Source organism: Pseudomonas sp. B21-056 (genome assembly GCF_026016325.1).
Lineage (GTDB): Bacteria > Pseudomonadota > Gammaproteobacteria > Pseudomonadales > Pseudomonadaceae > Aquipseudomonas.
Genome location: NZ_CP087203.1, coordinates 4,972,896 through 5,088,238, shown reverse-complemented (window position 1 = coordinate 5,088,238; position 115,343 = coordinate 4,972,896). Strand labels below are relative to the sequence as shown.

Sequence of the window (115,343 nt, the reverse complement as noted above, 5' to 3'; positions counted from 1 at the left end):
GATTTCGGTAGGGAACAGTTCGGCTTTCACCACGGCATTGATCGAGGTGTAGCCGCTGACGATGATCAGCGCGGCCATGATCAGGAAGAACGCGCCCCACCAGGTCTGGATGGTGTGCAGGGTGGTGAGGATCGGTACGGTGCACAGCGTCCCCAGGATGCCGAAGGCAATCAGGATCGGCCGGCGCCCGATCTTGTCCGACAGCCCACCGATCACCGGTTGCAGGCACATGAACAGGAACAGCGTGGCGGCGGAAATCGTGGTGGAGTCGGAGATGCTCATGCCGACGGTGTTCACCAGGTATTTCTGCATGTAGGTGGTGTAGGTGTAGAACGCCAGGGTGCCGCCCATGGTCAGGCCGACCACGGTCATCAGTTCCTTCGGATGGCGCAGCAAGGTGCGCATGGCGCTTTCCTTGGACTTTTCCTTCTTGGTGAACGACTCGGTTTCTTCCATGCCGCGACGCAGGTACAGCGCCACGATCGCGCACAAGGCACCGATGGCGAACGGAATGCGCCAGCCCCAGGCGTACAGCTGGTCGCTGGTGAGGAATTGCTGCAATACGATCAGCACGCCGAGGGCGATGAGCTGGCCGGAGATCAGGGTCACGTACTGGAAGCTGGAGAAGAAGCCACGACGTTCCTTGGTCGCCATCTCGCTCAGGTAGGTCGCCGAGGTGCCGTACTCGCCACCCACCGACAGGCCCTGGAGCAGGCGGGCGAAGACCAGCAGGATCGGTGCGCCGACGCCGATGGTTTCATAGCCGGGGCTCAGGGCGATGATCAGCGAGCCGAAGCACATCAGGTAGACCGAGGCCATCAGTGCGCGCTTGCGCCCGGCGCGGTCGGCGTAGAGGCCCATCAACCATCCGCCGATCGGACGCATCAGGAAGCCCACGGCGAAGATCGCGGCGGTGTTGAGCAACTGGGCGGTGGTGTCGCCCTTGGGGAAGAAGACTTTGGCGAAGTACAACGAGAAAGCGGCGTAGACGTACCAGTCGTACCACTCGACCATGTTGCCGACCGAACCGCTGAAGATCGATTTGATCCGGCTGGCGGTGGTTCTTTCGCGGGCAGGCACGGCGGCCGACCCGAGGGGCAGGGCGTTGGAGTTATCCATTGAAGGATCCTTCGTTTAATTGTTTTTGTGGAGCGCGTTGGGACGCAGCCTGACTGGGCTATAGCAGGAGCTGTGCCAGGTGGCGCAGGGCCGGTCTAGAGGGGGTTGTCGGGTTGGGTGAGCGGAAATCCGCTTATTCTGGTTGGGTGGTGAGCGGGAATCCGCTTATTCGGCGGCGCCTGTGCCGGCCTCATCGCGAGCAGGCTCGCTCCCACATTGGAACGGTGTACACATCCCCCTGTGGGAGCGAGCCTGCTCGCGATGGGGCCAGTGCAGCCAGCACAACCCTCAGCTGTCCTGCACAAACATCTCCCGGCTCAACCCATGCCGCTGCATCTTTTCGTTGAAGGTGCGGCGTGGCAGTTGCAGTTCTTCGAGCACTGCTTTCACATCGCCCTTGTGTCGCGTCAGGGCGGCGCGCAGGCATTGGGCTTCGAAAGCTTCCTGCTGGGCGGCGAGGGACTGGCCGGGATCCGTCTCCAGCGCATGGGATTGATCCAGCCCGAGCAACTGGCGCTCGGCGACGTTCGCCAGTTCGCGCACGTTGCCCGGCCAGTCGTGGCTCAGCAGATGGCTCAGTTGCGGGCCGCTCAACGGCGCGGCAGGGCGGCCCAGGCGTTCGGCGGCGCTGTGGGTGAAGTGCTCGAACAGCAGGGGAATGTCCTCGCGTCGTTCACGCAACGGCGGCAGGCGCAGTTCGGCGATGTTCAGGCGATAAGCCAGGTCTTCGCGAAAGCGTCCGGCCCGGGCTTCGTCCAGCAGGTCGGGTTTGGTCGCGGCGATGATGCGCAGGTCCACGGCGATGCTCTGGTTGGAGCCCAGGCGTTCGAGTTTCTGTTCCTGCAAGACCCGCAGCAGCTTGACCTGCTGGGCCAGGGGCATGCTCTCGATCTCGTCGAGAAACAGCGTGCCGCCATGGGCGTATTCGAGCTTGCCGATGCGTTTGCCCTGGGCACCGGTGAACGCCCCGCTTTCATGGCCGAACAGTTCGGCCTCGAACAGCGGTTCGGGGATGGCCGCGCAATTCAACGCCACGAAGGGTTTGCTCGCCCGGGGGCCGAAGTCGTGCAGGCAACGGGCGACCAGTTCCTTGCCGCTGCCGGTTTCGCCACGGATCAACACATTGACCGGCAGCGTTGCCAGGTCCAGCACCTGGCGTCGCAGGTTTTGCAGCCCCCGGGAAACCCCCAGCAACGTCCCGTCGAGTCGGGCCTTGGCGTCGGCCTGTTCATGCAACCGCCGGTTCTCCAGCACCAGGGCGCGCTTGTCCAGGGCCCGGCGCAGGCTGCCGAGCAGAGCTTCGGGGCTGAAGGGCTTTTCCAGGAAGTCGTAGGCGCCGTCGCGCATGGCTTCCACGGCCATGGGCACGTCGCCGTGGCCGGTCAGCAGGATCACCGGCAGGTCCGCATCGCGCCGGCGCACTTCGGCCAGCAGCTCCAGTCCGCTGAGCCCGGGCATGCGCACGTCGCTCAGGATCACCCCCGGAAAATGCGCCGGCAACGCCGCCAGGCATTCTTCGGCACGGCTGAACAACTGCACCTGGAAACCCGACAGGCTCAGCCATTGTTCGACGGCGCTGCGGATGCTGCCTTCGTCATCGACGACCATTACTGAGTCAAGCATGCAACCGGGTCTCCTGATCGATGGGCAATGTCACGCAGAATACGGCGCCGCTTTCATGATTGTCTGCCGTCAGCCGCCCGCCGGACTCATGGATGATCGCGAACGAAACCGCCAACCCCAGGCCCAGGCCATCGCCGACTGCCTTGGTGGTGAAGAATGGATCGAAGACCTGGGCCAGGTGTTCCTCGGCGATCCCGGTGCCGCTGTCACTGACCGTCAGGCGCCACAGTTGCTCATCGGCTTCCAGGCGAATGTCCAGGCGTTTGACGGGCTGGCCGGCCATGGCATCGAGGGCGTTGCGCAACAGGTTGATCAGCACCTGTTCGAGGCGGATCGCATCGCCACGCACCCACGCCGGACGAGTCAGGTTCAGCACGCTGGTGACCTGTTCATCCCGCAGGCGCGTGTTCAGCAGTTGCAAGGCCTGATCCACCACCGCTGCCAGGTCCAGGCGCTCGCGCAAGCCGCTGGGGCTCTTGCGGGCAAAGGTTTTCAGGTGGCCGGTGAGGGCGGCCATGCGGGTCAGCATGTCATCCACCGGTTTGAGTGCTTTGTAGGCGTCGTCGACCCGGCCGTGATCGAGCAGCAGGCGCAAGGTCGCCAACTGCATGCGCTGGGCGGTCAGCGGCTGGTTGATTTCATGGGCCAGGGCTGCCGACATCTGCCCCAGCGCCGCCAGTTTGGCCGACTGCACCAGGCCTTCCTGGGCCGTGCGCAACTCCCGTGTGCGCTCTTCCACCAGCCGTTCGAGTTCCGCGCGGCTGCGCTGACGCAACTTCGCCAGGCGCCAGCGCTGGTTGAGGAACAGCAGCAGAAACACCAGCGCCAACCACGACCCGGCGGCGGCAAGCCCGGCGTTGCGACGGTCTTCGAAAGCGATCTGCGGACGACGCAGCAAATGCAGGGTCCAGCCTTCGGCCGTCAGTGGCAGGGATTCCCACAGGTAGTCCGCCGAGCCCTCAGGGGCATCGACCCGGGCCAGATGACTGGTGTCGTCAAAGCGCCGCAGCGATTCGTAGCTCAAGGGTTGCAGTGGTTGCTTGTCGTATTGGCGGGTGGCCTTGAGCTCGGCGCGGTCGCTGTCGGTCAGGGGCAGCAGATGGCGATAGCGCCAGCCCGGGCGGTTGGCGATGAACACGATGCCCCGGGCGTCGCTGACCAGCAGGGTGTCGCTGCCCTGGCGCCATTCACGCTCAAGTTCCGGAAACTCCAGCTTCACCACCATCGCCCCGAGGAACTCGCCGTTGTCGCCGGTCACTGCGCTGGACAGGAAGTAACCCGGAATGCCGCTGGTCACGCCTACCGCGTAGAAACGCCCGGTGCCCTGGGTGCGGGTCTGGAGGAAATAAGGCCGGAAGCCGTAGTTGTGCCCGACGTAACTGTTGGGCAGGCGCCAGTTGCTGGCCGCCACGGCCAGGCCGGTGTGGTCGAGCAATTCCAGGGTCGAGGACTGCGCGGCATCGTTGATTTTCTCCAGCTTGCGATTCAACACGTCCTGTTGCGCCGTGCTGACCGGTCCCACCAGGGCCGAACGCAACTCCGGGTCCAGCGCCAGTACGGCGGGCAGGGCGCGGTAGCGGTCGATCAAGGTATGCAGGGAATTGGCGTACAACGCCAGTTGCTGGTTCGCACGGCTGGCGTCTTCCTCCAGCGCCTGGCGCTCTGCATGGCGGACCGCCAGGGTAGCGGCGACGAGGGCGCCGGCAAGGATCAGCAAGGTATACAACGACAGGCGCAAGGTACGGGAAGTCAGCAGCATGCTGGCGCAAACCGGAAGAAGGTCGGGCGGGCACCATAGCATGGTGCCCGCGGCAGCGTCAGCGAAGCCAAGCAGGCTGGTACACCACGATTCCTGTGGCGAGGGGATTTAGCGAAACGTCGCACCGCCCCGTTGGGCTGCGAAGCAGCCCTGAAGTCAGGCGACTCGGGTGTGTCAGGCAGATTAAGTTGGTTGCTTTGGGGCTGCTGCGCAACCCAGCGGGGCGGTGCGACGTTTCGCTGAATCCCCTCGCCACAAGGTTTGGGGTTGGCAGGATTTTGTTTGGAAACAAGTTTCGGCTGGCCTTGTCGGGGGGTGTCCAATTAGCGTTGTGGATTCACTTGTCACGGATGACTTGGATACACATGACGCACACTCGAACCTTGGTGCCCAAAGCACCGCAAGCTGCACCACCCTCCAGCGCCGACACCTGGATCAGCCAGTCAATGCCCGGCTGGCTGGCGGGGCTTTCATCGTCGCAACGCACCGCGTTGGTAGAAGCTGCCGGGCCGATAGCCCCTGGCTTCTCCCTGGCCGGCGCGGAGGATCGCAACGGGCTGAAAAAAGCCTTGAAGGCCAGTTGGATAGCCCACAACAAACTGGAGGAAATGCTCGGCCGTCTCCAATCGATCGAACGGTTCGCCGAGCCGTTGCTGGTCGCCGCATTGAAAAAACGCTGCAACCTCACGCTGGACGTCAAACAGACCTGCCTCAGGCTGTACGTCCCCGAGGGCGTGGCCGTGGCGTTCAAGGTCAGAACGATTTCACTGCTGGAAGCGGCCTTGCAGAATTTCGAGGCGAAGGAGGGCCGTGCGGGTTACTTCGACGAAGCGTCGCGCTTCATCAGCCGACCTTCGACGAATGGTCAGTTCGATATCCTGTCGATGGGCCATGCGTTCACGATTCCGGTCTTCGTGGCGCTATGTCGCGAGCTGGACATCGGTGGCCAATACCAAGCTTATCTCAAGCGCTTTCTGTTGCCCGGCGAGCCTGTCGCCAGTGCGGTGCTGCAAGGATGCGTTCAGACCCGCGACAAGGCTGCATTCCGTGCGGCGGTAGCGCTGGCGAAGATCAGGGGCGATGTAAGTCCCGATGTTCAGCGAACGTTATCTGCATTGATCGATGGCAAGGGCAGTGCCGGTGCCCACGGCCAGGCACTGTACTGTCATGACCTGAACCTGCTCGGCACGCCGCTGACGGGCATCGTGCTGATCGGCCCCGATCTGCAACGCAGCCACCATCTCGAACCGGTCACGGTGTACATCCCCCACGACCCCGAGCAGCCTCTGAAACAGTACAACTCCACCGTCGCTTTCCTCGAGGACCTGACCGGGCGACTGCGCTCGACCCGTTACCAGCAGTTCTTCAGCCGCTTCGTGCCCCACGCCCAACGGGGCATTTTTTTTGCCGCACTCGACGTGCAGTTGTTCCGGCCCCCGCGACAGCCTGTAAAAAATCCCAGGCTGCGGATGTCCTGTCACCGGCTGAAAGACGATATCTGGGACCATGGGTTCGAGCAGTGGCGAAACCAGCTCATCAAGGATGCCCGCTTCGTTGCCGTGCCAACGGGCGATGAGGACCTCAAGTCGCGCTGGGCCCGTTGGGACAGTTTCATGAGTGTGGTCGCGACGACACTGGAAATGGCCGCTTGCGTGGCGGTGTCGTTCGTACCCGTGCTCGGCGAAGCGATGCTGGCCTACACCGTCTACCAACTGCTCGATGAAACGTTCGAAGGCATCGTCGCCTGGTCCCACGGCCAAAGGGCCGAGGCGGCCGCGCATCTGCTCGGGGTGGCTGAAAACGTGGCGTTGTTGGGCCTCTTCGCGGCGGGCGGGAAGGTGGTAGGCGCCGTGCGATCCGCCAGGCCTTCGGCGTTCGTCGAGCACATGAAGGTGGTCGAAACCCGTCCCGGGCAGCTTCGTCTATCGCCGCTGGAGGCCGTGCCCCCTGAACCTGTGCCGATCAATGAAAGACCGCTTGGCACCGGGCGGGCATTGAGTCTGGAGTCGAGGTTCAAGGCACTCTATCCCGAGGCCTCGCAGCAGGCACTCAGTGATTTTGTCGGCTCATTCGCTTCTGAACGCCTGGCCCTGGACAATCTCGAGACGCGTGAGTTGGCGTTCGAAGCGCTGGAAAAGGCCCTGAAGGACTGGGTGGCAATCGAAAGGGGCGACACGCTGCCCATCGACCAGCGTTACCACAAGGGAAAGCTGGCTTCCTCGCTCAAGCGGTGCTGGCAAGCTGACGTGGAGGCGTCGTCCCAAGGCTATGCCCTGGATCTGGACGACCACTGGTCGAGCGATTTTCTCGATGACTTCCCGGCGCTGGAAGTGAGTTTTCCCCATGTGGATTCACTGCAATGGCGCAACGGTGCATTGCGCACCGACATCACACGGTTCCTTGGTTACTTCCCCAACCTGAAGACGCTGGATCTCAGTCGTAACGAGCTGGTGGCGCTCCCTCGGCTGACGGAAAACCTGATGGGCCTGGAGGTGCTGAAACTGAGCAATAACCCGAACCTGGCGCTGCCCCCGGATATCAGCCTCATGCCAGAACTTAACGTCCTGGATCTGCAAAACACCGGGCTTAGCGACTGGCCCGCCGGCTTGCTGGCGATCCCGCGACCCCGCTCTTTCGAACTGAACCTGCAGGACAATCCGATCAGCCGGATTCCAGAGGTCGCACCGGGTTCCGAGCAGGCCCGGTTGATCGCACGCACCCGCTTGAGTCGTGACTCACTCCCGGAGCAATGCCTTCGGCAATTTCACGATTACCTGCGTTCGGTGGGCTACGACCCGGCGCGCAGTTATCCACCCAAAGGCGTGGAAACCAGCCGCTATTGGCTCGAAGGCCTGGCGGATGAGTTGCGCACGGCCCGGCAGCGGACCTGGGATGAGCTGGAGCGCACCCCCGGCGCCCAGGGTTTTTTCGAGGTGCTGGAGCAATTGACGGAAGCGGCCGATTACGTTGAAGAGGCGTTTCGTGGGCAACTGACGGCGCGGGTCTGGCGAATGCTCGACGCAGTGTCCGAAAACACGACACTGCGCGAGGACCTGTTTCGGATGGCGATCAATCCCGACTCCTGCGCGGACGCCGGGGCGCAGGTGTTCAATGAAATGGGGGTGAAGGTCATGATCCATGAAGCGTACCGGGCCGGCGATCCGGCGCAGGTGCAAGCCAGTCTCCTGGCGTTGGCCAAGGGCAAGTCCCGGCTGGATCAGGTCAACGACATCGCCCGCGCGACGATTCAGGCCCGGTTGCAAGCGGGAGAAACCTTCATTGCACTGGATGACGACGGTGAGATCACCGGGAGTATCGATGAAGTGGAAGTCTACCTGGCATTCCAGACGGGCCTGGCGGAGTGGCTTGAGCTGCCCTGGCAATCACGAGGGATGCTCTTCAAGGAGATCTCGGGCGTCGACGACACTGCCATCGCTCGCGCTCATCAATCGGTCCTGGCGCTGGAGGCCGGCGACGGATTGCTCAACCAGATCATTGAACAACGGTTCTGGCGCCAGTACCTGAAAAAACGCTATGCAACACAATTCGAGGAAAATGCGGCGACTTACCGGAACAAGGCTGAAGCGTTGCTGGACAGGCAAGTGGCAGGGGCCATCACGCAACAGGAGTACGAGGGGGAGATGATCGAACTGGCCGATGCCCGCAAGGTGTTATCGAGAAGCCTGACCCGACGGGCCCTCGGCGAATAGCGTTCAGCCCTGATGCTGTCACTCAAGAAGTGATGAACCTGTGGCGAGGGGATTTATCCCCGCTGGGCTGCGGAGCGGCCCCAAAACCAGACTACTCGGTGCATCAGGCAGATTTGAGTCGGCTGATTTAGGGCCGCTCCGCGACCCAGCGGGGCGGTGCGACGTTTCGCTGAATCCCCTCGCCACAGATGAGCTGGGCAAGTCTTGAGTGCAGCATTCGGCGTTCAGCCCGGGTAGGCGTCGATGATCATTTTTTTCCAGGCGTCATGGGAGACATTCGTTCGTCCTGTGAGGATGTTGAACCCCGCACCTCCGTTATAGCTTTCGACCAGGATGTTGGCGCAGTTATAACAGGCGGGAAAGGCTTCGGCCTTGTTCACGATCTGGAGCTTCTGGGTGGCAATGGTGACGTGTGCAAGGTTGTCCTTCACATGGGGAAACAGTCGTATCAGGTTTCCCAGGATGACTTCCGCATGATGACCGGGAATACCGGCGAGTTGCGGGATGAGGTTGCCGCTCTGCTCGATATGGGGCCTGACCAGATCCTCGACCAGATCAGGCAGGGATTGTTCGTACTCCACCCCACTGAGGTTGGTTGGGGTCAGGTCCTCACCTTTATACACCTGCACATCGTGGGTCCTGACCAACGCCAGGTAGTCGTCTGCCAAGCGGGGCAGGAACTTGTCCGGGTCAATTCTCAGGATGCCAAGGTCCGCCAGGTTGTCCCTGGATAATTTAATGTTCCGTGGTTTGTGGATGGTCACCCCGGGTATGTCTTCCACGCCTTTGTCGGGCAGGGGGATGTTGAACACATTCATCAGCATGACGGTGGCTTCGGGGTTGTCCTCGTCATGGAACATGGCGCCGGCGTGGGCAGAGATTTTCTTTTTGAAGGCCTTGGTGTATCGGGCATCCGGGTTTTCCTGGAGAAACTTTTTCAACGCCGCCTGTTGCTCTGCCAGCTTGCCTTTTTTTGGAGGAAGCGTGTGCTGTTCTCCTTTGAGTATCTCTTCCGTTCTCCCGCTGAACACGGCGTAAAATTTATCCTTCCTGTTCAACCCGAGAGGGTCCACGAACCTCATCGGGTTGTTCCCCACCATCGCATACAGGTTCAGCCCGTCCAATGGCCCCGCCGGATCCGGGTTGATCCAGCGCATCATCCACGGGGCGTAGTAACGAAACCCATAGTAGTAGAGCCCGCTGGCGTCGCGCTCCTTGCCGGAGTAACGGAGGGTTTTATGACTGGCTTGCACCTCAGAGTCCGCCGCCCACCACGCGGTGCCGCCGAAGGGGTAATAGCCCTCGTGGCTGATGAGCCGGGCGTCCTGGTCCAGCTCTTTCACCAGGCAACCCAGATGATCCTCGAGGCTGTAGCGCAGTTGGCCTTGTTCGATCTCGTCCGGTCGACCTTTGATCCAATAGAGGCCCCGCACGTTGATTCCCAGGTCGTGCAAGGTGCACACGTGAAGCTCTTCCCGGTCGTCCAGGGTGCGGATTTCCAGCCCGGGTAGATAACGCACCTCGTGCACATGAGTCACGGAAGCTGCCTGGTTGCGTTGCTGTTTGCGCACTCGCAAGCCCTGGAAATCGTAGACGTAGTGTTCGGCATCGTCGTCGCCGTCCTGGCGTCGCACCTGCGTTACGCTCTGCAGCTGGTTGCGCGGGTTCCAGTTCAGAAGTTGCCCGGAGGAGGGCAGGCTCAGCGGGTTGCCGCCGGCGTCGAAACTCAGGTCAAAACCGGGAGACGCTTCGCCTTTGCGCCATTGGACGCAGCGATTGCTCGACGGGTCCAGGGTCAACAGCAACGTGTGGGCCTGTCCCGGGACGGCGCTGCCGTGGACCAGTTTCTCCAGGTTTGCACCCCGGTCATATTCGTAGTGCTGGGTGTAGGGCGTTCGCAAGGAAAGATCCGCCGGGGGGACCAGCCCTGGCAGCTCGGGTCGGGTGCCTGCGCCAAACGCCTCCAGGCCTGTCGCGCTTTGCAGTCGATACAGGCTGTCGTAGGTAAACCGACGAGTCCCTTCGGTCCGCTGATTGGCGTGGTAGCGCGGGGTATGGGTGTGGTCGACGATGGACGTTACGTTGCCCACCGGATCGTAGCCGTAACTGAAGTGTTGGTGAATGTCGTTGCCTTTGACCGCTTTGAGTTCGCTCAGGCGCCCGTCTTCCGGGTCGTGGCTGTAAGACGTCGTGACACCGTTGCCGGCGGTGTACATCTGGATTTGGCCTTGGGCGGTGTATTGCAACTGGTCAACGATAAGCTGGGCGGTCGGGCTGCCGGTCCATTGCAGGCGGCACGCCTTGAGCTGGCCGGCGATGTCCAGGTCCAGGTGTTGTGCATGACCGCCTGCGTCCGTACTGCCGAGGATCTCCGCCATGGCGCTGTAGCGCCAGTGGGTTTCGTAGCACGTGGGTTCGAGCAGGGCATCGCACCCGGCCTCGTCTTGCGGCCAGTCCGGTGAGGCCAGCGCCTCGAGAAAGCGCCGGGACTGATGCAATGGCGCACCGGCCATTGAATAGTCCTCCAGCGATAACTGCCCGGCTGTGTCGTAATGCTTGCGCAGGCGCCCACATTGATTGTGTCGGGCGCTGTCGACGGAACTGTCGCCGTAATGCAGGTACTCGACGGTTGTCCACGCCTGGCCCTGGGTTCGCTCGCGGATGAGCGTGGGCCGTAGCAGCAGGTCGTAGTCGATTTTTTGCTCGCTGTGACGAGCGTCCCACCCGTGCAGTTTTTGCCCGGCCACGCCAAAGAGTTCGCGGCGCAGCCCGCCGTCGACGCTTTCCGTGCGCAACGGTGTACCCGAGAGGCTGTAGAGACTGAGCAGGTTGGCCGTTTCCGTGCCGTAGAGTCGTGGGTCCCATTGGGCGACGATACGGCCGGCCACGTCATACGCCTGGGCCGTGACCAGCGCCTGTGTCTCATCGCCGGCTGAGCCGCGCAGGTAGTCCACGCGTCGGACGGGCCCGGCTCGCCCATCGAACACCGCCAGCACGGGCGTGTTTGCATGGGGCTGGCCGTTCACTGGGCAGGCTCCGGATCCGTGTCGTTATAGTCGTGGGCGCATTGGTACCAGGGATGATAGACCTGCCAGGCCTCGTGCCCCTTGGCATTGATGACCTTGACCAGGCGTCCCGGCGGATCGTAGAACTGCTGGTCGTGATAACCGTGCACGCGCAGCGAGGCGTCGTTGATGTAGCGCCAGGCATCGGCGAAGTACGGCCGATAGACCCGGGTGACCAAGCCCTTGTTGTCGTATTCGACCCGTTCGCTCACGCGCCAGCGCTGTTCGGCCAGGTGCTGGAGCGGCTGCCCGTTCTGTAACACCAGCGAACCGTCTGCGGCCACGGCATAGGCTTGCCCGGCATCGACCCGCTGTTTGCTTTGCAGGGCACGGCCGAATCCGTCGACGGCACTGACGGCGATGCGGATCTGTTGCAACGGATCGTCGGGGTAACGATCGGCGCTCAGCACGACGCTGTGGACCGGCTCCCGGGTGGCGACCTGTATCAGCACCCACAGGAGTTCCTGGGCGGCGCTGCGTTCGGTCAGCTGTGCCAGGCGCGTGCGCGCCGAGGCGCGGACATGGCCGTCGGGCAACAGGTAGCGCGCGCTGACCCACTCGTCGCGCTGGGTGGAAAGGACCAGGGCGAGATCGATCGACCCCATCCAACTGAGGGTGTCGGTGCGCACGGCACTGGCGATCCGGCCCAGGGTGTCTTCAGGATGGTCGATGGCATTGCCCGGCGTCAGATCCGCGGGCGGCTGGTAGGTGGCGATGTCGTCGAAGCCCGCCTGCGCGCCGCTCTCGGTGCCATGAAAGGTCACGCCCAGCGGAACGCCCGCCGGGCCGTACAGGGCCTGCTGGAGATTGTCATTGGCATCGATGATCTGGCGCGGCAGCAATGCCCGGTAATCGTACTCGACCCGCGTCGTGCAGCCGTCCGGCAAGGTCACGGCGGTGGTCATCAAGTGGTAGGCGTCGTGTTCGACGGTGGTCACCCCGTGGCTTTGGGTTTCCTGCAGGGTCGTCAGTTGGAAGAAGCCCTCAAGAGGTTCGTAGGTGGCAAACCCGATTTTCCTGGACCAGAGATTTTCGCGGTCGTCCTCATCCGTATCCTCCGGCAGGAACAGCAGCATGGGTTCAAAGCCGATGCTTTCCAACTGCTCGCGAATGTCGAAGGGTGGTGGCAGGTCGTCGTAGGCTTGCAGTGCATGCTTGTCGAACTCGGCCATCTCCAGCGGGCCGCGCAAGGCCTGGAAGGCAATGTCGTCGCGCTCGTCCACCAGATAGTTCTGTTCCTGAAGCGCGATCAATTGCCGGGCGGCGTCCCATTGCGGGGAGTCCTGATGCTCAAGGAAGGTTTCATAGCGGATGTGCCGGGGATCGAGCCCCAGCGGCAGTTCACCTTTGGGACGTTGCAACCCGTTGGCCCTGGAGCGCCACGGCAGACTGAGTCGCTGGCGCAGCCTGTCGTCATCGATCAGGTGCAGGTGCTCGGCGCGTCTCTCGATGATGTGGAACATCTGTTGCTGGTCATCATGGGCGTCGCGCCACCAGCCGTTCTCGACCTCATCTTCGAAGGGCGGTGGGTCGAGGGCTGTGAGGCGCCGGGCGTAGTGGACGACGAAACCGTGGATAAGCGCGCCGAACTGGTTCCACTTCAGGTTGAGGCCATGCTGGATTTGCGGGTCGTTGATAAAACCGTCGTATTGATAGGTGATCGTTTCCAGCTCCAGTACCAGCAGGCTCTTGTGATGGACATGGGGATGGCGCAGCAGGTAGCGCTGTTGGGTCACGGTGTAAGGCCCGGTCGTGTCGGTCGGTTCGGCGGGATGGGCTTCCGTGCGCAACACATGGCCGCCCAGGGCATAGGCCATCTCCCGCGCGGTGTCCGGGTCGGGAGTGATGATCTCGTTGGCCTCGTCGCCTTCATGGAACCGGGTCAGCAACGTCGGGCCCAACGGCACCGCGTCGGTGTCGCCCTCAAAGCAGTCCTTGAGGGGCTGGTCGACGGTGCGGCCGGTGTGGAACCAGGTCTTGATCAGCGCCGGCGCGGTGAAACCGGTTTCCATCTGGCTCTGCGGCACTTCGCTGTCGAACTGGTACAACCGGCCGAAACCCCGGAACTCACGATGGTGGCCGTCATAGTCGCCTTCGAAGTAGGTGAAGCGTTGAGTCAGGCAGTTGCCGGTGATCTCGTCCAGTTGTTGTTGCCGCGCCACCAGCGGCAGGGCCAGGGGCAGGTAACAGGTCAGTGGTTCCCGGCTGGCCACGCGTTGCTGTTTTTCATCCAGCCAGTACTGCGCACTGCTGCGATAGGTCAAGGTGCTGCTGCAGCCCATGTTGTTGTTCATGGCGTTGAGCAGATAAGGACGGGTCGCGACGAAGTCATAGCGCCAATGCCCGGGCTTCATGTCCGGTGTCATGTGCGGTTTGCTCAGGATCAGGCTGGCGCACCCCAGGCCTTGCAGGTCGGCCAGCGTGACCTGGCACAGATTGTCGTACCGCACGCCGTCGGGCCATGGCACCTCGATGGGCGTCTGCTCCAGGCCATTGCCGCCGCGGTTGAGGTAAATCTTGAAGCAATCGCTGTCGAGGTAGATCAACGCGGGAGCCCCGGACCCGTCCAGGTCGGCGATGCGGACGCGGTCGGCATCGAACCCGGCGTAATCGAAGGGCAGGGCGCTCATCACGAAGCCTTCGCCGAAACGCCCATGGCCCAGGCTCGGCCAGCACTTGATTTCGTCGCAGCGGATACGGCACAGCTCGGTGCTGTCGCTGCCCAGCAAGTTGCCGAACATCACCAGCTCGCTGCGCAGGTCACTGAACAAGGGCAGGGCGCTGTCCGGTTCATGGGGCGCCTCCACGCCTGGGGCAAATCCTTGCTCGCGGAGGTTGGCGTACAGCCGCACGCTCCGTGGGCCGATCATGGCCAGGGAACGCAGACCGTCGCCGTTGAGGTCTGCCAGTTGCGCGGCCGGGTGGAGGAACTCTGTCGGGAAGCGCTTGAAGTCGGTGAAGGTGGACCAGCTACGGTCCGGGTTGAGGGTATAGAAACCACTCATGCCTGGCTGGACGATGAGCCAGTTGAGGCGGCCTCTGCCGGTCAGGTCGGTCAGCACCTGCAACACCGCCGGGGTGTCGGCGGCCACAGGCATGCTCAAAAGGCGTGACCATGGGCCGTAAGCGATTTTGGCGTCGGTATCGCCGCGTTCCGGCTCGCGGTAATACCAGCCATCGGTGTAGCGGCACAGAAAACCCGGGACTCCCTCGCCATACAGGTCGACGCAGTGGTACCGCGCGCCGTCTTCAATAGCGGGCATCGTCTGCTGCTCAAGGAACGTTTCGGGCGTCAGGTTGAGGTCGAAACCGTTGTAGTGCAGTTCGACGGGAGGGCGGCATTCGACCCGGTTCTCAGCGTCCCAGGTTTGATAATGGGCGGCGGTCAGCAGGTTGTAACCCAGTGCGGTGGCGGTGTACTCCAGCAGCACCCGCGCGACCAGCGCAGGTTCGGTGCCCGCTTCGGCGGGGAAGTGGTGGAACATCAGCACCTGTTGGCAGAGGTGCCGCGTGCCGATTTCGAAACCGTACCGGTAGGCATGGATCGGGTCGCTGCGCAGTGGCCATGGCACCCCTTTGGGGACGTGCCAGACTGGTTTGCGCGCAAGGTCGAGGGTGCGCTGCCCATAGTCGAACAGCAGGTGAAAATGCCAGCGCTTGCTTGCCGGGTCATCCTCTTCGAAGCAGTAGAAGGTTTCGCTGGCCGTGGCATTGCCGTAGCACACCCGCCGCAGGTAGCGCTGGGCGCGATAGTCGTGGGGGCCGTCAAACGGGCCGGGATCGACTGCGTATTCATAGAAGATGTGCTCGCCTGACGGGCTGAGCGTTTCGAGCAACAACCATGCGGCAATGCGGGCCGGCTGTTGTGAATCGGTGCCAGGGGTGGGGTCGGCGATGCGCGACGCTTCGCTGTTGCCGTAGCAATACAAATGGCCGTTGCTGCCCTGGACCCGCCAGAACGGTGCCTGGCCGTTGTCGGGGCTCCAGAGCTCATACACATCGAATGCACTTTCGGTCCTGGGGTAATAACGCACCACTGAACAGGCCCGGCTACCGGGACCCGCCAGCGTGCGAATGACCGGCATGCCGTCGTTGAACTCGGGCCAGCGCTCGACCCCGTCGGCATCGATCATCACGTCATCATCGCCATAGTGGGGTACGCCTTCGCTGGTGCGGCGGGTGATGCGGGCGATGGACAACTGCATGCCGATTCCGAAGGTGCCGTTGCCGCCCTGGCTGTTGTAGTGCAGCGCCAGGGTCGGTGTCAGGTGGCGGGCGCTGGAAAGAGGCAATGGCAGTTCGAAAGAGGCTGCCCCTCGCGTGCCGACTGGGCCGATCCGGCTGCCCATTGTGGTAATGGATGCGCTGTTGGCAATGGTGGGGGTCACAATTTGGAGGGGCGTTTGTTCTGCCATCGAGAGAATCTTCTTGTTAGGCAATATCAGGGGATACCCGGCTGAACATGAGAATGCCAAGAGATGAACGATGGGTAACCTGTCAGATCCGACAGGTGCGCGAGCAGGCCGATAAGTGGTAGGCATTCCTGCACGCAATAAAAAAAGGCCGGTGGGCTTGTCGCCCACCGGCCTTTTTTACGGTGCGAAGGTGCGGGTTACTGCACTTCTACCGCCAGGCTGTCACTGATCTTCTTCTGCCAGATGGCCGGGCCGGTGATGTGCACCGACTCGCCCTGGCTGTCGACCGCAACGGTCACGGGCATGTCCTTGACCTCGAACTCGTAGATCGCTTCCATGCCCAGTTCGGCGAATGCCAGGACTTTGGACTTGCGGATCGCCTGAGCCACCAGGTACGCGGCGCCGCCGACGGCCATCAGGTAGACGGCCTTGTTGTCCTTGATCGCTTCGATAGCGGTCGGGCCGCGCTCGGATTTGCCGATCATGCCCAGCAGGCCGGTCTGCTCGAGGATCTGGCGGGTGAACTTGTCCATCCGCGTGGCGGTGGTCGGGCCGGCCGGGCCAACCACTTCGTCGCCGACCGGGTCGACCGGGCCGACGTAATAGATGAAGCGACCCTTGAGGTCCACCGGCAGGGTTTCACCTTTGTTCAGCATCTCGACCATGCGCTTGTGCGCCGCGTCGCGACCGGTGAGCATCTTGCCGTTGAGCAGCACGGTTTCGCCCGGCTTCCAGCTCTGCACTTCTTCCGGGGTGAGGGTGTCGAGGTTCACGCGACGGGCCGACGGGCCGGCTTCCCAGACGATTTCCGGGTAGGCGTCCAGCGGTGGCGCTTCCAGCTCTGCCGGGCCGCTACCGTCCAGCACGAAGTGGGCGTGGCGGGTGGCGGCGCAGTTGGGGATCATGCACACCGGCAGGGAGGCGGCGTGGGTCGGGTAGTCCATGATCTTCACGTCGAGCACGGTGGTCAGGCCACCCAGGCCCTGGGCGCCGATGCCCAGTTGGTTGACCTTCTCGAACAGCTCCAGGCGCATCTCTTCGATACGGTTCTGCGGGCCACGGGTCTTGAGCTCGTGGATGTCGATGGATTCCATCAACACTTCTTTCGCCATGACCGCGGCTTTCTCGGCGGTGCCGCCGATGCCGATGCCGAGCATGCCCGGTGGGCACCAGCCGGCGCCCATGGTCGGAACGGTCTTGAGCACCCAGTCGACGATCGAGTCGGACGGGTTGAGCATGGCCATTTTCGACTTGTTCTCGGAACCGCCGCCCTTGGCCGCCACGTCCACTTCCACGGTGTTGCCCGGGACGATGGAGTAGTGGATGACCGCCGGGGTGTTGTCCTTGGTGTTTTTGCGCGCACCCGCCGGGTCGGCGAGGATGGAGGCGCGCAGGACGTTTTCCGGCAGGTTGTAGGCGCGACGCACGCCCTCGTTGATCATGTCGTCCAGGCTCATGGTCGCGCCGTCCCAGCGCACGTCCATGCCCACCCGCACGAACACGGTCACGATGCCGGTGTCCTGGCAGATCGGCCGATGGCCGGTGGCGCACATGCGCGAGTTGATCAGGATCTGCGCCATGGAGTCACGGGCCGCCGGCGATTCTTCGCGCAGGTAGGCTTCGTGCATCGCCTGGATGAAATCCACGGGGTGGTAGTAGGAAATGAACTGCAGGGCGTCGGCAACGCTCTGAATCAGGTCGTCTTGCTTGATCACGGTCATGAGTCGCGCTCCTCTCTAAGACGGGAACATTCAATAAGGTACCGCTCGTTTGGGTGCATCGGTCGACGGGCGGCACCTCTTAAGACACGCCGGGCATGCTGGCGCGACGCTAAAAAGGCGCGGCAGTATATCGCAGGCGGGCACCCTGTGGGAGCGAGCTGCCTTTGTGGCGAGGGGATTTATCTGTGGCGAGGGGATTTATCCCCGCTGGGGCGCGAAGCGGCCCTAAATGATAGATGCTCATTAACCTGACACACCGCAGCGGCAGCTTTTAGGTCTGCTTCGCAGCCCAGCGGGGATAAATCCCCTCGCCACAGGGGCCAAGCATCAAGCGCAGATGCTGCGTCAATCTGGGCCATTGCTTTGACGCCATTTTTCTGCTCCAGAATTGAATGGTCATTTGTCCTACACGCCACTAAAGTGGCGGCTGGCCTGTAGCGTAGGACGCCTCCTGTCAGTTTCCTTTCCCATGGTGAGTCAACGATTGACCCATAACGCCATTCAACGTCTCCTGCTCAAACGCTTCGCCCTGGCGGCCGCGACCTACGCGCTGGCGCTGGTGTTGTTGTGGCTGGCATTTTTCAGTGGGCATTACCTCGACTCGTTACGCGGCGTCATCATCGGCAGCGCCTTGGTGGTGCTGTGCCAGGGCACCTTGTTCGCCGTGTTTATCAGTGGCCGCAACCTGCGTTTCGCCGACCCCAGCCTCACCGAAGTGCAAGTACTGATCGGCCTGGGCTGGCAGACCTGGATGATGGGGCACCTGGACCAGGCCCGGGGCCTGTTCCTGGTGTTCTATGTGCTGATCCTGCTGTTCGGGCTGTTTCACCTGTCCCGCCGGGCTTTCGTACGCTGCGCGATGCTGGTGTTCTTCAGTTTCACTGGCATCATCCTGTGGGACGCCTGGTTCTTCCGGCTTTCCGACCCCACCCTGGCCGGCTTGCAGGTGTGCGTGCTGTTTATCGTGCTGGTGTGGCTGGTGCTGTATGCCCGCTATGTCCAGACCTCGCGCCAGCGCATGCGCCAACGGCGGTTTGCCCTGCAGGCGCACCAGGACACCCTGCGCGGGATGATGCGCCAGCTCGAAGACCTGGTGGCGACCGATGAGTTGACCGGCCTGTTCAATCGCCGGCACTTCCTGCGGCTGGCGTCCCGTGAACTCAACACGCTCAAGCCCGATATGGCCCATGGCCTGGCCTTGATCGATCTCGACCATTTCAAACGCATCAACGACCTGCACGGCCACGCGGCCGGCGACCAGGTGCTCCAGGCTTTCGCCAGCGTCGCCACGGCCTGCCTGCGCGAAGGCGACGTGCTGGCGCGCTATGGTGGCGAAGAGTTCGTCATGCTCCTGCCCGCCTGCGACCCTGCGCGGCTAACGGCCTGTTGCGAGCGGCTGCGGCTGGCGTTTGCCGCCGTCGAGTTGACCGGCTTGCGGGTAGGGGTCCTCAGCCTGTCGGCGGGCATGACGCTGTTGGAAATGGACGATGACCTGGACAACGCATTGCAACGTGCCGACCAGGCCTTGTACCGTGCCAAGCGAGACGGCCGTAATCGGTGTGCCGCCGCCTGGGAGAATGTCGATGCCTGAACTGACGGTCGCCGGCCGGCAATGGACGGTCGCGCCGGGCAGCAATCTGCTGGACGCGCTGAATCAGTCCGGCGTACCGGTGCCCTACAGTTGCCGCGCCGGCAGTTGCCATGCCTGCCTGGTGCAATGCACAGGCGGCGATGTGCGCGATGGTCGGCCCGATGCCTTGAGCCCGGCACAGCGCGACCAGGGCTGGCGGCTGGCCTGCCAATGCCAGGTGGTCGAGGATGTGCAGATCCACACCTTCGATCCGCAACGCGACGGTCAGGCGGCCCGGGTGGCGGCGGTGGACTGGCTGGGCCCCGACGTGCTGCGGTTGCGCGTCACGCCTGAGCGGGCGCTGCGTTACCAGGCCGGACAACACCTGGTGCTGTGGCTCGGCGACGTCGCCCGGCCCTATTCCCTGGCGAGCCTGCCGGAGGAAGATCGCTTCCTGGAGTTTCACCTCGATTGCCGTCAGCCCGGGCAATTTATCGACAGGGCTCGATCCCTGAACGTGGGCGATCCCATCCGTCTGGGTGAGCTGCGCGGCGGGGCGCTGCATTACGATTCCGCCTGGCACGACCGGCCGCTGTGGCTGCTGGCCGCCGGTACCGGGCTGGGGCCGTTGTTCGGCATCCTGCGCGAAGCCCTGCGCCAGCAGCATCAGGGGGCGATTCACCTCATGCATGTTGCCCATGACGCCAGCGGGCATTACCTGGGCAAACCCCTGGCGGCGCTGGCGGCCAAGTATCCCAACCTCACGGTCGAACTGCTGACATCGACCGAGGCACCTTCAGCCCTGGCGCAACTTCGGCTGGCCTCGCGACAAACCCAGGCCCTGGCCTGCGGCCACCCCGAGCGGGTCGAAGCCTTCGCCAAACGCCTCTACCTGGCCGGCCTGCCGCGTAATCAGTTGCTGGCGGATGTCTTCCTTACCCGCGAGGGCGGCGCAGGCTGAGCCACCGCCATCGCGAGCAGGCTCGCTCCCACATGGATCTGCGGTGTACGCAGTATTTACATACACCACTAGACCTGTGGGAGCCGAGCTTGCTCGCGATGGCGGCAGTACATTCATCATTGATACAAGCTGAGCCACCGCTATCGCGAGCAAGCTCGCTCCCAGTGTGCCCGGCATGGGCCAAAGCCAGTCACCTGAGAAGTGGTGACCAGAATGAGTGACAAGAACTGTAGTGAAACGCAAGGGGGAAACCGCGAGGCCATCCTGAAAGAAGCGTGTAGCAAAGGCGCGACCGCAGGAACACGAACAAGCAGTGAGGCCGGATGCGGGCGATAAGTGTGCTGGGAGCCACGAAATCCAACGGTCACCGAAAGACGCATCAGGTAGAGCTTGGCGGCCCGAGCCGAAGGTTTTGGCACCTTACCCGGGGAGATCTCGTGGGCGTAGCCCACGAGAAGTCAGCAGAAGCCGTAGTAGTGAAGAAGGATCGTAATGGATCTGGAACGAAGGGCTGAAGAACAGAAACACTCACCATAGACTACTGCCTACAAAGCGAGAGCCCTTTGAAACTGCACCCGGAAATGCCATGTGGCATGTAGCGGGATGGCCAGGCATGGAGAAGTCGAGTGGACCTCGATCAACACATGCAAGGAGGGGGCGAGTCAGTAGGCAGACGGAACAGGATTAGAGACGTGTTTAGCGAAATCTGCATGGAAACGATCGTCGAAAAGGAGAATATGCACCGAGCGCTCAAGAAGGTCCGGTCGAACAAGGGTGCGCCAGGGGTCGACGGAATCACTACCGAAGAGCTTGAGGCGCACCTGCAAGCGCATTGGCCGGCCATCAAGGGCAAGCTTTTGGATGGGACCTACAAACCGGGACCGATCAAAGGCCTCAGGATCCCCAAGCCGCAAGGCGGGGAGCGGCTGTTGGGCATAGCGAATACGCAGGATCGCTTGATCCAGCAATCAGTTCAACAGCTCCTGACTCAACTGTGGGATGTAAGGTTCAGCGAACACAGTTACGGTTTTCGGCCCGGCCGGAGCAATCTCGATGCCATACGAGCGGCCAAAGCTTTTGTTCTGGAAGGCAAGACGTGGGTTGTTGATATCGACATCGAAGCCTTCTTCGATCAGGTCAACCACGACAGGCTGATGAGCCTCATATCCCAGGATGTCCATGACAAGCGGCTGATGAGGTATCTGGGTCAGACGCTTCGAGCGGATATGTTGTTGGACGGCCAGCGGGTCAAAAGGACGGCAGGAACGCCACAAGGGGGACCGATAAGTCCGCTGCTTGCCAATCTCTATCTGGATGCACTGGATAAAGAGTTGGAGGCCCGAGGGCTGAGTTTCTGCCGCTACGCTGACGACCTGATGATTTACGTCACCAGCGAACGCAGCGCGGACCGTGTGCTGAAGAGTGTGACGGCTTGGATAGAGAAACACCTCAAGCTTAAGGTGAGCGCCAGCAAAAGTGGAACGGGCCGTCCTTGGGATCGCGACTTCCTTGGCTACAACATCGACGAACAAGGGAATGGGCAGCTGTCGGGCAAGACGGTGAAGAAATACCGCAAGAAGGTCCGCGAGCTTTGGTCGGCCAGGCAAAGCCTGACGAGCACTGAGCTTATCGCTCAATGGGGGGATTACGTCCGAGGCTGGTACGAATACTTCCGTTGGGTGAAGGACGACTTCAAAGGGTTATCTCAATGGACCCGCCGACATATGCGCAAATGTTTCTGGCAACGCTGGCACAGTCGTGAGGGTCGAATACGCAAACTGCGCGGACTTGGTATCTCAAATCGCCAGCTTACGCGAGTGAGTTTTCACGACGGTTCCTGGCGAGCGGCGCGCCACCCGGTGATGCATCAGGCGATGAGTCTGAAGGTAATGCAACGTTGGGGACTGTGGACGCCACAGGACTTCGCCTCAGCAGTTTGCTGAGCTGTTCAACCGCCGGATGCGGAAAACCGCACGTCCGGTGGTGTGGGAGGGGCAACGAGCACCAGCTTGTTGCCTCCACCCAATCATTGGACCAGGGCAGTCTTCGATTTTTCGGTCACCGTAAATTCCCTGTGGGAGCGAGCCTGCTCGCGATGGCGTCCGCCCAGGCGCCATTTCTCAGGAAGCAGAAACCAAAAAGCCCCGCCATTCACATGGCAGGGCTTTTGTCTGTCAGCGGGGCACTCAGACCATTGGGTCGCCGACGTGCAGGATCTTCATCCCGTTGGTGCCGCCGATGGTGTGGTAGCTGTCGCCCTTGGTCAGGATCACCCAGTCACCGGTCTGCACCACGCCGCGCTTGACCAGCTCGTCCACCGCCGCCTGGCTGACTTCGCCCGGTTGCAGGGCGGCCGGGTCGAACGGCACGGTGTAGACGCCACGGAACATGGCGGCGCGGGCCTGGGTTTCGCGATGCGGGGAGAACGCGTAGATCGGCACCGAGGAACGGATGCGCGACATGATCAGCGGCGTGTAGCCACTTTCGGTCAGGGCGATGATCGCCTTCACACCGGGGAAGTGGTTGGCGGTGTACATCGTCGCCAGGGCGATGCTCTCGTCGCAGCGCTCGAACGTTTTGCCGATGCGATGGCTGGAGGTCTTGCCGGTAGGGTGCTTCTCCGCGCCCATGCAGATGCGTGCCATGGCCTGCACCGCTTCGAGCGGGTATTGGCCGGCGGCGCTTTCGGCCGAGAGCATCACGGCGTCGGTGTAGTCGAGCACGGCGTTGGCTACGTCGGACACTTCGGCGCGGGTCGGCATCGGGTTCTGGATCATCGACTCCATCATCTGGGTCGCCACGATCACCGCTTTATTGTGGCGACGTGCGTGCAGGATGATCTTCTTCTGGATGCCCACCAGCTCGGCGTCACCGATTTCCACACCGAGGTCGCCACGGGCCACCATCACGGCGTCGGACGCCTGGATCAGGCCGTCGAGGGTTTCGTCGTCGGCCACGGCTTCGGCGCGTTCGATCTTCGCCACCAGCCAGGCAGTACCGCCGGCCTCGTCGCGCAGTTGACGGGCGTATTCCATGTCGGCGGCATCACGGGGGAAGGACACGGCCAGGTAGTCGACTTCCATTTCCGCGGCCAGCTTGATGTCGGCCTTGTCTTTTTCAGTCAGGGCCGGCGCCGTCAGGCCACCGCCGCGACGGTTGATGCCCTTATGGTCCGACAGCGGGCCGCCGATGGTCACGGTGCAGACCAGCTCGGTGGCAGTGGCGGTGTCGACGCGCATCACCACGCGACCGTCGTCGAGCAACAGCTCGTCGCCCACGCCGCAGTCCTTGACCAGGTCCGGGTAGTCGATGCCGACCACTTGCTGGTTGCCTTCGGTCAGCGGATGGCTGGTGGAGAAGGTGAACGTGTCACCGATCTTCAGCTCGATGCGCTTGTTGGCGAATTTGGCGATCCGGATCTTGGGGCCTTGCAGGTCACCCAGCAGGGCAACGAAGCGGCCGTGCTTGGCGGCGAGGTCGCGCACCAGCTTGGCACGAGCCTTGTGCTCATCGGGGGTGCCGTGGGAAAAGTTCAGGCGGGCAACGTCCAGGCCAGCCAGAATCAGCTGTTCGAGAACTTCCGGCGAATTACTGGCCGGGCCAAGGGTAGCGACGATTTTGGTGCGACGGACGGACATGCAAGACTCCTCAAGTTCAAGCGCCAGCGAAGGCTACTATGGTCTTTGGGTGTAGTCATTGTTCATATGCACTACTTATTCGTTTCTTTTTCGAAGTGAACATTCCCGAAGATTTTCACGCCTCTTCGGCCTACACCATTCCTGTGGCCATGAGAATTCATCTGAGGCAATGGGGATTTATCTGAGGCAATGGGGATTTATCTGTGGCGAGGGGATTTATCCCCGTTGGGGCGCGAAGCGGCCCTAAATCCATACAACTCGGTGCATCTGGCAGGTTGCGTTGGTTTTTGGGGGGCCGCTTCGCAGCCCAGCGGGGATAAATCCCCTCGCCACAAGAGCAAGCTCGGCACCATATATAAGCTGAAGATTTCTACGGCCAGGCCGATACAGCGCTCAAGACAGGAGAACCTTCCCATGCGATTCGTGCTTTTTATTGCCCTGGCCCTGAGCATCACGGGCTGCACCCGGTGGTCGATGAACCACCACATGAACCTGGCCTACAAGGCCTACGACCGTGGCAACTGCGACCAGGTGATGCTCGAACTGTCCCAGGTCGACCGCGCCAGCCGGGCCCGCCGTTATATGCAGCCGGAAGTCTCGATGCTGCGCGGTCAGTGCCTGGAGCGGCAGAAACTGTTCATCGACGCGGCACAGACGTACCAGTTCATCATCACTCAATACCCCACCAGCGAATACGCCTTCCGCGCCCGTGCCCGGCTCGAAACCCTCGAAAGCCTGGGGCACTACCCGACTCGTAGCGCCACGGCGATCCGCCCGACTGCACTCTGATCGCCACTGCAGCGAAACCGCATCTGGGAATGGTTCCCAGCCGAGGAGCGGCATCGCTGCGGACTGGCTTCCACCCAAGCTTGAGCTATATTTGTACAACTCGTGGCTAGAGCAGCTTCTCTAATAGCGAGGCAACACCTGTGACCGGCAGAAACAGGCTCAAGATGCTTGAAAGCGTCTGGCACCGAGATCGGGGAGAGCGGGCTGGCTTGGGCTCGTTCCGAAGCATTGGGTAGGTCCCTTTTTTGGGGCTGGGAAAAAGCGATACAAGACATGTACAAAAAGCGTCGAATTGATCGGCAGGATCTGCCGTGCTTCTTGAAAGTGTTCAACGGCGTCAATGACAGGCCCATTGGTTTCCTGGGCAACGTTTCCGAATATGGTCTGATGCTGATCGGCACGTTGCCGTTCATGATCGGCGCAGACTTTGACCTGCACCTGAAAATCCCCGTGGATGATGGCCAGCAGATGGACATCAGGCTGAAGGCCACATGCCTGTGGTGCCATGAAGACGTGACGCCGCAGCATTTCGACGCCGGTTTCAGCCTGCACGGGACCCCGCCGGAGTACGGACAACTGGTCAGCGCATTACAGCACTATTTCAGCTTCCACTCGTTGTCGGCTTCGGCTTAAGCCCAGGCTGAAGGCCCCCTTCCTGTAGGAGCTGTGTAGGAGCTGTCGAGCGAAGCGAGGCTGCGATCTTTTGATCTTTCGCTCTTTCGCTCAGGACTCAAGCGTCTGGGACAAGATCGCAGCCTCGCTTCGCTCGACAGCTCCTACCAGCTCCTACAGACAGCTCCTACAGAAACCTCTTTCAGCGCTGGATCTTCTCTTCGCTATCCAGCAGCTTCTCCAACAACAACACCCCCATCTCGCCCATCTGGTGAATCGCCAGGGCCAGGTTGCGCGGGGCGCCTTCCAGGTCTTCCGATAAATCCAGGATCAGCGTGCTCACCGAGCAGAAGGTTTCGTAGCTGTGCGCGAGCATGCCTTCGGGGTCGGCGTCGGGGGCGACGATGAAGTAGTCCAGGTGCTTGGCGGCTTTCTGCTCGGGTTGGCCGTTGTTGGGCTTGAGGTAGTAGTCCAGGGCTCTTTGGGCGGCCTGGTCGAGCTTTTCGGGGTCGAGGGTTTCGTGGGAGGACTGTGGATTGGTGTGCGGGGGATTGGGTGTTGGCTTGATCATATTCACTTTTCCATGATGGGGCTGCTACCCGCTTCGCGACTAAACGAGGGGTGGCGGCTGGACGCAGGTTAGTCGACCGGTGGAAAAGCGAAGCCCGGCGCGCCCGAGGGCGCCCTGCGAACAGCCACCATCAAGTGCGGGGATAGGGGAGCCCGACTGGATGAAACCTGTGCACACCACTTTTGCCACCGGGCGACTAAACCCGACCGCTGGATATCAGCGACACGGATCAAGTTACGGTGCAAGGCCAAGGCACACAAGCCGGCGGATTCTGGCGGATCTGTAGTCCGTTGCGCAAGGCGTTGTAGTCAGTCGGTCGTTTCCTGCATCAGATGCCTCCGCTGGTCGGAACTGTCAAAGCTAACAGGTGTTTGAACAGCCTGTCATGGCATTTACTGATTCCCCAAAGCCCTGCTCACGACCACCCCTTTGAGAGCTAGATATGACCACTGACGACGAATTTGATAAGAACAAGTCAGCAGATACATCGGAAGATATCAACATCGGGGCTATCAACGAGGCATCTGATGCGGGTGGGGTGTCGGTGTATTCTCCTCCAGATCAGGCTACTTCTTTTTCTCCTTTGCGTGCTGTAAGTGGTGATCTCTGGGCCCAGATCTGGCTGAGCCACGAGTGGTCTGATGACGGTCGGAGGTTTACGGTAAGAACAGAAAAGTATCAGACAGTAGCTGCTGCTTCTGGACGAGGTCGGTTGCATCTGCAACTCGACTCTGGCGGCGAAGGTCCATGGGAATTGGTAACTGATAACGCGTATCAGAATGGGACAGAGTGGAGAATCGATCGTACGTATTCGATAAACTCCAATGCTAGTAATGCAGCAATAAATTTCAGTTTTTGGTGGAATGGTAATAAACCGAATCTTACGGCTCAAAGACGCGTGACCTTTGTTGCTGCTGTCACTCCCACTATTGATCCGATCAGAAATGTGAACTCCAGAACCGTACGTATTACCGGAAAGAGACTCGTAGTCGGTGCCGGCACGGTGTTTGTTCGTACCAGCATCAGCTCTACCCATTACCAAGCCACTTGGGACGGTGGCGAAATATGGAAGGTTGACGTCCCTCTTTCCGCAGATGGGCGCCACATGACCTTCGTCGCGTATCAGATGGTTGAGAACAGACGGTCACCTGAATCGCCTAGTTCACATGTATTTCTGGTTTACATTACGGCCCCAGGCGCCAACGCTGTTTTGGCCAAAGGAGACATCTTCAGGGGAGTTGGCGCGCCCGGAAGCAAAGTAAGAGTGGTAAAGGCTGACAATCACAGTTTTCAGTTGGCCCCCGAAGCCACCGTAGGGACGGACGATTCGTGGCAGTCGTCTCTGAATGCTGATCTCTTCGGCGACACTGTTTCGGTTGTGGCTATTTATGATTTAACCGGCTTCCCCCGCGTCGTTTCGGATCCGGTTAGCTATAGAGTATTACTCGCCCCGGCAATCACCGGACCTGCCGCCAATAGCATTCAGGCACAAACCTTTAACCTCAGCGGTAACAACGCACTCAAAGGTGCAACGGTGACCGTCTATCGCGACCCGACGGACACCAGTGTGGGTCACACGGTGGTCACGCAGGACAATGGTAGTTGGAATGCAGACGTGACCGTGCCGGCGGGGCCTATCTCGCTGGCTGCCTTGCAAACATTGAACGGGAAAGACTCGGGTCGTAGTTCGCCTAGAGCGTTCAAGATAAAACCCCCGAAACTGCTCAATATCCAAATCACCTACCCCAGGCCCGGTACGGTGAAATTCTCTGGCGCGGGTCACGCCGACGCCACGGTGGATGTTCATAAAACCGGCGTTAACGACCCTCAGGTCAGCACTGGCGTCAGTGGCGGCCAGTGGGCGGTGGAGTGGCCCGATCAGCCGCCGGCAAGCTACTCGATGGATATCCGGCAAAAACTCCCCGACGGTTCCGCCTGGATTCATTCGGATTGGAGCGACAGGCTCACGGTCACGATACCTGTGCCGATGCCGACCCTGGAGGTTCAGGTTGGCGTAGACCGCAAGCCGGAGTTCTCTGGCATCGGTCATAGCTGGACGGGCCAACCTGCTGCGCAGATCGAGGTGCGGCGTGTGGGCGAGTCGACGCCTGTCGCGCCGGTTGTCGATGTCCGCAACGACCGTTGGCAAACCACTGCGGCCGAAGTCTGGAATCCAGGGACGCATACCGTCGAAGCCCGACAGTTGTTCAGTAACCTCTCTTCCGAGCCAACTTCAAAGCAATTCGTCATTCCGGCCCCACTGCCTACCGTGGAGTTGCGCCAGGACGGCCTGACCCCACGCTTCTCCGGTACCTGCCTGAGTGGTGCGCAGGTGCAGCTTCAGTTCGAGGGGGACCCGAACTCGCCCTATGCCGCGTTAGTGAGCGGTGCCACCTGGAGTTTCACCCGGACCGAGCCTTTCATGCCCGGCACTTATACCGCCAAGGTGACGCAGTCCTTCGGCGGCCAGACCTCCAATGAGGTGTTGCAGCGGTTCGATATCGTCGTGTTGCAGCCAGTCATTACCTCACCGGTGAATGATGAAGAGGTGGGCCACAACCCGGTCATCCAGGGCACGGGTGGCATTCCCGGTGCTTTGATGCGTGTGTTTGATTTCGTGTCGGAAACGCCTCTCGGCGAAGACTCGGTCACAGGCAATGAATGGTCGGTAACCATTACCGAGGATCTTCCCTTTGGCCGACAGAATGTTTACGCCGTCCAGCAATACGGCGACTTTCCCTCCGAGAAAAGCGAGCCGGTCCGCTTCGAAGTGATCCTGTTTCCCCCCACCATCGACCATCCCCAGCCGGGCGATGCCATTGCCCGGGCTTCGGTCATCGACGGCTATGCCCGCAAACACTGGGAATTCGATACGGCGACCGTCGAATTGTGGCTCGACGGTTGGAGCGAGCCCCTGGCAAGGGTGCCGGCCAGAGGTGTCGACGGCTACTGGTTCTATGACGCCCACTTGCCGGTGGGCACCTATACGCTGCGTGCCAAACAGATTTTTCAAGACAGGCCCTCCGATTTCAGTCCCGACCATGCCTTCACCGCCGTCCCGGCCATCCCGCTCATCGAGTCGCCGGCGTTGCAACAACACCTCGGTGCAACGGTGACGATCGCCGGACATGGCTACACCGGTGACTGGGTCGAAGTGGCCTGGAGCGACGCACCCGACACCGTGTTGGGCAGGGCGCAGGTGCAGGCGAACCGGACCTGGTCGATCCCCCTGACTATCGAGCGCCCGGCTGGTCCTCATTCATTGATGGTGCAGCAGGAATGCGACGGGTACAGCTCCGGGTGGAGTGCGGCGCATGCGGTGCTGTTGCTGTCCGGGGCGCCGACGTTCACGGCACCCGAGGCCGGACACTGGTTCGCAGGCCAGCCTTTTTTCGCAGGCACGGGCGAGAGCGGCAAGCATGTCGAGGTGTCGTACTGGTTCGATGCCCGACAGCTCGTCGCCCAGGACCGCCCGATAGCTGACGGAACCTGGACGGCTTCGCCGGACGCGTCGTTGCGACTCGGTGCCCATTGGGTGAGGGCGCGGCAAGACGATTCGGATTGGGGCGATAGCCCGCGCTTTGAAGTGGCACCGACTGAGTCAGTTGCCAGCGATCGAGCACAAGGCACGCCAATGACTGGGGAGGTGCGCCATGGACTCTGATGAAGTCGAAAAAGATCAGCCAGACGAAACCTCAAAGGGCATTAATAACAACCTGATTGAAATCATACTGCCCCCGCATGGCTATGTGCCTGCGACGTTCGACGTGTCGGGGATCAATGGCATACCTGGGCGCTATCCCGTCAGGATCATGCGAGCTTTCCAGCCCTATGAGCTGGGTTCCGGCCCCGTCAATGACGATGGTACCTGGACGGTGAGGGCCACCATGCCGAGCGGGGTCGATAGCTTGGAGATATACGCCGTCCAACCCGACAACCGTAATCCAGATAACAACAGGAAGCTCCACCGGTTCCTGACGACACTGACAAGGCCCGCATCGAACACCATCGTGCACGCCAATGACGTTGTTTTCGGGGGACGCGATTTCCAGACACCAGAGTCTGGGTATATGAAGGGAGTCTTGTGCTGGCTTATCTGGGTGACGTAATACCAGAAAGAACCTGGGACGTCAGGCCAAATGAACCACTGTCCAGCGGCGTTCACACGGTGAGAGCCCAGTATAAAGTTGGGAGCCTTGCCGGAACGAGTGTTACGCCTGAGATATCGTTCAGCGTCGTAGGCCAGCTGCTCATTACCCCTCCCTCATCTGCTCGGGAGATGCGTTTCAATTTAAGCGGAACCAACGGCATGTCGGGCGCTACCGTCGACGTGAAAATCGACTTTAGCGGTGCCCGTGTCGGCGGAGGGGAGGTGGCGGCGAACGGTGTCTGGAATGCCAGTGTAGAGATGCTGGAAGCGGGTCCGACTTCGCTGGTGGCCGAGCAGACCTATCGGGGTGTGACGTCGCCACTTAGCGCCGCCCAAGCGATCAAGATCAAACCTCCCAGATTGGTGAGTACCCAGGTGGCCTATCCCAGCCCCGGCATCGTGAGGTTTTGGGGCCCGGGTTACCCTGATGCCAAGCTGGAGATTTTCAGCGGCGACACCCTCCAGGTCGAAACCGTTGTCGATAGTAATGGCGCGTGGGCTGTCGACTGGCTCGATCAGCCGCCTTCAACCGCGCGCCAGATGAATGCCCAGCAAGGTGTTCCCGATGGAGTAGGCGGCTGGATCTACTCTGATCGCAGTAGCGATTTCACGGTCACCATACCCGTCCCGGTCCCCTCTCTTTCGGTGACGGTAGGCGCAGACCGCAAACCGGTGTTTTCCGGCGTCGGTCACAGCTGGACGGGGCAACCCGCTGCGCAGGTCGAAGTGCGGCGTGTGGGCGAATCAACGCCAGCCGCGCCGATTGTCAATGTCAGCAACAACCGTTGGTCAACCACCGTGGCTGAGGCTTGGAATCCGGGGACTTATTCTGTCGATGCCCGACAGTTGTTCAAGGACATCCCATCCGCGGTCACCGACCCGCAAACCCTCGTCATCCGGCCCCCACTGCCCACCGTGGAGTGGCGCCAGGACGGTCTCACGCCGCGCTTCTCCGGCACCTGTATGAGTGGCGCGCAGGTGCAGCTTCAGTTCGACGATGACCCGAACTCGCCCTATGCCGCGTTAGTGAGCGGTGCCACCTGGAGTTTCACCCGGACCGAGCCTTTCGTGCCCGGTCCTTATACCGTCAGGGTGACGCAGTCCTTCGGCGGCCAGACCTCCGATGAAGTGTCGCAGTCGTTCGAGATCGTCGGGTTGCAGCCAGTCATTACTTCACCGGTGAATGATGAAGAGGTGGATCACAAACCGGTCATCCAGGGCACCGGGGGCATCGCCGGTGCTTTTATGCGTGTGTTTGATTTCGTGTCAGAAACACTGCTCGGCGAAGCCGAGGTCACCGGCAACGAATGGTCGGTGCCGATTACCGAGGACCTTGCGTTTGACGATCACAAGGTTTACGCGGTCCAGCAGTACGGCGAGTTTCCGTCCGAGGCCAGCGAGCCCGTCAGCTTCAAGGTGATCCTGTTTCCCCCCACCATCGATCATCCCCAGCCGGGCGACGCGATTGCCCGGACTTCGGTCATCGACGGCTATGCCCGCAAACACTGGGAGTTCGATACGGCGACCGTCGAGTTGTGGCTCGACGGTTGGAGCGAGCCCCTGGCAAGGGTGCCGGCCAGAGGTGTCGACGGCTACTGGTTCTATGACGCCCACTTGCCGGTGGGCACCTATACGCTGCGTGCCAAACAGATTTTTCAAGACAGGCCCTCCGATTTCAGTCCCGACCATGCCTTCACCGCCGTCCCGGCCATCCCGCTCATCGAGTCGCCAGCGTTGCAACAACACCTCGGCACGACGGTAACGATTTCCGGGCATGGCTACACCGGCGATTGGGTGAAAGTCGCCTGGAGCGATGCGCCCGACACGGTGTTGGGCAGGGCGCAGGTGCAGGCGAACCGGACCTGGTCGATTCCTCTGAATATCGAACGGCTGGCCGGTTCCCATTCATTGATCGTGCAGCAGGAATGCGACGGGTACAGCTCCGGGTGGAGCGCGGTGCATAACGTGCTGTTGTTGTCCGGGGCGCCGACGTTCACGACGCCTGAGGCGGGGCACTGGTTCGCAGGCCAGCCGCTTTTCGCAGGCACGGGCGAGAGCGGCAAGCGCGTCGAGGTGTCGTACTGGTTCGATGCCCGGCAGCTCGTCGCCCAGGATCGCCCGGTAACTGACGGGACCTGGACGGCTTCGCCCGACGCCTCGTTGCGGCTCGGTGCCCATTGGGTGAAGGCCCGGCAAGACGATTCGGATTGGGGCGATAGCCCGCGCTTTGAAGTGGCACAGGAATAGTCGCTGGGGTACGGACAACGGGTCAGCGCCTTGCGGTATTCAGCTTTCACTCGTTGTCGGGTTCGGCTTGAGCCCAGATTGCCTCTGATACCTGAAGGCACTCATCGCTGTAGGAGCTGTCGAGCGAAGCGAGGCTGCGATCTTGTCCCAGACGCTTGAGTATTAAGCGAAAGATCAAAAGATCGCAGCCTCGCTTCGCTCGACAGCTCCTACACGGGCCTCTTTCAGCGCTGGATCTTCTCTTCGCTATCCAGCAGCTTCTCCAGCAACAACACCCCCATCTCGCCCATCTGGTGAATCGCCAGGGCCAGGTTGCGCGGGGCGCCTTCCAGGTCTTCGGATAAATCCAGGATCAACGTGCTCACCGAGCAGAAGGTTTCATAGCTGTGCGCGAGCATGCCTTCGGGGTCGGCGTCGGGGGCGACGATGAAGTAGTCCAGGTGCTTGGCGGCTTTCTGTTCGGGTTGACCGTTGTTGGGCTTGAGGTAGTAGTCCAGGGCTCGTTGGGCGGCCTGGTCGAGCTTTTCGGGGTCGAGGGTTTCGTGGGAGGACTGTGGATCGGTGTGCGGGGGATTGGGTGTTGGTTTGATCATGATTCGTTATCCATTAAATGGGCTGCCACCGACTCGCGACTAAACGAGGGGTGGCGGCTGAACGCAGGTTAGTCGACCGGGAGGATAACGAAAGAACCGGCGCGCCCGAGGGCGCCCTGCGCACAGCCACCATTAAGCACGGGAATAGGAGAGCCCGACTGGATGATGCTTGTGTACTTCGTTATACCTCCCGGGCGACTAAACCCGACCGCTGATTATCAGCGACACGAATCAAGTTACGGGGCAAGGCCAAAGCGCACAAGCCGGCGGATTCTGGCGGATCTGTAGTCCGTTGCGCAAGGCGCTGTAGTCAACCGATCTACGTCTTACACCACGTCCCACCACTCGTCGTCACTGTCAGACATGACAGGTGCCTGACACGACGGGTTTGTCATTCACTGTACCCAACAAGCCGCCTGGCGTTAACGATGGGAAATGAGTCATGGCCATGATGGACACTGACGACGATAGCGAAAAAGACGAGCCTCTCGAAGAGATGCAGGTCAGGGCTGAATTTGAAATCCTGTCGCCGTCGGGTTATGTCCCTGAGCGCATATTTCATGTTTCAGGACGCGGCGCCAGACCCGGCGGCACAGTCGTTATTTATGATGATTCCAACGCCGATGGACTGGGGTGGAGTTACGACATCAATGATGATGGTGACTGGACCGTGGACGCCGTGATGCCAAGCGATGCGGATCTAACGTACCGCGCCGGCCAAAGCGGACATGGGTTCACGAGGCCGAGAAAGATCGTAAGGCGTCCGACCACGCTCACGCAGCCCACGTCGGGCTACGTAGCCCAGGCTGTTTTCGGAGGGGAATGCTATCCGGGCGAAAGACCGACCGACCCGGGCATGCACATCAGGGTACTCGAAGGTACGACTGAACTGGCTTCGGTGACAGCCGTAGGCCCTGGGACAACATGGCAAGTCCGGCCAACTGTGCCACTGACCAGCAGGGCTTATACCGTGCGGGCGGAATATAAAGTCCAGAGCAGTCCGCTTCTCAGTTACACAGATTATGTATCTTTCGAGCTGATAGGCGCATTGATCATCACCGGGCCAGCCACCGATCAGGAAATGAGTTTCACCCTCTCTGGAACCAACGGCACACCAGGCGCCAGCGTCGACGCATGGATTGACCTGGGTGATGTCCACGTGGGTAATGACACCGTAGGGACCGGGGGAGCCTGGAGCGTCAATGTACAAATGCCGAGGCCGGGTCCGACTTTGTTGGTGGCAGATCAGACCTATCGAGGCGTAACGTCGCAACGCAATGTCGGCCGGGCATTCAAAATCAAACCGCCGAAACTGACGAATATCCAAGTGACCTACCCCAGCCCCGGCACTGTGAAGTTCTCGGGCGTGGGTTATGGCGGCGCCAGGGTGGACATTCTCAGCGGCGGCACCCTCCAGGTCGATACCGCCGTAAATAATGACGGCTCGTGGAGCGTTGATTGGCTCGACCAACCGCCTTCAGCCGCGCGCCAGATGAATGCCCGACAAGGTGTTCCCGATGGGATGGGTGGCTGGATCTACTCCAATACCAGTGACAATTTCACGGTCACCGTGCCCGTCCCGGTTCCTTCCCTTTCGGTAACGGTAGGCGCAGATCGCAAACCGGCGTTCTCCGGTTTCGGTCACAGCTGGCCGGACCAACCTGCTGCGCAGATCGAGGTGCGGCGTGTGGGCGAGTCGACGCCTGCCGCGCCGATTGTCGATGTCCGCAACGACCGTTGGTCAACCGCCGCAACTGAAGCCTGGAATCCGGGGACCTATTCCGTCGAAGCCCGGCAACTGTTCAATGGCATCTCGTCCCAGGTCACCGAACCGCAAACCCTCATCATCCGGCCCCCACCGCCCACCGCGGAGTAGTGCCAGGACGGTACTGGGTGAAGGCGCGGCAGGGTGGGGGAGCAGTCCGCGCTTTGAGCTGGCCCGGCAAGAGTAGCTCCATCGTCTCCAATATCTGAAACGGAGCACCACGATGAAAAATTCTCCCGCCGTAATCGCTCGTCATTTTTGCGAACAGCTCCTGGCGGGGCGGCAATCCGATTCACTGTCCGACCTTGGACAGTATTTTGAAGAGGGTGGCTCGGTGTGCGCACTGGCCCGCAAAGGGGTGGCCGGGCTGGTGAGCGAGTACGGGCTGGAACCCGAGGATGCCCAGGCGCTCGCATTGCGTCTCAACGGCCTGGCGACGTGGGTGTTGCGAGGTTTCATCGAAGACCAACTGACCCGGCATGAACCGCTGCCCATGCCCGTGCGCCAAGGCTTGCTGGCCCTGGTCGAGGGCCCCACTTATGGGGAGTTGTTCAAGCCCAATTTCAGCAACAAGTGCCCGGCGGACGCGATCGAAGCCATCCACTCACCCGTGGCCTATGCGGTGTGGCTCAAGCACTGGTCCGAACGGCGCCTGCGCCCCTCCGAAACCGATAAGGCCTACCCGCTCACCCTCCGCCGCAGGGACCTGGGACCGTTACGCATCGACCCGGTGACGACCCATCGCGTGGTGTCGTCGGTCGAGGTGGTCAGCGCTGTGCTGGAAACGTCCATCAAGGACTCCCTTGGCGGTATCCACGACCTGGACGTGATGCTGAGCGGGCGCCGCTACCCCAACGGCCTGCCTTATCACCACCCGTGGGTCACCCTGGATGAGTTGACCCGGGACCTGAACATGTCCGTCGGCCGTGTGGTGCAGTTGTGTGATCCGGCGTTTCCCTATTTCCTGAAAGCGCTGCCCTGGGAAGACACCAGTGGCCATGCCCTGACCCAAGCGGCCCGGCTCAGCCCGGCTTTGCGACAGATCATGCTGGAGGCGTCGCCTTTCCCCGGGGAGGATAACGATCAGTGGTTCAAGAAGAACTTCGGGGCGAAGGGCATTGAAGCGCAAAACCTGAACCAGACAGTGTTTTTCAACCAGCGGACCAAGCTGACTCAGCGCGGGCTGGAAGCCTTGCTCTCGGTGGAGTCGTTTGCCCCCACGCTGTCCGACCATGTGCAGACCGTCGATGAGCTGATCACGCCCGGGCATGCGGGTTCGGTGTTCGTCAACAACGGACCGGGAAACTCGATGGGTATCACCTATGGCGGTGATGCCAGCACCAATAAAATCATCGAGCTCATTGAAGAAGGGGCCTTCGATGACAGGATTGATCGTCTCAACCGCAAGATCCGCCTGGACAACGCGTTGCAGTTGCCCAGCCATGAAACCGATGCGCTGCTGACGGCGATCATCGCTGCCGAGCTGAGTCCCGATGCACGGGCGGGCGGCCCATCAGCGACGGAACCGCTCGATTACTGGATGACGGGCAGTACCATTCGGGCACTGGGACTGTTCCAGATGCTGCGGGAGGATTACCGCTGCTCGGCGGAGGAGTTCGCGGCGTTCGTGGGCGAAATTTCGATTTTTGGACGTGGCACCGAGCTCTCGCAATTCGACCGGGTGTACAACCGGGACGTGCTGTCCACCCCTCCATTGCTGATGGACGACGGCACATTCGCGCTGGTACCGGAGACCGAAGCCGACGCGTTGACCATCGCGCAGATTTGCGGTGGCTTGAACATCGACCTGGCGACCTATTTCAACCTGGCCCCATTGATCGCCAGCGCCCAAGGACTAACGACGCTCAAACGGAGCCGGCCGGTACTGTCCAGTTTCTACCGCATGGCCAGGCTGCCGCAGCTGCTGGGTATCGCGCCGAATGTGGCGGTGGAAATCCTCAACCGGCTGAGCGGCGAAGCCGGGCTCGTTGCGTTGCTGGGGCCGCCCGCGGTCAACACCGACGCCGATTCGGCGGCACCGGACGCCTTGACCCAGATCCAGTGTCTGGAGGGCTGGGTGCGCTGGTGTATCGACAATAACCTGGACGTGGCCTGGACTCTGGAGCAGGTCAAGCCCGTGTCCGCTCCCACCGAGCCGTCAGAGGCACAGAGCCGGTTGTTCGATCAGATCCGTTCGCAGCTTGGGCCGGCGCTGTTTACCGAGGCCGCGCTGCGGATGGCCGGCGTCCCGCCGTTGTCCAACGACCGGCAATGGACTCAGCAACTGCTGGAGCTGGTCGACGAGCAAGGGCTGGTGCTGCATCGCAGCGAGTCTGCCGACCCGCCCTACGAGGAATATGCCCGGGCGGTGGTCGAGCGCGTTGTGCGGCAAGTGGTCGGAAAAAACGATCCACAGACCGTCGAGCAGATCGTCGCCGTGCTGTTGAGCAGCCGTGCCGGCCAGCGTGGCGTGGTTCAGGAGAGCCTGACCGTGTATGGCGAGCTGACCGCGCCCCTGGCGCTGCCAGTACTGACTTGGGCGGGCAGTACGGTGCAAGAGGTGCTGGCTTATGTGTCGGGCCGATCAACGCTGCAAGCCCCGCCAAGCACCCGTGAACAAGATGATGAGCCTGGCGATCCCTTCCTCGGCATGCTGGACGGTTTTTCCGGCCGTAGCGAGGTCGTGAAAGCGCTGAAACTGAGCGCGGAATTTCTGACGCTTTACCTTGCCATCGGCGACGGCGTCGAAAACACCCCCGCCACCAGTCCCTTCACCCCAAGTGCCTTGTATTACCTGACGGTCTACAACCGCGCCGTCGCGCTCAGCCAGGAACCCGAAGCACAACTGCTCGATTACCTGCGGCTGGTCAACGCGCTACCCAGCCTATCCGGCGACGGATTGAGCCTGGTGCAGGCTCACACTGCCGAGCTGCTTGCCGAACTCTTTGACTGGAGTGCCGAGGAGGTGCGTGCCTGCGCCAAGCGTGTCAATGTCGGGCAGGGTTACATCCGCAACCTGCAACACCTGGACCTGTTCACGCGCCTGCGTGAGTTCTCGCTCCAGAGCACCTTGGATGCGTCGACCACATTGAAAATGGGCACGTTGCTGCCCGACGCGCCCTTCAGCGACTACCAGGACCTGGCCAATCAGGTCTCGGCCCGGTTGGCGGACCCCGACCGGACGTCACCCCTTTATGGCCTGCACGCCGCGGGTGATCGGGTCGAAGTCCAGGTCACCGCGGGTGCTACCGAGCTGATTGCCAACAGCAATGGCACGACGCAACTGACTGTCACCGTGACCCTGGCACGGGAAGCCCAGAAGAACGTCAATATTTATTGGGGATCGACGCTGTGCCCTGTTGAGCCATCGGTGTCTACGACCAATGAGGACGGGCAGGCCACCGTCACCGTGCGTGCCGGGACCACCATGGGGCGTGACGTGATCAGTTACCGGCTCGATGCGCGTGAGCCGCAGCCGGCGGTGACGATTACCTTGGGCAATGATCCGTCCAGTTTCGTGCTGGCTCGTCCGCAGAGCGATTTCGTTATCCAGGAGGAAAAAGTCGGCGTCGACGTCACGTTGCGGGCGCTCATGCACGACATGCATGGCAATCCGGCTGCCCATGAGACGGTGACTTGGCGTCTCGCGCCGCTTCTCCCCGTTGCAGGCACGACCAATGCCGAGGGGATGACTGAGGTGACGTTCACCAGCATGAGCGTGATAGAGGACGGCATCACACCGGAAGTCATGGGGGGCGGCACCAGCATGAGCTTTCGGACCATCCATTTCGTCCCTTGAAACGATGCTCCATCCAGCGCCACGGAGCTTGTCCGGACGGCGACGACACCCAACCCACAGGAGAGGGCAATGGCTACGCAAGACATCACCCGGGCAACCGCCCTGCGCCGCGACGCGTTGATCGAATGTGCCTTGGGGATCAAGGAGATCGAAGACCACGACGCCAATAAGGGCTACCCACCGATCAAGACCGCAGACGATCTGCTGGAGTGGCTGCGCACCGATCCCCTGGATAACCATCAGGTCAAGACTACCTGGGTCGCCGAGGCGGTCAGTTGTTTCCAGCAATACATCCATGCGGTCTACCAGAAGCTCGAGCCGGGCTACACCCAGCGGGAGTTCGACCGCAAGGACCTGAAGGACTGGGACATTGCCAGCCAGTACCCGTTATGGGCCGCCAGTCAGTTGCTCAAATGCATGCCCGAAGACTACATCACACCTTATGCGCGCATCCGCAAGACCAGCCTGTTCAGGGCCCTGGAAAACAACCTCAACCAGACCCGCCTGACCACCGATTCGGTGCAGTCGGGCGTCCAGCAGTACCTGCGCGCCTTTGAAGAGGTGTGCAACCTGGACGTGCTCAATGGCTATGTCGACGGCCCCGATGCCCGCCGCGCCGACTACTACCTGGTGGGCCGGGAGCGGATCGCGCCCTATCGTTACTTCTGGCGCAAGGCCGATGTGCAGCTGGACACCGACACCCGAACGATCAATCCGGCGGCGTGGAGCGAGTGGCAGCCTGTCGATATCCCTGCCGATGCGCAGGTGCTCGACAGCCGCCTGGTCTTTTGGGGTGGGCGCCTGTGCCTGGTCTGGGCCGAATGGCGCGAGGCGTTGATCGATGGCGATGGCGGCGTGCAAAAGCCCTATGAGCTTGAGCTGAAGGTGGCGTTTATCACCTTGGACGGGAAGTGGTCGCCACCGGTACGGCTGAGCCTGTCGGCGTTTAACGAGGACGTCAGCCCGGGATGTCGGCTGGTGGCGGTGATGCTGCGCGACGACGTCGACCCGTTGTACCCCAAGGGTCGGTTGGCGGTGCATTTGACCAATGCGCCGGCAGGTTTTACAGCGCTGCATCCCCGGCCGGTGGAGATTTACGAAACACGGGACGCACTGTTTCGCAAGGTGGCCGACGAAAAGCCGATCATGGACCACCTGGCCATGGTTCGCTTCGCGAGCCCCTCGACCCTTCAGCAGCGGGTGGCCACCATAGACTTTTCCCAAATGACAGAGGAGGTGTCGAGCGGCGCGAATCCTCTGGTAGAGCACTTCACCCTCAAAGCGGTCGTGACAACTGACGGAAGCAAGCAGTACCTGCATTATCAAGCGCATTGTGCCCTGCTGACGCCCGGCAAGGCAGGAGAGCAAAAGACCTTCACGCTATCGCTGCGGTACCCCGCAGGTGATGACATTCCAGGCGTTGAGGAGCCACACTCCGACAACGGCGGCTGGTCATTTGCCTGGCAGCAGGTCGAGCGCGACAACTTCGCCAACTTGACGGCGACGTTCGTCATGGAAGGCCCGGGTGATTTTGGCAAGAAGACCTTCACTCTGACGCTGAAGGGCGTTCCCGCCGCCCCCAGCCTTCCCTCCGTGCACAAGACCAATCCACGCGGGGCCCAGTTCCTGCATCTCAATGACTCGGGTCTGACACTCAAATACGCACGTCTGAACACCCTGATCGGTGCTGAACTGGTGACACGTGCCAATGTCTCGATCGATGCGGTACTCGATTGGGACACCCAGTTTCCCGACGAACCCCCGCTGCCCGAGAATGCGAGCGAGCCCAACGGCCCGTTCGACGGCGCCAACGGGCTGTTCTTCTGGGAACTGTTTTTTCATCTGCCCCACCTGGTGGCGACCCGGCTCAAGGATGAAGACCGCTTCGTCGAAGCCCAGCAATGGTTGCATTTCATCTTCGATCCCCAGGCGATCGCCGACGCGAATGCCGAGCGGGCGGACCCGAAGCCACGCTATTGGCGGTGCCGACCGCTGAACGTGGCCAGTGCCGAGGGCGACGTGGGGTGTGAGGCCGACAACCCGACCGACCCGGATGCGATTGCCTACTCGACGCCCCGGCACTACCAGATGCTGATTTTCCTCGACTACGTTGCCAACCTCGTGGCTTGGGGCGACTGGTTGTACCGGCAACTGACCCGGGACAGCCTGGCTGCGGCGAAGATGCAATACCTGCGCGCCAAGAACCTGATGGGCGCCACGCCGGATGTGCACACCCTCAGCCAGTGGACGCCTGCCACGTTGGCGGAACTGGTGGATGAACTGGACGACAGTGCCGCGCTCAAGGCATTCGAGCAAGGGCTGCTGCTGGATTCGGGGTCGCTGCCGGTCAAGACCCGTTTCTTTGAAGACCCTGGCGTCATCGGCGCGGAGCGTTTCCGCCTGCCGGTGAGTCAGCGGGTGTTGTTGCTGTATGAGTTACCGGCCCAGCGCATGTACAACCTGCGCAACAACCTGACCATTGACGGCAAACCGCTGTCCATCGAGTTGTTCAGCACGATCAACCCTTCCGACCTGCTCAACAACCTGGCGGCCGGTGGTGCCGGGCCTGTCCGCCCCATGGGCGGGCCTTTGCGGGTTGCGGCGTTTCGCTGGCGCACGCTGTTCGATACGGCGATCCGGGCGACCCAGTACCTGCAGGACTGCGGCAACCAGGTGATGCGCTTGCTGGAGCAACAGGACCGAGGCGAGCAGGAACTGTTGCAACAGCGCCACCTGACCGAGCTGAGTACCTTCGCCAGGGCCGTGCAGGAAGAAAATCTCGAACAACTGCGGGGCGCGCTGGCGGCAATGAACAGCAGTCGCACCCTGACCGAGCAGCGGCAAGCCCATTACACGAAGCTGTACAGCGAAAATATTTCCAACAATGAATACAAGGTCATGGGCGCCCTCGACACCGCTAAGTTGTTGACGTCGCTGAGCACCTCGATGCAGGTTGCCGGTGCTGTCATCGATGCCTTTCCCAATGTGTTCGGCCTGGCCAACGGCGGGCATCAGTTGGGCAGTGCGCCAAGGGCGCTCAGTTATGGGTTCCAGGTCGCGGCGGAGATCGTGCGCAGCGATGCCGAGAAGGACGCCACCTCCGAAAGTTATCGGCGGCGACGCGAAGACTGGGGGCTGGCGCGAGACCAGGCCACGGCGGAGCTGGCGGTGCTCGATGCGCAGATCGAGGCCCAGAAGCATGCGGTGTCTGCCGCCGAGGCCAGCCTGGAGCAGATCCTCAGGATGAATGCCCACGCCCAGGCGCTTTATGATTTCCTGCTCACCCGGGCCACCCGCGTCGAGCTGTATCGCTGGTACCTGGGGCAATGCAAGACCCTGCACTACCAGGCCTACGACCAGGTTGTCAGCCTTTGCCTCAGTGCCCAGAGCGCACTGCAGTTGGAAACCGCCGAGTTCGGCCTGAGTCACATCCGCACCGATGCGTGGCTGGACAATTATTACGGCCTGACCGCCGGCGACTCGTTGCGCCTCGATCTGTTGCGCATGGAGGCCGATTATCTGCTGCGTTATGAGCGGCGTCTGGAAATGGTCAAGACCGTATCCCTGCGTCTGTTGTTCGATGACGACACCGACCGGCAGGTGGATTACGACAACTGGAACGATGCGCGGGCAGGGTTGATCGCCAACGGCACACTGAACTTCAAACTTTCTCAACTGCTGTTCGACCGGGATTACCACGACCACTACTGCCGTCAGATCAGCGCCGTCGACGTGACTTTGCCGACGTTGCTCGGCCCTTACGAAAACGTCTGCGCAACGCTGACGCAGATTGGCAGCAGCACCGCCATCAAGGCGTCTCGCGAATCGCTGGACTATCTGTATGACGAAAGCTTCCCAGCGCCGGCCGATGTGCTGCTCAACATCGGCAGCGGTGAGCAAATGGCCCTTTCCATCGGCCTGGACGACTTTGGCGTGGCGGCGTTGAAGCCCGAAGAGGGCTTGCGCAATACCTTCGAGAACACCGGCGCCGTGTCCCGCTGGACGCTGTCTTTCCCCTGGTTCCAGGAGTGGGACCGCCAGAAGGGTCAACTGGCGGCCTTGAATGACATCATCGTGAAGGTCCGCTACACCGCCAAGGTGGGAGGGCCGGCGTTTTCCCGCAAGGTCCAGGAAAAAGTCAGGGCCGCCGAAAGCGCAGCGCACGAGGGGTTGCAAAAATGAACAGAGAACCGGTCGACACCAGGACCAACGTGCTCCCCAACGGACATTTCGACCAGCGCTACGATCATTGGGAAGATGCCGGCGTTGAAGACAATTTCGATAGGAAATCAGGCGAATGGGAAGGGCAACCCATCTACTATATGTCTCTTTACAGCGGTGGGGGGATTCGCCAGATCGTACCTGCGCCGGCGCCGCAATCGGCAGGGGCGCGCTACCGTTTGAGCTTCCTGTACGACAACCGTTCTACAGCGGACGGGGTTTTCATCCTGCGTCGGCGCGGCACCGAGGACAGTCTGGAGATCACGCTGTCGCCCTCGGATAACCGGATACCCGATCCTGAAACCCAGGCACTGAGCCTGACGCCGATGACGGCGCTGATCGAATTCGATGTCGAGCGCGATGATCTGTTCGAGTTTGTCATCCTCAGCCCGTCTCAATCCAACACACGCCTGGACGTGATTGTTGCCCGGATCGATTTCCACCTTGAGCTGGCCCCGCTGGTCCTGGCCCGAATCGTCAACGACGGCCAGGTCTATACCCCGACCGGGGAGCCCTTGCTTTACCTGTGCCATGGGGCGAGCGGCGCGAAGAGCCACCAGTTGTCCTTCCAACCCGCGCCGGACAGCCCCTGGGTGGGGACCGAGGCGTTGCTGTGGAGCCAGGACAATCCCCAGGAGGCGGTAGTGATTACGCCCGAGTGGGGGGAAAACCAACTGCTCGAAGACACCTGGCAAGTGGACTGCCCGGTATTGCCCGGTGACGACACCCAGTTGTTCAACCTGTCCATCTACAGCAAGTACCACGCCGAGACGTACCCGATTGCGGTGTCCTTGGGGCACCATCGACTGGTCGTCGAGAGCTATCTGGAACCGGCTTACCAACCGGTGATCGAGCACAATCAGTGTGTCAGGCTGGGGGTTCAGGTGAAGTCGTATTACCTCGACCTGCCCATGCCCCAACGGGAAGTGTCCTGGGTGCTGGGGGATACCGTACTGTTTCGCGATGAAACCGACGGCGGCGGCTATGCCTGGTTCGACTTTGCCCCCGAGACCGCCGGCACGCTCTCGGTCAAGGCCCGCGTCGAGAGCCCTTTCCACGCTGGGGGCAACGCGCTGCACACCTTCAGTGTGACGGCCCACGCCACGGATCCGATGAATGATGTGCAAGTGAAGTTTCCGAACATGGAGGCCGCGCTCTGGGGTGAAAAAACCGGCTACCCCGATCGCGGTGACTCGTATCACTTGGACGTGTTGCTTGCTGCCGACAGCCCGTTGCGCGATCGATCTGTATGGTTGGAATGGGGTGGGAAACTCCCTGAGGAGTTGGGGGTGAGGGTTGATCCGGCGCTGTTGCAGCCGGTCTCGGGCAACAATGCACTGCTGAGATGGACGCTGGACTGCGATGATCGCATCGACGGCGATTTCGACTTGCGATTGGGCGCCACCGGTTTGCTGAAACCTACCGTCAACAACGCCATGTCCCTGGCGCGCCACAATCTCAAGATTGGCCTGGTGCGTGAAGCCAACCGGGTCCCGGTGGTCGATGAGGACGATTATGTCTGGTGCATGGTGCAGGTGGTGAGCCTGGGGGACGATCCCATCAGCGGAGTGCCGGTGGAATGGGACAGCGCCCTGGGACTCCAGCGGACCTGGTCCGGTGTGGACGGCTGGGCCAGCGTGATTGACCGACCTTCGGTGCACGGGCAATACACCCTCAAGGCACGGGTCAACCCCCGTGAAGTCGGGCAGGTGCCGGAGCATAGCTTCACTATCCAGACACTGGCGACCAGCGCCTGGAAAACGGCGAGTTTCAAGCTGGGTGACGTTGCGGTCGATCGGGTGGGGGCGGGTGTGGTGTGTCGCATGGGGCAGGGCTATCAATTGCATCTCACGGTGACGACTGGCAGCCCGTTGCTCGGCAAGGAGGTTTCCCTGAGGTGGCGCGATCCGGCGAACGCCCGTGCAATTGTCATCACCGGCATGGAAACCCCGACCCCGGTTACCGCTGCCGGAGTGACTTGGACCGTGCAAGCGCTGGAGGCCGATGCCAGCGGTGTGTTTGACTTGCAGGTAATATCGGCCGACCTGGAACTGCTTGACCTGGCGTTTCGGTTGTTGCCCCAGGACCTGGCCCCGACGATGACGCTGGTGTTCGACCAGGCACCCAGAACCTGGGTCGCCGCCATCGATCTGTACCCCTGCATCGGCGCCACCCACGACCTGACCCTCCAACCGGTGGATGACCTGAGCGGGTTGCATGGGCTGTTGTTTGAAACCAGCGTGTCGCCGGGCCTGCCATCCGGGTGGAGCATCACCCCGCCCTTGACGGAGCCGGCGCCGATGACGGCGGGGGGGATTCGCTACCGGTGTGATTTCAGCGATACCACCGAAGTCGCCACCCGTAGCTGGGCCGCTGAAGTCCTGGGCGTTGGCGCCTTCACGCAGCCGCCGCCCTTCGGGCTGAACCTGGCCCACAACAAAGTGGTGATCGGCACGCCGTACGAGGTCGCGACCGACCCGGTCCTGAGCAAGAACGAGAGCGCACGACTGGCCCTGCGGTATGTGTCGGCCTTCACGGGCAGGCCGGCCAACGACGTGTCGGTGGAGTGGCCTGATGGTGAAACCTCCGAGAGTGGCGCCGATGGTATTGCCCAACGCGATTACCGGCCGACGGCAGCAGGCACCAGTGAAGTCCCGGTATTGGTCAGCAATCCCTATGACGGGAGCGAAGTCGAGCATACGTTCACCGTGCACACCCATGCAGAAGACCCCTGGCTCGACCTGAACGTACAGGGCGGTCCGGGGGCCGCGCAGCGTTGGGGCGAGCAGACCTTCTTTCCTCGACGCAAAGACAGGCTCGACTTGACGCTTTCGGCCGCAGAGGGCAGCCCGTTACTCAATCAGTCCCTGACGTTGGGGCTCAGCGGCGCCCAGGAGCTGGATACGGGCATGTCTTTCGAGCCGGTAGGGTTGGGGATCCCCCGCTTGTTGACCGACAAGGATCTGCCGGTGAGTCTCAAGGCCGAGGACCGGACCGACGCGGCGTTCTATTTGCAACTGTCGGCCTCACGGCTGCTGGCGCGCTCGCCGCTGAATGCATTTTCCCTGGGCAGCCATATTCCGGTGGATGTCATGGCGGCCACGCATCAGGATCCGAGGGTGGTCGACTGGGGCGAAACCTTGTCCTTTGAAATCACCCTGACCAACGCGCTGTCCGGTCAACCGGCGCGAAATGTACCGGTGTCCTGGCGCGGTACGGACGTGGCCATGGAAGACACGGTCACGCTCACCAATTTCTATGGCGTTGCCCGCTTCAGTTTCGTGGCGACGGTAGACGGGCCGGGCAGCGTGACGGCCAGGGCGGTCGGAGGGACCGAGGTTGTATCGTTTGAGTATCTCGTGCATGAGGCTTGCGTGATTCAAAGCCTGACCAGCGCCGACCTCGAAGGGCCTCCAGGGAAAGAAGTCAGCGCCGAGGCCACGGTAGTCAGTGCGGCCAGTGGTGAACCGGTTCAAGGGGTGCGGGTGCACTGGTTCTATAAGGGCGTTGTGCTGGAGCCGATCGTTACCGATGCGAATGGCAAGGCGCGGATTACCTTTGAGTTGCCGCCGAGGGTGGGGCGCTATGTATTGAGTGCATCCGTGAGAGGGGTGCAGGGGTGGGAGTCGGCCAAGTTGGCATCTGGGGTATCGGGCACCGAAGATAGCTGGGTGCAGGAATTTACGCTTCAACTGGACGGACGTCCGATCAACATGGACGACCTGGCCAATTGGAAAATGGTCATCAGGGATACAAGTACCAGCATTCTGAAGTTGAGTGTCAGGAAAGACAGCAACTTGATCAACGAGACGAGAGTTTCTTTGTATGGATTTCCATCGGAGGCTCTAGGGTTACAGTTTGATCCCGAACTGCGGATGCTACGGCCCGTGACGGTAGCCCCCCTGACCTGGTCCATTATTCCCAAGACAGGGGCCTACGGTGAGTTTGAGTTGGAGTTTCGCAGCGATCATTTGCCACCACGGTGGCTGCCTTTCAAGGTGGAGCATTAATTTATAGATTCCCGGCCTTCTTCCACCCCAGATACAGCGTCACCAGCTCGGCCCCCAGTTCCCCGGGCCGGGCTTGCAGTACAGAAATGCCATGGGCACTCATCCGTTCATGTAGTTCGGCCCGCGCATTCAAATACTCCACCGTCCCGCAATAGGCCAACGCCTCCGGCAAGGTCTGCACCGGTGTCTGGCGTAGCCGGTCGAGCGCTTCTTCGCGCAGGCTCGCCACCAGCACCCGGTGCTGCTGGCCCAGCCGTTTGACCGCCGTCAGCAGGTCTGCGTCGTCCTCATCCCGCAGGTTGGTCACCAGCACCACCAGGGCCCGGCGTTTCTGGCGGGTCAGCAGGTCGTTGACGGCGGCCTGGTAGTCGGCGGGGCGCTGGCTGCTGTCGAGGTCGTAGACGGTGTTGAGCAACGCGTTGAGCTGACCCTGGCCTTTGGCCGGGGCGAGGTAGCGGGGCGGGTCGCTGGCGAAGGTGCTCAGGCCCACGGCGTCACCCTGGCGCAGTGCGGTGTAGCTGAGCAGCAGGCAGGCATTGAGGGCATGGTCGAAATGCGCCAGCTCGTCGTCCTGGCTGCGCATGCGCCGGCCGCAATCGAGCATGAAGATGATTTGCTGGTCGCGCTCGTCCTCGTACTCCCGGGCGATGGGAACGCGGTGGCGAGCGGTGGCTTTCCAGTCGATCTGGCGCAGGCTGTCGCCCTCGCGGAATTCGCGCAGTTGATGAAACTCCATCCCCTGGCCGCGCCGTTGGCGCTGGCGCACGCCGAGCTGGTTGAGCCAGTTGTCCACCACCAGCAGTTGACCGTCGTAGAGCCTGGCGAAATCGGGATAGACGCGGATTTCATCGACCGCATCCAGCAGGCGTTTGTCGGTCCACAGGCCAAGGGGGCTGGGTAGATTGATTTCGCAGTGTTCGAAGATGAAATGCCCGCGCTTGAGCGGACGCAAGCGGTAGCCGACCTGACTGTGTTGGCCGGGTTGCAGCTCGACCGTCAGTGGCAGGTATTCGAAATCCAGGCCGTTGGGTACATGATCGAAGACCTCGACGTTCAGCGGCTGGTGAACGTCGTGAGTGATCACCAGGTGAACGTCGCTCCAGCGACCCAGTGCCAGGCTCCCGGGCATTTGCCGCTGCACGTGCGGCGACGGCAAGCGCTTGAGGCGCACGCCGTCGAGGATCGCCAGGGTCAGCAGGGCCAGTTGCAAGCCCCAGTTGATCGACACGAGGTACGACGGCACCCCGATGCCCAGTGCTTGCAACGTGCCCAACACAATACCCAGGACCAGCAGAACCGCCAGCCAGATCAGCAGCAGGCGCGAGGGCTTCATGGGTGTATTCCTTTGAGGAGGAAGTCCATTGTGGCGAGGATGCTTTTTGTGGCGAGGGGATTTATCTCCGCTGGCTGCGAAGCAGCCCCTTGCGGTGTGTCAGGCAGAGCCAGGGGGCTGCTGCGCAGCCCAGCGGGGATAAATCCCCTCGCCACAAAAAGCACTTTCATCTCTGGTTCTATCCTCACAAGCGCGGCGCCGGTACTTGGTCCAGCAACTGCCCCAATACCTGATCCACCGAGAGCCCTTCGATGTCCAGCTCGGGCGCCAATCGTACCCGGTGGCGCAACACGGCCAGGGCACAGCCCTTGATGTCATCCGGCACCACGAAGTCACCGCCGCGCAGCAACGCCCGGGCCCGGGCGCAACGCACCAGTGCGATCGAGGCGCGCGGCCCGGCGCCCAGGCTCAGCCCCGGCCAACTGCGGGTGGTGCGCGCCAGCCGCACGGCGTAGTCGAGCACCTGGTCGTCCATCGGCAGGTCGCTGGCGATGCGTTGCAGCGCTTGCACATCCTTGGCCTGCAACACCGTGCGCAAAGGTTGTACATCGAGCATGTCGGCGCGGGTCGAGCGGCTGACCTGGCGCACCATGTTCAGTTCCTGCTCGGCATCGGGGTAGTCCATGCGCACCTTGAGCATGAAGCGGTCGAGCTCGGCTTCCGGCAGCGGGTAGGTGCCTTCCTGTTCGATGGGGTTCTGGGTGGCGAGCACCATGAAGGGCTGGGCGATGGGCAACGCGCGGCCTTCGAGGGTCACCTGGCGTTCCTGCATGGCCTCGAGCAGCGCGGCCTGGGTCTTGGCCGGCGCGCGATTGATCTCGTCCGCCAACAGAAGGTTGGTAAACACCGGCCCCTTGCGCAAGTTGAATTGCTCGGTCTGCAAGTCGTACACCGCATGCCCGGTGACATCGCTGGGCATCAGGTCGGGGGTGAACTGGATACGCGCGAACTCACCGCTGAAGCAGCGGGCCAGGGCACGCACCAACAGCGTCTTGCCCAGCCCGGGAACCCCTTCGAGCAGCACATGCCCACCGGCGATCAACGCCGTGAGCACATCGTCGATCACCGCAGCCTGACCGACCACCGCTTTATGCAGCTCGGTGCGGATGGCCTGGGCCAGTTGACTGGCGCGCTGGCGCTGTTGGGCGGCGTGGGCCTGGCTGCCGGCAGGTTCGATTTGTTCAGTCATAAATTCCGGAGCCCTTCTGGTTACATGCGATTTATCGTCCATAAACCAGCCAGTTATCTGAGCTGATTTTGATTCAGTAGTCGCTCTGCGACAGCAGCGAAAGCGACATAGCAGGTCTGGAAATCCGGTTTATCCACAGCGTAGAGCAGCGGCTTCAGGCGCTGTTCGAAGTTCATTTTCAGCCCTTCGTGGGTTGCAGCAGAGGCCAGGCTTCGCCGAAGCACCGTGTATGGGGCCTGGTCGAATTCCGGATGCTGTCCCTTGAATTCTTCCGCATCCTTTTGGACCAGCGCTGCAAAAATCTGGCTGGCGGGTTCTATGGCATCGGGCTGGCTTCCAGCGATCCGCCAGACATCGTAAACGTGGCGAACCAAGGCAGTATCAAATTCGCCGCGTTGATTTCCATCCCAATCCCAGGCGCAGCGGCGTAGCAGCGACAGTACCTTTTCAGCCAGTGTTTCTGCCACCGTGATACACGTCATGGAAAAGCGCTCGGGTACTTCGCGAGGGACAAACTGGTCAAGCATATACCCCATTTCGCGCGTCTCGGCGGCCAGCATCGGGGGCCTATGAATCAGTTCAAGCTTGAGTTGTGGGCGAAGCACGCCAGACACATCCTGAAAATGCGCACCGTAGGAAACCAATAAGCAGTAGTAGCGTCGGCTGTCGCGCAGGACCGGGTTTTCATTGTCATCATGGACCACGTGCTCGAAGCCCATTTCTGTCAGACAGCGCTCCACCTCGCGTTGCAAATCCTTCAGACGCCCTCGATCTCCTTTTTGTAGTGCGTAGCCTTGCGGTACTTCCTCCAGCATGACCTTGATATCAATGTCTTCAGACATCCGTTCGATCAGGCCATAAGCTTTCGAAAGGCAGGTGCCGCCAGCGAAGATCAATCGTGTGACCAGGGTGATCGACGCCGGCTCGCTATCTCCCTTCCGACGATCCCTTTGCTGCGCAGTGTGCGTCATCTGGATTTGCGCTAGCACTCGCAGTACGTCGGTGATGTGCTGGTCTTTTTCAGCTACAACGGCGGGTAGATTCCCCAGTAATCCGGCAGTGGCGGCATCTTCGATATCAGACTTCAGCTCGTCTGGAATTTTTTTCATAAGTTAGGGTGCTATCTCCTACCGTCACTTTTCGCGAAATGCGTCGACGTCCTGTATTGACAGTCGCTCCCATAGGGATCTGGGTCGATTTGCCGCTGTTGTACTCCGAAACGAGCGAGCTGGGTTCCACAGAAATCTTGAGCTTGCGGAAGAGCTCCGCTGCGATCATTTCCAGTGTCCCCGCAGGGGTTGGCTTGCCGGTGAACTTGTTGATGCGGGTCTTGGCGAACGCTCCCTTGCTCACACGGATGAGCATTCCGTCCTCCACAAAGCGAGCCAGCACTCGTCCGACCTGAGAGTCACTCCCCATCTTGGCGAAATCCGAGCGCAGAACGACCACGCTTGCGCGCTGCTTGATCGAGCGGGCCATGCGTTCTTCAAGTTTCATACCCTCACCTCTGACGTGCAGCTATAGATCATGGGGTGACTCTAGCCGGTGATTGCCTTTTATTCCAGTATTTACAAGGGCTCCACAGTGCAGAAACTGCGCATCGATACGTCGGTTTTGTAATGCTGAAGATGGCGCTGGCATCCACCTCAAAGATCCAACCCTTCCAAGTATCGATTCATAAGGCATTCCTGAGGGTTTGCAGATGGGCGACCTGGCGGCAGAACTCGGCGCTGGACATGCGCTGTTTCGGCCGGGGGCTCAAGGCCTGGCTGATGGCTCGCGTGGGTTGGCGGCTGAGGCGTGCGAGCACTTGCCATTGTTCGGCGACGGCCAGTTGTTCGAAACCGGGATGACGATGCCGCGCCCGGCGCAGCACATCCTGTTGCAAGGTTTGCAGCAGGTGCTGCCGGCCGTTGTGGCGCAGATGGAAACCGGCACTGGCCTGCACATGTTCTTCCAGTTGGCGTCGGGCTTTGGGGGACGGTTGTTGGAGCGGGCCGTGGCGTATCGCCGAGTGCCAGAGCCAAAGGGCAATCAACGCCACCAGCGCCACCAGTGCCTGGGGGAAATACCGCAGCAGCAGGGTCAGCAGGCTGTCGTGGTCGATATTGAACAGCAACGTGACGGTGGTATCGGCGCTCAGGTACCAGAGCAGCCAGGCGTTGTCGTACTGCTCGATCTGGTCGTTCTTCCACAGCTCGGCGTCGGTGATCACGGTGATCGAGCCCTGGCCATGGTTCAGTTGCATCATGTGGGTCGACAGCGCGCTGTTGGCCCAGGCCTGGGCGATGTTCTTCGGGTCTTCGAGGTGAAAGTCGGTGTCGAAGCCGACATAGGCGGGCGCTTCTTCGTCCTCCAGGTACAACTTGGTCAGCTTGGGGTAGGGATCCTTGATCAGCTCGGGGGGCGGCTCCTTGAGTTCGCTGCTCAAGGACTGGCGCAGTTGCACGCGGTCCAGCAGCAGGTCGCCGCTGCTGCCGGTGCTGTCATCCCACAGGGCTTCGGCAACAAACAGCAGGCGACCACCGGCTCGGGTCCAGTTCATCAACTGGTCGACTTGCCGTGGCGTCATGTTCGTCCGCTCGCCCAGCAGCAACAGGGTGCGCTGATGGGGTTCGAGGGTAGGCAGGACGTCCAGGTTGTTGGCGTGCTCGACCGCCACGCCGTGCTGGCGCAGGAAGTGCTCGGCGGCCAGGTAGGGATTGGCCTGGGCCTCGGGGGACGGGCCGTAATCGACGGTTTCCTGATAGGGCACCGCGCTGCGGTAGAGGTACATGACCAGCGCCCCCACCAGCGCGACGACAATCAGTATCGCGGCCAGCCACCCTGCGCGGCGGTTCATCGCGATGCTCCTTCATCGAACAACCCGCGCCAGCCGTCGCACAGTTCCTGCTGCAGAGCTGGGGGCGGTATGCGGTGCCCATAGGCAATGTTCTGCCAGTGCAGGGTCAGATTCCTGCTGAACGCCAGCAGGTTTTCATGCTGGAGCTGTTCGACGCGTTGCAGCACCTGGCCTTCGGTGTCGGCCGCTTTCAAGGCTACGCCGAACTGATGATGCAAGCGGCTGAGCAGGGCCCGATACAGCAGGCCCAGGGCGTCACGGGGATCGCTGTTCCATAACTGCTCGACGCGGGCCGCGACGTCGTCGGGCAGGCTTTCTTCACGAATGTCCAGGCCGAACATCCGGGGCGGTGCCGGGCGCTCCACGGGCAGGCGTTTTATCGGCCGGTGTTGGCCCAGGGCCTGGAAGCTTTCACGATAGCGCCAGGCCAGCCAGGTAATCGCCCCCGCCAGTGCGGCCCAGAGCAGGACCTGAATCAGCGCGGCGGCAGCTTCGTAGCGCTGACGGCCCAACCATTGGAAAAAAGCCTTGAGCCAGCCCGGCGTTTCCCCGGCCTCGCTCGATTCGGCGGTGTCTTCGCCGAAACGATAACGGGTGACCGTTTCCGGATTCTTGAACGGCGGGGCTTCGAGGATCGCCTTGATGCTGTCCCTGGAAGCCTCGCTGGTCAGGGGCTGGTTGAGCAGCCGCGGGCTGTCGGGGGCGATGCTGTCTTCGTCGGCCCAGGCTGGGGGGGCCAGCGGCAGCAGGACCAGCGCCAGCAGCATCAGCACCGGGGCTGCGCTGCTCAGGCGCTGGCGCAGTCGCCGGAACACCAGTTCGATGTCCCAGGCCTCGAGCACCGTGCGCCGGTTGAGGTAGAGGCTGAAGCCGCAGGCGACGTACACCGGCTCCCAGAGGATCAGCAGCAGGGGATACAGGGCGTTGACCAGATGCTCGAACCACAACCAGTCCTGCTCGGTCGTCGCAATCAGCTTCTGCCAGTCCCATTCCAGTTCGGCCTGTTGTGGCACGAGCAGGTAGAACAGGGCCATCAGGCCGAACCACAAGACGGTTTCCAGGTGCACGCCGATCACCGTCAGCCATCGCGCTGCACGCCCGTTGCGTTGCAGCAATACCCGCAGGCGTAGCGCTCGTGCATCACCGGCGAGCCCTTCCAGTTGCACCACCGGCATCAGGAAACTGCGACTCAGGCTCAGCCTTCGCCAGGTCAGGCTGGCGAACAGTTGCGGCTTGAGCAATGCGGGCCACTGGCGCAAGGCCTGTTTCAACGTCGGCGTTTCGCCAAACAGTGCCTTGGACAGGATGTACAGCGGCAGGCGGTCGAAGGCCGGTTTCAACCACCAGAACACCAGCACCACCACGGACGGCGAATCCCACAACAACAGGCACAGCAGCGCGTAGATCGGCAGCGTGACGATGGCCCAACTGGTCATCAGCAGCCATCGATGTTGCTGGCTCATCAGCACGCCCAGGTCCATGGCTTCCCAGGAGGTACGCGGACGGATGGCGACGGTGGCATCACTCAGCCGCATGGTGTCTCCGTCCGGCAAACAGCAGGTAACTGATCACCAGCAGCCACAACAGTGCGCCGACCGTGTACTTGACGGCGGGTGTCACCGCGCTGGAGGACCAATAGGCTTCGATGAACGCGGCCATGAGCAGGAACAGTATGACCCCGCCGATCATCGACACGCTTTTGCCCGCGGCGAACCGCAGGGCTTCGCCCCGGGTGAGGCGTCCAGGAGCGATCAGTGCCCAGCCCAGTTGCAGGCCCGCCGCGCCGGCCAGGGCGATGGCGGTGAGTTCGAAGGCACCGTGCCCGATCACGAACGACCAGAACGTGCCTCCGGAGCCGATCTGGGTCAGGTGCCCGGCGACCGCGCCGATGGTCAGGCCATTGAAGAAAAGGAAAAACGCACTGCCCAGGCCAAACATCATGCCGCTGGCAAACGTCTGAAAAGCGATGCCGATGTTATGCATGATGTAGTAGCCGAACATGGCCCAGTCCTCGCTGGCCGCCCGTTCGATCGAACGCCCCAGGTGGCCGGCGGTCGGGTCGTACATGCTGCGGATCTGGCTGATCTCTTCGGTGCCCAGCACGCTGTAGACCAGGTCGGGGAACAGATAGACCAGCAGCCCGATGCCGACCAGGCTGCCGAGGAACATCAGGCTGGCCGCCAGCACGAACCGCCATTGTTCACGCACCAGCCGGGGAAAGCCGGCCAGGATGAACGCCGACAGACTGGCCGATGGCCGACTGCTGTCCCGGTAGAGCTGCTGGTGACCGCGCAACGCAAGTTGTTGCAGGGCATCGACCAGCAGGCTGCTGTAGCCCCGCGCCTGGGCCAGCGCCAAGTGCTGGCAGAGCCGGCGGTAGGCTTGGGGGAACTCGCTGCTCTGGGGCACATTGCGGCTACGCTCCAGTTGATCGAGTTGCTGGGACAGTTGTTCCCATTCCCCTTGGTGACGGCTCTCGAACAGGCTTTGCTTCATGTCGGCCCCAGCAGGCCGCGGGCGATGCCGTTGAGCTCGGCCACGGCTCGCGGTGGCGCAACGTTCAGTGGCGCAGCCAGGATGGCCGCCAGTTCGCCGACCCTGGCTTCGGAAAGTTCTGCCTGACGCTCGGCGAAACCCAGCACGGCGCGTTGCTCGTTCAGGCTCAGGGCAAAGGGCGGGCGTACCGGTTGTGCCAATGGTAATGCGGGGCGCTTGACCGGTTGCTCGCGATACACCACCAGCGTGCCGGCCGCCAGGTCGCCCAGGCGTTTGAAGGCCGGGTGCTGCAGGCAACTGATCGCCCCGAAGGTGTAGCCGAAGGGCAGCATGTCGACGAAACGCAACAGGTTGCGGATCAGCGAGGCGGACCAGCCGATGGGACGACCGTCGTCCTGTACCACCCGCAACCCCATCATCTGCTTGCCGGGCGAGCATCCCTGGCGCAGCACCTCGAACAGCACCATGTACCACCAACTGACAACGAACAGCAGGATGGAGCCCAGGCCGATACCCAGGTCACCGAAGAATGCGAGGATGCCGAACAGAAAGCCCAGGATCAGACCGCGTATGCCCAGGTCGATGGCAAAGGCCAGGGCGCGAGGCATCAACCCTGCCGGGCGCAGTGGCAGGTCGATGCCTTCGGGCGTCTCGACCTGATACCGCGTGTCCAGTGGCGGTGGCAGCGTCGCGTTCCTTTGCAGTGCTGGTGTCTCGAGCATGGGCAACCTGAGTGATGGGCCGGTTCGAACATTCAATCCCGGCAGATGCTAGCAGCCTTCGTGCGGGCAAACGATACAACTGTGTATGTCATTTTATGGATCGTGACGTGATTCAATTCCCGGGCCTCTGGCCGAAGCCGGGTGGGAACCCCTAGACTTCGCCAGTCTTTTGTCCAGGAACAGCCCGTGACCTCCATCTTCTGGTACGACTACGAAACCACCGGCATCGATCCACGCTGCGACCGACCTTTGCAGGTGGCGGGCATCCGTACCGATTTCGAGCTCAATGAAATCGACGAACCGGTGAACCTGTATTGCCGGCCGAGCGACGACATCCTGCCCCATCCGGCGGCCTGTGCGATTACCGGAATCAGCCCGGCGTGCCTGGCTGAAAAAGGTTTGAGCGAAGCCGATTTCATGACCCGTGTCCACCAGCAACTGGCCGCGCCCGGTACCTGCGGCGCCGGGTACAACACCCTGCGTTTCGACGATGAAATGACCCGCTACAGCCTCTATCGGAATTTTTTCGACCCGTATGCGCGGGAATGGCAGGGCGGCAACAGCCGTTGGGACTTGATCGACCTAGTGCGCGCCGCCTATGCGCTGCGCCCCGATGGTATTGTCTGGCCGCAAGAGGATGGCCGGGTCACCCTCAAGCTCGAGCGCCTCACCGCCGCCAATGGCATCGACCATGGCCAGGCTCACGATGCATTGTCGGACGTGCGCGCGACAATTGCCCTGGCTCGCCTGATCCGCCAGAAACAACCACGGCTCTATGACTGGCTGTTCCAGTTGCGCAGTAAACAGAAAGTGATGGACCAGATCCGCCTGTTACAGCCTATGGTGCATGTTTCCGGGCGTTTCTCGGCTGCGCGAAACTACATCGGTGTGGTTTTGCCACTGGCCTGGCATCCCAAGAACCGCAATGCCCTGATTGTCTGCGACCTGCACCTGGATCCCCAGGGGCTGCTGGACCACGATGCGGACATCTTGCGGCAGCGTCTATATACCCGCCGCGAGGAACTGCTCGAGGGAGAGTTGCCAGTGCCGCTCAAACTCATTCATATCAACAAATGCCCGGTGGTCGCGCCGCTGTCGGTGCTGCGTGCCGAGGACCGGCAGCGACTGCAACTGGACATGGAGGGATTGCAGCAACGGGTGTTGCAGCTAAGTGATGCCCGGCAAGTTTGGCAGGACAAACTTCAGGCCATTTATGGCCGCGAGGACTTCACCGCCAGCGAGGACCCCGAGCAACAGTTATACACAGGCTTCCTCGGTGATCGCGATCGCCGTTTATGTGAACAAGTCCGCATGGCCGACCCGGCTCATTTGGCGCAAGAGCGCTGGCCTTTCGATGATGAACGTTTGCCCGAATTATTATTCCGATATCGAGCACGTAACTTTCCAGATACGTTGAATCCAGAAGAGCAGGGGCGTTGGAGGCTGTTCTGTCAGCAACGGCTGTCATCACCGGAGTGGGGCGCGCCCAATACCCTGGAAAGTTTTGATGAAGCGATGGGCGAGTGGCTGGCGCTTTCCACGCCGGTGCAGCGAGAGGTGCTTCTGGAATGGCAAGGTTACAGCCAGCAATTGCGCAAGCGTTTAAGTCTTTGAACGGTGTGAAGTGAAAAAACTACAGGCATGAAAAACGCCAGCAATGGCTGGCGTTTTTGTGTGCGTAGAGAACGCTGAAACCCGACGAGGCTTAGCCCAGCAGGGTTGCCCAGCCTTCAACCACGTCACCGCCCCACTTGGCTTTCCACTCTTTCAGAGTCTTGTGGTTGCCACCTTTGGTTTCGATGACTTCGCCGTTGTGCGGGTTTTTGTATTGCTTAACTTTGCGAGCGCGTTTGGTGCCGGTAGTTTTCACGGCGCCGCCACGAGGGGCTTTACCCGACTTGGCTTCTGGATCCAGGAGAGCAATGATGTCGCGCAGGGACTTGGAGTATTCGCCCATCAGAGTGCGCAGTTTGCCTTCGAATTCCAATTCTTTTTGCAATTTATCGTCTTTGGAGAGGTCGGCCAGACGCTGTTGCAGTTCTTCAATGGCTTGTTTTGTAGCGTTGTATTCAGTGATCAAGGACATGGGGACTACCTTATGTAGGACGCTGCGGACAAGGAGACAGTGTGGCAATAGTAATCAGACAGTTTCATCAAGTAAACATTTAAGCAGGGTTTTATTTAATTACTTAGTGCCAGGCCGCAAAAAAGGGTGTTGCAGTTAAATACCATCACGGGGTTTCACATCCGCTCACAATATAATCGGTTGCCCCGTGCCAGTCCTTCGCTGCCCGAAGGGGCCTGGCACGTCATCAGTACTGCAGTTTTGCCGCGCAATGGCTAGAATGGCCGCCTTTGCGAAGTTCTGGAGTTCCCTAATGCGCACTTTTCGGCTGGTGATTGCTTGCCCGGACCGCGTCGGCATCGTTGCTAAAGTCAGTAACTTTCTGGCGTCCCATAACGGCTGGATCACTGAAGCAAGCCATCACTCGGACAATCAGAGCGGCTGGTTTTTCATGCGTCACGAGATTCGTGCCGACTCGCTGCCCTTTGGCATCGAGGCTTTTCGCGAGGCCTTTGCGCCGATTGCCGAAGAGTTCTCGATGGACTGGCGCATCACCGACACCGCGCAGAAAAAACGCGTGGTGCTGATGGCCAGCCGTGAGTCCCACTGCTTGGCCGACCTGCTGCACCGCTGGCACAGCGATGAGCTCGACTGCGACATCGCCTGTGTGATCTCCAACCATGACGACCTGCGCAGCATGGTGGAGTGGCACGGCATCCCGTACTACCACGTACCGGTCGATCCGCAGGACAAGCAGCCGGCGTTCGCCGAAGTCTCGCGGCTGGTCAAGCAGCATGATGCCGAGGTGGTGGTGCTCGCCCGCTACATGCAGATCCTGCCGCCGGCCTTGTGCAGCGAATACGCCCATAAGGTCATCAACATCCACCACAGCTTCCTGCCGTCGTTCGTCGGGGCCAAGCCGTACCACCAGGCCTCGATGCGGGGCGTGAAGCTGATTGGCGCCACTTGCCACTACGTGACCGAAGAGCTGGACGCCGGTCCGATCATCGAGCAGGACGTGGTCCGCGTCAGCCACAGCGACAGCATCGAAGACATGGTGCGTTTCGGCCGTGACGTGGAGAAGATGGTGCTGGCGCGGGGCTTGCGTTATCACCTGGAAGACCGGGTGCTGGTGCATGGCAACAAGACTGTGGTGTTCTGACGCAACGGCGGGTGGGCCCTGTAGGAGCTGGCGAAGCCTGCGATCTTTTGATCTTTCGCTTGGGGATTCAAGCGCCTGGGGAAAGATCGCAGCCTCGCTTCGCTCGGCAGCTCCTACAGGACGCAGCCCGCGGGGCGGTACGACGGGTCGTTAAATCCCCTCGCCACAAAGTTCTGTGTTGTCTGTTATTTAACGGACAGGGCTCTTTTCATGATGAGGCATGCCATGACCGATCCACTGGACAAAGCCACCTCCAAGGCCCCGGCCACCTTGGGTGAGGGCTGCCTAAGCCGCTACGATCCCGAGGAACTGGGCCCCGAGGACGGTACGGAGTTTCCGGACGCCGCCGAACTGTGGAAACAGACCCATCCCGAGGACGATCCCGAGTAGGAATCGACCGCTTCAAGCCTGCCTCAGCTTCATCAGCTTCTTGATCAACGGACGCCCGACCATCAGGAAGAACACCGGCCCGCCGGCCACCAGATAAAAGTAATAGGTCACCGCCCGCCAGATCAGAATGGCCGCCGCCGCGGTGGACTTGCCCACCATGGGCGCCAGCAGTGCCGCCGATGTCACCTCCGCCGCTCCGGCGCCGCCCGGCAGCAGGCTGAATTGTCCCGCGCTGAGGGACAGCATCTGGACCAGGAAACTCCAGGCCCATTGCAGATCCGCCCCCAACCCTTTCAACGCCAGGTACAACACGCTGTAACGCAGGGCCCAATGCAGGCATGTCAGGCCGAAGACCTGGAAGAGTGTCTGCCGCGGCAGTTTCAGCGTGGCGGTAAACGCCGCCAGAAAATTCAGGATCTTGCGCCCCCAGCGGCGGCGGGTACTGGCCTTCACGCGCAGATGTCGCAGCAGCCTGGCGCCCAGCAGGATCAGCCAACGATGGTAGCGAGCCACCATCGCACAGCCGATCAGCCCGCCCAGCAGCGAAAACGCGCTCAGCGCCAGCATCCATTCCATGCGCTGGCTGAGATTCTGGAACAGCGCATACAACAGGATGCCCACCAGGGCACAGAGGAAGAACAACAGGTCGCTCAGCTGGTCCATGGCGAACACCGCGCTGGCGTGGGCCGGGCGCACGCCGTTGCGAGCCAGCAGAGCCATCAGCGTCAACGGCCCGCCACTGCCGCCGGGGGTAGCGCACATGGCGAACTCGGTGGACATCACCACGCCGATGCTTTTCAGCCCGCCGATGCACTCACGTTGTTCACCCAGCAACAGGCGCAGGCGCACGGAGTTCAGGACCCAGCAGAGCTCGATCATGCCCAGCATGCTCAACAGCAGTGACAAGGGAAAACGTTGCACCCGTGACCACATTTCGCCGCCACCCACCAGCAGCGGCACCAACAACGCCGTAAGCAGCGCCGCAGCCAGCCAGATCAGCCGTTTCATGCGGCGCTGCTGACCCGCAGGCCTTGGGTCGCCAGCCAGTCGACCTTGGTCATTGGCACGCGACCGTCGTCGAGCAGGCGTTTGAGGGTTCGCAGCCAATAGTCCCGGGAAAACCCGTGGCGCATGTCCACCGGGTGCAGGCCCAGGCGAATCACCGGCGCTTGGCGCCAGCGCTGTTCACGTTGGTCGCTGAGGACTTTCGACAAGCCACGGCGCCAGGCACTGCGGGCGCTCCAGACCAGCCCCGGGGCGTCGATGGGGGTGAAATCCGGCAAGCGATACAAGTGCTGGGTATCGCTGGTGTAGCTCAGCGGCAACTGGCGCAGGGCCCGGCGCGTGCCTTCGCTCATCAGCCAGGCCGGGGCAACGAAACCTTGCAGCGGCCACTGGTAACGCTCGAAGGTGTCGATACCGGCGCGCAGGCGGGCGAGGGCGGCTTCTTCGGACAGGTCGTAGAACTCGCCCTCATGGGTGTAGACCCGGCGCATGAACCAATCCCGGGGGTGGAGGGCCGGTGGGCCGTCGTCGCAATGGTAATAGCCGTGCAACACCAGTTCGTCGCCACGCTCGACCCGGCTGTCGAGCAGGTGCCGCAAACCTGGGTGAGCGTCCAGCGCGTTGGTGTGGTGGAAATCCGGCACCACCAGCCAGGTCATCGGCACGTGACCGAGGGCGTCGACGGCTTCGACGAAGGGCTGGTAGTCGGGCCAGGTTTGCGGCGCCACGTCGTGCAGCACCAGTAATACGCTGGGCGAGTGATTCATCGGCACGGACCTCGCCTCAACCATTGGCCAGCAACGGCAACTGTTCACCGAGCACGGCGTAATAATGCCCCAGCAGGCTGTTGACCACGCAATCCCAGGCGTAATGCCGCTCGACATGACGGCGCGCCAGCAAGCCGCGGCGCTGACAGCCTTCGCAGAACAGTTGGCGCACGGCGTTGGCCATGGCCTGTGGATTATTCGGCGTGCACAACAGGCCGCAGTCCTCGTGGACGATCTCGGTGAACGCCCCGGCCGCCACCGCCACCACCGGAATACCGCTGGCCATGGCCTCGAGGATCACCAGGCCGAAGGTTTCCTGATCGCCGGCGTGCAGCAGGGCGTCGGCGCTGGCCATCAGCCGGGCGACCTGCGGCGCGGGGCAGAACTCATCGACCACGGTGACGTTGTCCGGCACCACGGCAGGCATCGACGAGCCCACCAGCAGCAGGTGATAGCGTTCGCCCAGGCGTTCCATGCATTTGAGCAGCACCGGCAGGTTCTTCTCCTTGGAACCGCGGCCGGCGAAGATCAGCAGGCGCGTGTCCTCGGCGATACCCAGCTCGGCCCGCAGCTCCGGGTCGCGGGCGCCGGGGTGGAAGGTCTGCAGGTCCACGCCCAACGGCTGCACATGGACATTGCGCACACCCAACCCGGTCAGCTTGTCGGCCATGACCTGGCTCGGCGCCAGGACCCGGTCGAAATTGCCGTACAACTTGCTGACGTAGGCTTCGATGTTGGGGGTGAACCAATTGCCCATGCGATTGCTCACCAGCAGGGGCAGGTCGGAGTGATAGAAGCCGATGACGGGCACGTCCAGCTGGCGTCGGGCGTCCAGCGCGGCCCAGGCGGTGAGGTAGGGATCGCCGACTTCGATCAGGTCCGGTTGCAGGTCGCGCAGGGCATTGCGCCAGGGTGCCAGGCGAAGGGGGAAGCGGTAGCCCTTGCCGAAGGGCAGCGCCGGGGCCGGCACCTTGTAGATCCCATCCTGCTCGCTCGAATGCGCGCCGGGAATCAGCAGACTGTGGCGGATACCGGGCCGATCCCCCAGGCGACGGTGCTTGGCATCCAGATAAGTGCGCACGCCTCCGCTGGCGGGGGCGTAGAACATGGTGATGTCCGCTATATGCACGATGAACGTCCCTCCGGTCTGTGTTCTCCTGTGTTGACCTTTATGAAGAATAGATGTTCGGTTGGGTTGTAGTGGGGCGGGGTGTCAGTGGAGTATTACTTCGTTTGATAGGCCCCCATCGCGAGCAGGCTCGCTCCCACAGTTGAAATGCAATCCCCTGTGGGAACGAGCCTGCTCGCGATGAAGCCAGTCCAAGCGCTACTAGATCCGGAAACTGCCCACCAGTTGTTTCAACCGCGCCGCCTGCCGCTCAAGATCGGAACACGCACGCAAGGTCGATTGCAGGTTTTCCACACCTTCCTGGTTCAGGGTGTTGATCTCGGTGATGTCCACGTTGATCGATTCCACCACGGCCGTCTGTTCCTCCGTGGCCGTGGCCACCGACTGGTTCATGCCGTCGATCTCGCCGATGCGCTGGGTCACGCTGTTCAGGCGTTCGCCGGCCTGGTTGGCGATTTCCACGCTCTCCTGGCTGTGGCGCTGGCTGTCGCTCATGGTCGTTACCGACGCCCGTGCGCCGACCTGTAACTCCTCGATCATGGTCTGCACCTGTTGCGCCGATTCCTGGGTGCGATGGGCCAGGTTGCGCACCTCATCGGCCACCACGGCAAACCCGCGCCCGGCCTCACCGGCCCGGGCGGCTTCGATCGCCGCGTTGAGGGCCAGCAGGTTGGTTTGTTGGGAGATGCTGGTGATCACTTCCAGGATCTGGCCGATGTTCACGGTTTTGCTGTTCAGCGACTCAATGTTGTTGCTGGACGTGCTCAGCAGGTCGGACAGTCGACTCATCGCGGCAATGCTGCGTTCCACCACCTGCTGGCCGTCTTGCGCCAGACCACGGGCATCGCTGGCCTGATGGGAGGCCTGGGCGGCATTGCGGGCGATCTCCTGGGCCGCTGCGCCCAATTGGTTGATGGCGGCGGCGACGCTGTTGGTCCGGCTGGACTGTTCGTCGGAATTGACCATCGACGAATTCGACGCGCTCACCACGCGCAAGGCGACTTCGTTGACGTGCTCGGTGGCGGAGGACACTTCGCGGATCGACCCGTGGATCCGCTCCACGAAGCGGTTGAACGCGGTGCCCAGGATGCCGAATTCGTCCTGGTTCTGGATCGTCAGGCGCTTGGTCAGGTCGCCCTCGCCGTCGGCGATGTCCTCCATGGCCCGGGTCATGACATGCAAGGGTTGGATCAGAAGACGGATCAGCATGCTCAGCAGCGCAATGATGAAGACCACGGCAATGATGGTGGCGATCACCGCCGAGGTGCGGAAATTGCTGAGCATCGAGTAGGCCTGGTCCTTGTCGACCGACACGCCGACGTACCAGTTCACCGAGGGCAGGCCCTTGATCGGCGTGAAGGTAACGATGCGTGTATGGCCGTTGACCTCGACTTCGCTGATCTGGTCGCTGATCTTCGGCGTGTTTTGTGGATAGGCGTCGTTCAGGGTCTTCATGACCAGGGCTTTATCGGGGTGCACCAGGATCTTGCCGTCGGCGCTGACCAGGTAGGCGTAGCCCATGCCGTCGAAATCCACGGTCTTGAGGTTGTCGATGATGGTCTGCAGGCTCAGGTCGCCGCCCACCACGCCGACACTTTGCCCGCCGTTCCTGGACGCGCTGGCGATGGAGATGATCAGCCCACCGCTGGCGGCATCGATGTAGGGTTCGGTCAGGGTCGCGGTGCCGCTGCTTTCGGCGCCTTTGTACCAAGGGCGTACCCGCGGATCGAAGCCGTCAGGCATCTTCGCGTCGGGGCGTATGGTGAAGCTGCCCTTGGCATCACCCAGGTAGGACGCCATGAAGGTTGCGGTCAGCGCTTTCTGTTCCAGCAGGCGGGTGACGCTGGCCTGGTCTGGCGTGGCGGCGATGTTCTGGGCCAGGTTTTCGATCAGCAGGATGCGGCCGCTCAGCCAGGTCTGGATGTTGCTCGCCGTGACGTCGCTCATTTCATGCAAGTAGCTGTCGAGGTCGTCACGAATGGCGTTGCGTTGCAGGTAATCGTTGTAGGCGGTGAATGAAGCGAAGGCCGCCATGACGATCAGTGCGGCGGCAATCAGGATTTTGTGGCTGAAACGCAGGTTTTTTTTCATGGCTCGGGGTTCCGCGGAGTCTTATAGCTCTGGGCGTGCTTTTATATGAAAAGTTCGAAAAAAGGCGCCGTATTGAAAGTTCTGATATTTCCTTCTCTCCCTGGGGAATTATCCGACCGTGTTTTCAGTGAGGTCTGTCGCTTCCTATATCGACCATACTTGATCAAAAATTAATCACAGGTGACCAGATGACTGACTCACTGCAACTCGTTATCGGGGCCGACCTCGCCGGCCAACCTATTGGCCAGGCCATGCGCCTGGCAAACCGCCATGGCCTGGTGGCAGGCGCCACCGGCACCGGCAAGACCGTCACCTTGCAGCGCCTGGCCGAAGCCTTCAGCGATGCCGGCGTGGCGGTATTCGCGGCGGACATCAAGGGCGACCTGTGCGGGCTTGGCGCCGCCGGCAACCCCCAGGGCAAAGTCGCTGAGCGCATTGCCGGTATGCCCTGGCTCGAGCATAAGCCCCGGGCTTATCCGGTGACCCTGTGGGACGTTCATGGCCAGTCCGGTCATCCGCTGCGCACGACCTTGAGCGAAATGGGGCCGTTGCTGCTCGGCAGCCTGCTGGAGCTGACCGATAGCCAGCAGGCGGCGTTGTACGCGGCGTTCAAGGTGGCGGATCGCGAAGGCCTGTTATTGCTGGACCTCAAGGACCTGAAGGCGCTGCTCAATCACCTCAAGGACAACCCGGCGTTGCTGGGGGACGATGCGGCCCTGATGACCACCGGCTCCAGCCAGGCGTTGCTGCGGCGCCTGTCCACCCTGGAACAGCAGGGTGCCGACGCATTGTTTGGCGAACCGGCCTTGCAGCTTGAAGACATCCTGCAACCGGACGGTGACGGTCGTGGTCGCATTCATTTGCTGGACGCCAGTCGTCTGGTCCACGAGGCGCCCAAGGTCTACGCGACGTTCCTGCTGTGGCTGCTGGCCGAGCTGTTCGAGCAATTGCCCGAGCGCGGCGATGCGGACAAGCCGCTGCTGGCGCTGTTCTTCGATGAGGCGCATCTGCTGTTCGCCGGTACGCCGAAGGCATTGCAGGAGCGGTTGGAGCAGGTGGTGCGGCTGATCCGTTCCAAGGGCGTCGGGGTGTATTTCGTCACCCAGTCGCCGGGCGACTTGCCGGACGATGTCCTGGCGCAGCTGGGATTGCGCATCCAGCATGGCCTGCGGGCCTTTACCGCCAAGGAGCAGAAGTCCTTGCGGGCGGTGGCGGATGGCTTCCGGCCGAACCCGCAGTTCGATGCCCTGGCGGTGCTTACCGAACTGGGTATCGGCGAGGCCCTGGTGGGCACCTTGCAGGAAAAAGGCACGCCGGAAATGGTCCAGCGTGTACTGGTAGCGCCGCCGCAGTCACGCATCGGGCCGCTGACCGAGGCCGAGCGCGCCGGCTTGATCGCCCGTTCGCCATTGCAAGGCCGCTACGACAAACCCATTGATCGCGAATCGGCCTATGAAGTGCTTATGGGGCGCAAGGGCCTGGAACCTCAGACCGAGGTGGCGCCGGGCAAACCGGCGGCCGAGGAGCCCAGCTTCACCGACAAGGCCGGGGAGTTTCTCGGCACGGCGGCGGGCCAGGCATTGAAATCGGCAATGCGCCAGGCAGCCAATCAACTGGGGCGGCAGTTGGTGCGCGGGTTGATGGGGTCGTTGCTGGGGGGGAGCAAGCGGCGGTAACTCGGAAACCGAGTTGCCTTCATCGCGAGCAGGCTCGCTCCCACAAGGGATTGCATGGGGTTCAATGTGGGAGCGAGCCTGCTCGCGATAGCGGTCTGGCGGGCAACGAAAATCTCAGGGCTTGGCCCTGGCATGCGCCGCCAACCGCTCCAGCGCCGCCCGCAGGCTCGGGTCGCTGATGCTGTCCGCGGTGGCCTGGATGGTTTCGGCCGCATCGGTGGACAGGTCCAGGGTATGCCCCTTGGCCCCGGCCTGCACGGTGGGCGGCTGCACCTTGAAGAGGATGCGCGTCAGGCTGGCAAACTCCTCGAACACCTGCAATTGACGCAGCAGGCGTTTCTGCTGATAGCGCAGGCGCGTGGCCCAATGGCCGTCCGTGACGATCAACAGCAAACTGCCTTCGCGCCAGGACGCCACGTGGCAGTGTTCGCGCGCGGCGGGCTGCAACTGGCTGTCCAGCAGGCGTTGCAGATGGCCCAGGCGCCTGGCGTGGCCGAAGATCGCTTTCAGCGGTTTGGCTTCGCGCAACAGAACCGCAGGAGCCTTGGCTGGGAGAGGGCGGAAGGCCATGAACGAATACCGCGAGTGACAGAGGCGCCATGGTAGCAGAAAGCGCCGGGTACGCCTCGACGCTACCGGCCAATGGCGGTTTACTCACACAAACAGTAGGAACTTATGGGCTTTGTGGGTTGAACTTCGCGTAAAAGCCCTTATTTTAGGAGGGCCCCGTCACAGCGCTGTGCCAGCATCGTGGAATAACGCCACTTTCCTCACCATCGTTTCCGGGTAGAATGCTCGTTCGCATGCGGCCATGAGGGCTGCACGGGCGACTCACGGGGCCGCCCTCCATCCCTTTAGTGTGGAAGATCCTGCCGATATGTTTGCGCCTTTGTTAAAGAAACTCTTTGGAAGCAAGAACGAGCGTGAAGTCAAGCGCATGCTCAAGACGGTACAGATCGTCAATGCCTTCGAAGAGCAAATGGTGGCCCTTTCGGACGATCAGTTACGCGCCAAGACTGCCGAATTCAAGGACCGCATCGCCAAGGGGGAAACCCTCGACCAGCTCCTGCCCGAAGCCTTTGCGGTAGCCCGCGAAGCCGGCAAGCGGGTCATGGGCATGCGCCACTTCGACGTCCAGTTGATCGGCGGCATGACCTTGCACGAAGGCAAGATTGCCGAAATGCGCACTGGCGAGGGTAAAACTCTCGTGGCGACCCTGGGCGTCTACCTCAACGCGCTGTCCGGCAAGGGCGTGCACGTGGTGACGGTCAACGACTACCTGGCCCGCCGCGACGCCAACTGGATGCGCCCGCTCTACGAATTCCTCGGCCTGACCGTCGGCGTGGTCACGCCGTTCCAGCCGCCTGAAGAGAAGCGTGCCGCCTACGCCGCCGACATCACCTACGGCACCAACAACGAATTCGGTTTCGACTACCTGCGCGACAACATGGCGTTCAGCCTGGAAGAAAAATTCCAGCGTGAACTCAATTTCGCGGTCATCGACGAAGTCGACTCCATCCTCATCGACGAAGCCCGTACCCCGCTGATCATTTCCGGTCAGGCCGAGGACAGCTCCAAGCTGTACATGGAGATCAACAAACTGATCCCGCAGCTCAAGCTGCACGTCGAGGAAGTCGAAGGCGAAGTGACCCAGGCGGGGCACTTCACGGTTGACGAGAAGACCCGCCAGGTCGAACTCAACGAAGCCGGCCATCAATACATCGAGGAAATGCTGACCCGCGTCGGCCTGCTGGCTGAAGGCGAAAGCCTGTATTCGGCCCATAACCTGGGCCTGCTGACCCACGTCTATGCCGGCCTGCGTGCCCACAAGCTGTTCCATCGCAACGTCGAATACATCGTGCAGGACGGCCAGGTCGTACTGGTCGACGAGCACACCGGTCGTACCATGCCGGGCCGTCGCCTCTCCGAAGGCCTGCACCAGGCCATCGAAGCCAAGGAAGGCCTGAACATCCAGGCCGAGAGCCAGACCCTGGCCTCGACCACCTTCCAGAACTATTTCCGCCTGTACAACAAGCTGTCCGGCATGACCGGCACCGCCGACACCGAAGCGTTCGAATTCCACCAGATCTACGGCCTGCAAGTGGTGGTGATCCCGACGAACAAGCCGCTGGCGCGCAAAGACTACAACGACCTGGTGTTCCTGACCGCCGAAGAGAAATACGCGGCGATCATCAACGACATCAAGGACGGCATGGCCCAGGGTCGTCCGATCCTGGTGGGTACCGCCACCATCGAGACCTCCGAGCACATGTCCGCATTGCTCAACAAGGAAGGCATCGAGCACAAGGTCCTCAACGCCAAGTTCCACGAGAAGGAAGCCGAGATCATCGCCCAGGCCGGTCGCCCGGGTGCGCTGACCATCGCCACCAACATGGCCGGTCGTGGTACCGACATCCTGCTGGGCGGCAACTGGGAAGTGGAAGTCGCCTCCCTGGAGAGCCCGACGCCCGAACAGATCGCGCAGATCAAGGCCGACTGGCAGAAGCGTCACCAACAGGTGCTCGAGTCCGGTGGCTTGCAGGTGATCGCTTCCGAGCGTCACGAATCGCGCCGTATCGACAACCAGTTGCGTGGCCGTGCCGGTCGTCAGGGTGACGCCGGTTCCAGCCGCTTCTACCTGTCCCTGGAAGACAGTCTGATGCGTATCTTTGCCTCTGACCGGGTGAAGAACTTCATGAAGGCCCTGGGCATGCAGCCTGGCGAAGCGATCGAGCACCGCATGGTGACGAACGCCATCGAGAAGGCCCAGCGCAAGGTCGAAGGGCGCAACTTCGATATCCGCAAGCAATTGCTCGAGTTCGACGACGTCAACAACGAACAGCGTAAAGTGATCTATCACATGCGTAACAGTTTGTTGGCCGCCGACAACATCGGTGACACCATCGCCGACTTCCGCCAGGAAGTGCTCGACGCGACCGTCAGCGCTCACCTTCCGCCGCAATCGTTGCCGGAGCAGTGGGACATCGCCGGCCTGGAAGCTGCCTTGCGCAGTGACTTTGGCGTGTCGTTGCCGATCCAGCAGTGGCTCGACGAAGACGATCACCTGTACGAAGAAACCCTGCGCGAGAAGCTGCTGGCCGAACTGATCGCCGCGTACAACGAGAAAGAAGACCAGGCCGGCGCTGAAGCGCTGCGCTCCTTCGAGAAGCAGATCGTATTGCGGGTGCTGGACGACCTGTGGAAAGACCACCTGTCGACCATGGACCACCTGCGCCACGGCATCCATCTGCGCGGTTATGCCCAGAAGAACCCGAAGCAGGAATACAAGCGCGAATCCTTCACGCTGTTCTCCGAGCTGCTGGATTCGATCAAGCGCGACTCGATCCGCGTGCTGTCCCACGTCCAGGTTCGCCGCGAAGACCCGGCCGAAGAGGAAGCCCGGCTGCGTCAGGAAGCCGAGGCCCTGGCCGCGCGCATGCAGTTCGAGCACGCCGAAGCCCCAGGCCTGGAAATGTCCCAGGCCCAGGAAGAGGGTGTCGATGTGGACGTCGCCCTGGCGACCGCGCCGGTACGCAACGAGCAGAAGCTGGGCCGTAACGAGCTGTGCTATTGCGGTTCGGGCAAGAAATACAAGCATTGCCACGGGCAGATCCAGTAACGCCCGTTTCAAGCGCTGAACGACCCGCGCCGCGACAGGCCAGCTCTGTCGCGGCGTTTTGCCATTTGATTCAGACATACATTTATTGAGGAGCGCATTCATGGCTGTTGGTCTTGGTCCGTTGCCAACGTTGCACCCGGTTGCCGGTTTTGAACTCGGTATCGCCTCGGCGGGCATCAAGCGCCCTGGGCGCAAGGATGTGGTGGTCATGCGTTGCGCCGAAGGCTCGACGGTGGCTGGCGTGTTTACCCTCAATGCCTTTTGCGCGGCACCGGTCATCCTCGCCAAGCAACGTGTCCAGGGGCCGGTGCGCTACCTGCTGACCAATACCGGCAATGCCAACGCCGGCACTGGTGCGCCGGGCCTGGCCGCTGCCGAGCGCACCTGCGCCAGACTGGCCGAATTGACCGGTGTCGATGCCGCCCAGGTGCTGCCGTACTCCACCGGTGTGATTGGTGAACCGCTGCCGGTCGAGAAGATCGAAGGTGCGCTGCAGGCCGCCCTCGATGATCTGTCGGAAAACAACTGGGCCGCTGCCGCCACCGGCATCATGACCACCGACACCCTGCCCAAGGGCGCGAGCCGTCAGTTCCAGCACGACGGGGTGACGATCACCGTCACCGGCATCAGTAAGGGCGCCGGCATGATCCGTCCGAACATGGCGACCATGCTCGGCTACATCGCGACCGACGCCAAAGTCTCCCGCCAGGTGCTGCAGGACCTGATGCTCGACGGCGCCAACAAGTCGTTCAACCGCATCACCATCGATGGCGATACGTCGACCAACGACTGCTGCATGCTGATCGCCACCGGCAAGGCCAACCTGCCGGAGATCAGCGAAGCCAGCGGCCCGCTGTTCGCCGCCCTGAAGCAGGCGGTGTTCGAAGTGTGCATGGAAGTGGCCCAGGCCATCGTCCGTGACGGCGAAGGTGCGACCAAGTTCGTGACCGTGCAGGTCAACGGCGGTGGCAATCATCAGGAATGCCTGGATGTCGGCTACACCGTGGCGCACTCGCCGCTGATCAAGACCGCGCTGTTCGCCTCGGACCCGAACTGGGGCCGGATCCTCGCCGCCGTCGGCCGTGCCGGCGTACCGGACCTGGACGTAAGCAGGATCGACGTGTTCCTCGGCGAAGTCTGCATCGCAAGCCAAGGCGCCCGCGCCGCGACCTACACCGAAGCCCAGGGGGCGGCGGTGATGCAGCAGGAAGAGATCACCATCCGTATCGAACTGGGGCGTGGTGATTGCAGCGAGACGATCTGGACCACCGACCTGTCCCATGAGTATGTGAAGATCAACGCTGAGTACCGGACTTAACAAGGCTTGGGACCGAATCGCGCCTATCGCGAGCAGGCTCGCTCCCACAGGGGATTTGTGCTGGAAACAGGCTTATGCCAGCCTGCAGATTTCCTTGTGGGAGCGAGCTTGCTCGCGATGGCGTCGGAACAGACCTGCAATATTTCTGAATAGCCACAAGAAAGGATTCCAGACATGAGCCTGCACCTGATCATCGGCGACAAACGAGTTTCTTCCTGGTCCCTGCGCGCTGCTTTGGCCCTGGACCTGACCGGTGCGAAGTACACCGAAGAGCTGGTCAGGCTGTTTCAACCCGATACCCGGGAGAAACTGCTCAAGTATTCAGCCACCGCCAAGGTCCCGCTGCTCCAGACCGAAACAGGTGTCATCGCCGACTCCCTGGCGATTGCCGAATACCTGGCCGAACAGTTTCCCGACGCCGGCCTCTGGCCCAGGGATGTGGCAGCCCGGGCCCAGGCGCGTTCGGCTTGTGCGCAGATGCACAGTGGCTTCTTCGCGATCCGCAGCAACATGCCGTTTGACGTGGCCCACGACGCGCCGTTGTCGCCCGTGCCGGCTGATGTCCAGGCGGAAATCGAGCGGATGCTGGCCCTGTGGGCTGAGTGCCGTGCCGTGGCGACCGAAGCCGGCCCGTACCTGTTTGGCACCTTGAGCCTGGCGGATGCGTTTTTCGCGCCGGTTGCCGTGCGCCTGCGTACCTATCAGGTGGAACTGCCGGAGGTCGATGCGGCCTATGTTGAAACCCTTTACCAATGGCCGGCGTTCAAGGCGTGGCAACAGGCCGGCCTGGAGGAAACAGCGCGGTGAAACGAGTACACGTAGCGGCGGCGGTCATTCGCGACGCCGCCGGCAAGATCCTGATCGCCCGGCGTGCCGACACCCAGCACCAGGGTGGGCTTTGGGAGTTCCCCGGCGGTAAGGTCGAGGCGCACGAGTCCGTCGAGACGGCCCTGGCCCGGGAGCTTCATGAGGAACTGGGGATTGTGGTCGAGGCTGCCCGGCCGTTGATCAAGGTGCGCCACGATTATCCGGACAAGCAGGTTCTGCTGGATGTCTGGGAAGTCTCGGCGTTCTCCGGTGAACCCCATGGCGCCGAAGGGCAACCACTGGCCTGGGTGACGGCCCGCGATCTGACGAATTACGAGTTCCCGGCGGCCAACCAGCCGATTGTCGCGGCGGCGCGTTTGCCCGGCGACTACCTGATCACCCCGGAAGGCCTTGAAACCCCGGCTCTGTTGCGGGGCATGCAGAAAGCCATTGCCGGCGGAATCAAGCTGGTCCAGTTACGGGCGCCCAATGGCTACGATCCGCAATACCGCGATCTGGCGGTGGATGCGGTGGGATTGTGTGCCGGCAAGGCCCAGTTGATGCTCAAGGGGCCTTTCGAGTGGCTGGGGGACTTTCCTTCCGCCGGTTGGCACGTCACTGCCGCGCAACTGCGCAAGCATGCGGCGGCCGGTCGACCGTTCGGCAAGGACCGCTGGCTGGCGGCTTCCTGCCACAACGCCGAGGAACTGTCCCTGGCGCAGCAGATGGATGTGGACTTCGTGACGCTCTCGCCAGTGCAACCAACCCAGACCCATCCTGAGGCCCAGCCCTTGGGTTGGGCAGAGGCTGCGCGGCTGATCGAGGGCTTCAACCGACCGGTCTATCTGTTGGGTGGGGTGGGGCCTGCCGAACGGCAGAAGGCTTGGGAGGCTGGAGCGCAGGGTGTGGCGGGGATTCGGGCGTTTTGGCCTGAGGCTTGATTCTGTGGTGTAACCACTGGCGCCATCACGAGCAGGCTCGCTCCCACACTTGATCACGGTGTATCTGAAAGAATGCGATCCCCTGTGGGAGCGAGCCTGCTCGCGATGGCGTCCTTACGGACGACGGATCACTCCCCAGGTTTCGCCGCCGCCACCCAAAGCACCTCCGCCACCCCCTGCCGCCGGGCAATCACCCGCGCCGCCACGAACAACAGATCCGACAGCCGATTGATATAGGCCAACCCCGGCCCGGCCAGCGGTTCCACTGCGTTCAACTGCTGGCAACGGCGCTCGGCGCCACGGGCCAGGCTGCGGCAGACGTGGGCCAGGGCCACCAGGGTCGAGCCACCGGGCAGGATGAAGTTTTCCAGCGGCCCCAGTTCCTCGTTCCACCGATCGATGGCCGCTTCCAGTCGCTCGACTTCCGCCGTGGTCAGCGCCTGGTAGGCCGGCATCGCCAGTTCGCCACCGAGGTCGAACAATCGATGCTGACACGGCGCCAACACCTCGATGATCTCCCGCAGTGCCGGGTAGCGGCTCGCCTCATCGGCAAGCCCCGCCAGCAACAAGCCGAGCTGGCTGTTCAGGCTATCCACTTCGCCGATGGCCTCGACCCGTGGGTGGTCCTTCGCCACACGACGACCGTCGCCCAACCCGGTTTCACCTTTGTCGCCGGTGCGGGTGTAAATCTTCGACAGGCGAAAACCCATGTTCAGCGCTCCAGTTGCTTGTTTTCTTGAGGCATCATCGAAATGCCCGCCAGGGGCAGGCGCAAGGTGAAGCAGGTGCCTTGGCCCGGCGCCGACTGCACTTCCATCTGGCCCTTGTGGTTGTTGGTGATGATGAAATACGACACCGACAGCCCCAGGCCCGTGCCCTGGCCGATTTCCTTGGTGGTGAAAAAGGGTTCGAAGGTGCGTTTGCGCACGTTTTCGCTCATGCCAATGCCGTTGTCCTCGACCTGGATTTCCGCCCAGGGCGGGTTCAGCCGCGTGCGCAGGATAATGCGCCCGGGCTCGCTGTCGTCCTGGCGTTGGTGGATGGCCTGGGCGGCGTTCTTCAACAGGTTGAGCAGCACCTGCTCCAATTCGTTGGCGGTGCCGGGCACCGGGCCCAGGTTCGGGTCGAACTGACGGATGATCGCCTGACCCTTGAAGTCGAAACCGATCGCCAGGTCGAAGTCGTTGCCGGCGATTTCCACCGCCTGGTCGATCAGGGCCGGCAGGTCGCAGGGGGCCATCTGCCGGGTGCTGCGCCGGCTGAAACTGAGCATGTGGGTGACGATTTTCGCCGCCCGGGCACCGGCCTGCTGGATGCCATCGAGCAACTGCGGGATGTCCCGGCCCTGGAGGTACTGATTGACCACCTGCAGCTCGATGCCCAGTTGCTCGGCCTGTTCGAGGTTCTTGGGCAGTTCCGGTGACAGGCGTCGACGGATGTTCTGCACGTTGTGCAGGATCGCCCCCAGCGGGTTGTTGATCTCATGGGCCATGCCCGCCGCGAGGCCGCCGACCGAGAGCATTTTTTCCGATTGCACCATCATTTCTTCCAGCGACAGGCGCTGGGTGATGTCGTCGATCCGGATCACCACCCCGCGCCCGGCGCCCCCCATCAGCGGGTAGAAGGTCAGGGCGTAGTGCCGGGCTTCGTCGTCCTTGGTCCAGGTGACGCGCTCGATCTTGGCCACCGTGTGCTGCTCGACCGTTTGCTTGAGCTGCGGCAGGTACGGCTTGAGGGGCTCGAACGCGAGGAAGATCGGCTGGTTCAGTGCTTCGTCCAGCCGGGTGCCGGAAAGGGCGCTGGCCTCCTGGTTCCACTGGGTGACATAGAGCTGTTCGTCGAGGGCGATCAGGGCCGACGGCATGGAATCGATGATGCTGTTGAGGTAGTTCTGGAAGCCGGTGAGTTTTTTCTCGATCTTGCTACGCACCTGGACTTCGAGCTCCAGCTTGCGGTTGGTATGACGGGTTTCTTCCGCCAGGCCCTGGGCCTGGTCGTAAGCAGCCTGGGAGTCGTCCCGGGCGCGCTTGAGCTGCTGCTCCCGGGCCTCGATCCGTGACAGCATGGTGTTGAAGGCTTCGGCCAGGCTGCCGATTTCGTCGTGGTTGCCCCGGGCGGCGCGCAGGGAATAGTTTTCCTCTCGGGTGACCTGCCGTGACAGCTCTTCCAACTGGTGAATCGGCCGGGTGATCAGGCGTTTGATCTGCTGGGCGATGACCAGCCACAGCAGCACGCTGAAAATCAGGATGCCGAGGCTGGCGGTCAGGGTGCCGGTGTAGAACGCCGTGGGCAATTCACTGCTGGCGACCAGCAGCAGATGGCCCGGCGCGGTGCCGGGGCGGGGCAGGGTGATGACCTGGTTGCTGCGGAATTCACCGGCCTGCCAGGCCTGCACGCTGCGGAAATGATCCGGCAGCTTGAGCTTGTCACCCTGTTGCAGCTGCGCCAGGCGCTCGCCCTCGCCGTCATACAGCGCCGCTGCCCGCAACGGGGCGTAGCTGTTGAGTTCGTCGAGCAGGCGCTTGGCGCCTTGCGGTGATTGCAGGGCATCGGAGATCAGGCTCGGGTTGGCGATCAGCCGGCCGATGGTCTGCAGGGCCTGGGGGGCCATGCTTTCCTGGGAAATGTAATAGGCGGCGCTGATAAAGGTCAGGTTGGCGACCAGCAATACAGTGGTCAACAACACCAGCAGGGCGGCCAACAGTTTCTGGCCGACCGGCAGGTTTTCAAGGCGCTGGCGCAATGGCATCAGATTCGTCGCTGAAAAGGAACACGAGGCCAGCGTAGCCGCTGCTCAGTCGCTGGGCAATCCGAGGTTGTGCAAGTGACCGATCAGCCGCTGACGCAGTTGCTCCAGATGCGGTACCGCCAGCTCGTGCCGCCGGGCGACCTTGCAGGCATGGCCGAGCAGGTAGCTGATTTCAGTGCGGCGCCTGTTGGCGACGTCCTGGTGCATCGAGGAGTAATTGGCCGCCGTGGCCTGGATCACCCGTTCGACCTCCGGCTGCAAGTCCTCAGCCGCCGCAGGCTGACCGCAGCGTTCGAGCAGGTCGGTGAGCTCCGCGCACAGGGTCGCCACTTCGCAGCGATGCTCCTGCAAGCCGCCATTCTTGCAGTGATACAGCACGGTCAGCGGGTTGATCGCGCAGTTGAGCGCCAGTTTTCGCCAGAGCCGGGTGAGGATGTCCGCGCTCCATTCGTGGGGGATGCAGGCGGCGCTCAGGTCGTCCAGCCAGAACGGCGCCACGGGGTGGGCGGGGTCGCCGAGCCAGGTGTAGCCGTGACCGGCGAACACCACGCGCCAGTCACCGTCGCGGAACGCGCCTTCGGTGCTGGAGGCGCTGATGCAACGGGCCTGGGGGACGCGGTTGGCCACTGCGTCCTGGCTGCCGAGGCCATTCTGCAGCAGGATCAGTTCCGACCCGGCGTCCAGGCGATGGGCCACCGAGGCCACCGCCGCTTCCGCGTCATAGGCCTTGCAGGCCAGCAGCAGGCGCCTGATTGGCCCGGGGCCGTCAGCGGTTTCGCCCGGTACCGGGTAGTGCTGCGGCTGGCCTTGTTCCACCAGGGTCAGGCCACCCGCGGCCTGGTAGGCCTGCAACCGGCCTTCATCACGCAGCACCAGGCGCACCGGCAGACCCGCCCGGGCCAGACGCGCCGCCCATAATGTGCCGAGGCTGCCGGCCCCCAGGACATGCCAGGTGGTGGACATCAGTTTTTCACTCGGTTTGCTGCAGGCATTTGGGGGCTCACAGTATTGGCTGGGAAAGACTCGTTATAATGAGCGCGATTTTAACCACAAGCCAAGCGCGCGCCTTTATCACTGGGGCGCCTTTTTTATTGGAGAACTCTACATGCCGTCATTCGACGTGGTATCCGAACTGGACAAGCACGAAGCCACCAACGCGGTTGAAAACGCCATCAAGGAACTCGACCGTCGTTATGACCTCAAGGGCAAGGGCAGCTTCGAGTTCAAGGAAAAGGACCTGACCGTCAACCTGACCGCCGAAGCCGAATTCCAGCTCGAGGCGATGATCGAAATCCTCAAGCTTGCGCTGGTCAAGCGCAAGATCGACGTGCAGTGCCTCGAGATCAAGGACGCCTATGCCTCGGGCAAGGTGATGAAGCAGGAAGCTGTGCTCAAGGAAGGCATCGACAAGGAACTGGCGAAGAAGATTGTCGCTCACATCAAGGACGCCAAGCTCAAGGTGCAGGCCGCCATCCAGGGCGAGCAGGTACGGGTTACCGGCAAGAAACGCGATGACTTGCAGGAAGCTATCGCGGCACTGCGCGCCAAGGAATTCGGCATGCCGCTACAGTTCAATAACTTCCGCGACTGATATCAGGTTGTTCGCATGACGGTGGCGACGGACCTGTTCCTTCGCCACGAATGGAAAAAAGGAGAGCAAGATGGACTTGAACGCTGAAGTGGACCACCTGGTCAAGGCTTCCCAGGCCTGGATTCCGATGATCATGGAATACGGCAGCCGTGTGTTGCTGGCGGTCATCACCCTGGCCATCGGCTGGTGGTTGATCAACAAGGTCACGCAGAAACTGGGTGCCTTGTTGGCCCTGCGTAACGCTGACCTGGCACTGCAAGGGTTTATCAGTACCCTCGCCAATATCATCCTCAAGGTGCTGTTGATCGTCAGCGTGGCGTCGATGATCGGTGTGGAAACCACCTCGTTCGTCGCCGCCATCGGTGCGGCGGGCCTGGCAATCGGCCTGGCGTTGCAGGGCAGCCTGGCAAACTTCGCCGGCGGCGTACTGATCCTGCTGTTCCGCCCGTTCCGCATCGGCGACTGGATCGAAGCCCAAGGCATCGCCGGTACGGTCGACAGCATCCAGATCTTCCACACCGTACTGCGTACCGGTGACAACAAGACGGTCATCGTGCCCAACGGCCCCCTGTCGAACGGCATCATCACCAACACCAATCGCCAGCCGACCCGCAAAGTGGTGTTCGATGTGGGCGTGGATTACCAGGCGGATCTGCAAAAGGCCCGGCAGGTGCTGCTGGATCTGGCGAAGGATGAGCGCGTACTGGCCGATCCGGCACCTGAAGCAGTGATTTCCACCCTGGGTGACAGTTCGATCACGGTGTCGTTGCGGGTGTGGGTCAAGACGGCGGATTACTGGAGCGTGATGTTCATGTTCAATGAACAGGCGCGGGATCGCTTGAAGGATGCGGGGATTGATATTCCGTTTCCGCAGCGGGTGATTCGGGTTGTTCAGGAAGAGACGGCGAGATAACAAACGTGGATATAACCTGTCGATTGGGTCAGGTTGTATTTAGTTAGCTTGCTATTTAGGAAGTTGCGTCAGGTCGTTTTATCGGGCGCATAAAAAAACCGCTCACCTGGATCAGGTGAGCGGTTTTTGTTTGTTGCGGGTGTAGCTATCGAATGACCACTGAGTTACAGGATATTCAGTGGGTATTCGGCGATCAGGCGGAAGTCGTTGTTGTCACCGCCAGAGTAGGCAGTGTTCGAACGATAGAATGCGCTACGCAGGCGGAAAGACAAGTCTTTTGCCGGGCCGCTTTGCAGAACGTACTTGGTTTCGAAATCGACTTCGTGTTCCTTGCCTTCCACATTGGAAGCGGTGGTGATGTTGTCACCTGTGATGTAACGAGTCATGAAACTCAGGCCTGGAACACCATAGCTCTTCATGTTCAGGTCGTAGCGAGCCTGCCAGGAACGTTCGTCTTGACCGTTGAAGTCGGAGTATTGTACGGAGTTGGCGAGGAAGATGGTCCCATTGCCGTCAATGCCGTAAACATAGCCGCTGTCGCCGGAGGAGCGCTGGTGTGCCAGAGTGAACTTGTGAGCGCCAATGGCATAGGCAGCTGCAAGAGACCAGATGCGGTTGTCAATGTCACCGCTGAGCTCCTGACCCTGGCTCTTGGTGTGATAGCCATTGAAGTCGAAGTTCAAGGACTGATCGTCACTGAGTGGCAAGGTGTAGTTGGCGTTGACGTACTGCTTCTTGAAGTTGTCTTCAACGTCGGAAGCAGCTACACCGGCTACAAAGTTGTCGGTGAACTGGTAGGTTGCGCCAGCAATGTTGGCAGACTTCAGGCCCGGCGTGTGTGGGCCATTGATGCTGTCACGGCCCATGCCAGTCTGCGAACTCAGGGCGGTGAAGCGACCTGCGGTCAGCTCCAGGCCTTTAATTTCCTTACTGGTAATCAACGTACCCGTGGCGACTTCCGGCAGCAGGCGGCTATCGTCGGTGGAGAACACTGGGCTGGTGGTGATTTGGTTGCCATATTTCAAGACAGTATCGGACAGGCGGAATTTAACCGCGCCACCTGTTTTCGATTGGGTATCCTGAGGGTGACCGTTGCTATCAGCAGCGAACAGACCGTTACCAGTGCGGCCAGGACCGCCATCGAGCTTGATGGCGCCGAATGCAAGGGCGTCAACGCCTACGCCAACGGTGCCTTGGGTAAAGCCCGATTCGTAGGTTGCACGTGCAGCAAGGCCGGACTCTTCACGATAGCTTTGGCCTTTGGCCACGGCGTTCTCGTTCTTGAAATCACGGTTCATGTACAACGCACGGGTCAGAATATTCAGGCTTTGATCTTCAAAAAAGCCCTTGGAATCGTCCTGGGAAGACGCCACTGCGAACTGCGAAACACTGGCCGAAACAGCCAGTGCGATCATGCTCCACTTCATCACGCGCATCGTGATTTGCTCCTTTGGTTTAGAAGAGTACTGCCGTCCCACCTGTTTTTTTATCTGGGCGGCTCTTTCTTTTTGTGTCGGCGCAAACTTATATCACGACGACATTAATTGGCGATACTTGCCCATCCAACCTTTCAGCTTCTTTACGACCATGTCGCCAATGGCTCGATCCATGTCGTATTGGGGCTGTTCCGACGCAATCGGGTTTCGCAACTTGAATGTTGCTTGTCTTTCTTCGGCGTCGGTATCAAGAGTCCTTTTTTACTGCACTTGAAGCTCCGTGAGGGCAACCTTGCCACTTTATTTATAGGCCAGCAGGTTTTCGTTCCGACGATTTCCCTGAAGGTGATGTCCGGGATGGATGCAACAAGTATGCACAAACCCGAATTTCATTCACATTTTTTTCACACTCTGCCGCTGGACGCGGTGAAACCTCATGAATCCGGGGGCCAAAGGCCTTGTTTTAAATAGGGTTGACTGCTGTGCCACTATCGTGTTTGAAACACGTAAACGGGCAGGGACAGCCAAAAACGTTACCGGTTCACCCTACCCAGTGAGTAAATCCCGGATGCTTCGTGCACTGAGCGTAGACGCATTGTGCGGTTTTGGTGCAAAAAAACTTCGTAAATTGCACAAGGCTCGGTGTTTCGCAGGTTCCTGGGGCTGTCGTTCCTGGATTCCGGGGTACTGGTCGCACTGTGTTGGTGCGCCTGGCTGGCGGACGTTGGACAGTCAGCGCCGAAAACAGGCGTGCAAGCCATGCTTGGGCTGTGTGCAGTGAAGGTTCCACTGTTCACGGGTATGCTACGAGTATCCGATAACGAGCAAGGAGTACGCGTGGTGTTTGTTTTAGATCCACGACTGCAACAGGACACATTGCCCATTGGCGATTTCCCGCTGTGCCGGTTGCTGTTGTCCAATGATTCGAATTACCCGTGGTTCATCCTGGTACCAAGGCGGGAAGATATCAGCGAGTTGTTTCAGCTCGATGACGCTGATCAGCGCCAACTGTGGAAAGAGACCACCGCGCTGGCGGAAATCCTCAAGGACTCCTTCGACGCCGACAAGCTGAACGTTGCGGCGTTGGGTAACGTCGTCAGCCAGTTGCACATGCATGTCATCGTGCGTAAACATGAGGATGCCGCCTGGCCTGCGCCGGTCTGGGGCAAGCATCCGGCCCGGCCTTATAATGCGGAACAGGTGACGGCCATTCGCGAGCGGTTGCGGATGGCACTGACCGATGATTTCAAGTTTGTGGAGGGTTGAACCGTGGATCTCGAGGCGCGTGTTACCGATCTGGAAACTCGCCTGGCATTTCAGGATGACACCATCCAGGCGTTGAATGATGTGTTGGTGGAGCAGCAGCGCGTGGTCGAGCGTTTGCAATTGCAGATGATGGCGTTGCTCAAGCGGCAGGAAGAAATGGTCGGCCAGTTCGAATCCGTCGAGGAAGAGGCGCCGCCCCCTCATTACTGATCACCCGAACGGCAGGTCATAAAAAAACCGCGATGCAGCCTGGCTGCTCGCGGTTTTTTTTTACGCCCGGGATCAGCGGCGCGGCAGTGCCGCGATCACATCTTCGGCTTGCAGGCCTTTGTCGCGGTGCATCACGGAGAACTCCACGCGCTGGCCTTCGACCAGTACGCGATGGCCTTCGCCACGAATGGCCCGGAAATGCACGAAAATGTCATCGCCGGAATCGCGGGAGATAAAGCCGAAGCCCTTGGAGGTGTTGAACCACTTCACGGTGCCGGTATCGCGGTTGGACATGTCGTAGTTCTGCGGCGCGGCAGCCGGCGACGACTTCTTGTAGAAGCTGACGGCCAGGTGCAGTGCCACGGCAAGCAGCGCCGAGGCGAGGCTGAACGCAACGGCCGGTTGACCGCTGATTTCCGGCATGGGCGCCAGCAGGCTCAGGGTTTGCAGGGCAACGGCCAGCACCAGCAATGCGCTGACCAGGTTTTGCAGTTGATGACGAGGGCCTTTGTGCCAGTAAGGAATGACAGGTGCGAGGGTCAGGTTGAGCAGGCCGAAAAAGGCCAGGTAAAGCGCATCGGGATGTTGCAGGTAAGGTGTGGCTTCGGAACCCAGGCTAGGGATGAAGGACAGCAGCAGGGCAGCTGCGCCCATTAGCAAGTGGACGATTTTCAACATTTTGATTGGCTCACGGTTAAGACGGATCACAAGGAAGAGCTGGTCGGGGGCGGTTCGCTTCAGAACAATGAGAGGCGCTGGACACGTACCCGAATCAGCCTATGCGCCACGCCCGGAAAAATAGGCTTAGCGACACACTGCCTATTTAACAGCAAAGCCCGGGCCTTCTCAAACTCGTAACAGGTGTGTACCGCGCTGTTCGTCGGCCGGAAAACCGGACAAATCCCAATGCCAGCCAGCCAAGAGGTAAAGTCGAACAGCAATCCATGGCAAGAGCCTGCCCGTAGGAGCTGTCGAGCGAAGCGAGGCTGCGATCTTTTCCCCGACACTTGAGTCGCGAGCGAAATCAGGATCAAGATCAAAAGATCGCAGGCTTCGCCAGCTCCTACAGAGTCCGGCGGAGAAAGAGGTACTTTTCAAGAGGGCTGGCGATTTGTCGCAGGCCGCTGCCGACAACACCCGCTACGCTGTGCAATTCATCACCGTCAGGAGATCAGCCAACATGGCAATTGATATCGGTATCAGTGAAGAGGATCGCAAGTCTATCGTCGACGGGCTCTCACGCCTGCTGTCGGACACCTACGTGTTGTATCTCAAGACCCACAATTTCCACTGGAACGTCACGGGGCCGATGTTTCGGACCCTGCATCTGATGTTCGAGGAGCAGTACAACGAACTGGCGCTGGCCGTGGATCTGATTGCCGAACGCATCCGTGCGCTCGGCTTTCCGGCGCCGGGTGCCTATTCGGTGTATGCGCGTCTGTCTTCCATCAAGGAAGAGGAGGGGGTGCCGGGTGCCGAAGACATGATCCGGCAACTGGTCGATGGCCAGGAGGCGGTGACACGCACGGCCCGGGGCATCTTCCCCTTGCTGGACAAGGTCAGCGATGAGCCGACCGCCGACCTGTTGACCCAGCGCATGCAAGTTCACGAAAAAACCGCGTGGATGCTGCGTTCGCTGTTGGAAGACCGGTAGCCTCTGGCGGGCGATGATGTGACCCTTGGCATCATCGCCCGTGTGTCGAAACCGTTGGTTTTCCTTTGTATCGGGCTTTCCGATCAGTCTTGCGCCCGCTGTTGGGGTAACCCATCGTGTGTAGGACGATGTAATTCCTCGTCTGCCTGCTGTTGGCTTGTCCTACGTTGCCGGTCAAAAAGTCATCTGGATCTGACGACTCCGTTGAGCTTCCATAGGGCACCAGATGGGTTGTCCTGACTGGGAGGTTCGTATGGCAAAGGAGTGTCAACGGTATGATTCAAGGAAAAGAATCGAGGGAGGGTATGCAGTCCATCGATATCGACCCGTTCGTCAGTGGGTTCGATATGCAGCTGGCTCGACCCTTGTCCCGGTCCATTCGTCTGAACGGGTTCGCCACCTGTCTTCGGCTGGAGCGGGTCTATTGGGAGATTCTCGGCGACATGGCCCAGCTCAACAACTGCTCCATCAGCACCCTGTTGTCCCATGTCGACCGGGAGGTGCATCTGCGTCATGGCGGGGTCCGTAATTTCAGCGGCCTGGTCCGGGTTGTCTGCGTGGTGCACAGCTTGAAGGAGGCCGGAATGGGGATTGTGGAGCGTCATTGGCGTGGGCCCGGTCAGTGACTCGATCGGGCCGGTAGCTGGCCTGTGCTGCCCTGGGGGCTTGCAGATTCGTTGCCCATCCTGCGCAAACGAATGGAGAACGCCCCTACGGCTGCACAGGCTGCATTTAATGGATATAATCCCGCTCTTTGCCGCAAAGCCCAGCTTTTGCGCGATTAACCTGATCGCCGAGACAACCCATGCCGATGTACGACTATCAATGTGCTTCCTGTGGTCATCAGATGGAAGCCATCCAAAAGATCAGCGCGGCACCGCTGGTCGACTGCCCTGCCTGCCAGGCGCCGGAGCTGAAAAAGATGCTGTCCATGCCGGGTTTCCGCCTCGGCGGTACGGGCTGGTATGAAACCGACTTCAAGACCGGCGCCAAGAAGAACCTCGCCGGTGGCGACAAAGCTGACTGAGATGAATACGCGCGGGTCCTTGCACGGGCAGGGCCTCCAACCGAATGTCGAATTACGAGAAGTGAAACCACTACCATGATGCGCAGCCATTATTGCGGCCAACTGAACGAAAGCCTGGAAGGTCAGGAAGTTACTCTTTGCGGATGGGTCCATCGTCGCCGTGACCATGGCGGGGTGATTTTCCTCGACATCCGTGATCGTGAAGGCCTGGCCCAGGTGGTGTTCGATCCGGACCGTGCTGAAACCTTCGCCACCGCCGACCGCGTGCGCAGCGAATACGTGGTCAAGATCACCGGTAAGGTGCGCCTGCGTCCGGCCGGCGCCGGCAACGCCAACATGGCGTCCGGCATGATCGAAGTGCTGGGCTATGAGCTGGAAGTGCTCAACGAAGCGGAAACCCCGCCGTTCCCGCTCAACGAATACTCCGACGTGGGCGAAGAAACCCGCCTGCGCTACCGCTTCATCGACCTGCGTCGTCCGGAAATGGCCGAGAAGCTGCGTCTGCGTTCGCGCATGACCACCAGCATCCGCCGCTACCTGGACGAGAACGGCTTCCTCGACGTCGAGACGCCGATCCTGACCCGTGCCACGCCGGAAGGCGCTCGCGACTACCTGGTGCCGAGCCGTACCCACCCCGGCAGCTTCTTCGCCCTGCCGCAATCGCCGCAGCTGTTCAAGCAACTGCTGATGGTGGCCGGCTTCGACCGTTACTACCAGATCGCCAAGTGCTTCCGCGACGAAGACCTGCGTGCCGACCGTCAACCTGAATTCACGCAGATCGACATCGAGACCAGTTTCCTCGACGAAAAAGACATCATGGGCCTGACCGAAGGCATGATCCGCAACCTGTTCAAGGAAGTGCTGGGTCTGGAATTCGGTGATTTCCCGCACATGACCTTCGAAGAAGCCATGCGTCGCTACGGTTCCGACAAGCCGGACCTGCGTAACCCGTTGGAACTGGTCGATGTGGCCGACCAGCTCAAGGAAGTCGAATTCAAAGTCTTCAGCGGTCCGGCCAACGACCCGAAATGCCGCATCGCGGCCCTGCGTGTTCCAGGCGGGGCGAGCATGCCGCGCAAACAGATCGACGATTACACCAAGTTCGTCGGCATCTACGGTGCCAAGGGCCTGGCGTATATCAAGGTCAACGAGCGCGCCGCGGGTGTCGATGGCTTGCAATCGCCGATCGTGAAAAACATTCCTGAAGCCAACCTCAACGTGATCCTTGATCGCGTGGGTGCGGTTGATGGTGACATCGTGTTCTTCGGTGCCGACAAGGCCAAGATCGTCAGCGAAGCCCTGGGTGCACTGCGCATCAAGCTGGGTCACGACCTGAAGCTGCTGACCTGCGAGTGGGCGCCGATGTGGGTCGTTGACTTCCCGATGTTCGAAGAGAACGACGACGGCAGCTTCTCGGCGCTGCACCACCCGTTCACCGCACCGAAGTGCTCGCCAGAAGAGCTGGAGGCCAACCCGGCCACCGCTTTGTCCCGCGCCTACGACATGGTCCTGAACGGCACCGAGCTGGGTGGTGGTTCGATCCGTATCCATCGCAAGGAAATGCAACAGGCGGTGTTCCGCCTGCTGGGCATCGACGAAGCGGAACAGGAAGAGAAGTTCGGCTTCCTGCTCGACGCCCTGAAGTTCGGCGCACCACCCCACGGTGGCCTGGCCTTCGGCCTGGATCGCCTGGTGATGTTGATGACCGGCGCCCAGTCGATCCGTGAAGTGATCGCCTTCCCGAAAACCCAGAGCGCGGCCGATGTCATGACCCAGGCCCCGGGTGTCGTGGATGCCAAGGCGCTGCGCGAGCTGCACATCCGCCTGCGTGAACAGCCGAAGGCTGAGTAAGGCTGGCACCTGAAGGCGCATCTTCGGATGCGCCTTTTCGTTGGTGTCGATATTTCTGCTTGTCTGCCACTGCTCGAGCGCAGGGCGGGCAACGTTTCAAGAAGAACCGGAGCGAGTTATGGCAGGTCATTCCAAGTGGGCGAACATCAAGCACCGCAAAGAACGTCAGGATGCCAAGAGGGGCAAGATCTTCACCAAGTGGATCCGTGAACTGACGGTCGCGGCCCGCCAGGGCGGTGGCGATCCGGGTTCCAACCCGCGCTTGCGCCTGGCCCTGGACAAGGCGCTCGGTGCCAACATGAGCCGCGACATCATCGACCGGGCCATCGCCCGTGGCGCCGGTGCGACCGAGGCCGACAACGTTGAAGAGCTGACCTACGAAGGTTATGGCCCGGGTGGCGTGGCGGTGATGGTCGAGTGCATGACCGACAACCGTAACCGTACCGCCGCTGCGGTGCGTCACGCCTTCAGCAAGTGCGGTGGCAACCTGGGCACCGACGGTTCGGTGGCCTACCTGTTCGAGCGCAAGGGGCAGATCAGCTTCGCGCCGGGTCTCGATGAAGATGCCCTGACGGAAGCGGCCCTGGAAGCCGACGCCGATGATGTAGTCGGCCATGAAGACGGTTCGTTCGACGTATTCACCTCGTTCGCCAGCTTCTATGCCGTGCGCAATGCCCTGGAAACGGCTGGTTTCAAGCCGGCCGACGCGGAAATCGTCATGCAGCCGACCACCAGCGCCGAACTGGACCTTGAAGGCGCCGAGAAGGTGCTCAAGCTGATCGACATGCTGGAAGACCTGGACGACGTGCAGAACGTCTATTCCAATGCCGATATTCCGGAGTCGGTGGCTGAACAGCTTGGCTGACCCACAAGTGTGATCAGCTAAGCGGAACCCTGTGGCGAGGGGATTTATCCCCGCTGGGCTGCGTAGCAGCCCCAAATCAGTCAACTCAATCTGTCTGATGCACCAAGCTCAAGCTGCGGGATTTGGGTCGCTTCGCGACCCAGCGGGGATAAATCCCCTCGCCACAGGAATATTGTTCGACTTTACCTATCGTGCGCGACCGGCATTGGGTCAGGCCCTTGCTGTATCCTCACTTGCAACCGCATTACTCTTCGCAGGCGCTATGACTTTAATCCTTGGCATCGACCCCGGTTCGCGCATCACCGGCTACGGCGTGGTTCGCGATACCGGGCGCGGCTGCGTGTACGTCGCGTCCGGTTGTATCCGCACCGGCGCCGGTGAATTGCACGAGCGCCTGCAGATTGTTTATCGCGGCGTGCGCGAAGTCATCCAGACCTACGGCCCGGTCACCATGGGCATTGAAAAAGTCTTCATGGCGCGCAACGCCGATTCCGCCCTGAAACTGGGGCAGGCCCGGGGCGCGGCGATTGTTGCCGGCGCCGAGGAAAACCTGGAGATCGCCGAGTACACCGCGACCCAGGTCAAGCAAGCGGTCGTCGGCACGGGGGCGGCGAACAAGGAGCAGGTGCAGATGATGGTGATGCACCTGTTGAAACTGGTCAGCAAGCCGCAGATTGACGCCTCCGACGCCCTGGCCATCGCCATTTGTCATGCCCATACCCGCTCCAGCCTGCTGCCTCATGGCCTGGGAACTGCACGCAGTCGTGGCGGGCGCCTGCGTCTCTGATAGCATCAGCGCACTCATTCATGAGCCCGAGTCTGTTGCGCCTGTGTCGTCGGCCTGCATGCCCGGGCTGTTATTCGCCAGCCAGCGGCTGGTCAACGCCCAAGGATCTGAAACGTGATTGGACGCTTGCGCGGCACCCTGGCTGAAAAACAGCCGCCGCACCTGATTCTGGATGTAAATGGCCTGGGCTATGAGCTGGAAGTGCCCATGACCACGCTGTATCGCTTGCCGTCGGTCGGTGAGCCGCTGACGTTGCACACCCATTTGGTCGTGCGCGAGGATGCGCAGTTACTCTATGGTTTCGTCGGCAAGCGCGAGCGAGACTTTTTCCGTGAGTTGATCCGTCTCAATGGTGTGGGACCGAAACTGGCCCTGGCCTTGATGTCGAGCCTGGAGGTCGATGAGCTGGTGCGTTGCGTGCAGTCCCAGGACACGTCGGCCCTGACCAAGGTGCCAGGTGTCGGCAAGAAAACCGCCGAACGCCTGCTGGTTGAGCTCAAGGATCGCTTCAAGGCCTGGGAAACGGTGCCGGCCATGTTCGCGCTGGTGCCGAACCAGCCGGATGCGCCGGTGCCGACGGCCAGCGCCGAGAACGACGCGGTCACGGCGCTGATCTCCCTGGGTTACAAGCCGCAGGAAGCCAGCAAGGCGATTTCCGCCATCAAGGAAAAAGGCTTGAGTACTGAAGACATGATTCGCCGCGCCCTGAAGGGAATGATCTAAGTGATTGAAGCTGACCGTCTGATTGCCGCCACGGGTGCGCCCCGTGACCGCGAGGAAGTCCAGGACCGTGCGATTCGCCCCGTCAGTCTGGCCGACTACATCGGCCAACCGACCGTGCGCGAGCAGATGGAGTTGTTCATCCAGGCGGCCCGGGGGCGCAGCGAGTCGCTCGACCATACGTTGATCTTCGGCCCGCCGGGCCTGGGCAAGACCACCCTGGCCAACATCATTGCCCAGGAAATGGGCGTGTCGATCAAGAGCACATCGGGTCCGGTCCTCGAGCGCCCGGGCGACCTGGCGGCATTGCTGACCAACCTCGAACCCCATGACGTGCTGTTCATCGACGAAATCCATCGGCTGTCGCCGATCGTCGAGGAAGTGCTGTACCCGGCCATGGAAGATTTCCAGCTCGACATCATGATCGGTGAAGGCCCGGCGGCGCGCTCCATCAAGCTGGACCTGCCGCCCTTCACCCTGGTGGGCGCCACCACCCGCGCCGGCATGCTGACCAACCCGCTGCGGGACCGCTTTGGTATCGTCCAGCGCCTGGAGTTCTACAGCAACGCGGACCTGGCGACGATTGTCAGCCGTTCGGCAGGCATCCTCGGGTTGCCGCTGGATCCGGACGGCGCTTATGAGATCGCCCGTCGGGCCCGGGGGACGCCGCGGATCGCCAACCGGCTGCTGCGCCGGGTCCGGGATTTTGCCGAGGTCCGGGCCAAGGGCCACATCACCAAGCCGATTGCCGACCTGGCGTTGAACCTGCTGGACATCGACGAGCGTGGTTTCGACCATCAGGACCGGCGCCTGCTGCTGACCATGATCGAGAAGTTCGATGGTGGCCCGGTGGGCGTGGACAGCCTGGCGGCGGCCATCAGCGAAGAGCGCCACACCATCGAGGATGTGCTGGAACCGTATCTGATCCAACAGGGCTACATCATGCGTACCCCTCGCGGACGGGTGGTGACGCGCCATGCTTACCTGCACTTTGGCTTAAACATCCCGACACGAATGGGCGAGATGCCAGTGGTAGACGAATTCCTTGATGCCGTGGACGATTGAGCGACTTTTGTGCAGCGACTTTTTTCCGGGTTGTGCTGTCCCAGACGACGTCCGGAGCGTCTATGCACTCAAGAATGAAAAAACAGTTGCCGCCGATTGGCAACCCGAGGAGTAAGCACTAGAGTATGCGCGCGCAAAACGGGCTGGAGTCGTTCGCACATCGCTGTCGCGTTTATTACGAGGACACCGATGCCGGCGGCATCGTTTACTACGTCAATTACCTCAAGTTTATGGAACGGGCTCGAACCGAACGGCTGCGGGAACTGGGTTTCGCCCAATCCGCGCTGGCAGGGGAGGATCTGTTATTCGTCGTGCATTCCAGCGAAGCGCGTTATCACGCGCCGGCGCGACTGGACGACGAGCTTCTGGTAAGTGCCGATGTCATCGAATTGAACCGTGTCAGCCTGCGCTTCAAGCAGCAGGTCAGGCGGGCTACGGATAATGTGCTGCTCTGTGAAGGGCAGTTTCTGGTGGCCTGTGTGCGCACCCATAGTTTGAAACCCCGGGCCATTCCCGAAGCTCTACGTGCGGCCTTTGCCGGCGTGAGCGGCGCGGGTACACACTCAGAGCAGGAGATAAAGCGTGGAAGCTAACGTCGTCGACCATACCTCCATGTGGAGCCTGGTCAGCAATGCCAGCGTCGTGGTGCAACTGGTAATGCTGACCCTGGTAGCCGCATCGGTGACCTCATGGATCATGATTTTTCAGCGCAGCAACCTGCTGCGCGCCGGTCGTCGCGCCCTGGAGAGCTTCGAAGAGCGCTTCTGGTCGGGTATCGACCTGTCCAAACTGTACCGTCAAGCGGGCAGCAACCCGGATCCGGATTCGGGCGTGGAGCAGATCTTCCGTGCCGGTTTCAAGGAATTCTCTCGTTTGCGCCAGCAGCCGGGCGTCGATCCTGAAGCGGTCATGGAAGGCGTGGCCCGTGCCATGCGCGTTGCCATTTCCCGCGAGGAAGAAAAGCTCGAGCAGAGCCTGCCGTTCCTGGCCACCGTCGGTTCGGTCAGTCCGTACATCGGCCTGTTCGGTACCGTGTGGGGGATCATGAACTCCTTTCGTGGCCTGGCCTCCGCCCAGCAAGCGACCCTGGCTACCGTGGCCCCGGGCATCGCCGAGGCCCTGGTCGCCACCGCCATTGGCCTGTTCGCGGCCATCCCGGCCGTTATCGCCTACAACCGCTTCGCTGCCCGCAGCGAAACGCTGATCGGCCGTTACTACACCTTCGCCGATGAATTCCAGGCGATCCTGCACCGCAAAGTGCACACCAGCGAAGAATAAGCAGGTATTTCCCGATGGCTTTAATCGCTCGAGCCCGAAACAAGCGCAAGCCGGTTGCCGAGATGAACGTGGTGCCCTACATCGACGTGATGCTGGTGCTGCTGGTCATCTTCATGGTGACCGCGCCGATGCTCAATCAGGGCGTGAAGGTCGATCTGCCCAAGGTTTCCAGCGAAGCCTTGCCGCAGGACAACAACACCCAGGTCCTGACCATTTCGATCAAGGCTGACAAGACCTATTACTGGAACCTTGGCAGCGAAGTCGACACCGAGAAGCAGCAGGACCGGGCCATGACCCTGCCCCAGATGACCGATGCGGTGACCAAGATCATTCGTGTCGGCAATGACGCCGGCAAGCGCACCCAGGTCTTCATTCGCGGTGACAAGACCGTCGACTACGGTGCCGTGATGGGCGCGATGGGCGGTCTGCAGAAAGCCGGGGTCGGTAATGTTGGCTTGATCACCGAGGCCCCCTGATGCAGCAACAGCGAGAGCCGTCCGCCTCGGAAAGCTACTTCTGGCCCAGTGTCCTGGCAATCGGCCTGCACGTGCTGGTGTTCGGCATGTTGTTCGTCAGTTTTGCCATGACGCCGGAGCTGCCGCCGGCCAAACCGATCGTGCAAGCGACCCTGTACCAGCTCAAGTCGAAGAGTCAGGCCACCACGCAGACCAACCAGAAGCTTGCCGGTGAGGCAAAGAAATCCGCTGCGCGGCAGACTGAAGTCGAGCAGATGGAGCAGAAGAAGGTCGAGCAGGAAGAGATAAAGGCCGCGGAACAAAAGAAAGAGGAAGCCGCTCAAAAGGCCGAGGAAGCGAAGAAGGCCGACGAGGCGAAAAAGGCTGACGAGGCCAAGAAAGCCGATGAGGCGAAAAAAGCCGAGGCCAAGAAGGCAGAAGAGAAACAATTGGCTGATATAGCCAAGAAGAAAGCCGAAGAGGAAGCCAAGAAAGCCGCTGAGGAAGAGGCCAAGAAAGAGGCCGCCGAAGAGGCCAAGAAGAAGATTGTCGAGGACGCCAAGAAGAAAGCGGCCGAAGACGCCAAGAAGAAAGCCGAAGCTGACGAGGCGAAAAAGAAAGTCGCCGAAGACGCGAAGAAGAAAGCCGCCGCCGACGCCGCCAAGAAAAAGGCCCAGGACGCAGCGCGTAAATCTGCCGAAGAGAAGAAGGCCCAGGCATTGGCAGACCTGCTTTCCGATAAGCCGGAGCGCCAGCAGGCCTTGGCTGATGAGCAGGGCGATGAAGTCGCCGGTAGCTTCGACGACCTGATTCGGGCCCGGGCGGCAGAGGGCTGGGCTCGTCCGCCTTCGGCGCGCCAAGGCATGACGGTCGTATTGCAGATCGGCATGTTGCCGGACGGCACGGTGGCCTCGGTTAGCGTGGCCAAGTCCAGCGGTGACGGACCTTTCGATGCTTCGGCAGTTGCAGCGGTCAAGAACATTGGACGATTGACGGAAATGCAAGGAATGAAGTCGAGCGATTTCGCTCCCTATCGTTCATTCAAGATGACATTCACACCTGAGGATCTAGCCTTGTGAGAAACCTTCTTCGATCAATGCTTGTCGTTATCTGCTGCCTGGCAGGGATAGCGGTAGCAGAGGAAAAGAACATTCTGGTCACCAGCGGCAGCGACCGGGCGACCCCGATCGCCGTCGTACCGTTCGGCTGGCAGGGCGGTAGCGTCCTGCCGGACGACATGGCCGAAATCATCGGCAATGACCTGCGCAACTCGGGTTACTACGCGCCGATTCCGAAGCAGAACATGATCAGCCTGCCCACCCAGGCCAGCGAAGTCATCTACCGTGACTGGAAAGCCCTGGGCGCCCAGTACATCATGGTTGGCAGCATCGTTCCGGCCGGCGGCCGCCTGCAGGTGCAATACGCCCTGTTCAACGTCGCCACCGAGCAGCAAGTGCTGACCGGCAGCGTGTCGGGCAGCACCGACCAACTGCGTGACATGGCGCACTACATCTCCGACCAGTCGTTCGAGAAACTCACCGGCATCAAGGGGGCGTTCTCCACCCGCATGCTCTACGTGACGGCCGAACGCTTCTCCGAGAAAAACACCCGCTACACCCTGCAGCGCTCCGACTACGACGGCGCCCGCGCGGTCACCCTGCTGCAATCGCGCGAGCCGATCCTGTCGCCGCGTTTCGCCCCCGATGGCAAGCGCATCGCCTATGTGTCGTTCGAGCAGAAGCGTCCGCGCATCTTCGTGCAGCATATCGACACCGGTCGCCGCGAGCAGATCACCAACTTCGAAGGCCTGAACGGCGCGCCAGCCTGGTCGCCGGACGGTAACCGCCTGGCGTTCGTACTGTCCAAGGACGGTAACCCGGACATCTATGTAATGAACCTGGCCTCGCGTTCGATCTCCCGTGTCACCAACGGCCCGGGCATCAACACCGAACCGTTCTGGGGCAAGGATGGCTCGACCATCTACTTCACCTCCGACCGTGGTGGCAAGCCGCAGATCTACAAGACCAGTGCTGGTGGCGGCGGTGCCGAACGCGTGACTTTCATCGGTAACTACAACGCCAACCCTAAACTGTCGGCGGACGAGAAGACCCTGGTGATGATCCATCGCCAGGACGGTTTCACCAATTTCAAGGTGGCAGCCCAGGATATGCAGCGCGGCAGCGTAAAAATCCTCACTGATAGCACTCTGGACGAGTCACCTACTGTTGCGCCCAACGGCACCATGGTAATCTACGCCACCCGCCAGCAGGGCCGGGGAGTCTTGATGCTCGTGTCCATTAATGGACGCGTGAGGCTCCCGCTTCCTACCGCTCAAGGCGAAGTCAGAGAACCGTCCTGGTCCCCTTACCTGAACTGACGCGGCGCTATACGTTTTACTTAACACACTGGGGTTCATTAGGAGTTTCACGATGGAAATGCTGAAGTTTGGTAAATTTGCTGCGCTGGCTCTGGCCATGGCTGTAGCTGTAGGTTGCTCGTCCAAAGGCGGCGACAACGCCGGTGAAGGCGCTGTTGATCCAAACGCTGGTTACGGCGCTAACACCGGTGCAGTTGACGGCTCCATGAGCGAAGAAGCTGCTCTGCGCGCAATCACCACCTTCTACTTCGAATACGACAGCTCGGACCTGAAGCCAGAAGCCATGCGCGCTCTGGACGTTCACGCCAAAGACCTGAAAGCAAACGGCGCTCGCGTTGTTCTGGAAGGCAACACCGACGAACGTGGTACTCGTGAGTACAACATGGCACTGGGCGAGCGTCGTGCGAAAGCCGTTCAACGCTACCTGGTACTGCAAGGTGTTTCCCCAGCTCAGCTGGAACTGGTTTCCTACGGCGAAGAGCGTCCAGTTGCTACCGGCAACGACGAGTCGTCCTGGGCTCAAAACCGTCGCGTCGAACTGCGTAAGAACTGATTCGTCATGCGAACGTGCCGTCGTGCTGTAACTGTTCTGGCTCTCAGTCTCGCACCGCTTGCGGTGTGGGCTGCGGTTCCTGTGGTCGATAACGATGCCGGCTATAACAATAGCGGAAGCAGTTATCCGCCTGCAGGTTACGGTACGAACGGCGCCTATGCCGGGGGAGGGGTTTCGGCCCCTGTCTCGGCACAGGGCGAGCTGTTCAACCAACTGCAGCAAATGCAGGATCAGCTTTCACGCCAACAAGGCGCGATTGAAGTTCTGCAAAACGAAGTATCGCGCATGAAGCAGGAAAACCTGGAACGTTACCAGGATCTTGATCGGCGCATAGGAAGCGGTGCCGCACCTGCCGCGACTCCTGAGAATTCTCCTGCCGGTGGCGACTTGAACGCCCCCGGTGCTGCCGCAGGCGCGGGGGCAGGGGCAAGCGCTCCAGCACCTGCCGCCAGTGGCGAGCCGGCTGATCCGGCGAAGGAAAAGCTCTATTACGATGCTGCCTTCGACCTGATCAAGGCCAAGGATTTCGACAAGGCCAGCCAGGCCTTTGCCGCTTTCCTGCGTAAATACCCAAACAGCCAGTACGCGGGCAATGCCCAATACTGGTTGGGTGAAGTGAACCTGGCCAAGGGCGACCTGCAGGGTGCCGGCCAGGCATTCGCCAAGGTTTCCCAGCTGTATCCCAAGCACGCCAAGGTGCCGGATTCGCTGTACAAGCTGGCTGATGTAGAGCGCCGCCTGGGTCACACCGACAAGGTCAAGGGCATCCTGCAGCAGGTGGTGTCCCAATACCCGGGTACCTCCGCCGCCCAGTTGGCCCAGCGCGATCTGCAGCGCATGTAAGCCGGTTTGACCCTGTAATGAAGAAACCCGCGCCTGTCGCGGGTTTTTTCGTTAGAATTCACGCCCTTTTTCTGAAACACGCTTTTTGGGGCCTGCGCGATGGCGGGGTTCCTTGAAGTGCCTGACGGAGGCGGACGGCCTGTTTAGCTGTTACGCCCGTGGCGACTATGCAAGACACATTGAGAATCACCGAAGTTTTTTACTCGTTGCAGGGTGAAACGCGAACGGCCGGGCTGCCCACGGTATTTGTGCGCCTCACCGGTTGCCCATTGCGTTGCCAATACTGCGACAGTGCCTACGCCTTCAGCGGCGGCACCCTGCGAACCCTCGACGATATCCTCGAGCAAGTGGCCGGCTATCGCCCGCGCTACGTCTGTGTCACGGGCGGCGAGCCACTGGCACAACCCAATGCCATTCCCTTGCTCAAGCAGTTGTGTGATGCCGGTTATGAGGTTTCGCTGGAGACCAGTGGCGCGCTGGATATCTCGGCCGTCGACCCTCGGGTCAGTCGTGTCGTCGACCTGAAAACCCCAGGATCCAAGGAAGCGCATCGTAACCGCTACGAGAACATCGAACTGCTGACGCCCAACGATCAGGTCAAGTTCGTTATCTGTTCGCGGGAAGATTACGACTGGGCCGTGTCCAAGCTGATCCAGTACGGGCTCGACCAGCGGGCCGGTGAGGTCCTGGTGTCGCCGAGTCATCACGACTTGAACGCGCGGGACCTGGCGGACTGGGTGGTGGCGGATAACCTGCCGGTGCGCTTGCAACTGCAGTTGCACAAATATCTTTGGAACGACGAGCCGGGGCGCTGATATGACTGAACAGACGAACATTGCAGAGAAACGAGCGGTCATCCTGTTGTCCGGCGGCCTGGATTCGGCCACGGTCGTGGCCATGGCCCGTGCCGAAGGTTACCGCTGCTACACCATGAGCTTCGATTACGGTCAGCGCCATCGCGCCGAACTGCAAGCCGCCGAACGGGTCGCCCGGGACCTGGGGGTGGTCGAGCACAAGGTGATTGGCCTTAACCTCAACGGCATCGGCGGTTCGGCCCTGACCGACAGCTCCATCGCTGTACCCGAAGCGCCGAGTGAAGGCATACCGGTAACGTATGTGCCGGCACGCAACACCGTGTTCCTGTCCTTGGCATTGGGCTGGGCCGAAGTGCTGGAAGCCCGCGACATTTTCATCGGCGTCAATGCGGTGGATTATTCCGGCTACCCGGACTGCCGTCCTGAGTTCGTCGAGGCCTTCGAGCGCATGGCCAACCTGGCGACCAAGGCCGGCGTGGAGGGGCAAGGCTTCCGTATCCAGGCGCCGCTGCAGAATCTCAGCAAGGCCGATATCGTCAGGGCCGGTGTGAAGCTCGGCGTGAACTATGGACTGACCGTTTCCTGCTACCAGGCCGACGATCAGGGGCGCGCCTGTGGCAAATGCGACAGCTGCCGCCTGCGTGCCGAAGGCTTTGCTGCGGCGGGCGTAAGCGATCCAACCCCTTATTTTTGATTTATTTCAAATTAAGTGTTGAATAGTCCTTAGAAATCAGTATTATACGCGCCACCACACAGCGGGTCGTTAGCTCAGTTGGTAGAGCAGTTGGCTTTTAACCAATTGGTCGTAGGTTCGAATCCCACACGACCCACCATTTTTGCTGTTTTAAAAGTCTGGAAGGCCCACGAAAGTGAGGATTTCCGGATTTTTTTTTGCCTGTGGAAAAGTCACAGACCGGCAAGTCTGGGAACCACGCAAGGATGCGAGTGGTTCCCGGACGGTTTAGAGCAAGCCATCCTCGGCGCAGACCTTTACGATCTGCTCGCGGAGCCAGAGATTGGCGTTGTCCTGGCTCGGTTTCTCGCTCCACATCATGTCCAGCGTAAAGTTTGGTAGCCCCTCCGGTGCTCCGCGATGGCTGAACCGGTCTTCATCGCAAGTCAATGCCTGAACGCGTCGGGGCAGGGTCAGGACGAAGTCGGTTCCGGGGATCATATTGAGGGCTGCCACATAGCTGTTGGCCCGGGCGACGATCTGCCGGCTACAACCTTGCCGGGCGAGCCAGCCGTCCACCATGTTGGTGTCGGAAGTCCAAGGGGTGGGAAAGACGTGCTGGCACGCTGCAAAGGCCTCCAGGCTGAGCGTCTGGTCCGGTAAATCGGCGTTTTTATCAACCACACAGACCAGTTCGTCCTCCAGTAATACCTGCGAGCGTAAACCTTTGACGCTGCGATGGAAGTTGGGGCCGAAACAAATTACCAGATCGAAACGACCATCCATCAGTTCGTCAACGGGAATATCTTTATGGAATTTCGTTATATTCACAACGATGGAAAAATGGCTGCCGATAAAACGTTTGATCAGTTTCGGGAATATCAATAACTCGAAGTATTCCGGTGCACAAATATTAAAAGTTATTTCATTTTGTGTCGGGTCGAATGTTTGAATGCCTGAATGGCAAGTATTGATTGCCTGCAGAATTTTGACGATGTGACTATACATGGCACTGGCTTTGTTGGTGGGGCGCATGCCACTGCGGGTATTAATGAACAGTTCATCTTCGAAGCTGGTGCGCAGCTTCTTCAAACAATAGCTGACGGTTGACTGGCTGACGCAAAGGGCCTCGGAGACCTCGGTGACGCTGCTTTGCTCATACACCGCGACGAACACCATCAGGTCCTGCATGTCCAGCTTTCTAAGCAAATTACTATTGAGCATAAGATCCTTCTTGGCGCAATCCATGGGCTAGCGTCTCTGGTTTTTATGACAGAGACGTTTATTTACATATTAGCGGATGCAATTTAGTTTTTAAATGGCTTGTAGGAATTTTCTTAAATATGCTCGCCTCGCTTTTATAGACATCCTGCACAGGGACGGAGGACGACGAAAATGCAAATACGTGTCGCGGAAACTAAAACACCGTTATGGGTACAGGCCACCGAGGTAGTAAGAGAGAAGTTTAAAAGTTCTTATGCCGCCTCGGTAGAACCGAATCCGCAATACTTTGCGGTCACTCAGGATCAGGCTGATCGCATACTGGCATGTGCCGGTATTACATTCGGCGATCACCGAACTCTTTTTTCCGAGCAATACCTGGCTCAACCGATTGAGGAAATCCTCTCCCAGCGTTTCGATAAAACCATCGAGCGTTCGAACATTGTCGAAATCGGCAATCTGATTTCCCATCACCTAACAGCGGGAATGATTCTCGTTAATATGATTCCTTTGTTGTCCTGGTGCATGGGCGGGCATTACCTGTTGTGCACTGTTACGCCTCGCGTGCGGCAAATGATGGAAAGTTGCCAAATCGATTTCGAGCCGTTGCTCACCGCAGACCCCACCCGCCTGGCCGACGACGGCGGCAAGAACTGGGGGAGTTATTACGCCAAGAAGCCGGTCACCGGTTTCATCCGGGTCGATCCGAAGCGCTCACGTTTCGCCGCCACCACCCTCAATACCTCGTTTACACAGTTGCCCGGTGAAACCCTGGCGAGGGCGCAGCCATGAGCGGGGGTTTTATCAATCAGTTGAAACAGGCATTGCAGGACAATCGTCAGGCGGTCTGCGCAGTTGACTGGGCGTCGGGCACTGAACCTGTGGCGCTGACCTACGGCGAGCTGGAGCACCGGGCACTCAATCTGGCCGCCGAACTGCAACGTCGCTTTGCAACGCCGGCCCACGGCGATCAGGTGGTGTTGGGGATCGCGACGCGCAACAGCAGCGACTGGCTGGTGGCCGACCTGGCCTGCCTGTTTGCCGGGATAACCGCGCTGCCGCTGCCGCTGGCGTTCAGTCAATCCCAGGCCGAGCACCTGGCCGAGCGTTGCGACGGGTTTCTGGTGGATGCCGCAGGGCAACGGACACTGGCGCAACGCTGGAAACTGAATTTTCCCGACAGTCGACTGCGCCGCCTCAACGAGCCAGTGGTCGAGCAGCCGCTGTCGTATACACCGGCCGATGAGGATGACTGGATCTGCAAGATCATCCATACCTCGGGCACCACCAGCCGGCCGAAGGGCGTGCGTTTGAGCAACCAGGCGGTTGGCGCAGTGCTGACGTCGTTGCGCGAACGCATGCCGGCCAATGCTCATCGCCGGTACTTGTCGCTGGTGCCGTTGAGCCTGCTGCTTGAGCAGGTGACTGCCGCGTACCTGCCGCTACTGGCCGGCGGGACGGTGCATTTCCTGCCGCCGAGCGAAGCATTGCTCGGCGAGCCAGGGGCTTCGCCGCAGCGTCTGGTCGACTGGATCCTGCAGGTCCAGCCAACGGCCCTGACCGTACCGCCGGTCATGATCAATCGCTTCCTGGAGCAATTGAACGAAGGCGGCGAGGCAGGCGATCGGTTGGCGGGTTACTTGAAATCCGGTGCGCACATCACCTGCGGCGGCGCGGCGGTGAGTATCGATGCCCTGCACGATCTGGCTGAGCAAGGCATCGAGGTGTACCAGGGCTACGGGCTGTCGGAAAACGCCTCGGTGGTCAGCATGAACACCTTCCAAGAGCAACGCCTGGGCAGCGTCGGCAAGCCGCTGCCCCATGTCCAGGTGCGGATCGGCGCCGACCAGACCATCGAGGTCAAGAGTAGCTCGCTGTTCAGCGGTTATTCGGGGACGGACCCCAGCGCCTGCTCCATGTCTGGCGACGGCTGGATGGACACCGGGGATCTGGGGATGCTCGACGAAGACGGCTACCTCTACGTGCACGGGCGCAAGAAGAACGTGATTTGCCTGCCCAACGGCCGCAACGTCAGCCCCGAGCAGGTCGAGCTGGAGTATCGCAAATACCCGGGCGTCAACGACGCCGCGGTGTTCTTCGATGAGCAGCATGGTCTGGTGGCGTTGCTGTGCGTCGAGTCGACGCCGGCCAGCGATGAGCTGGTGACCTGGTCGACCGCCCGCTTCTCCGACATCGAGCGACCGAGCCGGCTCTGGTTGTTGACCCAGGACGATCCGTTGATCGAGCAGCTCTACACCGTCACCGGCCGACCGAAACGTGCCGATATCGCTACAGTTTTTTCCACTCTGCAAGGGAACGCATCCAATGAGCACACCTGCCTTTCACTTTGAAAACCCGGACGTCTCCATCGTCGAGTCGCACCACTTCGCCAGCCTGGGCAAGACTGAGTTGTATGAGCTGCTGGGACACTACGGTGTCGTGTTGTTTCGCAACTGCATCCACAGCGCCGAGGCGTTCAGCGCCTACGTCAGGCAGAACAGTTCACGGCTGAGCCTGGATCCGGCGCGGGTCATGGTCGGCGGGGCTGCGCAGTTGGTGGATGCGGGGCATCAGGCGGTCGGCCTGCATTGCGAAAATGGCAACTCGCCGTTCTGGCCGGACATGACCTGGTTCTATTGCCAGGAAGCGCCACGCAAGGGATCGCAAACCACGATCTGCGACGGTGAGAAAGTGCTGGCGAGGCTGTCCCCGGGCTGCCGCAGCTTCTTCGAAAACAACCCTATTCGCTACAGCCGTACCGTGGCGGGGGAAAAGTGGCGTCGGCTGGTTTGCCATTATTCGCCAACGCTTTCGGACCCTTCGGCCGTGGTCATCGAGGATTTGTTGCAGATCATCGGTGATGACCCGCAGACGCAGATTTCCTTCAACCCGGCCGACGATTCGATGCATTACGCCTTCAGCACCTCGGCGATCCTGACCTCCGCTTTCAGCCAGCGCCCGGCGTTTGCCAACAGCATCCTGGGGCCGTCGTTCAACTACGAGGCGCCGGTGATCGACACGGTGGACGGCAAGGTGATTCCCGCCGAGTTCCTGGCCGAAATCGCCGAAGTCTCCGCTCAGTACACCGTGCCGGTGGGGTGGCGTGACCACGACGTGGTGATGATCGATAACCGTCGGGTCATGCACGGTCGCGAAACCATCGTCGATGAGCGTCGGCGGATCTTCAATGCCCTGAGCTATCGCTGAGAGAATCCCATGAAGAACGATAACTACATTATTGGCGGGCAGTACGAGACGTACCTCGACGGCGATGGTCGGCAGATCATTGACCTGACCGGCGGGTTCGGCTTCCAGGTGCCGGAGGTGATCGAGGCGGTCACCCGGCAGGCGCAGATCATGGGCCTGTCCAACCGGGTGCTGATGTCTGAACCGCTGATTGCCTTGTGCCGCCGCCTGGCCGAGCTGCTGCCTGAGCCGCTGGTCAGCTCCTATGTGTGCAGCTCCGGCGACGAAGCGTTCGAGGGCGCCTTGAAGTTGTGCAAGGGGCTCAAGCCAAAGGGCAACACCATCGTGTTTATCCAGGGCGGTGATTACGGCTCGCTGACCTATGGACGTTGCCTCAACGCCGCGCAAGGCGACCTGGGCGTGCAACATTTCCTGGGCTTCAAGCGCGTGGCGATTCGTCAGCTCGCGGACCTGGATACGGTGGACTGGAACGACTGCTTTGCGGTCTGCCACAGCAGCACCCGCGTTGATGCCAATGGTCGGCTGCAATTGCTCGAACCGGCTCTGGTCGAGCGCTTGCACGCCCGTGCGACGCAGGCCGCGGCGCCGGTGATCGCGGTGGATACCCAGACCTGTCTCGGCAGCCTGGGCTCGCTGTTCGGTTTCCAGCGTTATCGCAGTGTCCCGGACATTGTCGTGCTCGGCGGGGCGCTGGGGGGCAGTGCGATTCCCATCGGCACTTATACCTGCAGCGAGCGCATGGCCTGGCAGGTTTATGGTCGCAGCAGTCCGGCCAAGCATGGCAGCACCACCGCCGGCAATCCGATGGCCTGCGTGGCGGCCCTGGCCGCGCTGGATTATGTGCAGGCCCATGATGCACCCCGGCAATGCCTGGAAAACGGTCAGCGCCTGGCACAAACCCTGGCCTCGTTCGGCGCCGTGGCCGAGGGCGGCTGGGTCAGCCTGCCACTGGCCGATGACCTGCAGCCGAGCGTGTTGTGCGAGGCGCTTTACCAGCAAGGCGTCTATGTCAGTGCGCCCCGTGGCCGCGAGTTGATCCTGCGCTGCCCGATCACCGCACGCCCGGAACACATTCAACGTGCCGCAAACATCATCAAGGAGACCTTAAGCCATGTCCTTACTCAGGCCGCATGAACAACTGCTGGATGATTGCCAGCGGCACTGGAGCGCATCGGCGGCCAAGCTTTATCGCCTGGGCAAGACCAGCGTCGAGCAACAGACCGATGGCATCCACGTCACCGACCACACCGGCAAGCGCTTCATCGACTGCGCGTGCAGCTACGGCGTGTTCATCGTCGGCCATCGCAACCCGATGGTCCGCGAGCAGGTGCAGGCACAGTTGAACCAGATGGCCTGGGTGCCGGAAGGCCGGCGGCATCCGCTCCAGGACAAGTTGACCGAGCGCCTGTGCCAGCTGGTGCCGGGGGAGTGGGGCGACGTGCAGTACATGGTCTCGGGGGCCGAGGCCGTCGAGCAGAGCCTGCGCTATGCATTGCGCATCCAGCCGCACCGTCGCGGGATCGTGGTGATGAGCGGCTCCTACCACGGCAAGACCCTGGCGGCGATGAGCATCCTGGGCCAGCAACAGAACCACAGCAGCTATGGCATCGCCGCGCCCGACGTGACCCATGTGCCCTACGGCGATTTCGCCGCCCTGCAACAGGCCGTGGGTGAAGGCGTATGCGCGGTGTATGTCGAACCGATCCTGGGCGGCGCGCATCTGCAAGTGCCGCCGGTGGGTTACATGGCCAACCTGCGGGCCTTGTGCGACGCCACCGGCACCCTGTTGGTGGCGGATGAAATCCAGACCGGTTTCGGTCGCTGCGGCAAATGGTTCGCGGTGCAATATGACGACGTGGTGCCCGACATCATGATCCTCTCCAAGGGCCTGACCGGCGGTTACACCTCGTTCGCCTGCGCCATGTACAGCCAGCGCCTGGCGACCCAGTACCCGCTCAGTGAAATCGAGCCGGACACGCGCACCAATGGCGGGCACCCGGTGGCGTGTGCCTCGGCGCTCGCGGCCATCGATTACATCGAGCAGAACAACCTGGTGGAGCAGTCGCGGATCAACGGTGGCTTGCTGCGCCATGGCCTGCAACGCTTGGCGCTGCGCTATCCGCACATCGTCGAGGACGTGCCGGGGGTGGGCCTGATGACGGGGTTGCGCTTGCGCGGTTCGGTTTATGAAGCCCTGATGAGCATGGAACTGAGCAAGCGCGGCATTCATGCCGGGCATTCGATGAATGAAAAGGCCGAGCGCCCGGTGCTGCGTTTCTATCCGCCGCTGAACATCTCGTCCGATGCGTTGCGCCATGTCCTGACAATGATCGAAGAGGCCCTCGAAGCCATCAACCGGCGTCCGGCCCTGGCGGTCAAGGCGTTCTCCCTGGTGGTGCGCAACATGTACCAGTTGCCCAACAAGTGGTTGCGCGCCAAGGAGGCCTCGTGAGCCTGTTCAACCCCGATACCCTGACCCTGCGGGAAATGGCCGGTCTGTTGCGACGTGGCGTGCTGACCAGCGTCACGTTGCTGGAGTTCTACCTGCAGCGCATCGCCGAGCGTAACCGGCAGATCAACGCACTGATCCAACTGGCGCCCGTGGAAGACCTGCGACGCCAGGCCCGCGAAGCTGACGAGATGGCGCGCATCGGCCAGATCAGTGGCCCGCTGCACGGTATTCCCATCACTATCAAGGACGTCCTCCACGTGCAGGGATTCAGGATGTCCCGGGGGCTGGAGGAGTTGCTGGGCGACGTCAGCCAGCACGACGCGACGGCCGTCGCCCGGCTTCGGCAGGCCGGTGCGATTATCCTGGGCATCAGCAATGTGCCCGAGTTGTGCATGGCCTTCGAGACCGAGAACCTGATCTATGGCCGCACCCTCAATCCCCATGACCTGCAACGTTCCGCCGGCGGCAGCAGTGGGGGTGAAGCGGCTGCGATTGCCGCCGGATGCTCGCCCGCCGGGCTGGCCTCCGACGCCTGTGGCAGTGTGCGGATACCGGCGCATTTCAACGGCATCTGCGGCTTGAAACTGACCCAGGGCCGGGTGCCGTTGACCGGTCAGTTTCCCAACGACCGCTCCGGGTTGTTCCACATGACCTCGGCTTTTGGCGTGATGGGGCGCTATGTCGATGACCTGGCGCTGCTGGGGCCGTTGATCAGCGGTGCCGACGGACAGGATCCGGACACCGTCGATGTGCCGTTTGTCGAAAGCGAGCCGTTGGCCAGCCTGCGGGTCGCACTGTTTTCGGCGTCGGACCGCACGCCTGTCAGCGCGGCGGTGAGCCAGGTGTTGCAGCAGGTCGAACAGTGCCTGGGTTCGGTGGTGGCGCAGGTGAGTCCGGTGGCGCCGCCGATGCTCGAGGAGGCCTGCGATGTGCTGTGGCGGGTGTTCATCACCGGTGCCGACGCCGGGCGCGGCTGGCGAAAGCTGTTCGAGTCGATGAACAAGCGCCGCTTCACCCCGGCCATCGCCCAGTTGCTGGATATGAGCGAAGCCGTGGAATTGACCGTGGACGAGGTCAAGCGCGACTGGATCGCCATCGACACATTCCGCTATCAGTTGGCGAAGTTCTTCAAGCAACACGACCTGTTCATCTGCCCGGTGTTCCCAGACGTCGCGTTTCGTCATGGCGAGTCCCTGGAGGACCGCAACCGTTATGCCTTTGTGTTCCCGTTCAGTCTCAGCGGCTCACCGGCAGTGGTGATCCGCGCTGGCACCGACCCGGCCACCGGGATGCCCATCGGCATCCAGATCGTCGGGCCTCACTGGCAGGAAGAACGGTTGCTGGCAGTCGCGGCTTTTCTTGAACGGGAGCTGGAGCGCTGGAGCCCGGTTACACCTCGCCCGGCATCGAGCTACTGATCGGTTTCAAGCCGTAACGGTTCTGGCGTTACGGCTGCTGATCACCAGGGCCAGCATGCCGACACCCACCAGCGCAGCGCCGATGATCTCGACCATCATCGGTTGCTGCCTGAGCCAGAACCAATGAAGCAGCGTCACGAACAGCGTGTTGAGGTACACGTAGGAAATCACTGTGGACGGTGCGATCACCCCGATTGCCCGGTGCAACAGCCAGAACGTGGCGAGGGTGCCGAACAAGGCCAGGTACACCAGCCAGCCGATATCCGGCGCCGACAGGTGCAGGCCGCTGCGCCAGCCGCCGCTGAACAGGCAGAACAGCAAGAGAAACAGCGAGCCGAACAGCATGTTCCAGAACGTCATCGCCACTGGATCACGGCCTTTCAGCACCCCGGCTTTGAAGCGTTGACTGAGGGGCGAATACAAGGCCATCGCCAGGCAGCCGGCACCGAAGACCAGTACCGGATAGAGCCCTGGCACCTGTCCGGGCGTCGATCCCTTGAGTGTCAGCAGCACGGCACCGACCGCCGCCACCAGCATGGGCAGCAGGCGGGCCTTGAGGCTCGGACTGGGCAGCAGGAACACCTCGAAAAACAACGTCATCAGCGGCACCAGCGTATACAGCGTCGCGGTGTTGACCGCCGAGGTGTAGCGCAACGCCTCGAACAACGAGCCGAAGTAGGTTGCCAGCAACAGGCCGAGCACGGCGTGGGCCAGCAGGCCTTTGGTTGAAACCGGCGAGGTGTTGTTCAGCAGCAGTAGCGGCAGGAACATCAGTGCCGAAAACAGCAGCCGCAGACCGGTGAGCAGGATCGGATCGATCGAGTGGCTGACCTGTGCCGCGGCAAAAAACGAAGAGGCGATCAGCATCGCCCAGATCAGCATGCCCCAATGGGCCGCGGCAAAACCGACTTGTTTGCTCAAGGGGTGATTCCTGCGTTTTGAGTGGTGGCGAGGGAGCTTGGGTGTGCAGAGCCTGTAGGAGCTGCCGAAGGCTGCGATCTCTTGATCTTGATCTTTCGCTTGAGATTCAACTGTTGGCGTAAAGATCGCAGCCTCGCTTCGCTCGACAGCTCCTACAGCGGTGCTAATCCATTAGCTGATGTGTCGTGCGTACTGCTTGGGATTGAAGCGCAACACCATCAGGATCATCAGCGCCATGACCGCGGTGAGCGACCACCAGGCCCATTCGAAGCTGCCCAACTGGTCTCGGATCATCCCGGCAATCAACGGCGACAGCCCGGCGATCAGGTAGCCGATGCCTTGCACGAATGCCGTCAGGCCACCCGCCCGGCGTGGGTTGTCCAGGTGGTCGAGGGACACGATCAGGCTCATCGGGAACAGCCCACCGATGCCCAGCCCAAGCAGGCAAGGCCACAACAGGGTGAAGCGTTCCGGGCTGAGGATCAGGCCGCAGAAACCGCCGATGATCAGTGCCAGCAGCACGGCCAGCACCAGGCGTTTGTCCTGGCTGCGGTTGGCAATGGCCGGGGTGACGAGGCCGGACAACACTTCCATTGCCGTCAGGAAACCGAGCAACAGGCCTGCGTGCTGCTCACTCCAGCCTCTTTCCACGTAGTACGGCGCCAGCCAGGCCAGCACGCAGGTGTAGGACGCAGTGCCCAGGCCGAAGAAAATCGCCAGCAGCCAGGCCCGGCCATTGGCGAAGAACGACTCCTTGTTGCGGCTCGGGGCGTCGGGCAGCGGCGTGACGGCCGAGCGCTGGGCATACCAGCAACCCAGGGCGACCAGCGCCAGCACGGCCCAGATCGCCAGGCCGATACGCCAGCTGCCCGTCTGGGTCAGGACGAAGGGTGAGAACGACGCCGCCAATGCTGCCCCACCCATGATCGAGGTGACATACAGCCCCATGAACAGCGAGACGTTGTCGCTGAATCGCGATTTGATCAAGGCCGGCATCACCGCCTGAATCAGCGCGATTCCGACCCCGGCCACCACGGCGCTGATAATCAGCTCGGCGGCGCTGTCCAGGTACAGGCGCGACGCCGTGGCGATGCCGATGATCAACAGCGAGAGCACGATGGTGCGGTGTTCACCGATGCGCAGCGCAATGCGCATGCCCAGGAACATCGCCAGGCCCATCGCCATGACCGGCAGCATGGTCAGCAGTGAAGCGGTGCTGAAACTCAACGGCACCTCGCCGCGAATCGCTGACAACAACGGCCCGACCGCCGCCATCGAAGGCCGCAGGTTCAGCGCCACCAACACCACACTGACCATCAGCCAGACGGCGTGGATGCTTGAAGTTCGTACATTTTCCATAACGAAGCCTTGGCTGATAAAAATGCCATTTAGGCCGGGAAGCGAGGGCAGGGGCAAACTGAAAACTGGGCAGGGATATTGAAAGATTAAATGCCTGGAACCCTGTGGGAGCCTGCTCGCGATGGCGACAGATCAGTCGATGCAGAAGTGACTGACAGACTGCCATCGCGAGCAGGCTCGCTCCCACACAGGCTTTTCCGGCTGCATGTTCAGAACCACATGCGTACGCCCAGCACCAGGCGCGCTTCACTGCGGTCCTCATCTTCATCGCGGGCGTAGTCGACCGTGTTGCCATAGACGCGGTGCCAGGTGAGGCCGATGTAGGGGGCGATTTCACGGCGGATTTCGTAACGCAGGCGCAGGCCTGCTTCAGTGTCCGTGAGTCCCGAGCCGACACCTCGGGCGGGATCGTTGCGGCCATGGAAGTTGGCTTCGGCGGTGGGCTGAAGGATCAAGCGATTGGTCAGCAGGATGTCGTAGTCAGCTTTCAGCCGCGCTGCGCTTTGGCCGCCTTCGCCGATGAACGCGGTGGCCTGGGCTTCGAAGTTGTACAGCGCCATGCCCTGCACACCGAGCGCGGCCCAGGTTTGTGGGGCGCCCGGCTGGAAGTCCTGGCGCAGCCCCGCAACCACGTCCCACCAGGGGCTGATGGCGTGGCCCCACAAGGCCTGGAGTTCGGCTTCTTCGGTCTTGCCGTGGGTGCGCTCGCCTTCGGTGCGCAGCCACAAGCGGTCGATGTCGCCACCGATCCAGCCGGAGGCGTCCCAGTTCAGGGCATTGCCTTGGTTGGCGTCCTGCCATTCCAGGTGATCGATGAGCAGGAATGAGTTGATGGCGCTGTCGTGCACCATGTGGCCGCCGTGGTCTGCATAGACGGCGGCGCGGTCGGCCTCGGTCAGCTCGGGGATGGGCGTACGGCGGGTGGTCAGGGCCGGTTGCATGGGTTCCATGCCTTGCATCTGGCTGTGGTGCATTCCCGGCATCCGCCTGTGATCCATTCCTTGCATGTCGTCGCTCGCGGCCCAGGCCGAAGCCGAAGCGGCGGCACCGAGGCTGAGGGAGGCAAGCATGGCCTTGGGCAAGGCGCGGTACTTGACGCTGGTGATCATGGTCGGCTCCTCATTCCTGCACCCGAACTTCACGGAACATCCCCATCTCCATGTGATAGAGCAGATGACAGTGGTAAGCCCAGCGCCCGAGCGCATCGGCGGTCACCCGGTAGCTGCGCCGGGTACCCGGCGGCACATCGATGGTGTGTTTGCGCACCATGAACCGGCCGTTCTCGTCCTCCAGGTCGCTCCACATGCCATGCAGGTGAATCGGGTGGGTCATCATGGTGTCGTTGACCAGTACGATGCGCAGGCGCTCGCCGTACTTGAGCAGCAGCGGCGCGGCCTCGGAGAACTTCACGCCATTGAATGACCAGGCGAATTTCTCCATATGGCCGGTCAGGTGCAACTCGAGGGTACGGCCCGGTTCGCGACCGTCGGGATCGGGGAAGGTGCTGCGCAGATCGGCATAAGCCAGCACCTTGCGGTCGTTATGGCGCAGCCCGATCCCTGGGTCGTCGAGCCTGGCAGTGACGCTCATGGCCTGCATGTCCACCAGCGGATTGTCGTTCTCGGTGGCGGGGTGCGATTGCATGCCGGCCATGCCTGGCATGTCGCTGTGGTCCATCCCGCCCATGCCCATGTCGTCCATGGTGAGCCGCGGTCGCGGATCCAGCGGTGGCACCGGTGCTGAATGTCCGGCCTTGGTCGCGAGCGTGCCACGGGCGTATCCGCTGCGGTCCAGGGATTGGGCGAAGAGGGTGTAGGCCTCAGCAGTAGGCTCGACGATGACGTCGTAGGTTTCGGCCACGGCGATTCGCAACTCATCGACCGTCACCGGCTCGACATGCTGGCCATCGGACGCCACCACGGTCATTTTCAGGCCGGGAATGCGTACATCGAAATAGGTCATGGACGAGCCGTTGATCAAGCGCAGGCGAATTCGCTCACCCGGCTTGAACAGGCCTGTCCAGTTCATATCCGGTGCCTGGCCGTTCATCAAATAGGTGTAGGTAGCCCCACTGACGTCCGCCAGGTCAGTGGGGTTCATCTTCATTTCAGCCCACATTCTGCGATCGGCCACGGTGGCGGCCCAGCCGTTCTTGCCGACATCGTCGATGAAGTCGCCGACGGTGCGTTTGTGGCAGTTGTAGTAATCCGACTGTTTCTTGAGTGTGCGGATGACGTCGGCGGGGTCTTCGTCGGTCCAGTCGGTGAGCATCACCACGTAGTCCCGTTCGTAGGCGAAGGGCTCGGGTTCACGGGCATCGATCACCAACGGACCATAGACCCCGGATTGCTCCTGGAAGCCGGAGTGGCTGTGATACCAATAGGTGCCGTTCTGCCGGACCTTGAACTGGTAGACGTACAGGCCGTCGGGCTCGATGCCCTTGAAGCTCAGCCCCGGCACGCCATCCATGTTGGCCGGCAACACAATACCGTGCCAGTGAATGGAGGTGGTTTCCTGCAACCGGTTGTGGACCCGCAAGGTCACGGTGTCACCTTCGCGCCAGCGCAGGAGGGGGCCGGGAATACCACCGTTGATGGTCTGGGCAGTACGTGGGTGGCCGGTGAAGTTGACCGGGCTTTCACCGATGAACAGGTCGAATTCGCTACCCGCCAGGACGCTGGGTTGGCCCGGATTGGAGACTGCCCAGACGGGCGGACGCCAGAGTCCCAGGCTGCTCAGCAGGCCACCGGCGGCCAGGCCCTTTACGAAGGTCCGCCGAGAGGTTTTGGTTTGCATATCGTTTGAATCCGTCAGCCGATCCAGGGCAGGCACAGGGCGCGGCCCTGTGCAGGTTTGAAGGGAAGATGCCATAGGCCGGCGGGGCGGGTGATTACATTTCAGTCAGCTTGGGGCGCAGCGACGCGTTGGTGAAAGGCTCGTGCCGGAGACTGGTCAGAATGATCTTTTGCATCGGCGGGATATTCTGTAGCCTTGCCGGCTTCACGCTGTCCCGTGCCTGATTGATACCCACTTTCCCGGCGGTACCCGAGTGGTCCGGAGCCGGGGTGTATACTCGACTTTCGCGCAAACGCGCCTGCAGGTCTTGCGAACATGACGCAAATTTCCGAACGCCTTCTGGTCCAGGCTCACCTCGACGCCAAGCAGCCCAAGCCGCTGAGTGCCGAGCAAGAGGCCTGGTACCGCGCCGCCATCGCCGCCGAGCTCAAGGCTCAGGACGCGGTGCTGGTCGCGCACTTCTACTGCGACCCGATCATCCAGGCCCTGGCCGAGGAAACCGGGGGCTGCGTGTCCGACTCCCTGGAAATGGCCCGCTTCGGCAACGCCCATCCGGCCAAGACCGTGGTGGTGGCGGGGGTCAGGTTCATGGGCGAGACCGCCAAGATCCTCAATCCTGAAAAACGCGTGCTGATGCCGACCCTGGAAGCCACCTGCTCCCTGGACCTCGGTTGCCCGGTGGACGAGTTCTCGGCGTTCTGTGACCAGCACCCGGAGCGTACCGTGGTGGTGTATGCCAACACCTCGGCGGCGGTCAAGGCCCGGGCCGACTGGGTGGTGACGTCCAGTTGCGCGCTGGAAATCGTCGAGAGCCTGATGGACAACGGTGAGACGATCATCTGGGGGCCGGACAAGCACCTGGGCACTTATATCCAGCGCAAGACCGGCGCCGACATGTTGCTCTGGGACGGCGCCTGCATCGTCCACGAAGAGTTCAAGTCCAAGCAGTTGGAAGACATGAAGGCCCTGTACCCGGACGCCGCGATCCTGGTGCACCCGGAGTCGCCGACTTCGGTGATCGAACTGGCGGACGCCGTGGGCTCCACCAGCCAACTGATCGCCGCGGCCCAGAGCCTGCCGAACAAGACGCTGATCGTCGCCACCGACCGCGGCATCTTCTACAAGATGCAGCAGCTGTGCCCGGACAAGGTCTTCATCGAAGCCCCTACCGCCGGCAACGGCGCGGCCTGCCGCAGTTGCGCACACTGCCCGTGGATGGCGATGAATACCCTGGAGCGCACCCTCAAGAGCCTGCAGGAAGGTACCAATGAGATCTTCGTCGACCCGGCATTGATCCCCCAGGCCATTCGCCCGCTCAAGCGCATGCTGGACTTCACCCAGGCGGCGCGGATGAAGCTGGCCGGTAACGCCTGATGGGGGCTCTGTGGCGAGGGGATTTATCCCCGCTGGGCTGCGAAGCAGCCCTATAACAGTCAACTCGATTATCCAGGCAAACCGAGTCGACTGGCTTTAGGGGCGCTTCGCACCCCAGCGGGGCGGTGCGACGTTTCGATAAATCCCCTCGCCACAATAGGTTCCACCTACAAAGCTGTGCTGTTACCGGGTCTTCTTGGGAACCCGCACCAGCTGCGTGTCCGAATAGATGTCATGCCAGCTGCGCTTGCGCTTGTCGAACAGTGCCCAGATAAAGCCCAGCCCTACCGGCAGCCATGATGCAATCGACACCACGAACCGCAACAGCGCCTGCCACAAGCTGATGGCCGTGCCGTCGGCGTTTTGTACGCGAATGCCCCATACCTGCATGCCCAGGGTCTGGCCGTTGTGGGTCCAGAACTTGGCGAAGAAACCGAACAGCACGAACAGCAGCACGGTGGACAGCAGCGGGTCGCCATCCAGTGCACCGGCTTCGGTGAGGGCGCGCATTTTCTCTTCGCCGATGATTCCCATCTGGATCATCTTGTAGACGCCGCTGGTAACGATCAGCAACGCCGTGCACAGCAGGAAGTCATAGAACATCGCCGCCAGGCGGCGACCCAGGCCGACGGGGGGGAAGTCGCCCTGAGGGGTGAGCAGGTGTTTCGGCATGACGGCCTCGGATGAAAAAAGAAGCCATTTTACGGATTTACGGGCACAAAAAAGCCCCTGATATCAGTATCAGGGGCTTTTTCGTTACAGAAGATCAGCTTTCTGCTTGTACTTCATCAGCCTGCATGCCTTTCTGGCCCTGCACGGCAACGAAGGTGACTTTCTGGCCTTCTTTCAGGCTCTTGAAGCCGTTGCCCTGGATGGCACGGAAATGTACGAACAGATCCGGACCGCTTTCAGGAGTGATAAAACCAAAACCCTTTTCGTCGTTGAACCACTTGACGGTACCGCTCTGACGCTCAGCCATTTTCTTATTTCCTTTGACGCTTAAATTGGTGACAGCCTCTTTCACTTGAAAGAGTACTGGGGCTGGGTTGCAGGAAAGTAAGAGACGTCGAACGGGATGTAGCGAACTTCTTAGGCTACTGCCCAGGTCACGATTCCAAGCGACCCATGCAAACACAGTGACCAAACTCTACGCCAACTACGAATGAAAAAACAACCCCCTCCGAAGGGCCCGGTTTTCCTCAGCTTGTCGCCATTTACACGCTTCGCTGGCCTGGGCTTAATCGATAGGCTAGTTCAATTGTTTGCCGGTGTTATAAACCCCCTTCAATAGGGAATAAATGCACCCTTTTATGGCGTTTGCGTTACACATTAGTGCATGTATAACGCAAGCGCGTTACTTATAGAAACAGTCAATCAACCGCGGTAGTAGCGTTGTGCAACGAATGGCATTTTGCTTACAAGCAAAGGCACCTTTTTCCCACGAACAATCGCCCAGACTGGCGTCTCCAAGGCGGTATAGGCGACGTCCAGGTAACCCATCGCCAGCGGACCGCCGAGGGTCGGACCGAAACCGCCGCTGCACACCGAACCGATGATCTCGCCGGCTTCGTTGACGATTTCGGCGCCTTCACGCACGGGCGTGCGTTCCTGGGGCAGCAGGCCAACGCGTTTACGGCTCACGCCATTCTGTTGCTGGGCGAACACGGTTTCGGCGCCCGGGAAGCCACCTGCGCGGGCACCGTCGGCGCGACGAATCTTGGAGATGGCCCACAACAGGCTGGCTTCGATCGGCGTTGTCTCGGTGTTCATGTCGTGGCCGTAGAGGCACAGGCCGGCTTCCAGGCGCAGGGAATCACGGGCGCCGAGGCCGATGGCGGCCACTTCCGGCTCGGCCAGCAGGGCGCGGGCGAGTTTTTCCGCATCGGCGGCGGGCACGGAGATTTCGAAGCCGTCTTCACCGGTGTAGCCCGAGCGGCTGACAAAGCAGTCCACGCCCAGCAGCGTGACGCGCTGGAACTGCATGAAGGTCATCTTCGCCACGTCCGGTGCCAGGCGTGCAAGCACGGTGACGGCGGCCGGACCTTGCAGGGCGAGCAGGGCGCGGGCTTCGAACAGCGGCTCAATGTCGCACTGGCCGCTGATGTGGGCACGCAGATGGGCCAGGTCCTGGTCCTTGCAGGCGGCGTTGACCACCAGGAACAGCTCGTCGTTGCCCAGGTTGGCGACCATCAGGTCGTCGAGAATGCCGCCCTTGTCATTGGTGAACATGGCGTAGCGCTGCATGCCCACCGGCAGGTCGATGATGTCCACCGGCACCAGGGTTTCCAGGGCCTGGGCGGCACCTGCGCCGGTCAGGCGGATCTGGCCCATGTGGGAGACGTCGAACAGCCCGGCCTGATCGCGGGTGTGCTGATGTTCTTTCATGACCCCCAATGGGTACTGCACCGGCATGTCATAGCCGGCGAACGGCACCATGCGGGCGCCGAGTTCAAGGTGCAGGGCATGCAGCGGGGTTTTCAGCAGTGCTTCGGTGGACATATCAGTTCCTGGAAATGTTGAGGAAGATCAGCATTCGATGATGTTGACCGCCAGACCGCCGCGGGCGGTCTCCTTGTATTTGCTTTTCATGTCGGCGCCGGTCTGGCGCATGGTGCGGATGACTTTGTCGAGCGAGACGAAGTGATGCCCGTCGCCACGCATGGCCATGCGCACCGCGTTGATCGCTTTCACCGAACCCATGGCGTTGCGCTCGATGCAGGGCACCTGCACCAGGCCGCCGATCGGGTCGCAGGTCAGCCCGAGGTTGTGTTCCATGCCGATTTCAGCGGCGTTTTCCACTTGCTGCACCGAACCACCCAAGACTTCACACAAGGCGCCAGCGGCCATGGAGCACGCGACACCGACTTCACCCTGGCAACCGACCTCGGCGCCGGAGATGGAGGCATTTTCCTTGTACAGGATGCCAATGGCGGCGGCGGTCAGCAGGAAGCGCACCACGCCATCTTCGTTGGCACCGGGGATGAAGCGCATGTAGTAATGCAACACGGCCGGGATGATCCCCGCCGCACCGTTGGTGGGGGCGGTGACGACGCGCCCGCCAAAGGCGTTTTCTTCGTTGACGGCCAAGGCATACAGGTTGACCCAGTCGAGCACCGACAGTGGATCGCGCAGCGACGCTTCGGGGTTCGTGCACAATTGGCGGTGCAGTGCCGCTGCACGTCGCTTGACCTTCAGCCCTCCCGGCAGAATCCCTTCGTTGCGGCACCCGGCCGCCACGCAGTCCTGCATCACCTGCCAGATCTTCAGCAGGCCGGCGCGGGTTTCGGCTTCGGGGCGCCAGGCACTTTCGTTGGTCAGCATCACCTGGCTGATGGACAGGCCATAGGTGCTGCAATGACCCAGCAGATCCTTCGCGCTTTTGAACGGGAAGGTCAGGGGCGTGGCGTCTTCGACGATACGGTCGGCGCCGGCGGCGTCTTCATCGACGACGAAACCGCCACCCACCGAGTAGTACTCGCGGCTGCGCACTTGCAGCCCCGCCGCGTCGAAGGCACGGAAGATCATGCCGTTGGGATGGAAGGCCAGCGGCTTGCGAATCATCGCCAGGTGCAGTTTTTCGTTGAATTCGATGGGGTGTTGGCCCAGCAGGTTCAGGCGACCGTTGCTGCGAATGGCCTGCAGGCGGGCGGTCACCGTTTCGGTGTCCACGGTATCCGGGTGTTCGCCTTCCAGGCCCAGCAGCACGGCCTTGTCGCTGCCGTGGCCCTTGCCGGTGGCGCCGAGGGAGCCGTACAGCTCGACCTTGACGCTGGTGATGGTCTCGAGCAGGTCATCACGACGCAGCCCTTCGACGAAACGGGCAGCGGCACGCATCGGGCCGACCGTGTGGGAGCTGGACGGGCCGATACCGATCTTGAACAGGTCGAACACGCTTAACGACATGGTGTTTCTCCGGTTTCTTTTTATGGCGATCGAAAAGATTGATAGGGAACCCTGTGGGAGCGAGCCTGCTCGCGATTGTGGAGTGTCAGTCAACATCTGTATTGGCTGTCACACCGCAATCGCGAGCAGGCTCGCTCCCACAGGGGGATAGGCGGTGTTGTTGTGAGGGGGCGGTTGACCCACCCCCCTCACAGGTCAAGCGTAGCTTTCGATCGACGGGCAGGCGCAGACCAGGTTGCGGTCGCCGAATACGTTGTCGACCCGGCCCACCGGCGGCCAGTATTTGCCTTCGATCAACGACGCCACCGGGTACACCGCCTGTTCGCGGCTATAGGGGTGAGTCCACTCGCCGACGAGTTCCGCCGCGGTGTGCGGGGCGTTTTTCAGCGGGTTGTCGTCTTTGTCCAGGCTGCCGTTTTCCACCGCGCGGATTTCTTCGCGGATGCAGATCATGGCGTCGCAGAAACGGTCCAGTTCTTCCCTGGATTCGCTTTCGGTCGGCTCGATCATCAGCGTGCCGGCCACCGGGAACGACATGGTCGGGGCGTGGAAGCCGAAATCGATCAGGCGCTTGGCCACGTCATCGACGCTGATGCCGCTGCTGTCCTTGAGCGGGCGCAGGTCGAGGATGCACTCGTGGGCCACCAGGCCATTGCTGCCGGTGTAGAGCACCGGGTAATGCTCTTCCAGGCGACGGGCGATGTAGTTGGCGTTGAGGATCGCCAGTTGCGAGGCGCGCTTGAGGCCCGCGCCGCCCATCATGCGGATGTACATCCAGGTGATCGGCAGGATGCTCGCGCTGCCGAACGGCGCCGCACACACCGCGCCTTCCTTGCGTTCCATGTTGGCGTGGCCCGGCAGGAACGGCGCCAGGTGCGACTTGACGCCAATCGGGCCGACGCCCGGGCCGCCACCGCCGTGGGGAATGCAGAAGGTCTTGTGCAGGTTCAGGTGCGACACGTCGCCGCCGAACTTGCCCGGCGCGCAAAGGCCGACCATGGCGTTCATGTTGGCGCCGTCGATGTACACCTGGCCGCCGTTGTCATGAATGATGCCGCAGATTTCGCGGATGCCTTCTTCGAACACACCGTGGGTGGATGGGTAGGTGATCATCAGCGCGGCGAGGTGTTCGCGGTGCTCGATGGCCTTGGCCCGCAGGTCTTCGATGTCGACGTTGCCCCGGGCATCGCAGGCGGTGACCACTACGCGCATGCCGGCCATGTTGGCGGTGGCCGGGTTGGTGCCGTGGGCCGAGGACGGGATCAGGCAGATGTCGCGGCGGCCTTCGCCACGGCTCTGGTGATAGGCGCGGATCGCCAGCAGGCCGGCGTACTCACCCTGGGAACCGGCGTTGGGTTGCAGCGACACCGCGTCGTAGCCGGTGGCGGCGCAGAGCATGGCTTCCAGTTCATCGGTCAGTTGCTGGTAACCGGCGCTCTGTTCGGCCGGGGCGAATGGATGCAGGGCGCCGAACTCGGCCCAGGTCACCGGGATCATTTCGCTGGCGGCGTTGAGCTTCATGGTGCAGGAGCCCAGCGGGATCATGGTGCGATCCAGGGCCAGGTCCTTGTCGGCGAGCTTGCGCAGGTAGCGCATCAGCTCGGTTTCGGAGTGATAGCGGTTGAACACCGGGTGGCTGAGGACCGGCGACTGGCGCACCAGCTCGGCGGGGAT

87 protein-coding genes, 1 tRNA gene and 1 pseudogene (2 of these 89 cut by a window edge) are annotated in these 115,343 nt (G+C 61.4%); 50 read left to right on the top strand and 39 right to left on the bottom strand.

Going from position 1 to position 115,343, the window contains the following annotated elements; genetic code table 11:
* The 3 genes from LOY67_RS22065 to LOY67_RS22055 form a co-directional block, all read right to left on the bottom strand.
* Positions 1 to 1,119, bottom strand: the 5' portion of a protein-coding gene (locus tag LOY67_RS22065) for an MFS transporter (RefSeq protein WP_265064429.1). The gene continues 201 nt to the left of window position 1, outside the view; 1,119 of the gene's 1,320 nt are visible here — the first part of the coding sequence; its start codon is at positions 1,117 to 1,119; its stop codon lies beyond the left edge, outside the window.
* A gap of 288 nt (positions 1,120 to 1,407) precedes the next feature.
* Positions 1,408 to 2,742 (bottom strand): sigma-54-dependent transcriptional regulator, encoded by a 1,335-nt coding sequence (locus tag LOY67_RS22060; protein ID WP_265064428.1) that lies wholly within the window; start codon positions 2,740 to 2,742, stop codon positions 1,408 to 1,410.
* Positions 2,735 to 4,501, bottom strand: a complete 1,767-nt coding sequence (locus LOY67_RS22055; protein WP_265064427.1) for a sensor histidine kinase — start codon at positions 4,499 to 4,501, stop codon at positions 2,735 to 2,737. Before LOY67_RS22055 ends, LOY67_RS22060 begins: the two co-directional genes overlap by 8 nt.
* Before the next feature lie 365 nt (positions 4,502 to 4,866).
* On the opposite strand from LOY67_RS22055, the gene LOY67_RS22050 reads away from it, so the two are divergent.
* Positions 4,867 to 8,211, top strand: coding sequence for an NEL-type E3 ubiquitin ligase domain-containing protein (locus LOY67_RS22050; RefSeq protein ID WP_265064426.1), 3,345 nt, complete (start codon positions 4,867 to 4,869; stop codon positions 8,209 to 8,211).
* 224 nt (positions 8,212 to 8,435) lie between these two features.
* On the opposite strand, the gene LOY67_RS22045 is transcribed toward LOY67_RS22050, so the two are convergent.
* The 3 genes from LOY67_RS22045 to LOY67_RS22035 all read right to left on the bottom strand — a co-directional run bounded on the left by LOY67_RS22045 (position 8,436) and on the right by LOY67_RS22035 (position 17,412).
* Positions 8,436 to 11,237 carry an RHS repeat domain-containing protein gene (locus tag LOY67_RS22045; protein ID WP_265064425.1) on the bottom strand — a complete coding sequence of 934 codons (2,802 nt, stop codon included), beginning with the start codon at positions 11,235 to 11,237 and terminating at the stop codon, positions 8,436 to 8,438.
* Complete coding sequence (locus tag LOY67_RS22040; protein ID WP_265064424.1) at positions 11,234 to 15,691, bottom strand: SpvB/TcaC N-terminal domain-containing protein; 4,458 nt, start codon at positions 15,689 to 15,691, stop codon at positions 11,234 to 11,236. The genes LOY67_RS22045 and LOY67_RS22040 overlap by 4 nt, the downstream gene beginning before the upstream one ends.
* A gap of 197 nt (positions 15,692 to 15,888) precedes the next feature.
* A complete protein-coding gene (locus LOY67_RS22035; protein ID WP_265064423.1) occupies positions 15,889 to 17,412 on the bottom strand; it encodes a fumarate hydratase in 1,524 nt (507 codons plus the stop codon).
* Between the two features lie 484 nt (positions 17,413 to 17,896).
* Here LOY67_RS22035 and LOY67_RS22030 point away from each other — a divergent pair, with 484 nt between their 5' ends.
* The 3 genes from LOY67_RS22030 to ltrA all read left to right on the top strand — a co-directional run bounded on the left by LOY67_RS22030 (position 17,897) and on the right by ltrA (position 21,886).
* Positions 17,897 to 19,003, top strand: a complete 1,107-nt coding sequence (locus LOY67_RS22030; protein ID WP_265064422.1) for a sensor domain-containing diguanylate cyclase — start codon at positions 17,897 to 17,899, stop codon at positions 19,001 to 19,003.
* Positions 18,996 to 19,943, top strand: coding sequence for an iron-sulfur-binding ferredoxin reductase (locus LOY67_RS22025; protein WP_265064421.1), 948 nt, complete (start codon positions 18,996 to 18,998; stop codon positions 19,941 to 19,943). Before LOY67_RS22030 ends, LOY67_RS22025 begins: the two co-directional genes overlap by 8 nt.
* Positions 19,944 to 20,653: 710 nt before the next feature.
* A complete protein-coding gene (gene ltrA, locus LOY67_RS22020) occupies positions 20,654 to 21,886 on the top strand; it encodes a group II intron reverse transcriptase/maturase (RefSeq protein WP_265064420.1) in 1,233 nt (410 codons plus the stop codon).
* A gap of 243 nt (positions 21,887 to 22,129) precedes the next feature.
* Here ltrA and pyk read toward each other — a convergent pair whose 3' ends face one another.
* A complete protein-coding gene (gene pyk, locus LOY67_RS22015; protein ID WP_265064419.1) occupies positions 22,130 to 23,581 on the bottom strand; it encodes a pyruvate kinase in 1,452 nt (483 codons plus the stop codon).
* A 414-nt stretch (positions 23,582 to 23,995) separates the two neighbouring features.
* Here pyk and LOY67_RS22010 point away from each other — a divergent pair, with 414 nt between their 5' ends.
* Together LOY67_RS22010 and LOY67_RS22005 are read left to right on the top strand one after the other, a co-directional pair.
* Positions 23,996 to 24,370, top strand: a complete 375-nt coding sequence (locus tag LOY67_RS22010; protein WP_265064418.1) for a tetratricopeptide repeat protein — start codon at positions 23,996 to 23,998, stop codon at positions 24,368 to 24,370.
* Positions 24,371 to 24,643: 273 nt separating this feature from the next.
* Positions 24,644 to 25,003, top strand: a complete 360-nt coding sequence (locus LOY67_RS22005) for a PilZ domain-containing protein (RefSeq protein ID WP_265064417.1) — start codon at positions 24,644 to 24,646, stop codon at positions 25,001 to 25,003.
* Positions 25,004 to 25,184: 181 nt separating this feature from the next.
* Here LOY67_RS22005 and LOY67_RS22000 read toward each other — a convergent pair whose 3' ends face one another.
* On the bottom strand, positions 25,185 to 25,553 hold the full coding sequence (locus tag LOY67_RS22000) for a DUF6124 family protein (protein WP_265064416.1): 369 nt from the start codon (positions 25,551 to 25,553) through the stop codon (positions 25,185 to 25,187).
* A gap of 442 nt (positions 25,554 to 25,995) precedes the next feature.
* Between LOY67_RS22000 and LOY67_RS21995 the strand changes: the two genes are divergently transcribed.
* The 3 genes from LOY67_RS21995 to LOY67_RS21985 all read left to right on the top strand — a co-directional run bounded on the left by LOY67_RS21995 (position 25,996) and on the right by LOY67_RS21985 (position 31,950).
* Positions 25,996 to 29,217, top strand: a complete 3,222-nt coding sequence (locus LOY67_RS21995; RefSeq protein WP_265064415.1) for a hypothetical protein — start codon at positions 25,996 to 25,998, stop codon at positions 29,215 to 29,217.
* Positions 29,207 to 29,662 carry a hypothetical protein gene (locus tag LOY67_RS21990; RefSeq protein WP_265064414.1) on the top strand — a complete coding sequence of 152 codons (456 nt, stop codon included), beginning with the start codon at positions 29,207 to 29,209 and terminating at the stop codon, positions 29,660 to 29,662. The genes LOY67_RS21995 and LOY67_RS21990 overlap by 11 nt, the downstream gene beginning before the upstream one ends.
* A 200-nt stretch (positions 29,663 to 29,862) precedes the next feature.
* A complete protein-coding gene (locus LOY67_RS21985) occupies positions 29,863 to 31,950 on the top strand; it encodes a hypothetical protein (RefSeq protein WP_265064413.1) in 2,088 nt (695 codons plus the stop codon).
* Positions 31,951 to 32,174: 224 nt separating this feature from the next.
* Here the strand turns inward: LOY67_RS21985 and LOY67_RS21980 are convergent, their stop codons facing one another.
* Positions 32,175 to 32,543: a DUF6124 family protein gene (locus tag LOY67_RS21980; protein WP_265064412.1), complete on the bottom strand. Its 369-nt coding sequence runs from the start codon at positions 32,541 to 32,543 to the stop codon at positions 32,175 to 32,177.
* 442 nt (positions 32,544 to 32,985) lie between these two features.
* Between LOY67_RS21980 and LOY67_RS21975 the strand changes: the two genes are divergently transcribed.
* From LOY67_RS21975 to LOY67_RS21960, 4 genes are all read left to right on the top strand, one after another.
* Positions 32,986 to 34,419 (top strand): hypothetical protein, encoded by a 1,434-nt coding sequence (locus LOY67_RS21975; protein WP_265064411.1) that lies wholly within the window; start codon positions 32,986 to 32,988, stop codon positions 34,417 to 34,419.
* A gap of 112 nt (positions 34,420 to 34,531) precedes the next feature.
* Positions 34,532 to 38,107: a Tc toxin subunit A gene (locus LOY67_RS21970; RefSeq protein WP_265064410.1), complete on the top strand. Its 3,576-nt coding sequence runs from the start codon at positions 34,532 to 34,534 to the stop codon at positions 38,105 to 38,107.
* 69 nt (positions 38,108 to 38,176) lie between these two features.
* Positions 38,177 to 42,289, top strand: coding sequence for a neuraminidase-like domain-containing protein (locus tag LOY67_RS21965; protein ID WP_265064409.1), 4,113 nt, complete (start codon positions 38,177 to 38,179; stop codon positions 42,287 to 42,289).
* Positions 42,286 to 46,338: a hypothetical protein gene (locus LOY67_RS21960; RefSeq protein WP_265064408.1), complete on the top strand. Its 4,053-nt coding sequence runs from the start codon at positions 42,286 to 42,288 to the stop codon at positions 46,336 to 46,338. Before LOY67_RS21965 ends, LOY67_RS21960 begins: the two co-directional genes overlap by 4 nt.
* A 1-nt stretch (position 46,339) precedes the next feature.
* Here LOY67_RS21960 and LOY67_RS21955 read toward each other — a convergent pair whose 3' ends face one another.
* The 8 genes from LOY67_RS21955 to LOY67_RS21920 all read right to left on the bottom strand — a co-directional run bounded on the left by LOY67_RS21955 (position 46,340) and on the right by LOY67_RS21920 (position 54,920).
* Positions 46,340 to 47,671 (bottom strand): DUF58 domain-containing protein, encoded by a 1,332-nt coding sequence (locus LOY67_RS21955; RefSeq protein WP_265064407.1) that lies wholly within the window; start codon positions 47,669 to 47,671, stop codon positions 46,340 to 46,342.
* 184 nt (positions 47,672 to 47,855) lie between these two features.
* Entirely contained in the window at positions 47,856 to 48,860 is a 1,005-nt protein-coding gene (locus LOY67_RS21950; protein ID WP_265064406.1) for an AAA family ATPase, read from the bottom strand.
* A gap of 53 nt (positions 48,861 to 48,913) precedes the next feature.
* Complete coding sequence (locus LOY67_RS21945) at positions 48,914 to 49,969, bottom strand: nucleotidyl transferase AbiEii/AbiGii toxin family protein (RefSeq protein ID WP_265064405.1); 1,056 nt, start codon at positions 49,967 to 49,969, stop codon at positions 48,914 to 48,916.
* Positions 49,938 to 50,357, bottom strand: a complete 420-nt coding sequence (locus LOY67_RS21940) for a DUF6088 family protein (RefSeq protein ID WP_265064404.1) — start codon at positions 50,355 to 50,357, stop codon at positions 49,938 to 49,940. Before LOY67_RS21940 ends, LOY67_RS21945 begins: the two co-directional genes overlap by 32 nt.
* Positions 50,358 to 50,535: 178 nt before the next feature.
* On the bottom strand, positions 50,536 to 51,702 hold the full coding sequence (locus LOY67_RS21935; RefSeq protein ID WP_265064403.1) for a DUF4350 domain-containing protein: 1,167 nt from the start codon (positions 51,700 to 51,702) through the stop codon (positions 50,536 to 50,538).
* Positions 51,699 to 53,237 (bottom strand): DUF4129 domain-containing protein, encoded by a 1,539-nt coding sequence (locus LOY67_RS21930; protein ID WP_265064402.1) that lies wholly within the window; start codon positions 53,235 to 53,237, stop codon positions 51,699 to 51,701. The genes LOY67_RS21935 and LOY67_RS21930 overlap by 4 nt, the downstream gene beginning before the upstream one ends.
* Positions 53,224 to 54,198: a stage II sporulation protein M gene (locus LOY67_RS21925; RefSeq protein ID WP_265064401.1), complete on the bottom strand. Its 975-nt coding sequence runs from the start codon at positions 54,196 to 54,198 to the stop codon at positions 53,224 to 53,226. The genes LOY67_RS21930 and LOY67_RS21925 overlap by 14 nt, the downstream gene beginning before the upstream one ends.
* Positions 54,195 to 54,920 carry an RDD family protein gene (locus tag LOY67_RS21920; protein ID WP_265064400.1) on the bottom strand — a complete coding sequence of 242 codons (726 nt, stop codon included), beginning with the start codon at positions 54,918 to 54,920 and terminating at the stop codon, positions 54,195 to 54,197. Before LOY67_RS21920 ends, LOY67_RS21925 begins: the two co-directional genes overlap by 4 nt.
* Positions 54,921 to 55,106: 186 nt before the next feature.
* On the opposite strand from LOY67_RS21920, the gene sbcB reads away from it, so the two are divergent.
* Entirely contained in the window at positions 55,107 to 56,534 is a 1,428-nt protein-coding gene (gene sbcB, locus LOY67_RS21915; protein ID WP_265064399.1) for an exodeoxyribonuclease I, read from the top strand.
* Positions 56,535 to 56,625: 91 nt separating this feature from the next.
* Here sbcB and mvaT read toward each other — a convergent pair whose 3' ends face one another.
* The gene (gene mvaT, locus LOY67_RS21910; protein WP_139645197.1) at positions 56,626 to 57,006 is read right to left on the bottom strand and encodes a histone-like nucleoid-structuring protein MvaT; all 381 of its coding nucleotides are present in this window, start codon (positions 57,004 to 57,006) and stop codon (positions 56,626 to 56,628) included.
* A 292-nt stretch (positions 57,007 to 57,298) separates the two neighbouring features.
* Here mvaT and purU point away from each other — a divergent pair, with 292 nt between their 5' ends.
* Positions 57,299 to 58,147 carry a formyltetrahydrofolate deformylase gene (gene purU, locus LOY67_RS21905; RefSeq protein WP_265064398.1) on the top strand — a complete coding sequence of 283 codons (849 nt, stop codon included), beginning with the start codon at positions 57,299 to 57,301 and terminating at the stop codon, positions 58,145 to 58,147.
* Between the two features lie 210 nt (positions 58,148 to 58,357).
* Entirely contained in the window at positions 58,358 to 58,537 is a 180-nt protein-coding gene (locus LOY67_RS21900) for a hypothetical protein (protein WP_265067850.1), read from the top strand.
* A gap of 12 nt (positions 58,538 to 58,549) precedes the next feature.
* Here LOY67_RS21900 and LOY67_RS21895 read toward each other — a convergent pair whose 3' ends face one another.
* From LOY67_RS21895 to LOY67_RS28655, 5 genes and pseudogenes are all read right to left on the bottom strand, one after another.
* On the bottom strand, positions 58,550 to 59,545 hold the full coding sequence (locus LOY67_RS21895; RefSeq protein ID WP_265064397.1) for a lysylphosphatidylglycerol synthase transmembrane domain-containing protein: 996 nt from the start codon (positions 59,543 to 59,545) through the stop codon (positions 58,550 to 58,552).
* Positions 59,542 to 60,309: a DUF2334 domain-containing protein gene (locus tag LOY67_RS21890; RefSeq protein WP_413776148.1), complete on the bottom strand. Its 768-nt coding sequence runs from the start codon at positions 60,307 to 60,309 to the stop codon at positions 59,542 to 59,544. Before LOY67_RS21890 ends, LOY67_RS21895 begins: the two co-directional genes overlap by 4 nt.
* Positions 60,310 to 60,325: 16 nt before the next feature.
* Complete coding sequence (locus tag LOY67_RS21885) at positions 60,326 to 61,417, bottom strand: glycosyltransferase family 4 protein (RefSeq protein ID WP_265064395.1); 1,092 nt, start codon at positions 61,415 to 61,417, stop codon at positions 60,326 to 60,328.
* 222 nt (positions 61,418 to 61,639) lie between these two features.
* Positions 61,640 to 62,404 (bottom strand): methyl-accepting chemotaxis protein, encoded by a 765-nt coding sequence (locus LOY67_RS28660; protein ID WP_413776225.1) that lies wholly within the window; start codon positions 62,402 to 62,404, stop codon positions 61,640 to 61,642.
* 93 nt (positions 62,405 to 62,497) lie between these two features.
* Positions 62,498 to 63,472, bottom strand: a pseudogene (locus LOY67_RS28655) (cache domain-containing protein); the annotation flags it as partial.
* Positions 63,473 to 63,717: 245 nt separating this feature from the next.
* Here LOY67_RS28655 and LOY67_RS21875 point away from each other — a divergent pair.
* Entirely contained in the window at positions 63,718 to 65,205 is a 1,488-nt protein-coding gene (locus tag LOY67_RS21875) for a DUF853 domain-containing protein (protein WP_265064393.1), read from the top strand.
* Positions 65,206 to 65,319: 114 nt separating this feature from the next.
* Here LOY67_RS21875 and LOY67_RS21870 read toward each other — a convergent pair whose 3' ends face one another.
* Positions 65,320 to 65,775, bottom strand: coding sequence for a DUF721 domain-containing protein (locus tag LOY67_RS21870; RefSeq protein WP_265064392.1), 456 nt, complete (start codon positions 65,773 to 65,775; stop codon positions 65,320 to 65,322).
* A 307-nt stretch (positions 65,776 to 66,082) separates the two neighbouring features.
* Here LOY67_RS21870 and secA point away from each other — a divergent pair, with 307 nt between their 5' ends.
* From secA to LOY67_RS21850, 4 genes are all read left to right on the top strand, one after another.
* Complete coding sequence (gene secA, locus LOY67_RS21865; protein WP_265064391.1) at positions 66,083 to 68,824, top strand: preprotein translocase subunit SecA; 2,742 nt, start codon at positions 66,083 to 66,085, stop codon at positions 68,822 to 68,824.
* 100 nt (positions 68,825 to 68,924) lie between these two features.
* A complete protein-coding gene (argJ, locus tag LOY67_RS21860; RefSeq protein ID WP_265064390.1) occupies positions 68,925 to 70,142 on the top strand; it encodes a bifunctional glutamate N-acetyltransferase/amino-acid acetyltransferase ArgJ in 1,218 nt (405 codons plus the stop codon).
* A 174-nt stretch (positions 70,143 to 70,316) separates the two neighbouring features.
* Positions 70,317 to 70,949 carry a glutathione S-transferase family protein gene (locus LOY67_RS21855; RefSeq protein WP_265064389.1) on the top strand — a complete coding sequence of 211 codons (633 nt, stop codon included), beginning with the start codon at positions 70,317 to 70,319 and terminating at the stop codon, positions 70,947 to 70,949.
* Entirely contained in the window at positions 70,946 to 71,890 is a 945-nt protein-coding gene (locus LOY67_RS21850; protein ID WP_265064388.1) for a Nudix family hydrolase, read from the top strand. Before LOY67_RS21855 ends, LOY67_RS21850 begins: the two co-directional genes overlap by 4 nt.
* Positions 71,891 to 72,018: 128 nt before the next feature.
* Here LOY67_RS21850 and LOY67_RS21845 read toward each other — a convergent pair whose 3' ends face one another.
* From LOY67_RS21845 to LOY67_RS21835, 3 genes are read right to left on the bottom strand one after another with little or no spacing between them, the layout of a single operon-like run.
* Positions 72,019 to 72,600, bottom strand: coding sequence for a cob(I)yrinic acid a,c-diamide adenosyltransferase (locus tag LOY67_RS21845; protein WP_265064387.1), 582 nt, complete (start codon positions 72,598 to 72,600; stop codon positions 72,019 to 72,021).
* Positions 72,601 to 72,602: 2 nt separating this feature from the next.
* Entirely contained in the window at positions 72,603 to 74,639 is a 2,037-nt protein-coding gene (locus tag LOY67_RS21840; RefSeq protein ID WP_265064386.1) for an ATP-binding protein, read from the bottom strand.
* A gap of 45 nt (positions 74,640 to 74,684) precedes the next feature.
* Positions 74,685 to 75,602 (bottom strand): putative 2-dehydropantoate 2-reductase, encoded by a 918-nt coding sequence (locus LOY67_RS21835; protein ID WP_265064385.1) that lies wholly within the window; start codon positions 75,600 to 75,602, stop codon positions 74,685 to 74,687.
* Positions 75,603 to 75,744: 142 nt separating this feature from the next.
* Here LOY67_RS21835 and LOY67_RS21830 point away from each other — a divergent pair, with 142 nt between their 5' ends.
* Both LOY67_RS21830 and LOY67_RS21825 read left to right on the top strand, forming a co-directional pair.
* Positions 75,745 to 76,230, top strand: coding sequence for a YajQ family cyclic di-GMP-binding protein (locus LOY67_RS21830; RefSeq protein WP_024776466.1), 486 nt, complete (start codon positions 75,745 to 75,747; stop codon positions 76,228 to 76,230).
* A gap of 70 nt (positions 76,231 to 76,300) precedes the next feature.
* Complete coding sequence (locus LOY67_RS21825; RefSeq protein ID WP_265064384.1) at positions 76,301 to 77,143, top strand: mechanosensitive ion channel family protein; 843 nt, start codon at positions 76,301 to 76,303, stop codon at positions 77,141 to 77,143.
* A 164-nt stretch (positions 77,144 to 77,307) separates the two neighbouring features.
* On the opposite strand, the gene LOY67_RS21820 is transcribed toward LOY67_RS21825, so the two are convergent.
* Positions 77,308 to 78,579 carry an OprD family porin gene (locus LOY67_RS21820; protein WP_265064383.1) on the bottom strand — a complete coding sequence of 424 codons (1,272 nt, stop codon included), beginning with the start codon at positions 78,577 to 78,579 and terminating at the stop codon, positions 77,308 to 77,310.
* A gap of 840 nt (positions 78,580 to 79,419) precedes the next feature.
* Between LOY67_RS21820 and LOY67_RS21815 the strand changes: the two genes are divergently transcribed.
* A complete protein-coding gene (locus LOY67_RS21815) occupies positions 79,420 to 79,845 on the top strand; it encodes an HIT domain-containing protein (RefSeq protein WP_265064382.1) in 426 nt (141 codons plus the stop codon).
* Between the two features lie 3 nt (positions 79,846 to 79,848).
* On the top strand, positions 79,849 to 80,055 hold the full coding sequence (locus LOY67_RS21810) for a SlyX family protein (protein WP_265064381.1): 207 nt from the start codon (positions 79,849 to 79,851) through the stop codon (positions 80,053 to 80,055).
* A gap of 72 nt (positions 80,056 to 80,127) precedes the next feature.
* On the opposite strand, the gene LOY67_RS28355 is transcribed toward LOY67_RS21810, so the two are convergent.
* Positions 80,128 to 80,733 carry a cold-shock protein gene (locus LOY67_RS28355; protein WP_320109994.1) on the bottom strand — a complete coding sequence of 202 codons (606 nt, stop codon included), beginning with the start codon at positions 80,731 to 80,733 and terminating at the stop codon, positions 80,128 to 80,130.
* A gap of 502 nt (positions 80,734 to 81,235) precedes the next feature.
* Between LOY67_RS28355 and LOY67_RS21800 the strand changes: the two genes are divergently transcribed.
* From LOY67_RS21800 to LOY67_RS21715, 18 genes are all read left to right on the top strand, one after another.
* Entirely contained in the window at positions 81,236 to 81,709 is a 474-nt protein-coding gene (locus tag LOY67_RS21800; RefSeq protein ID WP_265064380.1) for a Dps family protein, read from the top strand.
* Positions 81,710 to 81,984: 275 nt separating this feature from the next.
* On the top strand, positions 81,985 to 82,335 hold the full coding sequence (locus tag LOY67_RS21795) for a ribbon-helix-helix domain-containing protein (protein ID WP_265064379.1): 351 nt from the start codon (positions 81,985 to 81,987) through the stop codon (positions 82,333 to 82,335).
* A 179-nt stretch (positions 82,336 to 82,514) separates the two neighbouring features.
* A complete protein-coding gene (locus tag LOY67_RS21790; RefSeq protein ID WP_003178589.1) occupies positions 82,515 to 82,736 on the top strand; it encodes an FmdB family zinc ribbon protein in 222 nt (73 codons plus the stop codon).
* A gap of 75 nt (positions 82,737 to 82,811) precedes the next feature.
* The gene (aspS, locus tag LOY67_RS21785; RefSeq protein ID WP_265064378.1) at positions 82,812 to 84,587 is read left to right on the top strand and encodes an aspartate--tRNA ligase; all 1,776 of its coding nucleotides are present in this window, start codon (positions 82,812 to 82,814) and stop codon (positions 84,585 to 84,587) included.
* Between the two features lie 118 nt (positions 84,588 to 84,705).
* Positions 84,706 to 85,452: a YebC/PmpR family DNA-binding transcriptional regulator gene (locus LOY67_RS21780; RefSeq protein ID WP_265064377.1), complete on the top strand. Its 747-nt coding sequence runs from the start codon at positions 84,706 to 84,708 to the stop codon at positions 85,450 to 85,452.
* A 262-nt stretch (positions 85,453 to 85,714) separates the two neighbouring features.
* Positions 85,715 to 86,239 (top strand): crossover junction endodeoxyribonuclease RuvC, encoded by a 525-nt coding sequence (ruvC, locus tag LOY67_RS21775; protein ID WP_063324612.1) that lies wholly within the window; start codon positions 85,715 to 85,717, stop codon positions 86,237 to 86,239.
* A 114-nt stretch (positions 86,240 to 86,353) separates the two neighbouring features.
* On the top strand, positions 86,354 to 86,962 hold the full coding sequence (gene ruvA, locus LOY67_RS21770) for a Holliday junction branch migration protein RuvA (protein ID WP_265064376.1): 609 nt from the start codon (positions 86,354 to 86,356) through the stop codon (positions 86,960 to 86,962).
* The gene (ruvB, locus tag LOY67_RS21765) at positions 86,963 to 88,024 is read left to right on the top strand and encodes a Holliday junction branch migration DNA helicase RuvB (protein WP_265064375.1); all 1,062 of its coding nucleotides are present in this window, start codon (positions 86,963 to 86,965) and stop codon (positions 88,022 to 88,024) included.
* Between the two features lie 125 nt (positions 88,025 to 88,149).
* A complete protein-coding gene (gene ybgC / locus LOY67_RS21760; RefSeq protein WP_025215227.1) occupies positions 88,150 to 88,617 on the top strand; it encodes a tol-pal system-associated acyl-CoA thioesterase in 468 nt (155 codons plus the stop codon).
* Positions 88,607 to 89,302: a protein TolQ gene (gene tolQ / locus LOY67_RS21755; RefSeq protein WP_042728759.1), complete on the top strand. Its 696-nt coding sequence runs from the start codon at positions 88,607 to 88,609 to the stop codon at positions 89,300 to 89,302. Before ybgC ends, tolQ begins: the two co-directional genes overlap by 11 nt.
* A gap of 23 nt (positions 89,303 to 89,325) precedes the next feature.
* Entirely contained in the window at positions 89,326 to 89,778 is a 453-nt protein-coding gene (gene tolR / locus LOY67_RS21750; protein WP_161796096.1) for a protein TolR, read from the top strand.
* Complete coding sequence (gene tolA, locus LOY67_RS21745; protein ID WP_265064374.1) at positions 89,778 to 90,836, top strand: cell envelope integrity protein TolA; 1,059 nt, start codon at positions 89,778 to 89,780, stop codon at positions 90,834 to 90,836. Before tolR ends, tolA begins: the two co-directional genes overlap by 1 nt.
* Positions 90,833 to 92,134 carry a Tol-Pal system beta propeller repeat protein TolB gene (tolB, locus tag LOY67_RS21740; protein ID WP_413776147.1) on the top strand — a complete coding sequence of 434 codons (1,302 nt, stop codon included), beginning with the start codon at positions 90,833 to 90,835 and terminating at the stop codon, positions 92,132 to 92,134. Before tolA ends, tolB begins: the two co-directional genes overlap by 4 nt.
* A gap of 52 nt (positions 92,135 to 92,186) precedes the next feature.
* A complete protein-coding gene (pal, locus tag LOY67_RS21735) occupies positions 92,187 to 92,687 on the top strand; it encodes a peptidoglycan-associated lipoprotein Pal (RefSeq protein WP_265064372.1) in 501 nt (166 codons plus the stop codon).
* 6 nt (positions 92,688 to 92,693) lie between these two features.
* A complete protein-coding gene (gene ybgF, locus LOY67_RS21730; protein WP_041021788.1) occupies positions 92,694 to 93,530 on the top strand; it encodes a tol-pal system protein YbgF in 837 nt (278 codons plus the stop codon).
* Between the two features lie 167 nt (positions 93,531 to 93,697).
* A complete protein-coding gene (queE, locus tag LOY67_RS21725) occupies positions 93,698 to 94,345 on the top strand; it encodes a 7-carboxy-7-deazaguanine synthase QueE (RefSeq protein WP_258627225.1) in 648 nt (215 codons plus the stop codon).
* A 19-nt stretch (positions 94,346 to 94,364) separates the two neighbouring features.
* The gene (gene queC, locus LOY67_RS21720) at positions 94,365 to 95,039 is read left to right on the top strand and encodes a 7-cyano-7-deazaguanine synthase QueC (RefSeq protein ID WP_265067805.1); all 675 of its coding nucleotides are present in this window, start codon (positions 94,365 to 94,367) and stop codon (positions 95,037 to 95,039) included.
* Positions 95,040 to 95,102: 63 nt separating this feature from the next.
* Positions 95,103 to 95,178, top strand: a tRNA-Lys gene (locus LOY67_RS21715).
* Between the two features lie 128 nt (positions 95,179 to 95,306).
* On the opposite strand, the gene LOY67_RS21710 is transcribed toward LOY67_RS21715, so the two are convergent.
* On the bottom strand, positions 95,307 to 96,242 hold the full coding sequence (locus LOY67_RS21710) for a LysR family transcriptional regulator (protein WP_265064371.1): 936 nt from the start codon (positions 96,240 to 96,242) through the stop codon (positions 95,307 to 95,309).
* A gap of 171 nt (positions 96,243 to 96,413) precedes the next feature.
* On the opposite strand from LOY67_RS21710, the gene LOY67_RS21705 reads away from it, so the two are divergent.
* The 6 genes from LOY67_RS21705 to LOY67_RS21680 are packed head-to-tail and all read left to right on the top strand — an operon-like array spanning position 96,414 to position 103,316.
* Positions 96,414 to 97,031, top strand: coding sequence for a thermostable hemolysin (locus tag LOY67_RS21705; protein WP_265064370.1), 618 nt, complete (start codon positions 96,414 to 96,416; stop codon positions 97,029 to 97,031).
* Positions 97,028 to 98,590 carry an AMP-binding protein gene (locus LOY67_RS21700; protein WP_265064369.1) on the top strand — a complete coding sequence of 521 codons (1,563 nt, stop codon included), beginning with the start codon at positions 97,028 to 97,030 and terminating at the stop codon, positions 98,588 to 98,590. Before LOY67_RS21705 ends, LOY67_RS21700 begins: the two co-directional genes overlap by 4 nt.
* Entirely contained in the window at positions 98,565 to 99,446 is an 882-nt protein-coding gene (locus LOY67_RS21695; RefSeq protein WP_265064368.1) for a TauD/TfdA family dioxygenase, read from the top strand. Before LOY67_RS21700 ends, LOY67_RS21695 begins: the two co-directional genes overlap by 26 nt.
* Positions 99,447 to 99,455: 9 nt before the next feature.
* Entirely contained in the window at positions 99,456 to 100,580 is a 1,125-nt protein-coding gene (locus tag LOY67_RS21690; RefSeq protein ID WP_265064367.1) for an aminotransferase class III-fold pyridoxal phosphate-dependent enzyme, read from the top strand.
* Positions 100,558 to 101,898, top strand: coding sequence for an aspartate aminotransferase family protein (locus LOY67_RS21685; protein WP_265064366.1), 1,341 nt, complete (start codon positions 100,558 to 100,560; stop codon positions 101,896 to 101,898). Before LOY67_RS21690 ends, LOY67_RS21685 begins: the two co-directional genes overlap by 23 nt.
* A 2-nt stretch (positions 101,899 to 101,900) precedes the next feature.
* On the top strand, positions 101,901 to 103,316 hold the full coding sequence (locus LOY67_RS21680) for an amidase (RefSeq protein ID WP_320110021.1): 1,416 nt from the start codon (positions 101,901 to 101,903) through the stop codon (positions 103,314 to 103,316).
* Between the two features lie 6 nt (positions 103,317 to 103,322).
* Here LOY67_RS21680 and LOY67_RS21675 read toward each other — a convergent pair whose 3' ends face one another.
* The 4 genes from LOY67_RS21675 to LOY67_RS21660 all read right to left on the bottom strand — a co-directional run bounded on the left by LOY67_RS21675 (position 103,323) and on the right by LOY67_RS21660 (position 108,392).
* Positions 103,323 to 104,198 carry a DMT family transporter gene (locus tag LOY67_RS21675; protein ID WP_265067804.1) on the bottom strand — a complete coding sequence of 292 codons (876 nt, stop codon included), beginning with the start codon at positions 104,196 to 104,198 and terminating at the stop codon, positions 103,323 to 103,325.
* A gap of 210 nt (positions 104,199 to 104,408) precedes the next feature.
* Complete coding sequence (locus tag LOY67_RS21670; protein ID WP_265064364.1) at positions 104,409 to 105,596, bottom strand: cyanate transporter; 1,188 nt, start codon at positions 105,594 to 105,596, stop codon at positions 104,409 to 104,411.
* Between the two features lie 209 nt (positions 105,597 to 105,805).
* Positions 105,806 to 106,666, bottom strand: a complete 861-nt coding sequence (locus LOY67_RS21665) for a copper resistance protein B (RefSeq protein ID WP_265067803.1) — start codon at positions 106,664 to 106,666, stop codon at positions 105,806 to 105,808.
* A 49-nt stretch (positions 106,667 to 106,715) separates the two neighbouring features.
* The gene (locus LOY67_RS21660) at positions 106,716 to 108,392 is read right to left on the bottom strand and encodes a copper resistance system multicopper oxidase (RefSeq protein ID WP_265064363.1); all 1,677 of its coding nucleotides are present in this window, start codon (positions 108,390 to 108,392) and stop codon (positions 106,716 to 106,718) included.
* A 315-nt stretch (positions 108,393 to 108,707) separates the two neighbouring features.
* Between LOY67_RS21660 and nadA the strand changes: the two genes are divergently transcribed.
* Positions 108,708 to 109,766: a quinolinate synthase NadA gene (gene nadA, locus LOY67_RS21655; RefSeq protein ID WP_024779477.1), complete on the top strand. Its 1,059-nt coding sequence runs from the start codon at positions 108,708 to 108,710 to the stop codon at positions 109,764 to 109,766.
* A 183-nt stretch (positions 109,767 to 109,949) separates the two neighbouring features.
* On the opposite strand, the gene LOY67_RS21650 is transcribed toward nadA, so the two are convergent.
* The 5 genes from LOY67_RS21650 to gcvP form a co-directional block, all read right to left on the bottom strand.
* Positions 109,950 to 110,438, bottom strand: coding sequence for an RDD family protein (locus LOY67_RS21650; protein WP_265064362.1), 489 nt, complete (start codon positions 110,436 to 110,438; stop codon positions 109,950 to 109,952).
* A gap of 94 nt (positions 110,439 to 110,532) precedes the next feature.
* Positions 110,533 to 110,745 carry a cold-shock protein gene (locus LOY67_RS21645; RefSeq protein WP_265064361.1) on the bottom strand — a complete coding sequence of 71 codons (213 nt, stop codon included), beginning with the start codon at positions 110,743 to 110,745 and terminating at the stop codon, positions 110,533 to 110,535.
* A 395-nt stretch (positions 110,746 to 111,140) separates the two neighbouring features.
* A complete protein-coding gene (gcvT, locus tag LOY67_RS21640) occupies positions 111,141 to 112,265 on the bottom strand; it encodes a glycine cleavage system aminomethyltransferase GcvT (protein WP_265064360.1) in 1,125 nt (374 codons plus the stop codon).
* Between the two features lie 27 nt (positions 112,266 to 112,292).
* Entirely contained in the window at positions 112,293 to 113,669 is a 1,377-nt protein-coding gene (locus tag LOY67_RS21635) for an L-serine ammonia-lyase (protein WP_265064359.1), read from the bottom strand.
* Between the two features lie 195 nt (positions 113,670 to 113,864).
* Positions 113,865 to 115,343, bottom strand: the 3' portion of a protein-coding gene (gene gcvP, locus LOY67_RS21630) for an aminomethyl-transferring glycine dehydrogenase (RefSeq protein ID WP_265064358.1). The gene runs 1,371 nt beyond the window's last position; 1,479 of the gene's 2,850 nt are visible here — the last part of the coding sequence; the start codon falls outside the window, past its right edge — the gene reads right to left on this strand; its stop codon occupies positions 113,865 to 113,867.

Coding starts and splice junctions, on each gene's coding strand:
- LOY67_RS21795 (WP_265064379.1), top strand. CDS start 81,985: ATGATTCAAGGAAAAGAATCGAGGGAGGGTATGCAGTCCATCGATATC.
- aspS (WP_265064378.1), top strand. CDS start 82,812: ATGATGCGCAGCCATTATTGCGGCCAACTGAACGAAAGCCTGGAAGGT.
- LOY67_RS21845 (WP_265064387.1), bottom strand. CDS start 72,600: ATGGGTTTTCGCCTGTCGAAGATTTACACCCGCACCGGCGACAAAGGT.
- LOY67_RS21900 (WP_265067850.1), top strand. CDS start 58,358: ATGATGAGGCATGCCATGACCGATCCACTGGACAAAGCCACCTCCAAG.
- LOY67_RS21830 (WP_024776466.1), top strand. CDS start 75,745: ATGCCGTCATTCGACGTGGTATCCGAACTGGACAAGCACGAAGCCACC.
- LOY67_RS21820 (WP_265064383.1), bottom strand. CDS start 78,579: ATGCGCGTGATGAAGTGGAGCATGATCGCACTGGCTGTTTCGGCCAGT.
- LOY67_RS21675 (WP_265067804.1), bottom strand. CDS start 104,198: ATGCTGATCTGGGCGATGCTGATCGCCTCTTCGTTTTTTGCCGCGGCA.
- LOY67_RS21870 (WP_265064392.1), bottom strand. CDS start 65,775: ATGGCCTTCCGCCCTCTCCCAGCCAAGGCTCCTGCGGTTCTGTTGCGC.
- gcvT (WP_265064360.1), bottom strand. CDS start 112,265: ATGTCCACCGAAGCACTGCTGAAAACCCCGCTGCATGCCCTGCACCTT.
- LOY67_RS21930 (WP_265064402.1), bottom strand. CDS start 53,237: ATGCGGCTGAGTGATGCCACCGTCGCCATCCGTCCGCGTACCTCCTGG.
- tolA (WP_265064374.1), top strand. CDS start 89,778: ATGCAGCAACAGCGAGAGCCGTCCGCCTCGGAAAGCTACTTCTGGCCC.
- pyk (WP_265064419.1), bottom strand. CDS start 23,581: ATGTCCGTCCGTCGCACCAAAATCGTCGCTACCCTTGGCCCGGCCAGT.
- LOY67_RS21700 (WP_265064369.1), top strand. CDS start 97,028: ATGAGCGGGGGTTTTATCAATCAGTTGAAACAGGCATTGCAGGACAAT.
- LOY67_RS21825 (WP_265064384.1), top strand. CDS start 76,301: ATGGACTTGAACGCTGAAGTGGACCACCTGGTCAAGGCTTCCCAGGCC.
- LOY67_RS21650 (WP_265064362.1), bottom strand. CDS start 110,438: ATGCCGAAACACCTGCTCACCCCTCAGGGCGACTTCCCCCCCGTCGGC.
- LOY67_RS28355 (WP_320109994.1), bottom strand. CDS start 80,733: ATGTTGAAAATCGTCCACTTGCTAATGGGCGCAGCTGCCCTGCTGCTG.
- LOY67_RS21635 (WP_265064359.1), bottom strand. CDS start 113,669: ATGTCGTTAAGCGTGTTCGACCTGTTCAAGATCGGTATCGGCCCGTCC.
- LOY67_RS21835 (WP_265064385.1), bottom strand. CDS start 75,602: ATGTCCACCACCTGGCATGTCCTGGGGGCCGGCAGCCTCGGCACATTA.
- LOY67_RS21990 (WP_265064414.1), top strand. CDS start 29,207: ATGGACTCTGATGAAGTCGAAAAAGATCAGCCAGACGAAACCTCAAAG.
- LOY67_RS21920 (WP_265064400.1), bottom strand. CDS start 54,920: ATGCTCGAGACACCAGCACTGCAAAGGAACGCGACGCTGCCACCGCCA.
- LOY67_RS21975 (WP_265064411.1), top strand. CDS start 32,986: ATGGCCATGATGGACACTGACGACGATAGCGAAAAAGACGAGCCTCTC.
- LOY67_RS22060 (WP_265064428.1), bottom strand. CDS start 2,742: ATGCTTGACTCAGTAATGGTCGTCGATGACGAAGGCAGCATCCGCAGC.
- LOY67_RS21710 (WP_265064371.1), bottom strand. CDS start 96,242: ATGCTCAATAGTAATTTGCTTAGAAAGCTGGACATGCAGGACCTGATG.
- mvaT (WP_139645197.1), bottom strand. CDS start 57,006: ATGTCCTTGATCACTGAATACAACGCTACAAAACAAGCCATTGAAGAA.
- LOY67_RS21800 (WP_265064380.1), top strand. CDS start 81,236: ATGGCAATTGATATCGGTATCAGTGAAGAGGATCGCAAGTCTATCGTC.
- LOY67_RS21945 (WP_265064405.1), bottom strand. CDS start 49,969: ATGAAAAAAATTCCAGACGAGCTGAAGTCTGATATCGAAGATGCCGCC.
- LOY67_RS21645 (WP_265064361.1), bottom strand. CDS start 110,745: ATGGCTGAGCGTCAGAGCGGTACCGTCAAGTGGTTCAACGACGAAAAG.
- LOY67_RS21670 (WP_265064364.1), bottom strand. CDS start 105,596: ATGGAAAATGTACGAACTTCAAGCATCCACGCCGTCTGGCTGATGGTC.
- LOY67_RS22010 (WP_265064418.1), top strand. CDS start 23,996: ATGCGATTCGTGCTTTTTATTGCCCTGGCCCTGAGCATCACGGGCTGC.
- ltrA (WP_265064420.1), top strand. CDS start 20,654: ATGGAAACGATCGTCGAAAAGGAGAATATGCACCGAGCGCTCAAGAAG.
- LOY67_RS21685 (WP_265064366.1), top strand. CDS start 100,558: ATGTCCTTACTCAGGCCGCATGAACAACTGCTGGATGATTGCCAGCGG.
- LOY67_RS21995 (WP_265064415.1), top strand. CDS start 25,996: ATGACCACTGACGACGAATTTGATAAGAACAAGTCAGCAGATACATCG.
- LOY67_RS21790 (WP_003178589.1), top strand. CDS start 82,515: ATGCCGATGTACGACTATCAATGTGCTTCCTGTGGTCATCAGATGGAA.
- purU (WP_265064398.1), top strand. CDS start 57,299: ATGCGCACTTTTCGGCTGGTGATTGCTTGCCCGGACCGCGTCGGCATC.
- LOY67_RS21840 (WP_265064386.1), bottom strand. CDS start 74,639: ATGCCATTGCGCCAGCGCCTTGAAAACCTGCCGGTCGGCCAGAAACTG.
- LOY67_RS21705 (WP_265064370.1), top strand. CDS start 96,414: ATGCAAATACGTGTCGCGGAAACTAAAACACCGTTATGGGTACAGGCC.
- LOY67_RS21780 (WP_265064377.1), top strand. CDS start 84,706: ATGGCAGGTCATTCCAAGTGGGCGAACATCAAGCACCGCAAAGAACGT.
- LOY67_RS21955 (WP_265064407.1), bottom strand. CDS start 47,671: ATGAAGCCCTCGCGCCTGCTGCTGATCTGGCTGGCGGTTCTGCTGGTC.
- LOY67_RS22025 (WP_265064421.1), top strand. CDS start 18,996: ATGCCTGAACTGACGGTCGCCGGCCGGCAATGGACGGTCGCGCCGGGC.
- LOY67_RS21665 (WP_265067803.1), bottom strand. CDS start 106,666: ATGCTTGCCTCCCTCAGCCTCGGTGCCGCCGCTTCGGCTTCGGCCTGG.
- LOY67_RS22035 (WP_265064423.1), bottom strand. CDS start 17,412: ATGACCGTGATCAAGCAAGACGACCTGATTCAGAGCGTTGCCGACGCC.
- LOY67_RS21885 (WP_265064395.1), bottom strand. CDS start 61,417: ATGTTCTACGCCCCCGCCAGCGGAGGCGTGCGCACTTATCTGGATGCC.
- LOY67_RS21695 (WP_265064368.1), top strand. CDS start 98,565: ATGAGCACACCTGCCTTTCACTTTGAAAACCCGGACGTCTCCATCGTC.
- LOY67_RS21965 (WP_265064409.1), top strand. CDS start 38,177: ATGGCTACGCAAGACATCACCCGGGCAACCGCCCTGCGCCGCGACGCG.
- LOY67_RS22050 (WP_265064426.1), top strand. CDS start 4,867: ATGACGCACACTCGAACCTTGGTGCCCAAAGCACCGCAAGCTGCACCA.
- LOY67_RS22000 (WP_265064416.1), bottom strand. CDS start 25,553: ATGATCAAGCCAACACCCAATCCCCCGCACACCAATCCACAGTCCTCC.
- LOY67_RS21855 (WP_265064389.1), top strand. CDS start 70,317: ATGAGCCTGCACCTGATCATCGGCGACAAACGAGTTTCTTCCTGGTCC.
- LOY67_RS21970 (WP_265064410.1), top strand. CDS start 34,532: ATGAAAAATTCTCCCGCCGTAATCGCTCGTCATTTTTGCGAACAGCTC.
- LOY67_RS22055 (WP_265064427.1), bottom strand. CDS start 4,501: ATGCTGCTGACTTCCCGTACCTTGCGCCTGTCGTTGTATACCTTGCTG.
- LOY67_RS22005 (WP_265064417.1), top strand. CDS start 24,644: ATGTACAAAAAGCGTCGAATTGATCGGCAGGATCTGCCGTGCTTCTTG.
- nadA (WP_024779477.1), top strand. CDS start 108,708: ATGACGCAAATTTCCGAACGCCTTCTGGTCCAGGCTCACCTCGACGCC.
- queE (WP_258627225.1), top strand. CDS start 93,698: ATGCAAGACACATTGAGAATCACCGAAGTTTTTTACTCGTTGCAGGGT.
- pal (WP_265064372.1), top strand. CDS start 92,187: ATGGAAATGCTGAAGTTTGGTAAATTTGCTGCGCTGGCTCTGGCCATG.
- LOY67_RS21940 (WP_265064404.1), bottom strand. CDS start 50,357: ATGAAACTTGAAGAACGCATGGCCCGCTCGATCAAGCAGCGCGCAAGC.
- LOY67_RS21950 (WP_265064406.1), bottom strand. CDS start 48,860: ATGACTGAACAAATCGAACCTGCCGGCAGCCAGGCCCACGCCGCCCAA.
- argJ (WP_265064390.1), top strand. CDS start 68,925: ATGGCTGTTGGTCTTGGTCCGTTGCCAACGTTGCACCCGGTTGCCGGT.
- secA (WP_265064391.1), top strand. CDS start 66,083: ATGTTTGCGCCTTTGTTAAAGAAACTCTTTGGAAGCAAGAACGAGCGT.
- LOY67_RS21690 (WP_265064367.1), top strand. CDS start 99,456: ATGAAGAACGATAACTACATTATTGGCGGGCAGTACGAGACGTACCTC.
- LOY67_RS21895 (WP_265064397.1), bottom strand. CDS start 59,545: ATGAAACGGCTGATCTGGCTGGCTGCGGCGCTGCTTACGGCGTTGTTG.
- LOY67_RS21875 (WP_265064393.1), top strand. CDS start 63,718: ATGACTGACTCACTGCAACTCGTTATCGGGGCCGACCTCGCCGGCCAA.
- LOY67_RS21935 (WP_265064403.1), bottom strand. CDS start 51,702: ATGAACCGCCGCGCAGGGTGGCTGGCCGCGATACTGATTGTCGTCGCG.
- LOY67_RS28660 (WP_413776225.1), bottom strand. CDS start 62,404: ATGGTCAATTCCGACGAACAGTCCAGCCGGACCAACAGCGTCGCCGCC.
- LOY67_RS21925 (WP_265064401.1), bottom strand. CDS start 54,198: ATGAAGCAAAGCCTGTTCGAGAGCCGTCACCAAGGGGAATGGGAACAA.
- ruvC (WP_063324612.1), top strand. CDS start 85,715: ATGACTTTAATCCTTGGCATCGACCCCGGTTCGCGCATCACCGGCTAC.
- LOY67_RS21890 (WP_413776148.1), bottom strand. CDS start 60,309: ATGAATCACTCGCCCAGCGTATTACTGGTGCTGCACGACGTGGCGCCG.
- LOY67_RS21980 (WP_265064412.1), bottom strand. CDS start 32,543: ATGATCAAACCAACACCCAATCCCCCGCACACCGATCCACAGTCCTCC.
- LOY67_RS21985 (WP_265064413.1), top strand. CDS start 29,863: ATGTCGGGCGCTACCGTCGACGTGAAAATCGACTTTAGCGGTGCCCGT.
- ybgF (WP_041021788.1), top strand. CDS start 92,694: ATGCGAACGTGCCGTCGTGCTGTAACTGTTCTGGCTCTCAGTCTCGCA.
- LOY67_RS21660 (WP_265064363.1), bottom strand. CDS start 108,392: ATGCAAACCAAAACCTCTCGGCGGACCTTCGTAAAGGGCCTGGCCGCC.
- ybgC (WP_025215227.1), top strand. CDS start 88,150: ATGCGCGCGCAAAACGGGCTGGAGTCGTTCGCACATCGCTGTCGCGTT.
- LOY67_RS22040 (WP_265064424.1), bottom strand. CDS start 15,691: ATGGCAGAACAAACGCCCCTCCAAATTGTGACCCCCACCATTGCCAAC.
- LOY67_RS21960 (WP_265064408.1), top strand. CDS start 42,286: ATGAACAGAGAACCGGTCGACACCAGGACCAACGTGCTCCCCAACGGA.